At 73.0% G+C, this 103882-nt stretch carries 100 protein-coding genes, 10 pseudogenes and 1 riboswitch; of the genes and pseudogenes, 53 read left to right on the forward strand and 57 right to left on the reverse strand.

Features of this window, described 5'->3' with window-relative positions:
- Both ACFF45_RS05150 and kbpA read right to left on the reverse strand, forming a co-directional pair.
- Positions 1-1021: serine/threonine-protein kinase (locus ACFF45_RS05150; RefSeq protein WP_381342472.1), on the reverse strand; the 1021-nt coding region annotated here is incomplete at its 3' end.
- Positions 1022-1244: 223 nt separating this feature from the next.
- Positions 1245-1979 (reverse strand): AfsK-binding protein KbpA, encoded by a 735-nt coding sequence (kbpA, locus tag ACFF45_RS05155; RefSeq protein ID WP_381342475.1) that lies wholly within the window; start codon positions 1977-1979, stop codon positions 1245-1247.
- 134 nt (positions 1980-2113) lie between these two features.
- On the opposite strand from kbpA, the gene ACFF45_RS05160 reads away from it, so the two are divergent.
- Positions 2114-2749 carry a TetR family transcriptional regulator gene (locus tag ACFF45_RS05160; RefSeq protein ID WP_381342828.1) on the forward strand — a complete coding sequence of 212 codons (636 nt, stop codon included), beginning with the start codon at positions 2114-2116 and terminating at the stop codon, positions 2747-2749.
- A gap of 87 nt (positions 2750-2836) precedes the next feature.
- Here the strand turns inward: ACFF45_RS05160 and ACFF45_RS05165 are convergent, their stop codons facing one another.
- Positions 2837-3289, reverse strand: a complete 453-nt coding sequence (locus ACFF45_RS05165) for an Lrp/AsnC family transcriptional regulator (RefSeq protein ID WP_196462033.1) — start codon at positions 3287-3289, stop codon at positions 2837-2839.
- An 82-nt stretch (positions 3290-3371) separates the two neighbouring features.
- Between ACFF45_RS05165 and ACFF45_RS05170 the strand changes: the two genes are divergently transcribed.
- The 3 genes from ACFF45_RS05170 (at position 3372) to ACFF45_RS05180 (ending at position 5243) form a co-directional block, all read left to right on the forward strand.
- Positions 3372-3989, forward strand: a complete 618-nt coding sequence (locus ACFF45_RS05170) for a LysE family translocator (RefSeq protein ID WP_381342477.1) — start codon at positions 3372-3374, stop codon at positions 3987-3989.
- Between the two features lie 106 nt (positions 3990-4095).
- Positions 4096-4518: a pyridoxamine 5'-phosphate oxidase family protein gene (locus ACFF45_RS05175; protein ID WP_381342480.1), complete on the forward strand. Its 423-nt coding sequence runs from the start codon at positions 4096-4098 to the stop codon at positions 4516-4518.
- Positions 4519-4577: 59 nt separating this feature from the next.
- Positions 4578-5243, forward strand: a complete 666-nt coding sequence (locus tag ACFF45_RS05180; RefSeq protein WP_381342483.1) for a pyridoxine/pyridoxamine 5'-phosphate oxidase — start codon at positions 4578-4580, stop codon at positions 5241-5243.
- 6 nt (positions 5244-5249) lie between these two features.
- On the opposite strand, the gene ACFF45_RS05185 is transcribed toward ACFF45_RS05180, so the two are convergent.
- Positions 5250-5852, reverse strand: coding sequence for a GNAT family N-acetyltransferase (locus tag ACFF45_RS05185; protein WP_381342485.1), 603 nt, complete (start codon positions 5850-5852; stop codon positions 5250-5252).
- A gap of 87 nt (positions 5853-5939) precedes the next feature.
- Between ACFF45_RS05185 and ACFF45_RS05190 the strand changes: the two genes are divergently transcribed.
- Entirely contained in the window at positions 5940-6179 is a 240-nt protein-coding gene (locus ACFF45_RS05190) for a hypothetical protein (protein ID WP_381342488.1), read from the forward strand.
- A 182-nt stretch (positions 6180-6361) separates the two neighbouring features.
- Positions 6362-7687, forward strand: a complete 1326-nt coding sequence (locus tag ACFF45_RS05195) for a flavin-containing monooxygenase (protein WP_381342490.1) — start codon at positions 6362-6364, stop codon at positions 7685-7687.
- A gap of 51 nt (positions 7688-7738) precedes the next feature.
- Here ACFF45_RS05195 and ACFF45_RS05200 read toward each other — a convergent pair.
- Positions 7739-7996, reverse strand: a pseudogene (locus ACFF45_RS05200) (MFS transporter); the annotation flags it as partial.
- A gap of 156 nt (positions 7997-8152) precedes the next feature.
- Here ACFF45_RS05200 and ACFF45_RS05205 point away from each other — a divergent pair.
- Both ACFF45_RS05205 and thrS read left to right on the forward strand, forming a co-directional pair.
- Positions 8153-8356, forward strand: a pseudogene (locus ACFF45_RS05205) (helix-turn-helix domain-containing protein); the annotation flags it as partial.
- Positions 8357-8954: 598 nt separating this feature from the next.
- A complete protein-coding gene (gene thrS / locus ACFF45_RS05210; protein WP_381342493.1) occupies positions 8955-10283 on the forward strand; it encodes a threonine--tRNA ligase in 1329 nt (442 codons plus the stop codon).
- Positions 10284-10580: 297 nt separating this feature from the next.
- Here the strand turns inward: thrS and ACFF45_RS05215 are convergent, their stop codons facing one another.
- Positions 10581-10988, reverse strand: coding sequence for a Dabb family protein (locus ACFF45_RS05215; protein ID WP_381342495.1), 408 nt, complete (start codon positions 10986-10988; stop codon positions 10581-10583).
- A 115-nt stretch (positions 10989-11103) separates the two neighbouring features.
- On the opposite strand from ACFF45_RS05215, the gene ACFF45_RS05220 reads away from it, so the two are divergent.
- Positions 11104-11754 (forward strand): TetR/AcrR family transcriptional regulator, encoded by a 651-nt coding sequence (locus ACFF45_RS05220; protein ID WP_381342498.1) that lies wholly within the window; start codon positions 11104-11106, stop codon positions 11752-11754.
- Between the two features lie 15 nt (positions 11755-11769).
- Here the strand turns inward: ACFF45_RS05220 and ACFF45_RS05225 are convergent.
- From ACFF45_RS05225 to ACFF45_RS05240, 4 genes and pseudogenes are all read right to left on the reverse strand, one after another.
- A pseudogene (locus tag ACFF45_RS05225) lies at positions 11770-11973 on the reverse strand (ABC transporter ATP-binding protein); the annotation flags it as partial.
- A 694-nt stretch (positions 11974-12667) separates the two neighbouring features.
- On the reverse strand, positions 12668-13177 hold the full coding sequence (locus ACFF45_RS05230) for an ATP-binding protein (RefSeq protein WP_381342831.1): 510 nt from the start codon (positions 13175-13177) through the stop codon (positions 12668-12670).
- 798 nt (positions 13178-13975) lie between these two features.
- Positions 13976-14482 carry an EF-hand domain-containing protein gene (locus ACFF45_RS05235; protein WP_381342500.1) on the reverse strand — a complete coding sequence of 169 codons (507 nt, stop codon included), beginning with the start codon at positions 14480-14482 and terminating at the stop codon, positions 13976-13978.
- Positions 14483-14631: 149 nt separating this feature from the next.
- Positions 14632-15012 carry an STAS domain-containing protein gene (locus tag ACFF45_RS05240; protein ID WP_381342502.1) on the reverse strand — a complete coding sequence of 127 codons (381 nt, stop codon included), beginning with the start codon at positions 15010-15012 and terminating at the stop codon, positions 14632-14634.
- Between the two features lie 377 nt (positions 15013-15389).
- Here ACFF45_RS05240 and ACFF45_RS05245 point away from each other — a divergent pair, with 377 nt between their 5' ends.
- Positions 15390-15962 carry a sigma-70 family RNA polymerase sigma factor gene (locus ACFF45_RS05245; RefSeq protein WP_381342505.1) on the forward strand — a complete coding sequence of 191 codons (573 nt, stop codon included), beginning with the start codon at positions 15390-15392 and terminating at the stop codon, positions 15960-15962.
- On the forward strand, positions 15959-17329 hold the full coding sequence (locus ACFF45_RS05250) for a zf-HC2 domain-containing protein (RefSeq protein WP_381342507.1): 1371 nt from the start codon (positions 15959-15961) through the stop codon (positions 17327-17329). The genes ACFF45_RS05245 and ACFF45_RS05250 overlap by 4 nt, the downstream gene beginning before the upstream one ends.
- 35 nt (positions 17330-17364) lie before the next feature.
- Here the strand turns inward: ACFF45_RS05250 and purU are convergent, their stop codons facing one another.
- Together purU and ACFF45_RS05260 are read right to left on the reverse strand one after the other, a co-directional pair.
- Positions 17365-18249 (reverse strand): formyltetrahydrofolate deformylase, encoded by an 885-nt coding sequence (gene purU / locus ACFF45_RS05255; protein WP_381342509.1) that lies wholly within the window; start codon positions 18247-18249, stop codon positions 17365-17367.
- A gap of 58 nt (positions 18250-18307) precedes the next feature.
- Positions 18308-18826 carry an SCO4402 family protein gene (locus tag ACFF45_RS05260; RefSeq protein WP_381342512.1) on the reverse strand — a complete coding sequence of 173 codons (519 nt, stop codon included), beginning with the start codon at positions 18824-18826 and terminating at the stop codon, positions 18308-18310.
- A 117-nt stretch (positions 18827-18943) separates the two neighbouring features.
- Between ACFF45_RS05260 and ACFF45_RS05265 the strand changes: the two genes are divergently transcribed.
- Positions 18944-20251, forward strand: coding sequence for an ABC transporter substrate-binding protein (locus ACFF45_RS05265; protein WP_381342515.1), 1308 nt, complete (start codon positions 18944-18946; stop codon positions 20249-20251).
- 18 nt (positions 20252-20269) lie between these two features.
- Here ACFF45_RS05265 and ACFF45_RS05270 read toward each other — a convergent pair whose 3' ends face one another.
- A complete protein-coding gene (locus tag ACFF45_RS05270) occupies positions 20270-22015 on the reverse strand; it encodes a hypothetical protein (RefSeq protein WP_381342518.1) in 1746 nt (581 codons plus the stop codon).
- 199 nt (positions 22016-22214) lie between these two features.
- Positions 22215-23600, reverse strand: coding sequence for an NsdA family TPR-like regulatory protein (locus ACFF45_RS05275; RefSeq protein ID WP_381342522.1), 1386 nt, complete (start codon positions 23598-23600; stop codon positions 22215-22217).
- A gap of 315 nt (positions 23601-23915) precedes the next feature.
- Between ACFF45_RS05275 and ACFF45_RS05280 the strand changes: the two genes are divergently transcribed.
- The gene (locus ACFF45_RS05280) at positions 23916-24569 is read left to right on the forward strand and encodes a bifunctional DNA primase/polymerase (RefSeq protein ID WP_381342525.1); all 654 of its coding nucleotides are present in this window, start codon (positions 23916-23918) and stop codon (positions 24567-24569) included.
- A 139-nt stretch (positions 24570-24708) separates the two neighbouring features.
- Here the strand turns inward: ACFF45_RS05280 and ACFF45_RS05285 are convergent, their stop codons facing one another.
- Positions 24709-25602: an alpha/beta fold hydrolase gene (locus tag ACFF45_RS05285; protein WP_381342528.1), complete on the reverse strand. Its 894-nt coding sequence runs from the start codon at positions 25600-25602 to the stop codon at positions 24709-24711.
- A gap of 393 nt (positions 25603-25995) precedes the next feature.
- Complete coding sequence (locus tag ACFF45_RS05290; RefSeq protein ID WP_381342531.1) at positions 25996-26688, reverse strand: iron-dependent transcriptional repressor DtxR; 693 nt, start codon at positions 26686-26688, stop codon at positions 25996-25998.
- A gap of 274 nt (positions 26689-26962) precedes the next feature.
- On the opposite strand from ACFF45_RS05290, the gene ACFF45_RS05295 reads away from it, so the two are divergent.
- Positions 26963-27718, forward strand: coding sequence for an SIS domain-containing protein (locus ACFF45_RS05295; protein ID WP_381342533.1), 756 nt, complete (start codon positions 26963-26965; stop codon positions 27716-27718).
- A gap of 153 nt (positions 27719-27871) precedes the next feature.
- Here ACFF45_RS05295 and ACFF45_RS05300 read toward each other — a convergent pair whose 3' ends face one another.
- The 3 genes from ACFF45_RS05300 to ACFF45_RS05310 all read right to left on the reverse strand — a co-directional run bounded on the left by ACFF45_RS05300 (position 27872) and on the right by ACFF45_RS05310 (position 31734).
- Entirely contained in the window at positions 27872-29284 is a 1413-nt protein-coding gene (locus ACFF45_RS05300; RefSeq protein WP_381342536.1) for a PAS domain-containing protein, read from the reverse strand.
- Positions 29285-29430: 146 nt separating this feature from the next.
- Complete coding sequence (locus ACFF45_RS05305; protein WP_381342539.1) at positions 29431-30267, reverse strand: GNAT family N-acetyltransferase; 837 nt, start codon at positions 30265-30267, stop codon at positions 29431-29433.
- A 366-nt stretch (positions 30268-30633) separates the two neighbouring features.
- Positions 30634-31734: a citrate synthase 2 gene (locus ACFF45_RS05310; RefSeq protein WP_381342542.1), complete on the reverse strand. Its 1101-nt coding sequence runs from the start codon at positions 31732-31734 to the stop codon at positions 30634-30636.
- Between the two features lie 341 nt (positions 31735-32075).
- Between ACFF45_RS05310 and pdxH the strand changes: the two genes are divergently transcribed.
- A complete protein-coding gene (gene pdxH, locus ACFF45_RS05315; protein ID WP_381342545.1) occupies positions 32076-32750 on the forward strand; it encodes a pyridoxamine 5'-phosphate oxidase in 675 nt (224 codons plus the stop codon).
- Positions 32751-32767: 17 nt separating this feature from the next.
- Here the strand turns inward: pdxH and ACFF45_RS05320 are convergent, their stop codons facing one another.
- The 3 genes and pseudogenes from ACFF45_RS05320 to ACFF45_RS05330 form a co-directional block, all read right to left on the reverse strand.
- Positions 32768-33406 (reverse strand): TetR/AcrR family transcriptional regulator, encoded by a 639-nt coding sequence (locus tag ACFF45_RS05320; protein ID WP_381342547.1) that lies wholly within the window; start codon positions 33404-33406, stop codon positions 32768-32770.
- Positions 33394-34110 (reverse strand): annotated as a pseudogene (locus ACFF45_RS05325) (enoyl-CoA hydratase family protein); the annotation flags it as partial. The pseudogene ACFF45_RS05325 and the gene ACFF45_RS05320, both read right to left, overlap by 13 nt.
- 93 nt (positions 34111-34203) lie before the next feature.
- Positions 34204-34467 (reverse strand): annotated as a pseudogene (locus tag ACFF45_RS05330) (AtuA-related protein); the annotation flags it as partial.
- Here ACFF45_RS05330 and ACFF45_RS05335 point away from each other — a divergent pair.
- Positions 34448-34693 (forward strand): helix-turn-helix domain-containing protein, encoded by a 246-nt coding sequence (locus tag ACFF45_RS05335; protein ID WP_381342550.1) that lies wholly within the window; start codon positions 34448-34450, stop codon positions 34691-34693. The pseudogene ACFF45_RS05330 and the gene ACFF45_RS05335 overlap by 20 nt on opposite strands.
- Before the next feature lie 1156 nt (positions 34694-35849).
- The gene (locus ACFF45_RS05340; protein WP_381342553.1) at positions 35850-36446 is read left to right on the forward strand and encodes a hypothetical protein; all 597 of its coding nucleotides are present in this window, start codon (positions 35850-35852) and stop codon (positions 36444-36446) included.
- A gap of 75 nt (positions 36447-36521) precedes the next feature.
- Here the strand turns inward: ACFF45_RS05340 and ACFF45_RS05345 are convergent, their stop codons facing one another.
- Both ACFF45_RS05345 and ACFF45_RS05350 read right to left on the reverse strand, forming a co-directional pair.
- The gene (locus ACFF45_RS05345; protein WP_381342556.1) at positions 36522-37604 is read right to left on the reverse strand and encodes a WD40 repeat domain-containing protein; all 1083 of its coding nucleotides are present in this window, start codon (positions 37602-37604) and stop codon (positions 36522-36524) included.
- Between the two features lie 11 nt (positions 37605-37615).
- On the reverse strand, positions 37616-38491 hold the full coding sequence (locus ACFF45_RS05350; RefSeq protein WP_381342558.1) for a hypothetical protein: 876 nt from the start codon (positions 38489-38491) through the stop codon (positions 37616-37618).
- Between the two features lie 111 nt (positions 38492-38602).
- On the opposite strand from ACFF45_RS05350, the pseudogene ACFF45_RS05355 reads away from it, so the two are divergent.
- Positions 38603-38656 (forward strand): annotated as a pseudogene (locus ACFF45_RS05355) (DUF397 domain-containing protein); the annotation flags it as partial.
- Positions 38642-38848, forward strand: coding sequence for a DUF397 domain-containing protein (locus ACFF45_RS05360; protein ID WP_381342834.1), 207 nt, complete (start codon positions 38642-38644; stop codon positions 38846-38848). The pseudogene ACFF45_RS05355 and the gene ACFF45_RS05360, both read left to right, overlap by 15 nt.
- Before the next feature lie 17 nt (positions 38849-38865).
- Here the strand turns inward: ACFF45_RS05360 and ACFF45_RS05365 are convergent, their stop codons facing one another.
- Positions 38866-39861 carry an EamA family transporter gene (locus ACFF45_RS05365; RefSeq protein ID WP_381342561.1) on the reverse strand — a complete coding sequence of 332 codons (996 nt, stop codon included), beginning with the start codon at positions 39859-39861 and terminating at the stop codon, positions 38866-38868.
- A 226-nt stretch (positions 39862-40087) separates the two neighbouring features.
- Here ACFF45_RS05365 and serC point away from each other — a divergent pair, with 226 nt between their 5' ends.
- Both serC and ACFF45_RS05375 read left to right on the forward strand, forming a co-directional pair.
- Positions 40088-41206 (forward strand): phosphoserine transaminase, encoded by a 1119-nt coding sequence (serC, locus tag ACFF45_RS05370; RefSeq protein ID WP_381342564.1) that lies wholly within the window; start codon positions 40088-40090, stop codon positions 41204-41206.
- 450 nt (positions 41207-41656) lie between these two features.
- On the forward strand, positions 41657-42082 hold the full coding sequence (locus tag ACFF45_RS05375; protein WP_381342567.1) for a VOC family protein: 426 nt from the start codon (positions 41657-41659) through the stop codon (positions 42080-42082).
- 128 nt (positions 42083-42210) lie between these two features.
- Here ACFF45_RS05375 and ACFF45_RS05380 read toward each other — a convergent pair whose 3' ends face one another.
- Together ACFF45_RS05380 and ACFF45_RS05385 are read right to left on the reverse strand one after the other, a co-directional pair.
- Positions 42211-42393 (reverse strand): DUF397 domain-containing protein, encoded by a 183-nt coding sequence (locus ACFF45_RS05380; RefSeq protein WP_381342570.1) that lies wholly within the window; start codon positions 42391-42393, stop codon positions 42211-42213.
- Positions 42390-43259 carry a helix-turn-helix domain-containing protein gene (locus ACFF45_RS05385; RefSeq protein WP_381342573.1) on the reverse strand — a complete coding sequence of 290 codons (870 nt, stop codon included), beginning with the start codon at positions 43257-43259 and terminating at the stop codon, positions 42390-42392. The genes ACFF45_RS05380 and ACFF45_RS05385 overlap by 4 nt, the downstream gene beginning before the upstream one ends.
- Positions 43260-43436: 177 nt before the next feature.
- On the opposite strand from ACFF45_RS05385, the gene ACFF45_RS05390 reads away from it, so the two are divergent.
- Complete coding sequence (locus tag ACFF45_RS05390; RefSeq protein WP_381342576.1) at positions 43437-43856, forward strand: ATP-binding protein; 420 nt, start codon at positions 43437-43439, stop codon at positions 43854-43856.
- 245 nt (positions 43857-44101) lie between these two features.
- Here ACFF45_RS05390 and ACFF45_RS05395 read toward each other — a convergent pair whose 3' ends face one another.
- Together ACFF45_RS05395 and ACFF45_RS05400 are read right to left on the reverse strand one after the other, a co-directional pair.
- On the reverse strand, positions 44102-44950 hold the full coding sequence (locus ACFF45_RS05395; RefSeq protein WP_381342579.1) for a helix-turn-helix domain-containing protein: 849 nt from the start codon (positions 44948-44950) through the stop codon (positions 44102-44104).
- Positions 44951-44968: 18 nt separating this feature from the next.
- Complete coding sequence (locus ACFF45_RS05400) at positions 44969-45736, reverse strand: DUF6879 family protein (protein ID WP_381342582.1); 768 nt, start codon at positions 45734-45736, stop codon at positions 44969-44971.
- A gap of 177 nt (positions 45737-45913) precedes the next feature.
- Here ACFF45_RS05400 and ACFF45_RS05405 point away from each other — a divergent pair, with 177 nt between their 5' ends.
- Together ACFF45_RS05405 and ACFF45_RS05410 are read left to right on the forward strand one after the other, a co-directional pair.
- The gene (locus tag ACFF45_RS05405; protein WP_381342585.1) at positions 45914-46147 is read left to right on the forward strand and encodes a DUF397 domain-containing protein; all 234 of its coding nucleotides are present in this window, start codon (positions 45914-45916) and stop codon (positions 46145-46147) included.
- A 95-nt stretch (positions 46148-46242) separates the two neighbouring features.
- Positions 46243-46710 (forward strand): hypothetical protein, encoded by a 468-nt coding sequence (locus tag ACFF45_RS05410; protein ID WP_381342586.1) that lies wholly within the window; start codon positions 46243-46245, stop codon positions 46708-46710.
- A 69-nt stretch (positions 46711-46779) separates the two neighbouring features.
- Here ACFF45_RS05410 and ACFF45_RS05415 read toward each other — a convergent pair whose 3' ends face one another.
- Entirely contained in the window at positions 46780-47754 is a 975-nt protein-coding gene (locus ACFF45_RS05415) for a WD40 repeat domain-containing protein (RefSeq protein ID WP_381342589.1), read from the reverse strand.
- An 86-nt stretch (positions 47755-47840) separates the two neighbouring features.
- On the opposite strand from ACFF45_RS05415, the gene ACFF45_RS05420 reads away from it, so the two are divergent.
- The 3 genes from ACFF45_RS05420 (at position 47841) to ACFF45_RS05430 (ending at position 49939) form a co-directional block, all read left to right on the forward strand.
- Positions 47841-48545: a GDSL-type esterase/lipase family protein gene (locus ACFF45_RS05420; protein WP_381342592.1), complete on the forward strand. Its 705-nt coding sequence runs from the start codon at positions 47841-47843 to the stop codon at positions 48543-48545.
- Entirely contained in the window at positions 48542-48859 is a 318-nt protein-coding gene (locus ACFF45_RS05425) for a hypothetical protein (RefSeq protein ID WP_381342593.1), read from the forward strand. Before ACFF45_RS05420 ends, ACFF45_RS05425 begins: the two co-directional genes overlap by 4 nt.
- 84 nt (positions 48860-48943) lie before the next feature.
- Positions 48944-49939, forward strand: a complete 996-nt coding sequence (locus tag ACFF45_RS05430) for an aldo/keto reductase (RefSeq protein ID WP_381342596.1) — start codon at positions 48944-48946, stop codon at positions 49937-49939.
- A gap of 192 nt (positions 49940-50131) precedes the next feature.
- On the opposite strand, the gene thpR is transcribed toward ACFF45_RS05430, so the two are convergent.
- The 3 genes from thpR to ACFF45_RS05445 form a co-directional block, all read right to left on the reverse strand.
- Positions 50132-50704, reverse strand: coding sequence for an RNA 2',3'-cyclic phosphodiesterase (thpR, locus tag ACFF45_RS05435; protein ID WP_381342599.1), 573 nt, complete (start codon positions 50702-50704; stop codon positions 50132-50134).
- A gap of 99 nt (positions 50705-50803) precedes the next feature.
- The gene (locus ACFF45_RS05440) at positions 50804-52162 is read right to left on the reverse strand and encodes an MFS transporter (protein ID WP_381342602.1); all 1359 of its coding nucleotides are present in this window, start codon (positions 52160-52162) and stop codon (positions 50804-50806) included.
- A gap of 28 nt (positions 52163-52190) precedes the next feature.
- Positions 52191-52628, reverse strand: coding sequence for a MarR family winged helix-turn-helix transcriptional regulator (locus tag ACFF45_RS05445; RefSeq protein WP_381342605.1), 438 nt, complete (start codon positions 52626-52628; stop codon positions 52191-52193).
- A 120-nt stretch (positions 52629-52748) separates the two neighbouring features.
- Between ACFF45_RS05445 and ACFF45_RS05450 the strand changes: the two are divergent.
- Positions 52749-52964: pseudogene (locus ACFF45_RS05450) on the forward strand (ribbon-helix-helix protein, CopG family); the annotation flags it as partial.
- Between the two features lie 49 nt (positions 52965-53013).
- Here ACFF45_RS05450 and ACFF45_RS05455 read toward each other — a convergent pair.
- Positions 53014-54465, reverse strand: coding sequence for an NCS2 family permease (locus ACFF45_RS05455; protein WP_381342607.1), 1452 nt, complete (start codon positions 54463-54465; stop codon positions 53014-53016).
- A 152-nt stretch (positions 54466-54617) separates the two neighbouring features.
- On the opposite strand from ACFF45_RS05455, the gene ACFF45_RS05460 reads away from it, so the two are divergent.
- Both ACFF45_RS05460 and ACFF45_RS05465 read left to right on the forward strand, forming a co-directional pair.
- Positions 54618-54890 carry a DUF2530 domain-containing protein gene (locus ACFF45_RS05460; protein ID WP_381342610.1) on the forward strand — a complete coding sequence of 91 codons (273 nt, stop codon included), beginning with the start codon at positions 54618-54620 and terminating at the stop codon, positions 54888-54890.
- A gap of 133 nt (positions 54891-55023) precedes the next feature.
- A complete protein-coding gene (locus ACFF45_RS05465) occupies positions 55024-55503 on the forward strand; it encodes a DUF1877 family protein (protein ID WP_381342836.1) in 480 nt (159 codons plus the stop codon).
- 18 nt (positions 55504-55521) lie between these two features.
- On the opposite strand, the gene ACFF45_RS05470 is transcribed toward ACFF45_RS05465, so the two are convergent.
- Positions 55522-56396 (reverse strand): IS5 family transposase gene (locus ACFF45_RS05470; protein WP_381342613.1). Its coding sequence is split into 2 segments (ribosomal slippage): positions 55522-56264 and positions 56264-56396, totalling 876 coding nucleotides; the frame shifts between segments, so codons are not numbered across the junction.
- Between the two features lie 177 nt (positions 56397-56573).
- Between ACFF45_RS05470 and ACFF45_RS05475 the strand changes: the two genes are divergently transcribed.
- Positions 56574-58967, forward strand: a complete 2394-nt coding sequence (locus ACFF45_RS05475; protein ID WP_381342616.1) for an HAD-IC family P-type ATPase — start codon at positions 56574-56576, stop codon at positions 58965-58967.
- A gap of 403 nt (positions 58968-59370) precedes the next feature.
- Here ACFF45_RS05475 and ACFF45_RS05480 read toward each other — a convergent pair whose 3' ends face one another.
- The 3 genes from ACFF45_RS05480 to ACFF45_RS05490 all read right to left on the reverse strand — a co-directional run bounded on the left by ACFF45_RS05480 (position 59371) and on the right by ACFF45_RS05490 (position 64740).
- The gene (locus ACFF45_RS05480; RefSeq protein ID WP_381342619.1) at positions 59371-60147 is read right to left on the reverse strand and encodes a calcium-binding protein; all 777 of its coding nucleotides are present in this window, start codon (positions 60145-60147) and stop codon (positions 59371-59373) included.
- Positions 60148-60366: 219 nt separating this feature from the next.
- Positions 60367-63483 carry a sacsin N-terminal ATP-binding-like domain-containing protein gene (locus ACFF45_RS05485; RefSeq protein ID WP_381342622.1) on the reverse strand — a complete coding sequence of 1039 codons (3117 nt, stop codon included), beginning with the start codon at positions 63481-63483 and terminating at the stop codon, positions 60367-60369.
- Positions 63484-63813: 330 nt separating this feature from the next.
- A complete protein-coding gene (locus tag ACFF45_RS05490) occupies positions 63814-64740 on the reverse strand; it encodes a DUF3027 domain-containing protein (RefSeq protein WP_381342625.1) in 927 nt (308 codons plus the stop codon).
- Between the two features lie 300 nt (positions 64741-65040).
- Here ACFF45_RS05490 and ACFF45_RS05495 point away from each other — a divergent pair, with 300 nt between their 5' ends.
- The 4 genes from ACFF45_RS05495 to ACFF45_RS05510 all read left to right on the forward strand — a co-directional run bounded on the left by ACFF45_RS05495 (position 65041) and on the right by ACFF45_RS05510 (position 68764).
- Positions 65041-66465, forward strand: coding sequence for an MFS transporter (locus ACFF45_RS05495; protein ID WP_381342628.1), 1425 nt, complete (start codon positions 65041-65043; stop codon positions 66463-66465).
- A 225-nt stretch (positions 66466-66690) separates the two neighbouring features.
- Positions 66691-67161, forward strand: a complete 471-nt coding sequence (locus ACFF45_RS05500) for a DUF2771 domain-containing protein (RefSeq protein ID WP_381342631.1) — start codon at positions 66691-66693, stop codon at positions 67159-67161.
- Between the two features lie 23 nt (positions 67162-67184).
- Positions 67185-67895, forward strand: a complete 711-nt coding sequence (locus ACFF45_RS05505) for a futalosine hydrolase (RefSeq protein WP_381342634.1) — start codon at positions 67185-67187, stop codon at positions 67893-67895.
- Complete coding sequence (locus tag ACFF45_RS05510) at positions 67892-68764, forward strand: 1,4-dihydroxy-6-naphtoate synthase (RefSeq protein WP_381342637.1); 873 nt, start codon at positions 67892-67894, stop codon at positions 68762-68764. Before ACFF45_RS05505 ends, ACFF45_RS05510 begins: the two co-directional genes overlap by 4 nt.
- Before the next feature lie 156 nt (positions 68765-68920).
- Here ACFF45_RS05510 and ACFF45_RS05515 read toward each other — a convergent pair whose 3' ends face one another.
- Entirely contained in the window at positions 68921-69304 is a 384-nt protein-coding gene (locus ACFF45_RS05515) for a cold-shock protein (protein WP_381342640.1), read from the reverse strand.
- Positions 69305-69470: 166 nt separating this feature from the next.
- Entirely contained in the window at positions 69471-70025 is a 555-nt protein-coding gene (locus tag ACFF45_RS05520; protein WP_381342643.1) for a recombinase family protein, read from the reverse strand.
- Between ACFF45_RS05520 and ACFF45_RS05525 the strand changes: the two genes are divergently transcribed.
- Positions 70015-70311, forward strand: a complete 297-nt coding sequence (locus ACFF45_RS05525; protein WP_381342645.1) for a GntR family transcriptional regulator — start codon at positions 70015-70017, stop codon at positions 70309-70311. The two genes, ACFF45_RS05520 and ACFF45_RS05525, sit on opposite strands and share 11 nt — an antisense overlap.
- A gap of 171 nt (positions 70312-70482) precedes the next feature.
- Here ACFF45_RS05525 and ACFF45_RS05530 read toward each other — a convergent pair whose 3' ends face one another.
- Positions 70483-72099, reverse strand: a complete 1617-nt coding sequence (locus ACFF45_RS05530) for a recombinase family protein (RefSeq protein WP_381342648.1) — start codon at positions 72097-72099, stop codon at positions 70483-70485.
- A gap of 190 nt (positions 72100-72289) precedes the next feature.
- On the opposite strand from ACFF45_RS05530, the gene ACFF45_RS05535 reads away from it, so the two are divergent.
- Positions 72290-72541 (forward strand): hypothetical protein, encoded by a 252-nt coding sequence (locus tag ACFF45_RS05535; RefSeq protein WP_381342651.1) that lies wholly within the window; start codon positions 72290-72292, stop codon positions 72539-72541.
- Here ACFF45_RS05535 and ACFF45_RS05540 read toward each other — a convergent pair.
- The 3 genes from ACFF45_RS05540 to ACFF45_RS05550 form a co-directional block, all read right to left on the reverse strand.
- Positions 72517-73152 carry an HAD family hydrolase gene (locus ACFF45_RS05540; RefSeq protein WP_381342653.1) on the reverse strand — a complete coding sequence of 212 codons (636 nt, stop codon included), beginning with the start codon at positions 73150-73152 and terminating at the stop codon, positions 72517-72519. The two genes, ACFF45_RS05535 and ACFF45_RS05540, sit on opposite strands and share 25 nt — an antisense overlap.
- Before the next feature lie 201 nt (positions 73153-73353).
- Complete coding sequence (locus tag ACFF45_RS05545; RefSeq protein WP_381342656.1) at positions 73354-74409, reverse strand: hypothetical protein; 1056 nt, start codon at positions 74407-74409, stop codon at positions 73354-73356.
- 78 nt (positions 74410-74487) lie between these two features.
- Positions 74488-76095: a substrate-binding domain-containing protein gene (locus ACFF45_RS05550; RefSeq protein WP_381342659.1), complete on the reverse strand. Its 1608-nt coding sequence runs from the start codon at positions 76093-76095 to the stop codon at positions 74488-74490.
- 207 nt (positions 76096-76302) lie between these two features.
- On the opposite strand from ACFF45_RS05550, the gene ACFF45_RS05555 reads away from it, so the two are divergent.
- The 3 genes from ACFF45_RS05555 (at position 76303) to ACFF45_RS05565 (ending at position 79541) form a co-directional block, all read left to right on the forward strand.
- On the forward strand, positions 76303-78897 hold the full coding sequence (locus ACFF45_RS05555) for a helicase-associated domain-containing protein (protein WP_381342662.1): 2595 nt from the start codon (positions 76303-76305) through the stop codon (positions 78895-78897).
- A 196-nt stretch (positions 78898-79093) separates the two neighbouring features.
- The gene (locus tag ACFF45_RS05560) at positions 79094-79222 is read left to right on the forward strand and encodes a hypothetical protein (protein ID WP_381342664.1); all 129 of its coding nucleotides are present in this window, start codon (positions 79094-79096) and stop codon (positions 79220-79222) included.
- Positions 79223-79310: 88 nt separating this feature from the next.
- A complete protein-coding gene (locus tag ACFF45_RS05565; protein ID WP_381342666.1) occupies positions 79311-79541 on the forward strand; it encodes a hypothetical protein in 231 nt (76 codons plus the stop codon).
- Here the strand turns inward: ACFF45_RS05565 and istB are convergent.
- Positions 79519-80739 (reverse strand): IS21-like element helper ATPase IstB, encoded by a 1221-nt coding sequence (istB, locus tag ACFF45_RS05570; protein ID WP_381342839.1) that lies wholly within the window; start codon positions 80737-80739, stop codon positions 79519-79521. The two genes, ACFF45_RS05565 and istB, sit on opposite strands and share 23 nt — an antisense overlap.
- A gap of 50 nt (positions 80740-80789) precedes the next feature.
- Here istB and ACFF45_RS05575 point away from each other — a divergent pair, with 50 nt between their 5' ends.
- Positions 80790-82433: a DNA repair helicase XPB gene (locus ACFF45_RS05575; protein ID WP_381342668.1), complete on the forward strand. Its 1644-nt coding sequence runs from the start codon at positions 80790-80792 to the stop codon at positions 82431-82433.
- Between the two features lie 20 nt (positions 82434-82453).
- Here the strand turns inward: ACFF45_RS05575 and ACFF45_RS05580 are convergent.
- Together ACFF45_RS05580 and ACFF45_RS05585 are read right to left on the reverse strand one after the other, a co-directional pair.
- A pseudogene (locus ACFF45_RS05580) lies at positions 82454-83545 on the reverse strand (glycosyltransferase 87 family protein); the annotation flags it as partial.
- Between the two features lie 17 nt (positions 83546-83562).
- A complete protein-coding gene (locus ACFF45_RS05585; RefSeq protein WP_381342670.1) occupies positions 83563-83757 on the reverse strand; it encodes a hypothetical protein in 195 nt (64 codons plus the stop codon).
- Positions 83758-84044: 287 nt separating this feature from the next.
- On the opposite strand from ACFF45_RS05585, the gene ACFF45_RS05590 reads away from it, so the two are divergent.
- Positions 84045-86084 carry a HelD family protein gene (locus ACFF45_RS05590; protein ID WP_381342673.1) on the forward strand — a complete coding sequence of 680 codons (2040 nt, stop codon included), beginning with the start codon at positions 84045-84047 and terminating at the stop codon, positions 86082-86084.
- 375 nt (positions 86085-86459) lie between these two features.
- Here the strand turns inward: ACFF45_RS05590 and ACFF45_RS05595 are convergent, their stop codons facing one another.
- Positions 86460-87152 carry a copper homeostasis protein CutC gene (locus ACFF45_RS05595; protein ID WP_381342675.1) on the reverse strand — a complete coding sequence of 231 codons (693 nt, stop codon included), beginning with the start codon at positions 87150-87152 and terminating at the stop codon, positions 86460-86462.
- A 186-nt stretch (positions 87153-87338) separates the two neighbouring features.
- A complete protein-coding gene (locus tag ACFF45_RS05600; RefSeq protein ID WP_381342678.1) occupies positions 87339-88016 on the reverse strand; it encodes a maleylpyruvate isomerase family mycothiol-dependent enzyme in 678 nt (225 codons plus the stop codon).
- A gap of 38 nt (positions 88017-88054) precedes the next feature.
- Between ACFF45_RS05600 and ACFF45_RS05605 the strand changes: the two are divergent.
- Both ACFF45_RS05605 and ACFF45_RS05610 read left to right on the forward strand, forming a co-directional pair.
- A pseudogene (locus tag ACFF45_RS05605) lies at positions 88055-88716 on the forward strand (HD domain-containing protein).
- 10 nt (positions 88717-88726) lie between these two features.
- Positions 88727-89836, forward strand: coding sequence for a GNAT family N-acetyltransferase (locus tag ACFF45_RS05610; RefSeq protein ID WP_381342681.1), 1110 nt, complete (start codon positions 88727-88729; stop codon positions 89834-89836).
- Here the strand turns inward: ACFF45_RS05610 and ACFF45_RS05615 are convergent.
- Positions 89833-90093 (reverse strand): DUF4031 domain-containing protein, encoded by a 261-nt coding sequence (locus ACFF45_RS05615; protein ID WP_381342683.1) that lies wholly within the window; start codon positions 90091-90093, stop codon positions 89833-89835. The two genes, ACFF45_RS05610 and ACFF45_RS05615, sit on opposite strands and share 4 nt — an antisense overlap.
- Positions 90090-90473, reverse strand: coding sequence for a DUF8819 family protein (locus tag ACFF45_RS05620; RefSeq protein ID WP_381342686.1), 384 nt, complete (start codon positions 90471-90473; stop codon positions 90090-90092). Before ACFF45_RS05620 ends, ACFF45_RS05615 begins: the two co-directional genes overlap by 4 nt.
- A gap of 55 nt (positions 90474-90528) precedes the next feature.
- On the opposite strand from ACFF45_RS05620, the gene ACFF45_RS05625 reads away from it, so the two are divergent.
- From ACFF45_RS05625 to ACFF45_RS05640, 4 genes are all read left to right on the forward strand, one after another.
- On the forward strand, positions 90529-91485 hold the full coding sequence (locus tag ACFF45_RS05625) for a MurR/RpiR family transcriptional regulator (RefSeq protein WP_381342688.1): 957 nt from the start codon (positions 90529-90531) through the stop codon (positions 91483-91485).
- A 50-nt stretch (positions 91486-91535) separates the two neighbouring features.
- Positions 91536-92471, forward strand: coding sequence for an N-acetylmuramic acid 6-phosphate etherase (gene murQ / locus ACFF45_RS05630; protein WP_381342691.1), 936 nt, complete (start codon positions 91536-91538; stop codon positions 92469-92471).
- Between the two features lie 16 nt (positions 92472-92487).
- Entirely contained in the window at positions 92488-93900 is a 1413-nt protein-coding gene (locus ACFF45_RS05635) for a PTS transporter subunit EIIC (protein ID WP_381342693.1), read from the forward strand.
- A 294-nt stretch (positions 93901-94194) separates the two neighbouring features.
- Complete coding sequence (locus ACFF45_RS05640) at positions 94195-94764, forward strand: hypothetical protein (protein ID WP_381342696.1); 570 nt, start codon at positions 94195-94197, stop codon at positions 94762-94764.
- A 10-nt stretch (positions 94765-94774) separates the two neighbouring features.
- Here ACFF45_RS05640 and ACFF45_RS05645 read toward each other — a convergent pair.
- The 6 genes and pseudogenes from ACFF45_RS05645 to thrC form a co-directional block, all read right to left on the reverse strand.
- Positions 94775-95122 (reverse strand): annotated as a pseudogene (locus tag ACFF45_RS05645) (MFS transporter); the annotation flags it as partial.
- A gap of 79 nt (positions 95123-95201) precedes the next feature.
- On the reverse strand, positions 95202-96332 hold the full coding sequence (locus ACFF45_RS05650; protein ID WP_381342698.1) for an NADH:flavin oxidoreductase: 1131 nt from the start codon (positions 96330-96332) through the stop codon (positions 95202-95204).
- A 188-nt stretch (positions 96333-96520) separates the two neighbouring features.
- Positions 96521-98143: a chaperonin GroEL gene (groL, locus tag ACFF45_RS05655; protein WP_189700303.1), complete on the reverse strand. Its 1623-nt coding sequence runs from the start codon at positions 98141-98143 to the stop codon at positions 96521-96523.
- Positions 98144-98449: 306 nt separating this feature from the next.
- Positions 98450-98653: a cold-shock protein gene (locus tag ACFF45_RS05660; RefSeq protein WP_004929928.1), complete on the reverse strand. Its 204-nt coding sequence runs from the start codon at positions 98651-98653 to the stop codon at positions 98450-98452.
- A 441-nt stretch (positions 98654-99094) separates the two neighbouring features.
- The gene (locus tag ACFF45_RS05665) at positions 99095-99370 is read right to left on the reverse strand and encodes a MoaD/ThiS family protein (protein ID WP_381342700.1); all 276 of its coding nucleotides are present in this window, start codon (positions 99368-99370) and stop codon (positions 99095-99097) included.
- Entirely contained in the window at positions 99367-100656 is a 1290-nt protein-coding gene (thrC, locus tag ACFF45_RS05670; protein ID WP_381342703.1) for a threonine synthase, read from the reverse strand. Before thrC ends, ACFF45_RS05665 begins: the two co-directional genes overlap by 4 nt.
- An 18-nt stretch (positions 100657-100674) precedes the next feature.
- Positions 100675-100816, reverse strand: a riboswitch (SAM riboswitch).
- Positions 100817-100986: 170 nt separating this feature from the next.
- Here thrC and ACFF45_RS05675 point away from each other — a divergent pair.
- From ACFF45_RS05675 to ACFF45_RS05695, 5 genes are all read left to right on the forward strand, one after another.
- A complete protein-coding gene (locus ACFF45_RS05675; RefSeq protein WP_381342706.1) occupies positions 100987-101931 on the forward strand; it encodes a glucosyl-3-phosphoglycerate synthase in 945 nt (314 codons plus the stop codon).
- 73 nt (positions 101932-102004) lie between these two features.
- Positions 102005-103405 carry an alpha,alpha-trehalose-phosphate synthase (UDP-forming) gene (locus ACFF45_RS05680; protein ID WP_381342708.1) on the forward strand — a complete coding sequence of 467 codons (1401 nt, stop codon included), beginning with the start codon at positions 102005-102007 and terminating at the stop codon, positions 103403-103405.
- 4 nt (positions 103406-103409) lie between these two features.
- On the forward strand, positions 103410-103550 hold the full coding sequence (locus ACFF45_RS05685; RefSeq protein WP_381342711.1) for a hypothetical protein: 141 nt from the start codon (positions 103410-103412) through the stop codon (positions 103548-103550).
- Positions 103551-103554: 4 nt separating this feature from the next.
- A complete protein-coding gene (locus ACFF45_RS05690; RefSeq protein WP_381342849.1) occupies positions 103555-103695 on the forward strand; it encodes a hypothetical protein in 141 nt (46 codons plus the stop codon).
- A 4-nt stretch (positions 103696-103699) separates the two neighbouring features.
- The gene (locus ACFF45_RS05695) at positions 103700-103840 is read left to right on the forward strand and encodes a hypothetical protein (RefSeq protein ID WP_381342711.1); all 141 of its coding nucleotides are present in this window, start codon (positions 103700-103702) and stop codon (positions 103838-103840) included.
- Positions 103841-103882: the final 42 nt, after the last annotated feature.

Genomic DNA, 103882 nt, shown 5'->3' on the forward strand with positions numbered 1-103882 from the left:
GTGCGGGCACCGGCGGGGCGGAGACGGGCGGGGCCGGGACGACCGGGTCGTGCGAGGGCGGCGGCGGCACGGCGGGCGGGCGGCCGGGTCCGCGCCCCGCGCCGGACGCGTGGGTGGCGGCGGGGCGGCCGCCGCGGCGGGACTCGATCAGGCCGACGGCCTTCTCCGGCAGCCACGCCGAGGCCGTACCGCTGTCGTCGGAGCCGGAGCCGAACAGGTGCGGGGCGAGCTGGGCCTGGAGGTCGGCCGGGGTGGGGCGGGCCGTGGGGTCCATCTGCATGCAGGACTCGATCAGCGGGCGCAGCTCGTCGGGCAGGCCGTCGAGGTCGGGGCCCTCGCGGAGCAGCATGAAGACCGTCTCGACCGGGTTGGCGCCGTGGAAGGGCGGGTGGCCGGTGGCGGCGAAGACGAGCGTGGAGCCGAGCGAGAAGACGTCGCTGGCGCCGGTGACGGAGCGCGAGTCCTTCGCCTGCTCGGGCGACATGTAGGCGGGGGTGCCGACGGCCACGTTGGTCATGGTCAGACGGGTGTTCGAGACGCCGGAGGCGATGCCGAAGTCGATCACCCGCGGGCCGTCCTCGACCACCAGCACGTTCGAGGGCTTGAGGTCACGGTGGACCAGCCCGGCCCCGTGGATCGACTGGAGCGCCTCGGCGACGCCCGCGGCCAGCCAGCGCACCGCCTGGGCCGGGAGCGGCCCGCAGTCGTTCACTATCTCCTCCAGGGAGGGCGCGGGGACGTACGCGGTCGCCAGCCACGGCACGGCGGCGCGCGGGTCGGCGTCGACCACGGCCGCCGTGTAGAAGCCGGAGACCGCGCGGGCCGCCTCGACCTCGCGCGTGAAGCGGACGCGGAACAACTGGTCCTCGGCGAGCTCCGTGCGCACGGTCTTGATCGCCACCCGCCGTCCGGACGCCGAGCGCGCGAGATAGACCAGCCCCATGCCGCCGGCGCCCAGCCGCCCCAGCACCTCGAACGGCCCGATCCGCCGCGGATCGTGCTGCGTCAGCTGATCCACCACTTGCCTGCCACCTCCCCGTACGGGCCGCGTCACCCACATATGTGCGCGACCCCGTGCAGCGTCTCACCACCGCACCGCCGTGGCGGCACGCACCCCGATTCTTCCTGTCCCGGCCACAGGTTGCGAACCAGCCGACATTGCGGATGTCTCTGTACATACTCGGGCAACGGGTGGCGCACCGACGGGCCGGCGGCGCGGCCCGGGCCGCCCGGCCGGCGGCGGCTCAGCGCTGCAGCACCGCGAACGACGCCCCCTGGTCGTCCACCGCCACCCCCACCGTGCCGTACGAGGTGTCGAAAGGTCCCGCCTGGATCCGGCCGCCCAGCCGGGTCACCTCGCCGAGCGCGGCCGCGCAGTCCACCACGCCGAAATGAACGAGGAAGTGCGGCGGCATCAGGGCCGGGAAGACCGTGGTGACGGGGGCGCGGCCGACGTCGGGCTCGGCGTCCGGCCCGAACAGGGCGTCGTGGAAGAGGCCGCCGTAGAAGGTGTTCGCGGTGGCCGTGTCCCGCGCGTACAGCTCGGCCCAGACGAAGGCGCCGGGCGCGTGCCGCAGGCCGAAGCCCGCGTGGGTCCCCGGCTGCCACAGGCCGAACACGGCGCCCTCGGGGTCGGTGGCCAGCGCGGTGACGCCCAGCTCGCCGACCGGCACCGGCGCGGTGACCACCTGGCCGCCGGCCGCCCGGATCCGCACGGTGAGCGCCCGGGCGTCCGGGGTGGCGAAGTACACCGTCCAGACCGTGGGCAGCCGGCCGTCCGTCTTCTGCGCGAGCGCGGCGACGGACCGCCCCTCTCGGTACGCCCACACGGTCCCGCCGTGCGACGGCCGGAAGGACCACCCGAAGAGTTCACCGTAGAACCGCTCGCCCGCCGCCACGTCGGCGAGCTGCGCGTCCACCCAGCACGGGACGCCCTCGGTGTACGCCGCTTCGCGAGCAGATGTGCTGTTTTCGGCCATGTCGCCAAAGTAACGGTGCCACGGACGCCCCGCTCACCGGCCACACCATGCCCCGATCCCCCGCGCACCCCATTTGCAGTCGGCCGAATCGCGCTCCCATCACCCCTCGGTAAGCTGACGGCATGACAGGACAAGTGCGTACCGTCGACGGCCGCGTGGCCGGCCGGCGCGGGCAGGCGACGCGGCAGAAGCTGCTCGACTGCCTCGGTGAGATGCTCAGCTCCTCGCCCTACCGGGACGTCAAGGTCATCGATGTCGCCCGGCGGGCGGGCACTTCGCCCGCGACCTTCTACCAGTACTTTCCGGACGTCGAGGGCGCCGTCCTGGAGATCGCCGAGCAAATGGCCGCCGAGGGCGCCGGTTTGGCGGAACTGCTCGAAGGACGCTCCTGGGCCGGCAAGGCCGGCTGGCAGACCGCCCAGGAACTCGTCGACGGCTTCCTGGAGTTCTGGCGCCGCAACGACGCCATCCTGCGCGTCGTGGACCTCGGTGCCGCCGAGGGCGACAAGCGGTTCTACAAGATCCGTATGAAGATCCTGAACGCGGTGAACAGCCCCCTGGTGGACGTCGTCACCGAACTCCAGTCCAAGGGCCGCGTCGACAAGGACGTGAACCCGGCGGCGATCGCCGGCGCGCTGGTCACGATGCTCGCGGCGGTGGCCTCGCACCAGAAGGGCTTCACCAGCTGGGGCGTCAAGCAGGCCGAGCTCAAGCCGAACCTGGCCGTCCTGGTCCATCTGGGCATCACCGGGAAGAAGCCGTCCAAGTAGCCGCGGCTCCCCCCTTCTTCCTCCCCGCACGCGTCAAGTCCTGTCATACGGCCGGTGCCTCACCGGTGAACCGCCGCCCGCCGCGCGTCACGCCGGCAGCGGCCGGTCCTTGACCACGTGCTTCATCACCAGCGTGGAGGTCAGGCGCTGCACCCCCGGCAGCGTCGCCAGCCGTTCGTCGTAGAGCCGCTGGAACGCGGCGAGGTCCGCGGTGGCCACCCGCAGCAGATAGTCCGGCTCCCCGAACAGCCGCTGGGCGTCCAGGACGTGCTCCACCTCGCTGACCGCCTTCTCGAACTCGGCGACCGTGTCCCGGTCCTCCTGCCGCATGGACACGAAGACCAGCGCCTCGAAGGTCAGCCCCACGGCCCCCGGATCGACCACGGCCCGGTAACCGCTGATCGCCCCGGACCGCTCCAGCTCGCGCAGCCGGCGATGACACGGCGAGACGCTCAGCCGCACCCGCGCGGCCAGCTCGGTCACGGTCAGCCGCCCGTCCTGCTGTAGCTCGGCAAGAATCTTCCGGTCCATGTCGTCCATGGGGAAGATTCTTCCCGAGAAAGCGGCATCGCGGGGAAAGTTTGCAAACACTTTCGGGCATGTCCCGCCTAACCTCGCCGGCATGGACTCCGCCACCCTGCTCTCCTTCCTTGCCCTCGACCTGCTACTGGTCTGCGTACCGGGCGCGGACTGGGCTTACGTGATCTCGGCCGGGCTGCGCGACCTCTCGCCGGTACCGGCGGTGGCGGGCCTGGTCGGCGGCTACGCGCTGCACACCCTGCTCGCGGCGGCGGGCCTCGCGGTCCTGGTGGCCGGGTCCCCGGCCCTGCTCACGGCCCTGACGGTGGCCGGGTCGGCGTACCTGGTGCGGCTGGGGTGGGGCGTGCTGCGGCGCCCGGCCGCGCCGGAGGCCGGCGGCGCCCCGGCCCGTGGCGGCCGGGTCTTCCTGCGCGGCGCGACGATCAGCGGCCTGAACCCCAAAGGGCTGCTGCTCTACCTCTCCGTCCTGCCCCAGTTCCTCGCCCCGGGCGACGGGCACCCGCCGGTCCCGGCCCAGACCGCCGTCCTCGGGCTGCTGCACATGGCCTGCTGCGCCGTGGTCTACCTCGGGGTCGGGCTCGCGGCCCGCGCGGTGCTCGGGGCGCGCCCGGCGGCGGCCCGGGCGGTGGCCCGCACGTCGGGCGCGGCGATGCTGGGGATCGGGGCCTTCCTCCTGATGCAGCGGCTGGCCACGCTGTAGCGGCCACGGCCGCACGCGCCCGGCCGGCCGGTGGAACACCGGCCGGCCGGGCGGCGTTGAACACGGAAAGGCCGTTCGACGACGACGTCGCTGAGGAGATCCCGTCATGGCACTGACCCGCGCAGAGCGTGAACAGTTCCTGGCCGAACCGCACACCGCCGCGCTCGCGGTGGCCGAGGAGGGCAGGGCCCCGCTCAGCGTGCCGATCTGGTACCAGTACGAGCCCGGCGGCGACGCGTGGATCATGACCGGCGCGGGCTCGCGCAAGCACCGGCTGATCAGCGCGGCCGGCCGGTTCACGCTGCTGGTCGACCGGCTGGAGCCCACTGTCCGCTATGTGTCGGTCGAGGGACCGGTGGTGGACACCGTCCCCGCCACCGTGGAGCGGCTGCGCGAGCTCTCGGCGCGCTATCTGCCGGCCGAGAAGGTCGAGGAGTACGTCGACTTCTCCTGGAAGAACCACGGCGAGATGCTGATCATCCGGATGCGGCCGGAGCACTGGGTCTCCTCGGACCTGGGGACCGTGTAGCCCGCCGCGCGCCCCGCCGCGTCCCCCGGGGACCGTGCGCGCCCGCGATACTCGACGGCATGGAACCGGATCTCCACGAGCTGCTGAAGTCGCTGCGGGTGTGGGACCCGCAGGTCACGACGCTGCCGCCGTTCGACCCCGACGCCGCACCCGCCGCTCCGCTGCCCCTGTTCACCGCCTGGTTCGCGCAGGCGGTGGCGGCCGGGCAGCCGGAGCCGCACACCATGTCGCTGGCCACGTCCGACGCGTCGGGCCTGCCCGACGTGCGCACGGTGATGCTGCACGGCGCCGGGCCCGGCGGCTGGACCTTCGCGACGCACGCCACCAGCCGCAAGGGGCGGCAGCTCGCCGCCCGGCCGTACGCCGCCCTGGGGCTGTACTGGTACGTCCAGGGCCGTCAGATCCGGCTGCGCGGTCCGGTGACGACCGCCCCGCCCGCCGAGAGCCTGGCCGATCTGCACGCCCGCTCGACCGGCGCGCTGGCCGCCGCGCTGACCGGGCGGCAGAGCGAGCCGCTGGCGTCCCTGGAGGAGCTGGCGCGGGCGTCCGGGACGGCGTGGGACCGGGCCCGGGAGGACCCCGGCGCCCCGTCCCCGACCTGGACGCTGTATCACCTGGCCCCGGACGAGGTCGAGTTCTTCCAGGGGGACGAGCGGCGGCGGCACGTGCGGCTGCGCTACGTCAGGAACGGTGCCGGCTGGATCCGGCAGCTGCTCTGGCCCTGACCGGCTTCAGGTGAGTTCCACCGGCGGGTCCGTGGCCAGGCGGCCGTGCAGGTGGACGTCCCGGAAGGCGTCCTGGCGGCCCGCCTCCCACATGGCGCCGCGCAGCGTCCCCTCGGCCGGGAAGCCGCAGCGGACGGCTATGCGGCAGGAGGCGTCGTGGCCCGCGGCGTGGCCCAGTTCCAGGCGGTGCAGGCCCAGGTCGGTCAGGGCCCAGCGGGCGGCGAGGTCCAGGGCTCGGGTGGCGGCGCGCCGGCCGCGTGCCTCGGGGAGGATCCAGTAGCCGACGCGGGCGAGGCGGAAGACGTGGTCGATCTCGTTGACCCCGACGTGCCCCAGGGTCGCGCCCGTCGCCGCGTCGGTGACGCGGAAGGACGCGCTGGTGCCGTTCGCCGTGCTGTCGGCCTTGCCGCGCAGCGAGGCGCGGGCGGAGTCGAGGTCCGTGACCGGGCTGAGGGGCGTGTTCCAGCGCCGGAAGTCCGGGTCGGACAGGCCGCGCAGCCAGGCCTCGGCGTCCGCGTCGGAAGCCGGGTCCCAGCCGCACAGCCGCAGTCCGTGACCGTGCAGCTCGGGGTGGGGGTGGGAGAGGGACCGCGAGTTCATGAGTGCCATCGCCCCATTGAACGCCCTCGGCCCATGGAACGCCCTCGGCCGCGGCGTTCCACCGCCGGTCCGGCCGGACCGGCGCGAGGCGACGGCGTGGACCACGTCTCCCCCCGGGACGAGGGCCACGGCGCGAACACCGACGCGGGCGACTCCATCGCGGGGATCACGAGGATCACGAGGATCACGGGGATCACGAGGATCGCGGGGATCGCGGGGATCGCGGGGATCGCGGGGATCGCGGGGATCGCAGGGATCGCGGGGATCACGGGGATCACGGGATCGCGGGGGTCGCGCGGGGTGACGGGCAAGGGGAAGCCGGCCGGCCGGAAGTGACACGGCGGGCGGGGTGCACCGGGACGCCGTGCCCGGCACCTCCCCCGCCTCCAGGGATCGGGCACAACCGGTCGCCCCGCGCCACAGCCCCCGCCCACTCCGTCCCCACCCGTGATCGATCCGCAACCAATTCCGGTCTTGACCGAGACCCATCAACCCGGCAGGTGATTACGCTCCGTACCATGCCCGACTCCACAGCGCCCCCCAACGCAGAGGAACCGCAGGCCGCACCGCCGACGGCGACGAGGTCGCGGACCGTGCGGCCGGACGCCGGGACCGCGCCGACCGCGCACCCCGGCGCCGGGCCGGCCCCCCGGCGGCCGGGCGGCCGCGCCGCCCGGCCGGGCACCGTCGACCGCCCCGTCTACGTCATCGGCGGCGGACCCGGCGGACTCGCCGCCGCCCACGCCCTGCGGGCCCGCGGGATCCGGGCCGTGGTCCTGGAGAGGTCCGACCGCGTCGGGGCCTCCTGGCGGCGGCACTACGACCGGCTGCGCCTGCACACCACCCGGCGCCTGTCCGCCCTGCCGGGACTGCCGATGCCGCGCCGGTTCGGGCGGTGGGTGTCCCGCGACGACCTCGTGCGCTACCTGGAGAAGTACGCCGAGCACCACGAGCTGGAGATCGTCACCGGCGTCGAGGTCTCCCGGATCGAGCGCGCGCCCGACGGCACCGGCTGGCTGCTGCACGCCACCGGCGGCCGCCGGCTGACCGGCGGCGCGGTCGTCGTCGCCACCGGCCACAACCACACCCCGCGCATCCCGGACTGGCCCGGCCGCGACACCTACACGGGCGAGTTCCTGCACGCCGGCGCCTACCGCGACCCCGCGCCCTACGCCGGCCGGGACGTGCTGGTCGTCGGCGCGGGCAACACCGGCGCCGAGATCGCCGTCGACCTCGCCGAGGGCGGGGCGGCCCGGGTACGGCTCGCGGTGCGCACCGCGCCGCACATCGTCCGCCGCTCCACCGCCGGCTGGGCCGCCCAGTACACCGGCGTCCTGGTCCGCCGCCTCCCGGTCGGCCTGGTCGACCGGCTCGCCCGGCCGCTGGCCCGGCTCAGCGTGCCCGACCTCTCCGCGCACGGCCTGCCCCGCCCGGACACCGGCCTGTACAGCAGGGTCACCGAGGGCGCGATCCCGGTTCAGGACGTCGGCCTCGTCGACGCGGTCCGCACCGGCCGGGTGGAGATCACGGCCGCCGTGGACTCCTTCGACGGCGACCGGGTGGTCCTCGCCGACGGCGCCCGCATCGACCCCGACGCGGTCATCGCGGCCACCGGCTACGTCCGCGCCCTCGAACCCCTCCTCAGCCACTTGGACGTCCTCGACCCGCGCGGCAGACCCGTCAGCCATGGGGCCCGCGCCCCGAAGAACGCCCCCGACCTGTACTTCACCGGCTTCACCAACCCCATCAGCGGCATGCTCCGCGAACTGGCCCGCGACGCGGAGCGGATCGCCAGGGCGGTCGCCCGCCGCAGCGCCGACCGGGTCTCCCGCATCCCCGGCTGAACCACGGACCGCCACCCGGCACCCGCCCGGGACACCTCTCGGGATGTCCCGGGCGGCCATCTCCAGCGGGGTCACCGTCTTCCGGCGGATCACCAGCGCCATCGGCGCGGCCGCCGCGCACAGCGCCCCGGAGGCGTACCAGACGACGTCGTACGAGCCGAACGCGTCCCGGGCGACGCCGTCCAGGAAGGCCACCGCGGCCGCCCCGACCTGGTGCGAGGCCGGCACCCGGCCGAACACGATCGCGCTGTCCGCCCCGCACTGCTCGCGGCACGGCGCCATCGTGGGCGGCACGGTGGCGACCCCGGTCGGGCCGAAGGCGACGGGCGAGAGCGTCAGCGCGATCGCCGAGGCGCTCGGGATCTCCGGTGCCACTCTCCGCACCGCCACCTCGGAGAGGGCGCCCGGGACAGGCGGCCAGGCACGCGGTCAGGCCGCCAGGGCGCGGACAAGCATCGTGCCCGGCTCACCCAGCAGCGCGTCGAGCGCGCCCGGCACTTGCTGGAGTCCACCGCCCTCTCCGTCGACCAGGTCGCCCACGACGCGGGGTTCGGCACGGCCCAGTCGATGCGGCAGCACCTCCAGGCCGCGCTCGGGGTGGCCCCCACGGCGTACCGGCGGACGTTGCGGACCGGGGGCGGGGACGCGGCCGTGCCCGTCCGGGCGTGAACGCCGTCCACGGGGGTGGATACTGGTGGGCTCGCGTATTCGACTGTCGCGGATTCCTCGAGGACCTCAGTCCAACGGTGACTGGTTGTAATCGTCAGCGGCGCATCGGCTCCAGGTCCGCCGGTCTCCCTGAGAAGGCGGCTGGTGGTCTTGTCGTGGTAGCCGAGGGCGTCCGCGACGACGGAAGCGAGCAATCCCAGGAGTCGCTGTCGGATGGCAGCACCGCGGACGGCAGCGACCGGAACACCGATCTCGCCAAGTAGCGCGGACAGGCGGTCGGAACGAGTCGGCCGACCGACCCGTCGGCCGGGGAAGAGCCAGCGGGATGCCCGGCAACACGCGGTAGATGGAGCCGCGGTGAACCAGCTGCGGGCGGACGGCTGCGACGTCCGCGACGAGGACGTGCCCGCCCTCACCGTTTGTGCGGCACCACATCAACATGCTCGGCCGGTACTCCTTCCAACCGCCTGATCCGCCCGGCGGGCTGCGATCCCTGCGCGACCCGGGCGCTCCTGACGAGGAATGACCGTGTGGACGTCGCTACGGCCTGCTAACGTCTCCGGCATGAAGCGCGCTGCTATGACGACGACGCCGGAGAGTGTCCCGGCGCGCTGACAGATGTCTTGGTCCGAAGCCCCGGGGCGAGTGCCCCGGGGCTTCGCCTTGCGGTCACTCGCCCGATGTCCGCGAGGAGACCGCCATGAATGACCACCGCAAGCTCGGCCGTGAACTGGGCCTGTTCGACACCGACCCGCTCATCGGCGCCGGCCTGCCGTACTGGCTGCCCGATGGCGCGACCGTACGCCACACCCTGGAGGAGTACATCCGTGCCGCTGAGCGGCGAGCCGGGTACCGCCACGTGTACTCACCGGTCCTCGGCAAGCGGGAACTGTACGAGATCTCCGGACACTGGGCGCACTACAGGGACGACATGTTCCCCCCGATGGACCTCGGCGGTGAGCAGGTCGTCCTGCGGCCGAGTCTGTGCCCTCATCACGCGGTGATCTACCGCTCCCGCTCCCGCAGCTACCGCGAACTGCCCCTGCGCATGGCCGAGCTGGGAGGCATGTACCGCTCCGAACTCTCGGGCGTCCTCGGCGGGCTGACCCGGGTGCGGGCCATCCAGCTCAACGACGCGCACATCTTCTGCACCCTGGACCAGGTCGCCGAGGAGGCGCAGGCGGCGCTGGAGATGATCCGCCGGGCGTACGAGGCACTCGGCATCACCCCGGCCCGCTACCGGCTCTCCCTCCCGGGCCCCGGCGGCAAGTACGTCGCCGCACCCGAGAAGTGGCAACGGTCCACCGCCCTGCTGACTGATGTCCTCGACCGCTCCGGCCTGCCCTACGAGGCAGCCGAGGGAGAGGCCGCGTTCTACGGCCCCAAAATCGATGTTCAGTTCACCGACGGCGTCGGCCGGGAGTCCACCCTGTCCACCGTCCAGGTCGACTTCCACCAGCCCGAGCAGTTCGACCTGCACTACATCGGCGCGGACGGCGCCAAGCACCGCCCGGTCATGGTCCACCGCAGCATTATCGGCAGTGTGGAGCGAGCCGTCGCCCATCTCATCGAACAGCACGGCGGTGCCTTCCCCGCCTGGCTCGCCCCCACTCAGCTGCTGATCCTCCCGATCTCCGACACCGAAAGGCCGATCGCCGCGGCCCTCGCGCAACGCTGCACGCGTCTCGGACTGCGTGCCGCGATCGCGGGACCGGACCGCGGCAGCCTGGGTGCCCGCATCCGAGCGGCCCGCCTGGTTCCCTACCAAGCCGTCATCGGCGCCAAGGAGGCCGCTGACGATCACGTCGCACTGCGCTTGCGTGACGGACGCCGACTCGACCCGCAGCCGGTCAGTGACGTACTGACCCGCATCAGTGCTCTCGTCGGGGCCCACAGCACCGTCCTGTGGGCCGACGCCACCTCATAGCAGCGTCGCGATCGGCGCCTGCTGTCGCCCGGCGCGAGGAGGCTGGTGATCTCCGCGATGGCCTCAGGGGACAAACGAGGCCGAAGCCGCACTGTGGTTACTCTGCGGAGCGATCAGTTGTGATCACGCGGTGCGGGGGCGCTGTGCGGGCTGGTGCAGTGCGGGCCTCGTGCTCCTCTGTCCGTGACCGCGTGGTGAGCCGCCGTCGCAGGGGGTGGAAGCGGACGGGGACCTCGTGCTGAGACGGCGCGAACCGTGGCCAGTTCCGCGCCGTCCATGCTCTGCGTCAGCCCTCCGTCAGGCCTCGGAGGAGAGGTGCACATCGGGGATGGAGTCGAGGAGCCGGCCCCACTCCGGGTACTGCGCCACCTTCTTCAGGTGCAGCGCCATGATCTTCTCGCCCAGCCCGGGATCCATGTCGTCGGAGAACCGTACGGCCGAGAGCCGCGCGAGGCGGGGGAGGATGGTGGAGTCGCCCTCGAGGTGGACCGGGTCGTGCAGGTACCGCTCCAGCGCCGCCAGGTCCGCGACCCCCGCGCAGTAGGTGTGGGTGAACCCGTCCGCGGGGTCGCCGAGATCCTGGCCCACCACTCCGAACACGGCCGACTCCACGGTCGACGTGCGCCGCATCGCGGCCAGAACCTCCGCCTTCTCCTCCTCCGTCGTTCCGTCCCTGAAGCTGAAGCGCAAAGTGTTGACGATCACTGGATCTCCTCTCGTTGGGTCGAGCGGTCCGCTGGCGGCGGGCGTCACGATTGAACCCATGGGTTCAAATTAGAGGTCTTTGAGGTACAGAACAAGGCGGCGGTACCCTGCGGAGGTGACAGCAGCGACCACTCCGTCCGGGCGGACGGCACCCCGGGGGCGTATCGACAAGCGGCAGGCGATCCTCGACGCCGCCTTCGCGGTCTTCGCGCGCCGGGGGTACGAGAACGCCTGCGTGCGGGAGATCGCCGAGGAGGCGGGAGTCGCCAAGCCGACGGTCTACAACCACCTCAGGGACAAGGAGAACCTGTTCCGGCACGCTATCGGGGCGGCGGCCGACACTGTGATGGCGGAGAACCTCGCCGCGGCCGAACGGCTGCGCACTCCTGGAGACGACCTGCGGGCCGCCCTGAAGGACACGGCGTACCGGATGCTCCAGGTCTGCTGCGGCGAACGCGCTCGCGCCCTGCGATGGCTGACGTACGCCCAGGTCGGGGGCTTCCCCGACCTGATCGAGACCGTCCAGGAACGCACCCACGGCCGGCTCGGCGAGGCGCTGGCGGACCGGCTGGCGCGCCTCTCACTGGCCGGCCGGCTGCGGCCGTGCGACCCGGCCCTGGCCGCGGAGCAACTCCTCGCCCTGCTCACCGGCCCGATGGAGGCGCGCTCCCGGCTCGGCACCCGCGCGGTCCCCGCCGCCGAGACGCGCGCGGTGGCCGAGGCCGCGGTGGACACCTTCCTGCGGGCCTACGGGCCGACCGCCTGACCCGCGGCGGGGACCTCAGGCCAGGCTGTCCCGCCAGACGCGGTGCGGGCCCGCGAACCGGCTCGTACCGCCGATGAGTCCGGCCGTCGAGCCGTCCTCCACGATCCGGCCGTGCTCCGTCTCCCGGACCCGGTCCGCGATCTCCACGGTCGACAGGCGGCGCGCGATCACCACCGCCGTGCGGCCGTGCAGCACCGTGTCCCTCGCCCGCTGCACCGCACCGGACCACGCCAGCACCATCCTCCGACCGGCCGCCGGCCACACTCCGTGATCACTGGTTGCCAACCGACCTGCGGCATCCTCGCCGACTACGAGGTGGCACAACTTCCTGACAAGGGGCGCCCTGCCGCTTCCTGACAAGGGGCGCCCTGCCGCCGTTCTTGCCCACTAGTTCCGGGCTGGCGCCGTCTCTCGTTCCGAAGTTCCTCAACCCCCTCCACCGTGCCGGCGCCCGGGCGTTGTCCACAGCCTGTGGAGGAACGGGGGCTCCGCCCGAGCGGCGGCCATCGGCGCCGACGGCTGAACGAGTCCGGACGGCGGCGCGTGCGCGCTCGCCCCGAGCGCGGCGCCACACGCCGCCATCCGTCTCCGGCGCACCCGCCCCGGTTCCCCAGGACCTGACGACGGAACCAGCGCCGCATCGCGAAGTCGCACTCGACAAGGGATCCCGTCACCGGACCCCTCGCCGTCCCCTCACGGCGAATCGCTCCCCCCAGCGTGATCAGGCCGCCACTGGGCGTCAACACCGATCGGGGGATTTGCCCTCTATGCCGTTTTCGGCATGAGCGCGTACGGAAGCACACCCAGGCGCACACCCGCCCGCCGCGCCCGGCGGACCTCACACCCGTGCGCCCGTGCCCCGTTCACGACACCGCGCCCCGCCCCCTGACACAGAGCACCGGCGCCGGGCGCCTCACACGGCCTCGTACGCCAGCCCCTCGTACCCGTCGTACCCGTCGTACCCGTCGAGCCCGTCCAGGCCCTCGCAGGCGGCCGCCGCGCCGCCGCCGCACGCCACCGCCGCGGCACGCGTCCCGGCGCAGCGGTCGAGTTCGCACCAGATGCGCTTGCCGACGCCCTCCGGGCTCCAGCCCCAGCGGTCGGCGAGGCCGTCGACCAGCGCCAGGCCGCGCCCCCCGGTCTCCTCGTCGTCCACCCACCGGGGCACCGGGGCGCGGGTACTGCCGTCGGCCACCTCCAGGCGGACGGTGGCGGAGTCGGCGGCCGGCTCGGGCAGGGAGAGTCGCAGCACGGCGGGGCAGCCGGTGTGCACCACGGCGTTGGTGACGAGTTCGGAGACGAGCAGGACCAGCGTCTCGGCGAGGGGTTCGTCGGCCGCTATCCCGCACCCGGCGAGCCGCGACCGGGCCCACCGCCGGGCGCGCCCCACCTCCGCGGGGTCGGGCCGGATCTCCAGCTGCACTTGAAGCACCTGCACCGCTCACACCATCCGAACCGGTGGACACAGAGGCTCACGCCTCATGAGGGCCACGATCGTAGCCATTTTCTGCATGACCAGAACAACGGCCAGAGCAGGGATCACGGAACGTGAGTCCCTTGCGCTACAGCATGGTTGACGTACAGTCACGCCAACAAGCGCTTCGGGCATATTCCAGCGCGAAGGATTACCCGTGCGGCATACTGTGCGACGCTCGCCGCGGAGACTCGAACAGGCGGCGGAACAAGGCCCGTCACCGGCCCGGCTCGTGCGCGGAACCTCTCGCATCTCACACAAGGTACCGGAGCGGGCCTGCGACTCCGGGACGTCACGAGCCGCGCCCGGGCCGCACGTCGACAGTAACGCTCCGTAAGAATGCCCTGCCACAATCGGCGACATTCGCTGCCCCAGCTGCATTGATGCCGCAGGCCGCGGGCTTGCGAGGGCGGACCACCCGTCAGCGCTCCATCACTCTGCGTATCTTCGCCCGTACGTCGGGTTAGGGCCGGACGCGCCCCTGCCGCCCAGGTGAAGGGCGTGTCGCCGGGCCCGCGGAGGCGGCCGTGGGCGTCGTCGGCCGGCCGCCGAACTGTGCATCGGGCCCGGGCGTGTTGCGCCGCCGTCGCGCACGCGCTCGTCGAACGGCCCGCGCCGACCGCACGGTTGACGCCGACGGCGGCGACGGCGCACCCGCGCGCAGGAGGGCGCGCGGAAACACTCTGCGCCCTCCCGCGTGCGCCGCGCGGGAGGTGCTCGGGTACGGACTCGGGCAGCGGTGCGCGGCTACTCGGGCACGGTGAAGTAACGGGCGAACGCGGAGACGATCTCCGCCTCGCCCACCGTGCCGTCGCCGCCGAACGCCGCGACGGCGGCCCGCGCGACGTCCTCCGGCACGCCGAGCACGCGCAGCACGCGCGTGACGTCCTCGACGGTGGCCCGGCCGTCACCGTCCGGGTCGGCGACGTCGAGGGCGGCGTGCAGGAAAGGGCGGGCGATGTCGGCGAACCGGTCGGGGTTGTCGCGCAGCCGCTTGACCGCGCCGTCGACGAACTCCTCGCGGGTGACCCGCTGGTCCCCGTCCCGGTCCGCCATCCCGGCCATGCCCTGCCAGAAGGCCTCCGCGCCGCCGTACAGCGCCTGCCCCTTGTCGGAGCGGGACGCCGTGCCGAACTCCGCGAGCAGCGCCTTGGCCGCGCCGCTGAAGTCCTCGCGGTCGATGTAGCCGTTGCCGTCCTGGTCGAAGGTGGCGAACCGGGCCGCGATCCTGCGCTCGTACTCGCTGCTGACCATGTCTTCTCAGGCCGCCTCACGTCATGTCGGGGTGTTTCTCGCCAGGGAGCGTACGACGCGGCGGACGGTTCGGGAGGGGGAAAACGACGGTTGTGCCAAGACTGGGGGAATTCTGGAACAACGGTGTGGCACACCGGTGCTGCGGCGGGTCAGGCCGACAGGGGGCTGGCGTCCTCCGATGTCGCGGACGGCAGATCGGGGTGCACGTCGAACAGCCGGCGCACGCCCAGCGCGCCGAGCACGCGGTTGACGTGCGAGCCGTCGGCCGCGCCCTGCGCGGGCAGGATCAGCCGCAACCGCCCCTGGCAGGAGCGCAGCAGGCGGCGGGCGGCGATCAGCACGCCCACCCCGCTGGAGTCGCAGAACCAGACCTCGGAGAGGTCGAGGACGAGACGGTGGCGGCCCTCGGCCACCACGTCGTGCACCCGCTGACGCAGCACCGGCGACGTCACCAGGTCCAGCTCGCCCGACACCTGGAGCACGGCCCATTCGCCCTGCTCACCGCCGGTCACCTTGAACGCCACCACCATGTCCTTCGCTCGCCGGGACGTGCGGGAAGCGGCCGGAACCGCCCGGAAACGGAACCAGTTCCTACGCTTCCTTGCGTCGCGGCTGCCCACCGGCCGTTCCCCGAAACACCCCGCTGAAAACGAGGCGCACACGAGAAAGGCTTGATTCAGTCGCATTCGATCCCGTTCGTTCCCGTTCGATCCTGCTAGACCCCGGCCGATCGGGCCTGCTCCGGCGCCCGCCGGGTACGCGCGGCACGACGGCGCATTATCACCTGCGGCTCGTCGAGGGGCGCACATTGCCGCAAAGGGGCGTGCCTCGTCCGACGCGCCGACTACATTCGAGGTGACGATGGACGCAGGCTGGACACCGCGACGCCGCACGGGGAGGGAGCCGCATGACGAGGAGGGACGCACCGCCCCGCTGGGACCGCACGATGCAGCAGCGACTCGCGCGCGGTGAGGCGGCCGCCCTGGGCGAGCTCTACGACCGTTTCGCCGCGCTCGTCCACGGCCTGGCGCACCGCGTGCTCGGCGACGAGCGGGCCGCCGACGGCGTCACCCGCGAGGTCTTCGCACACCTGTGGGAACACCCCGACGCCTTCGACCCCGGGCAGGGCCCCCTGCGCTCCTGGGTCGCCACCCTCACCCACCGCCTGGCCGTGCAGCGCCTGCGCGCCACCGAGACCGCCGCCCTGGCCGGCACCGGCCGGGGCGGCGGTGAGGAACTGGAGCGCAAGGTCCGCCACGCCTCGGTCGCCGCCCGCGCCGACTACATCGTCCAGTCCATGCCGGCCCCCTTGCGCGCCGCCCTGGAACGCGCCTACTTCCAGCGCCGCGACTACCGCCAGACCGCCACCGACCTCGGCATCACCGAGGACGAGGCGCGCCGCCGCCTCCGGCTGGGCCTGCAACTGCTCACCACGGCCCACGACACCGGCACACCACCCGGATACGGAGGTGCGGTGTGACCGACCCGGACCACCACGAGCGGGACGACCACGAGCGGGACGACGACAAGCGGGACGAAGAAGAGCGGGACGGGGGAGAGTTCGGCGAGTCCGGCCCCTTCGGCGGGTTCGGCGGCTTCGGCGCATCCGGTGACGAGAAGAAACCGGACGAGCAGGACACCCCGTACGTCTCCGGCCGGCCCCGCATACCGGTGCCGCGGGCCTCGGTGGAGGACACGGGCCTTCCCCTGCCCGCCGTCCCCCCGGCACCCCCGCAGCTCGAACACCAGGTGCTCAAGTCCCTGTTGGGCGCCTGGGCGCTGGCCGCCTGCTCCGCCGAGGAGACGGCGGCGGTCGAGGACCACCTGGGCGGCTGCGGCAGCTGCGCCGACGAGGCCCGCCGGCTGCGTGAAGCGGTCGGCCTGCTGCAACGCCCCGACAGCCTCGACCTCGACCCCGGCCTGCGCACCCGCGTCCTGGAGTCCTGCCTCGACCGGCGCCCGCCGCGCGTCCCGGTCCCCGACTGGGCCGCGGCCTACGACGCCGAGACCGCCCGCCTCGACGCCCTCCTCCAGGACTTCGGCGACGCCGAGTGGCACACGCCCGTACGGCTGCGCTGGTTCGACGGCAGCCGGCCGGCCGGACGCCGCACGACCGTCGCCGGCGTCATCGCCCACCTGCTGGCGGTCGACGGCCTGATCGCCCTGGCCCTCGGCCTGGACGACCCGCTCGGCGGCACCGACGCCGGCCCACCGACCCCCACGGCCCGCACGGAGGCGTACTGGCGGGCCTGCCACGTCCCGCCGACCCGCACCGTCCGGGCCCCCTGGCGGGAGCAGAGCCACGGCATCGTCCGCACGGTCTCCTTCACCGGCGGCGGCGAGGGCGGGCTGGGCGTGCCGTACGGCGACCACGAGCTGCCGCTGCGCGACGCGATGACCGACCGGGCCTTCGAGTGCTGGGTGCACGCGGAGGACATCGCGGAGGCGGTGGACTACCCGTACGAGCCCCCGTCCGCCCGTCATCTGCACCGCATGGTCGACCTGGCGGCCCGGCTGCTGCCCGGCACGCTCGCCGACCGCCGCCGGGCGGGCCTGGCCTCCCCCGCCCGCGCGCCCCGCCGTCTGGTCCCCGCCGGCACCCCCGGCCGCACCCTCCGCCTGGAGATCGAGGGCTCGGGCGGCGGTGAGTGGCTGATCCCGCTGGACTCCCCCGCGGCACTCGGCTCCGCCGACCACGAGGTGGCCCATGTGGCCCTGGACGGCGTGGAGTTCTGCCGCCTGGCCGCGGGCCGGGTCTCCCCCGACGAGGCGGCGGCGGGCCAGCTCGGCGACCGCGAGGCCATCCGGGACGTCCTGCTCGCGGCGGCGTCCCTGAGCCGGATGTAGCCGCCGGGGCCCCGGGACCGGCGCGGGGCGCGGGGCTACGCGAACACGACCGTCCGGCGCCCGTTCAGCAGGATGCGCCGCTCCGCGTGCCACTTCACGGCCCGCGCCAGCGCCTGGCACTCCACGTCCCGCCCGACGCCGACCAGCTGGTCGGGGGTGACGCCGTGGCCCACCCGCTCGACCTCCTGCTCGATGATCGGCCCCTCGTCCAGGTCCGCGGTGACGTAGTGGGCCGTCGCGCCGATCAGCTTCACCCCGCGCGCGTGCGCCTGGTGGTAGGGCTTGGCACCCTTGAAGCTCGGCAGGAACGAGTGGTGGATGTTGATGATCCGGCCGCTCAGCTGCTTGCACAGATCGTCCGACAGCACCTGCATGTACCGGGCCAGCACCACCAGCTCGACCTGCTCGTCCCGGACGATCTCCAGCAGCCGGGCCTCGGCCTCCGCCTTGGTCTCCTTCGTCACCGGCACGTGGTGGAACGGGATCCCGTACGAGCCCACCAGCTCGGCGAAGTCGGTGTGGTTGGACACCACACCGGCGATCTCCACCGGCAGCGCCCCGATCCGCGCCCGGAACAGCAGATCGTTCAGGCAGTGGCCGAACCTGCTGACCATCAGCAGGATGCGCATCTTCTCGTCGGCCCGGTTGATCTGCCATTCCATCTGGAACGAGTCACCGATCGCCGCGAAGCTGGCGCGCAGCTTCTCCACCGTCACCGGCGGCTCGGCCGAGAAGTGGACCCGCATGAAGAACAGTCCCGTGTCATGGTCACCGAACTGCTGGCTGTCCTCGATGTTGCACCCGGTCATGAACAGGTAGCTCGACACGGCGTGCACGATGCCCTGCTTGTCCGGGCAGGACAGGGTGAGAACGTACTGGTCGGCCGGGGCGGCCGCGGCTCGGTTGGACTGCTCGTTCATGCAGCACAGGGTCCCACACGGAACTCGGCGCGCAGAATCCCCAGCCGGGCCCGCGGGTCTACGCCGACCGCGTCAGTATGCGCAGCACCTCCAGCGTGCGGGGCGCCGCGTCCGGGTCCTCCCCGTCGCTGACGGCCATCCGCACGTGCGCGTCCCGGGCCGCGCGCACCGCCTCCGGCCACGCCGGGTGCTCCATGTACGAGGAGACCGGCGCGTCGGGCCCGACCTGGTGCATGATCCGCAGCACCCGCAGCACCGCGGTGTCGACCAGCGCCGCCTCCTGCGAGTCCCGGAATATGGTCCCGACGTACTTCTCGGCGGACCAGTGGTCCAGCCAGGTGTCCTCGACCAGCCGGTACACGGCGTCGGTGACGTCCCCGTACCCCTCGGTGCCCGCCAGCCAGACGTCCCGCTGGAACACCGGATCGGAGAGCATGTGCAGCGCCGAGCGCACGTTGCTGCGCCAGCGCCACCACGGCATGTCGTTCAGAGGCATGGCACCCATCGTGGATGAGCGATGCCCGCGGCGGGAAGAGTTCGCCGAACCTTGTACACCTTGCACACCTTGCACGGTCATCGATCGTACGTTCCTCGCCGCACGCCGTTCACCGGACCCCGTAATTCACCCGGACGTCACCCGCCGGTGGCCGAAGATCACTCACGGGTTAGTGATGTGGCGGAATCGTGCGGGTCCATGACCGGCAGGCGACGCACCCGCAGCACATTCCTCCCCGCCCTCACCAGGCCCGTCAGAGCCCTGCGCGCGGCGGGCGCCCTGCTGGCGTGCGCGTCGCTCGCCGCCGGGTGCGGGATCGTCCCCGGCTTCGCGGGGGGCGTCGGGGACGGCCCGATCACCGTCATGACCTGGGCGCCGCAGGACACCAACGCCACGAACAAGCCCGGCATGCCCGCCCTGGCCCTCGCCTACGCCCGGCACGTCAACGCGAGCGGCGGCATCAACGGGCGCGAGCTGAAGGTCGTGATCTGCAACGACCGCAACGACAGCGTGGACGCCGCGCGGTGCGCCCGCCGCGCGGTCGAGGAGAAGGTCGTCGCGGTCGTCGGCTCCTACAGCCAGTTCACCGACACCTTCTTCCCCATCCTGGAGGGCGCGGGCATCCCGTACATAGGCGGCTACGGCATCACGAACGCCGAGTTCACCAGCCCGCTGTCCTACCCCGTCAACGGCGGCCAGCCCGCGCTGCTGGCCGGCCTCGGCCGGCAGCTCGCCGGCGGCTGCGGCCCGGTCGCCCTGGTCCGGCCGGACACCATCGCGGGCGACGAACTTCCCCACCTGATCAATTCGGGCCTCGAGGCGGGCGGTCACCAGGACGCGGCCGACCTGCGCGCGGCGGAGGACGCCACCGAGTTCTCCGCGCAGTCCCAGCAGGCCCTGGCCCAGGCCACCACGGACGCGGCCGAGCCGGGCTGCGTGGTGCCGGCGCTCGGCGACCGCACCAACACCTTCATGGACTCCTTCCGGCGCGCCCGCCAGGACTACCCCGAGGTGCGCCTGGGCACCGTGCTCGGCAGCGTCGACCAGACGGTCCTCGACGCCACCGGCGGCGCGTCGAGCCCGTACGAGGGGGCGTACATCACCGGCTGGTACCCGGTGGAGACCGACAAGCGCTGGGACGGGATGAAGAGGGTCATCCGCGAGCAGGCCTTCACCGACACCCGGATCGACCCCGCCGACGCGGGCGTGCAGACCACCTGGATCGCGTACACCGTCCTGGCGGCCGTGGTGAAGGCGCTCGGCGACAACGAGGTCTCCTCCGACACGGTACGGCGCACCCTGGACAACGGCTTCAAGGTCACCACGGGCGGGCTCACCCCGACCCTGCGCTGGCAGTTCCAGGACGTGCTGTCCTCCGTGGGCCTCCCGCGCCTGGTCAACACCGACGTGACCCTCCAGGTGGTGCGCGGGGGCCAGCTGGTCGCGGCGCGCCAGGGGTCCATCGACGTGACCGAGACCCTGCGGGGCGCCGACGACCGGGGCTGACCCGGCCGCCTCACCGCCTCACAACTGGGTGGGCCGGCGCTCGGACAGTCCGTAGGTGCGGGCGATCGCGTTCCACAGCTTGGCGGCCTCGGCCTTCTGCGTGCTGGCGATCCCGCTCTGCTGGTTGCCGGCGGCGGTCTGGCCGGTGCTGCCGGCCTGCCCCTTCTTGCAGAGGTTGCCCTTCTCCCCGGCGACCTGGTCGGCCCAGGCCGCGTAGTGGTTGTCGGCGGCCGCGGAGGCCTGCCAGGCCTTGGTGAGCGCGGCGGTCAGCGCGGCGTGCTCGGGCAGCCGGTCGACGTCGAGCCCGGACAGCCGCGTGACCAGGTCGGTGCGCTGCTGGGCCGCGCCGCGCAGGTCCTTGGCGGCCTGGGCGAGGTTGCCGCAGGACTTCACGTCGTCGACGGCGTCGATCACCGTGGCCCGGCTGTCGCCGCTGTCGGCGAGCAGCTCGTCCAGGGCGACGGCCTGCTGCTCGGCCGGGTCGGCGGAGGGCGAGGCGGCGGAGGTCTCGGCGGTCGCGGGGGCCGTGGCGGAGACGGTCTTGGGGTCGTCCTCCGACTCGCCGCCGCCCCCGCCGCCGAGCAGCGCGCCGGCGCCCACGCCGACGACCGCGATGGCGATCCCGCAGGCCACGATGAGCGGCACCTTCGAGCCGGTCCGGCCACCGCCGTCCCGGGCGGCGCGCCGCCCCTGGGCCGGAGCGGGCCCGTCGTACGACGGCTGGGCGGCGGCCTGCGGCTCCTGGTAGCGGGGCATGTGCTGGGTGGCCCCGGCCTGGCCGCCGGCGCCGCCGGACCCGCTGCGGAAGAGGTTGTCGAACTCGGCCGGCGGCTGCCGGTCCCCGTACCCGCCCTGCCCGGACACCGGCGGGAGGTACTGGGTGGCCTCGGCGTCGGCCCCCCGGGCGGCCTGCGGCGGCCCGGCCGGCGCGGCGCCCGGCCGGGCCCGCCCGAGGTACGTCGTGGTCTCGGCGGGCCGGTCGGCGGGCACCGCGGAGGGCATCTCCGGCGGCAGGGCCCCGGGCCCGACCGGCGGGATGTACTGGGTCGCGCCGTCGTCGCCGGGGGCGGGGCCCGAGGCGGCGACGGGCGGCAGGTACTGGGTGGCGCCCTCGTCACCGGCCCCGGCGACGGGCGGCAGGTACTGGGTGGCGCCCTCGTCACCGGCCCCGGCGACGGGCGGCGGGTACGGGGCCGCGCCCTCGGCACCGGGCGCGCCCTGGGCATGGGGGTGGTACGCGGTGCCCGGCACCGGCGGGAGGTACTGCGTGGCACCGTCGGGGTGGGGCGCGGCCGCGACCGGCGGTATGTACGGGGCCGCGCCGCCGGCGGCCGGCGGCAGCGGCGCCGAGGCACCCGGCGCGGGCGGCCGCGCGCCCTGGTCCGGCGCCCCGTGCGTCCCGTACGGCGTCTGCGCACCGCCGTACCGCTGCCCCGGCGCCCCCTCCCGCGGGAGCACTCCCGGCTGGTCCTGCGTGCCCCAGGGGGCCTGCTGCGGCCCGCCCCACGGCCCGGCGGGCGGCGCCGGCCACTCCTGGCCGGGCGCCGGGGCCTGGTCCTCGGGCCGGCCGGGCCCCCAGGACTGCCCCCACTCCTGCCCGCCGGGCGGGGCCGAGGCCGGACCGCCGCCCCGGGCGGCGTGCCGCGGGCCCGCGGGCCCGCCCGTCATACCCGGCAGCAGCGGCTCGCCACCGTCGGAGGGCAGCACGATGCCTTCGCGCGCGGGCCGCGCCGAGGGCTCCTCGCCCTGTCCACTCTGCGTCACCGGGACTCCTACGAATGGGGGACCATCGGAATCGTCGGCTCACGCTACCGGGTCCCCCGAGCCGGTTGCCACGCAGCACGGGACCGGACCTCCTGCCCTGTGACCGCCGTAACAGGACCGGCCCGCGGCACGCTGCTGTGTCACCTCCCGCCCCCCGGGCCCGCGTTCCCCCTGCGTTCACGCACCGGCGGGGCACTTTTCACGCGGCCGTCCGAAGATCCAGCCGCGCCCCGAACTCCCGCACCACGGACTCCTCCTGGAACGGCTCCAGCCGCTGCTGGAGGTCCTCCAGGTACTCGGCGCCCCGGTTGGAGCGCAGGGTCTTCAGCAGCTCCACCGCCTTCAGCCCGGTGTGGCAGGCCTGCTCGATCTCGCGCTGCTGCACCTGTGCCGTGGCGAGCAGCACGTAGCCGATCGCCCGCCGGCGCGCGCGGGACTCGGGGTGGCCGTCGAGGGACTCCCGCGCGCAGCGCGCCGCCGCCTCGGCCTGGCCGAGGTCGCGGTGGCAGTGGGCCAGTTCGTCGGCGAGATAGGCCTCGTCGAAGTGCGCGATCCACGCCGGGTCGTCACCGGAGGCGGCGTCCGCCTGCTCCATGGCGGTCACCGCGCGCCCGCCCGCCGTCTGGGCGGCGCGCGCGTCGCCCAGCAGGGCGTGCCCGCGTGCCTCGGCGGCATGGAACATGGCCTCCGCGCGCGGGGTCACGCGCCCCCGCGCCCCCTCCTGCGCCGCCCGCGCCAGCTGGGCGATCTCGCGCGGGTTGCCGAGCTGCGCGGCCAGGTGGCTCATGGCGGCGGCGAGCACATAGCCGCCGTAGCCGCGGTCACCGGCGGCCTGGGCCAGCCGCAGCGCCTGGATGTAGTAGCGCTGGGCCAGGCCCGGCTGCCCGGTGTCGACCGCCATGTACCCGGCGAGCTCGGTCAGCCGGGCCACCGACGCGAACAGTTCGCGCCCGACGGACTCCCGGTAGGAGCCGGCCAGCAGCCCCGAGACGACGCTGTTGAGGTAGTGCACGACGACCGGGCGCACATGCCCGCTGCCGTACTGGTGGTCCAGGTCGACCAGCGCCTGCGTCATGGCCCGCACGGCCGCCACGTCCGACTGGCCCACACGCGGGCCCGCCGAGCGCGCCACCTGCGCGTCGGGCGTGGAGATCAGCCAGTCGCGGCTCGGCTCGACCAGCGCGGAGGCCGCGACGGACGAACCGGACAGGAAGTCCCGGCGCCCCACGTCGCTGCGCCACAGCTCGCAGACCTGCTCGATGGCTCCCAGTACCGTCGGCGAGAACTGGAGGCCGACGCCCGAGGCGAGGTTCTTGCCGTTGGCCATGCCGATCTCGTCGATCGTGACCGTCCGGCCGAGCTTGCGGCCGAGCGCCTCGGCGATGATCGCCGGCGCGCGTCCGCGCGGCTGCTGTCCGCGCAGCCAGCGGGCCACCGACGTCTTGTCGTAGCGCAGGTCGAGGCCGTGCTCGGCGCCGCACATGTTGACCCGGCGGGCCAGCCCGGCGTTCGAGCACCCCGCTTCCTGGATGAGCGCCTGCAGCCGTTCGTTCGGCTGTCGCGCGACGAGAGGCCTTGCGGCCATGGCGTACCCCCTGAGGCTGCGGTGCCTGCCCGCACACCGAGTTGTCGTGTTCCTCACGGCCGGGACCCGCCGCCGTGGGGCGGAGGTTCCGGCCGTGAAGATCAATGCCCCGCGGGCATACCGACAATGCGAGGCATGTGACGATTGCCGGGGTAAAGGCGGTTGCCGACCCCACATCTGGCTACCCAGGTCCCGCCGCGGATCCTCCTGCGCGCCCCCGGACATGCACCCATGCGCCCCGGATGGCGAATCGATGCTCCTCCCCCGCGCGCGGCCCGGCCGTAACCCGAGGTGGGGCTGGGAGTTGAGTGGAGCGTGGAAGAGACGATCCCGGCCACCGAAGCCGCACAGATTCCGAAGCAGCGCGGGGAATCGCTGCTGGAGACCGCCGTTCGCTACGCCGAGGAGCGTCACTGGGACGTGTTCCCCGGCACCTGGCTGGAAGCCGTCGACGGAATGCAGCGCTGCTCCTGCGGCGACGCCGCGTGCGGTGCGCCGGGGGCGCATCCGGCCCGGCCGGACTGGGCGACGCAGGCGACCGGCAGCGCGACGGTGGCGCGGCGGATGTGGCAGAAGCAGCCGACCGCCTCGATCCTGCTGCCCACGGGCCGGACGTTCGACGCGATCTCCGTGCCGGAGACGGCCGGCTTCCTGGCCCTCGCCCGGATGGAGCGGTTGGAACTGACGCTCGGGCCGGTGACGTCGACCCCGGACCGGCGGATGCAGTTCTTCGTGCTGCCGGGGGCGTCCGCCAAGGTCCCCGAACTGGTGCGGAAGCTGGGCTGGTCGCTCGGGTCGCTCGACCTGGCCGCACTCGGCGAGGGCGAGTACGTCGCCGCTCCCCCCACCCGCTACGGCTCCCGGGGCGCCGTGCAGTGGGCTCGCCGCCCCACCCCCGCGAACCGCTGGCTGCCGGACGCCGAGGAGCTGATCTCCCCCCTCGCGTACGCCTGCGGACGGGACCGCTGACCCGGCCCCACCGCACAACTCGCCCCGCGGGGCGCTCACCTGGACGAGGGGGCACCGGCGGAGGCGGCCGCCGAAGGCGGGAAGGGGTGGCGGCGACGGCCCCGTCCGGTGGCGGTCCGGGAGGGGACGCGGTGGCCCGTCAGTCGCCGGACACCGCCTCCAGGAAGGGTTCGACCGCCGCGCGCCACGCCTCCGGCTGCTCGTGGTGGACGAGGTGGCCGGCGCCGGCGACCTCGGCGTACTCGCCGCGCGGGAGGACGCGGACCATCTCCTGGGCCTCCGCCCGGCCGAGTTCGCCGTCGAGGCCGCGCACCACCAGGGTGGGGCAGCGCACCTGGGCCAGCTCGTCCCAGTGGGCGTCGTACACCCAGGCCTCGCGGGACGTGAGCATCTGCCCGACGTCGAAGACGGGCCGCCAGCCGTCCGCCGACTCGTGCATCACCTCGGCGTAGAACGCCCCGCGGGCCGGACTGGGCCGCTCCAGCCAGGGGTCGTCCTCCCCGAACCACTTGGACACGTCGGCCAGGGTGGCGAAGGGGACGGGCCAGGACTCGAACCACTTGGCCCACTCGCGCTGCGAGGCGGCGCCGAGGGCGGAGGCCCGCATGTCGCAGACGACCAGGCCGCGGACCAGCTCGGGACGTTCGGCGGCGAGCTGCCAGGCGGTCAGCGCGCCCATGCCGTGGCCGATCAGCACGGCGGGCGCGAGGCCGAGCTGCTCCAGGGCGGCCGCGGCGTCGTCGACGTAGGCCGCGCGGGTGTACGCGGCCTGCGGGGGCTTCTCGCTCCGGCCGTGGCCGCGCTGGTCGAGCGCGACGGTCCGGCGGCGTCCGGACAGCCAGCGGGCGGTGGACGCCCAGTGGGAGGCGCGGCCCATCAGGCCGTGCAGCAGCAGCACGCCGGGCGCCGGGGCCCGCCCGGGCGGGTCGGGGTCGGTCCGGGGCGGGTCGGGGTCGGTCCGGGACGGGTCGGCGAACTCCCAGGCCGCGAGGCGTACGCCGCCCACCCCGGTCACGTCGATGCGTCGCGCCATTCGCGCCGGCACCCCCAAGCTCCGCTCGGACCCGCTCGTCCCTGTGCTGGTCGTGCTCTCGTCCCACCGTCCGGCATGCTGCCGTACGCGTCCTGCTCGTCGCAGGGCGCCCCGGGACCGGTTCAGCCTCCGCAGACTACCGAACACGCATTCGAGAATAGGCTTTCTGCGGACAACACCCCTCGTTCGAGTGACGCCGCTCCAGGCATGATCCGGATCCTCCAGGGGAGATCTTCAGCGGGAGGCGGACCGCTCGGGGAAAAACGGTCCGCAGGGGATGACCCTGAGAGCTCGGGGCTCCGGGTCAGCACAGGGGAGGACAGGCCCCGGCGCCGCACGGCGCCGGGGCCCTCCGCTCTCCACCGGCCCATGCGTCACGAGGGAGCCGCCCGCTCAGCGCTTGGCGACGAAGACGTGCGAGGCCACGTCCGACTCCAGTTCCGCCGCCTCGCCGCCGCTGCCCACCAGGACCCCGCCGGCCGACTCCGTCACGCTGACCACCGAACCGGGCTGCACACCCGCCCGGCGCAGCGTGTACATCAGCTGCGCGTCCGTCTGGATCGGCTCGCCGATCCGGCGCACCACGACGGTCTTGCCCTCCAGGCCCGGGTCCAGGTCGGCCAGCGACACCATGCCCGCGTCCAGGAACGGGTCGGCGCCGTCCTTCTCGCCCAGCTCCTCCAGGCCCGGGATGGGGTTTCCGTACGGCGACTCGGTGGGGTGGCGCAGCAGCTCCAGGACCCGGCGCTCCACGGCCTCGCTCATCACGTGCTCCCAGCGACAGGCCTCGGCGTGCACCTGCTCCCACTCCAGGCCGATCACGTCGACGAGCAGGCACTCGGCGAGACGGTGCTTGCGCATCACGCGGGTCGCCAGCCGGCGGCCCTCGTCCGTGAGCTCCAGATGGCGGTCGCTGGCCACGGACACCAGGCCGTCGCGCTCCATCCGCGCCACCGTCTGACTCACCGTCGGCCCGCTCTGGTCGAGCCGCTCGGCGATGCGGGCACGCATGGGGACCACACCTTCCTCTTCCAGCTCAAGGATGGTGCGGAGATACATCTCCGTAGTGTCGATCAGTCCGGACATACGTGCCCCTTGATTAGCTCTGCCGGAGGCTCGACCGCTCTCCGGCGCGTGCGCTGGCCCTGGCTTCAATTCTGCCGGATACCACCGGCAACCGTGTCGCGCCGCCGAAAGCGGGGGGTTACATGCTGATACGTGACGGCCGGGTCCGGCGCGCCCGCGCCGCCCGCCCGGCCGTATTGACATTCACTGGTCCAGACCGCACCGTGATCCGCGACATATGCCTCGGCGCACCCGCCGGAAGCGGACTCGCCGTAAGCGGAGCGAAGGAGCTCGTATGGGCGACAGCACGCCGGCCGACCGGTATCTCGACGCCGCGATCGGCCTGCTGCAACGGGTCCGCGAGGAGGAGGCCGAGGCCGTCGCGGCCGCCGGCGCGCTGCTCGCCGGCACCGTCGCCGCCGGGGGCCGGCTGTTCGCCTTCGGCGCCGGGCACTCCTCGCTCGCCGCGCAGGACGTGGTCTACCGCGCCGGCGGGCTCGCCCTGATGAACCTGCTCGCCGTGCCCGGGGTCGTCGGCGTCGACGTGATGCCCGCGACGCTCGGCTCCGCCCTGGAGCACGTCGACGGCCTCGCCACCGCGGTGCTGGCGTCCTCGCCGCTGCGCGCCGGGGACGCCCTGGTGATCATCTCGCTCTCCGGCCGCAACGCCCTGCCCGTCGAGATGGCGAGCACCGCCCGCGCCCGCGGCGTGCGGGTCATCGGCGTGACCTCGGTGGCGTACGCCTCCGAGACGACGTCCCGGCACGCCTCCGGGACGTTCCTGAAGGACCACTGCGACGTCGTCCTCGACTCGAAGATCGCCGTCGGCGACGCCGAACTCACCCACGACGGCGTGCCCGCCCCCTTCGCCCCCGCCTCCGGGGCGGTCACCGCCGCCCTGCTCCAGGCGGTCATGGCCACGGCGGCCGTCGACCTCGCCGAGCGGGGCGTCGAGCCCCCGCTGCTGCGGTCGAACAACGTCGACGGCGGCCTCGACTGGAACGCGCGGCTGCTGGAGCGGTACCGGGACCGGATCTTCTACCGGCAGTGAGGCCCGCACCACCTGGCCCGCGCCGCCGGGCCGGTCCAGGCGGCCGGTCCAGGCAGCCGGTCCAGACGCGCAGTCGGGGCGCTCGGCCCGGGCGGTCCGCCAGGAGCCCCGCCAGGTCAAGGGCCGCCGCGATCCGCCAGAAGCCCCGCCAGATCAGCCCGGGCGGTCCGCCAGGAGCCCCGCCAGGTCCAGCGCCGCCGCGATCCGCACGGCCACGTCCTCCGCGTACACCGTGTCCGAGCGTTCGAAGGCGCTCCGCCCGCTGCCGCGCAGGAAGGTGACGACGCCGAGCGTCCGGCCCCGGCTGCGCAGCACCGCGCACAGGGCGTGCACCGCGTCGGCCGGCCACTGCCGGGCCAGCGCCCACGCGCGCGCCTGCTCGGGGGGCACCCTGCCGACGCTCGCGCGCACCGTGCCGATCCGCTCCACGCACTGCAACGCCGGATGCCCCTCGCCGTACCGCGTCGGCAGGCCGGCCCGGCCCGCGAGCAGGCTCGGCCCCGGCGCTCCCGAGGGCGTGCCCGCCACCCGCACCAGCCGGACCGCGGCGGCGGACTCGGCGTCGGACAGCGCGCCGCCCGCCACCCGGTCGATCAGCGCGTGGTCGGCGAAGCCGGCCAGCGCGAAGTCCAGATGGACGGTCGCCGCCTCCGCCGGGTCCTCGCACTCGGCGGCCGCGCGGGCGGCCCGGTGCAGCTGGTTGCCGCGGAACCGCAGCAGCGCCGCCTCCTGCTCGCCCTGCTTGGCCTCGGTCACGTCCTGGAACAGCCAGCCCACCCCGAGCGGCACCGGTTCCTCCGCCAGCGGCGAGGCCAGCCGCAGGAAGCCGCTGCGCCAGCAGCGCCGCTTCTCGCCCTCCGGCGTGCGCACGCTCACCCACATCTCGGCGGGGGCGGGCGGCGCGCCCTCCGCCAGCACGTGCGTCAGCGCGCTCTCCAGCTCCTCCACGCCCTGCGCGAGCAGCTCCCCGAGCGGCCGCCCCAGCACCGACGTACGCCCGATGCCCAGGGCACGGGCGGCGTGCGCGTTGATCACGGCGGGCCGCAGGTCGGCGTCGACGAGGACGACACCCCAGCCGGCGTCCTCGAACAGCGCCTCGCTCAGCGCGATGGACCGCTCCAGGTCGATCTGCGTGTGCACCTCGCTGAAGGCGCAGTAGACCCCCGCGGGCTTGCCGTCCGGCCCGCGCACGGCCGCCGACTGCGTCCGCACCAGCACCCGGCCGCCGTCCTTGGTCAGCAGCGCGAACTCGTGCACCTGGCGGCCCGGCGCGTGCATGGCGGACATCAGCCGCCCCTCGACCTCCTCGGCGTCGGCGCTGCGCACCGCCCACCCGGCGAAGCCGTGCCGGCCCACCGCCTCCTGTGCCGTCCAGCCGAGGATCCGCTCCGCCTCGCGGTTCCAGTGCGTCACCAGGCCGTCGGCGTCGAAGGCGCACAGCGCCGCGTCCATGCCGTCCAGCAGGGCGGCGAGCAGATCCGAACCGCCCGAGCCCTCCGGGCCGTCCGGCCCGGGCTCGTCCGGTCCGAGTTCGTCCGTGGTCCCACTACGCCGGGAAGCACTCACCTGGACCCCCTGCAGGCTGCGTCAGCACGAACGGCGCGTCGGCTCGCTCACTGCCATCATTCAACTTGAACGTGACGCAGCCCACATATGGTTCCCGCAAGATTGCAGGAATCGGTGGGCAGGCGGAACCGCACGACAACCGCCAGCTAACTGTCGACGACAGGAAGCCGCAGGTCAACCCACTCGCCCCGGCCCTCGGGCAGCACATACCGGTCGACCTCGGCGAACCCGTGCGACTCGGCGAACCGCAGACCGTCCCGGTCGGCCGCCAGCACGCGCGTCCCGACCTCGCCGGCGCCCAGTGCGCGCGCGTGCGCGAGCCCGTCGTCGTAGAGCACCCGCCCGACTCCCCGGCCCCGCCACTCGGGCAGCACCCGGGCGATCACCGTCACCGCCTCCCCGTCCCGCGCGGCCGGCCGTACGGTCGAGCAGCCCACGAGCGCCTCGCCGACGTAGGCGTTGCGCAGCCGGTGCCGGGCGCCGCGGTCGCGTGCCTCGTCCAGGGAGAGCGCGGCGGGCGGCACCACGGCGTTGTGCACGTGCCGCCACTGTTCGAGCATCCGCCCGTCCGCGACGGCCTCGACGCGCACCCCGGCGACGGGCCCGCGCCGCGCGTACACCTCCAGCTCGATCCTCATGCGCGCGTCGGCCAGCCCGCACACCATCATCGTCGCGGCCGGCCGCACCTGCCCGAAGACCCGGCGCAGCACCGGCCAGCACGGCTCGAAGTCGTCCCGCTCGGGCAGCAGGTACCGCACCCGGACCACGTCGGCGAAGGTGCAGCCCGCCCCGGCCAGCGCCGCGCCGACGTTGCGCAGGCACTGCTCGGCCTGCTCCACCACGTCGTCGGAGACGGTCATGGTCGCGTAGTCGAAGCCGGTGGTGCCGGACACGTGCACCCAGTCACCGTCCACGACGGCCCGCGCGTACCCGATCCGCTCCTCGAACACCGACCCGCTGAACACCGCTTGCCGCTTGCCCATGCCCGGCACGCTAACGCTCCGTGTCCACCGTGTCACCGATGGTCCGGGTGTCCCCCGGTCACGTCACCGGGGTCGCCCAGGTGACGGGAAAAAACGGTTGATGCGGCGCCGGGCACTTCCTATGGTGGCACGTACACGAGAAGGGAGGTGGTTCGGCAGATGTGTGAATACCGGACGCGTGAGGTGGCTGCGGGCTAGCGGCCCGTCACCCCACTGTGCGGTGCCGGACCAGCACGTGAAAGGCGCGTGCAGCCGGCCCCATTCCCAGCAGTCACCCGACCCGCGAGTCGCCGGTACGTCCGGCCGGCTCCTCCCCGGAGGAACCAGACTCGCGGGTCGCCTGCGTTCAGGGGGAGGTGTCCGCCGTCACGGTGCGATGCCGGCGTGGCCCGCGATGGCGCGCGGGTCGCGGGGGCCCGGACCGACGTAGCGGGCGGACGGGCGGACCAGGCGGCCGGTGCGCTTCTGCTCCAGGATGTGGGCGGACCAGCCCGCCGTGCGGGCGCAGGTGAACATCGACGTGAACATGGGGGCCGGGACCTCGGCGAAGTCCAGCACGACGGCGGCCCAGAACTCGACGTTCGTGGCCAGCACCCGGTCGGGACGGCGGTTGTGCAGCTCCTCCAGGGCCGCCTTCTCCAGGGCCTCGGCGACCTCGAAGCGGGGGGCGCCCAGTTCGCGGGCGGTGCGGCGCAGGACGCGGGCCCGGGGGTCCTCGGCGCGGTAGACGCGGTGGCCGAAGCCCATGAGGCGTTCGCCCCGGTCCAGGGCCTGCTTGACGTAGGCCTCGGCGTCGCCGGTGCGTTCGATCTCCTCGATCATGCCGAGGACACGCGAGGGGGCGCCGCCGTGCAGCGGGCCGCTCATGGCTCCGACGGCGCCGGAGAGCGCCGCCGCCACGTCCGCGCCGGTGGACGCGATGACCCGGGCGGTGAAGGTGGAGGCGTTCATGCCGTGTTCGGCGGCGCTGGTCCAGTAGGCGTCGACGGCCGCCACGTGCCGGGGGTCCGGCTCGCCGCGCCAGCGGATCATGAAGCGCTCGACGACGGACCGGGCCTTGTCGATCTCGCGCTGCGGGACCATGGGCCGGCCCTGGCCGCGGGCGGACTGGGCGACGTAGGAGAGGGCCATGACGGCGGCGCGGGCGAGGTCCTCGCGGGCCTGCTCGGCGTCGATGTCCAGCAGGGGCTTCAGGCCCCACACCGGCGCGAGCATCGCCAGGGCCGACTGGACGTCCACCCGGACGTCGCCGGAGTGCACCGGGATGGGGAACGGCTCGGCGGGCGGCAGCCCGGGGTCGAAGGCGCCGTCGACGAGCAGCCCCCAGACGTTGCCGAACGAGACCTGGCCGACCAGGTCCTCGATGTCGACGCCCCGGTACCGGAGGGCGCCGCCCTCCTTGTCCGGTTCGGCGATCTCCGTCTCGAACGCGACGACTCCCTCGAGTCCGGGTACGAAGTCGGACATCAGGCGGCTCCTCGGATGGGTGCGACGGGCTGTGGTGGGCCACGGGTGCGGTGCGGCGCCCCGTGCGGGACCGGCGGCGACCGGGGACCGGTGACCGGGGTGGCGACCGTGTTCCAGCTGGTGAACGGCTGATCGCCCGGAGGATCCACGGCCGGCGGGCGACTCGCGGTCCTGGGCGGTCACCGGGGTGATGCCCCGCGGGGCGCGCGGTCACCCGGCCGGAACGTCATCCGCACGATATCCCCGGGTGCCACCCTTGGGGAGAGGTGACGGCACTCAGTGCCAGCGCGTGACGAACACCACCTGCCGGACGGCCCCCGCGGATACGGCAAGATGACCGGGTGACCGACGAAGACGCCCTGCCCGCGGCGCCCGATCCCGCCGCGATGCGCAAGCACTACCGGACGGAGGGGCTCTCCGAGACGGAGCTGGCCGCCACCCCGGTCGAACAGTTCGCGCGCTGGTTCCGCCAGGCCGCGACGGAGGGCCGGCTGTTCGAGCCGAACGCCATGGTGGTCTCGACGGCCGACGCGGCGGGCCGGCCCAGCTCCCGCACGGTGCTGCTGAAGCACTTCGACGACACCGGCTTCGTCTTCTACACCAACTACGACTCCCCCAAGGCCCGCGACCTGGCCGCGAACCCGTACGTCTCGCTGCTGTTCCCCTGGTACCCGATGGCCCGCCAGGTCATCGTCACGGGCGTCGCGCGGCGCACCGGCCGGGACGAGACCGCCGCGTACTTCCGCAGCCGCCCGCACGGGTCCCGGCTGGGCGCCTGGGCCAGCGCCCAGTCCACGGTGATCGCCACCCGCGCCGACCTCGACGCCGCCTACGCCGGGCTGGCCGCCCGCTACCCGGAGGGCGAGCAGGTCCCGGTCCCGCCGAACTGGGGCGGTTTCCGGGTGGCGCCGCAGTCGGTGGAGTTCTGGCAGGGCCGCGAGAACCGCCTCCACGACCGCCTGCGGTACGTGGCCCGGCCGGACGGCGGCTGGCGGGTGGAGCGGCTCAGCCCCTGAGGACCGGGGCGCCCGGCTCAGCCCAGCGCCGCGTCCAGCAGGTCGGCCCACTGGGCGACGACCCGTTCACGGCGCGGGCCGTCGTCGGTGAGGAGGTTGGCGAGGCCGAGGCCGCGGGCCATGTCGAGCAGGCCCTGGACCGTCTCGCGGGCGCCGGGGCGGGTCTCGTCGGCGGCCAGCAGGTCGACGGCGATGCGGTGCGTCTCGCGGCCGACGCGGGCCTCCAGTTCGGTGACGCGGGGGCGCAGCTGGTCCTCGTTGGAGGCGGCGACCCACAGGTGCAGGGCGGCCCGGAACAGCGGCCCCGTGTAGAGGTCGACCAGGGCGGCGACGACGGCCCTGCGGTCGCCGGCCGCGCCCTGCGGGAACAGGGCCCGCAGGGCGGTCGAGCGTTCCTCCGCGACGTACTCCACCGCCGCCGTGAAGAGGTCCTCGCGGGTCGGGAAGTGGTGCTGGGCGGCGCCGCGGGAGACGCCGGCGCGTTCGGCGACGACGGCGACCGTCGAGCCCGCCCAGCCGTGTTCGGCCAGGCAGGCCACGGCGGCTTCCAGGAGCCGCTGCCGGGTGGCCCGGCTGCGGTCCTGCTTGGGCACGCGGTCGACGCGGTCCACGGCGGTGCCCGTCGCGACCGCGTCGACCGGGTTCACAGCACCCATGGAGCATCCCGTCGTTCGAGGAAGGCCGTCATGCCCTCGCGGGCGTCGGCGGAGGCGAACATCCGGGCCGAGAGGGCGGTCAGCTCCGCCGCGTCCCGGTCGAACGTCTCCAGCACCTTAGCCGTGAGCAGCCGTTTCGTCTCGGCCAGGGCCCGCGGTGAGGAGCACCGCAGGCCGTCCAGGACCGGTTCGAGTACGGCGTCGGCGTCGTCGCCGGCCGCGGTGAGCAGGCCGATCCGGGCCGCCTCGGCGGCGTCGAAGCGTTCGCCGGTGAGGGCGTAGCGGGCCAGGGCGCGCGGGTCGGCGCGGGGCAGCAGCGGCAGGGAGATGACCGCGGGGGCGACGCCGATGCGCACCTCCGTGAAGGCGAAGGTGGCCGTGGCGGAGGCGGCGGCGATGTCGCAGGCGCCGAGCAGGCCGAGGCCGCCCGCGCGGACGTGGCCGGTGACGCGGGCGACGACGGGCCGGGGCAGCTCGGCGATCTGCCGGAGCAGGGCCACCAGGGCGCCGGGGGCGGGCGGGTCGCGCAGGTCGGCGCCGGCGCAGAAGGTGGTGCCGGTGTGGGTGAGGACGACCGCGCGGACGCCGGTGTCCGTGCCGCAGCCGGCCAGCGCGCCGGCGAGTTCGCCGACGACCGCGGCCGGCAGGGCGTTGCGGTTGGCCGGGGAGTCGAGGGTGAGCGTCTCGACGCCCCGCGCGCGGCTGCTCGGCGTCGAGTGCGGCGAGCCTGCCGAGCATGGCCTCGCGGTTCGCCGCGTAGGCGGGGTCGTGGGTGTCGAGGGCGGACGGGAGAACCGTCACAGCAGGGCCTCCGGGATGTCCAGGTGGCGGGAGCGCAGCCATTCGCCGAGGGCTTTGGCCTGCGGGTCGAAGCGGTGCCGGGCGGCGGCGCCCGCGCCGAGGATCCCCTCGACGACGAAGTTCAGGGCGCGCAGGTTCGGCAGCGGGTGGCGGACGACGGTCAGGCGGGCGGTCTCGGGCAGCAGCAGCCGGAAGGTGTCGGCGGTGAGGGTGTGGGCCAGCCACCGCCACGCCTCGTCCGTGCGGGCCCACACCCCGACGAGCACGGGCAAGATATCGGCGCTGTGGACGGGTACACCGACGACGGTCCGGCTCGATGACCTGGACATCATCTGCCTGGTGCTCCAGTGCACCACGGCGGACCTGCCGGTCCACGAGCCGGAGGTGGCGGCGGCCAGGCGTCCGCAGGCCGAGCCGCAGTCGGCCACCGGGTCCGCGTCCGTAGTGCCGCGGCTGGGCCGCGGCCGGACCCTCCCGCCGCTCTGATGGCGCCACCGAGGACCTGCCCACGGTGCCGACAGCGGCCGGTGTCGAGTCAGGGCGCGAAGTACTGCCACCGCTGTCGGCCGAAGCCGTGCGACCCACCTCCGTGCCGTCAGTGCGGATCGACCGAGGACTATTGGACGGCGTTCAAGTGCCGGCACTGTTACCGGGGTTCGTCAGCCGAGCGTCCGGCGTCCTGCCCGGACTGCTTCGCCTGGGGGATGCTGCGGCGCTACGGCCGCATGTGCGTGGGGTGTCGTGGCTGGCGTCGGCTCTGCCCGAACGCCGGCCCGTGCCGGATCTGCGGCCGCGTCCTTCACCTGGGCGAGACCGGCGCGTGCCGGCTGTGCACGAAGCAGGCCCAGATGCTGCGGCCCCGCCGCCATGCCCTGGACCTAGAAGGGGCCAACCGGCACGGCCAGCAGCTGTACTTCGCGGACACCGAACGGCGCTTGCAGCTGCTGAACCCGAAGTCGTCGCGGCGCCGGCCTGAACCGGCTCCGCAGCCCCTCCCCGCCACTGGTGCCGGCAGAGCATCAGCAGCTCGTCCTGTTCCCCCCGTCCGGCCGGGACCTGCGGCGCGGCCAAGAACGCGGCTTCCCCGACGTGGACGCACCCGAGATCGCAGCGGCGCTGAAGGCCGCGGTCGACGACTACGCGCAACGCCACGGGCTGGGGTACCACACCGCCTGGGGGCTGGACCGCGGGCTCCGCGTCTTGCTGAGCATCCAGGAGACGCCTAGCGCCCGGTTCCGGGCGACCGACGTCCTGCTGCTGCGTGACCTGCTCCTCCCGGTCAGACCCCTGCTGAGACTGCTCGCGCAGCTCGACATGCTCGAAGACGACCGCACGCCGAACATCGTCCCCTGGTTCCGTGAGCGCACCGCTGGCCTGCCCGAACCGATACTCGGCGAACTCACCACCTGGTTCGAACTGAAGCTGTCCGGCAGCACCACCGCACCGCGCGTCAAAGCACGACCGCACCGGTGGATTCAGAGGATGGTGACGAACGCGCTGCCCGCCCTGCGATCCTGGGCGGACCAGGGAAAGGACTCGCTGAGGTCCATCACCCGTGCCGACATCCTCGCCATCCTGCCCGACAGCGGAACCCCGCGCGTCGACATGCTCCAGGGCCTGCGGCACATCCTGCGGCTACTGAATGAAGAACCGGCGGATCATCTTCACCGACCCCACCGCCCGGATCTTCTGCGGAGTGCCAACCGCCACCATTCCCCTGCCCGTCGAGGTCGACGCCCTCCGCGAAGTCCTCCACGATCAGGAGGTGCCGCGGGCCGCACTGGCCGCCTTGGCCATCTTCCACGCGCTCACCTCCGGGCAACTGCGCAGCCTGAAGACCACCGACCTGCGCGACGGGCGATTGTTCCTGGCGAACCGGGCTGTCCTGCTCGCCGACCCCGTGCGTACTCGCCTGGGGGCCTACCCGGACTACCGAAACCACCGTTGGCCCCGCACCGCCAACCCCCACTTGTTCGTCTCCCAGACCACAGGCTGCGGCGTTGAGCCGGTCAGCCACGTCTGGATCAACGACGTGCTCGGCATGCCCACCAGTCGGCTCCATGAGGACCGCCTCCTCCACGAGGCCGAGGCTACCGGTGGGGAACCCCGTCGCATCTGCGACTTGTTCGGCCTGTCCGTCGGCGCGGCTCTGCGTTGCACCAGCACCATCGACCAACCCGGCTTCATCGAGCGCAGTCTCCGCAACGCGGGACCGGCACGGCGGCCAGGGCCCGAGTAGCAGGAACGGGCTTTCACCCGTTCCAAGGTCGGAGAAGGTGCTACCAGCCTTTTCACCGCGGCTGCCGCATCCTCATCAGGAGGCCGGTTTCGCGAGCCACCACTTGACATCGAAAGCGGTTTGGTCCGCGGGGGCTTTCTTCGGGTCTTCCATGGTGTCGATGAGGAACGACTCGCTGTTCGGTATGGCGTGCACCTGTGCCAAATCGTCCGGGAAGGTGTGGTTCCAGAGGATGCGGCGGCTCTTCACATCCCAGACCACCACTCCCACCGCAGCGGCCACGGCGCGCTGCCCGTCACCCAAGACTGCGGAACTGTCGATGACTCCACCGCCGGTGATCGTCTTCTCTGCGACTGCCCGGCCGGCCGTGAGGTCGAGGACGACCGCGTGGCCCCCTGCGGTGGCTATGCTGGCGAGGTTGCCAGGCTCGTTGAGCGACACTCTGTAGATGTCGCACCCGCAGCGGATCGTCCCGCCGATGCGCTTGCCGTCCTTCGCGTTCCAGGTGTCAACACCCTGCTCGGAGGCGGCGCGTACCAGCCCGTCCTCGGTGACGGCCCAGTCCTCGTAGCCTGTGAGGGACTGCTCCTTCGTGGGCGGCGGTCTGCGTAGGACCTCCGTGTCCCCGGTTTTAAGATCAAGCATGGTGATGTCGAAGGAGCCGGAGACGAAGAAATCACCGTCTGGAGATATGGCACCTTGGGGAGTGTCCGGTACACCGCCCGGGGGACCGTCCAATGCAAAATCGGAGGTATCGCCCCCCGAGAGGCTCACCACTCGGAGCCTGCTACCACCATCGTTCCCGATGCCTAAAATGGCGATGGTCTCGCCGTTAGCGGAGACCTCAATATTTCGCACCATACGGCCGGGAAAGGTGGTCAATAATTCGGGCGTGGCCGTACTGCCCTCGGAAATGTCGATGGAATAGACCGCTCCTCCGCTGCTCGTCAGGACGTGTTCCTCGTCAAGTGCGGCTATGATGCCCCCCACGCCCTCGGGGGGCGTCAGCTCGGTGAGAGTGTAGCTGACACGTTCCGAAGTCCTCTCGGCCCGCGCGTCGTTGGCCGGTGGACCGTCCGATTGCCAACGGGACACTCCGAAGCCGATACCGGCTGCGGCAACGCAGGCGATGACCAGCAGAAGAACACGCAATCGCATTCGCATACTCCTCACGGCGTGTCCTTCCCTGCCTGACGTGGTGGGACGAGCGGATCACCGACTGCGAGTTTCTGGCCGGACTCGGCATCTACCCACTGGCTCTTCCAATCCCAGTCCCAGCCCGATGTCCGAGCTTCGGGGGCTGTCTGGAAGTTCTCCCCGTCATCATCGACCCGCATATGCACCTGCTCTTTCCCCGATATGAGGTCGAGTTCCAGGTACCAATGGTAAACTGCCTCCTTGGCCGTCGCCGAGATCAGGAATGTTTCGATCTCGCCGGGCTCGACCGTGAAGCCGAACGGTGCGCCGTCCTTGGAGTTGTACTCGGCACGAGGCTGAGGGCTGTCGAGGTCGATGGTGAGGAGGCGGAGATTTGCCGAGCCGGCCGAGGGGCAAGCGACGCCGACGTGAGGTGCCGGTTCCTCCCGGGAAACGACGACCACCCGAAGATTGGCGATCTGTACCTGACGCGGTGCATTGCCCTGGACCGTCACTTGCAGTCTGCTCTCGCCCGCGTCGGTCCCGCCGTTCTTCAGCAGCCAGTCGTGGAAGCCGGTGCACCCGTCTCCTGGCCCTGTCGTCGGCGTCGCGCCCTTGGGAAGGACGCCGTGCACGCTCGTGTCATCGAACGCGCCGACCCTCGCTGGATTCGTCTCGACGGAGATCGTGGCGAGCGGCGCGTCGTTCTGTGTCAGTTTATCTGCCCCGTCCGTGAGGCGCGTGACGCCCCACGAGACGATCCCCACCACCACCGTCGTGACGACCAGTCCGGGCAGCGACAGCCATAATTCCCGTCGCCGCCTCCTCTCCCCCTGCCCGGTATCCCCAGGTTCAGGCGTCCCCTGTCTGGTATCCCCGGGTTCAGGCCTCCGACCGTGGTTTGCCATACGTGCCCCCGCTCTCACCATGGTTCCCTTCCGGCGCAGTGTCCCACCGCGTCGGTGTTGGCCGCAGTTGTCTTGTCACTCGTACGAGGGTCTGTGTAGCGAGCGCGGTGGCGTAAGTCGTCCTACAGCGGCAGCAGCGGCGGCGAGTGCATCGAATGCGCCCCCCTCGGCACCGCCGCCTGGCGCAAGGCCTCCTACAGCGGCGACACCGGCGGTGAATGCGTGGAGGTCGCCGACCTCACCGCCCACATAGCCCTCCGCGACTTTAAGAACCCCGCCCAAGGAACCCTCACCGTCACGGCGGAGGCCTTTACGGCCTTCGTCGCGGCCGCGTCGCGAGGTGCCCTCGGTGGCTGAGGGCGCCGCGCCCGTCGTCAGGACGGTGTCGCCGTGACCGGGTTTCCGCGGCCGGCGACCTGGGTCCGGATCGCGCCCATGCTCGCCGCGATGACCAGGGCGATGGCCGCGGCCTCCGGGGCGGTCAGGGCCTGGTCCAGGACCAGGAAGCCGGCCGTGGCGGCGATGGCCGGTTCCAGGCTCATCAGGACGGCGAAGGTGGGGGCGGGCAGGCGGCGCAGGGCGAGGAGTTCGAGGGTGTAGGGCAGCACGGAGGACAGCAGGGCGACCGCCGCGCCCAGCGCCAGGATCTCCGGGTCCAGCAGCGTCGTACCGGCCTCGGCGACACCCAGCGGCAGGAACAGCATCGCCGCCACCACCATGGCCAGCGCCAGCCCGTCCGCCTGCGGGAAGCGGCGCCCCGTACGGGCGCTGAAGACGATGTACGCCGCCCACATCGCGCCCGCCGCCAGCGCGAACGCCGCGCCGGCCGGGTCCAGGCCGTCGAACCCCCCGCCGCCGAGCAGGAAGACGCCGGCCAGGGCCAGGCCCGCCCAGAGGAAGTTGACCGCGCGGCGGGAGGCGACGACGGACAGGGCCAGCGGACCGAGCACCTCCAGGGTGACCGCCGGACCCAGCGGAATCCGGTCGACGGCCTGGTAGAAGAGGCCGTTCATCGCGCCCATGGTGATCCCGAAGACCACGACCGTGCCCCAGTCGGTGCGGGAGTGCCCGCGCAGCCGGGGCCGGCACACCAGCATCAGCACGACCGCCGCCACCACCAGCCGCAGCGTGACGATGCCCAGCGCCCCGGCCCGCGGCATCAGGCTGACCGCGAGCGCGCCACCGAACTGCACCGACAGCCCGCCCGCCAGCACCAGGCCGACCGGGCCGAGGGAACCGAACGCCGCGCCGAAACGGCCACCGCGCGCCCGCCCCGGTCCCGGCACGGGCGCCGGGGACGGCGCGGACGAGGACGGCACCGCGGACGAGGACGGCACCGGGGACGAGGGGGTGGCGTTCGGGGTGCTCACGGGGCCTTCCAGGGGCTCGGGACGGACCGGGGGGCGTGTGGCTCGCCGTGCGGAGCAGTCCAGGACAGTGGACTCGCCAGTCCAGGGTAGTGGACCAGGTCAGGCGTGTGAACCGCTTATGCCACTGACCTGCCGGACGCGGGGCGGTGGTGCCGTCGTCCGAAACGCCGTCTCAGCCGACGGACGACGTTTCGACCAGGTTTCCCCCACCGGCTAGTCTCCCCTCGTGGCTGAGATCCAGATTCCTGCTGACATCAAGCCCGCGGACGGTCGATTCGGCGCGGGTCCCTCCAAGGTGCGGGTGGAGGCGCTGGACGCCCTGGCCGCCACCGGTACGTCCCTGCTCGGCACCTCCCACCGCCAGGCCCCGGTGAAGAACCTGGTCGGCAAGGTCCGCGAGGGCATCTCCGAGCTGTTCCGGCTCCCCGACGGCTACGAGGTGATCCTCGGCAACGGCGGCTCCACCGCGTTCTGGGACGTCGCGACGCACGGCCTGATCGAGAACAAGTCGCAGCACCTCTCCTTCGGCGAGTTCAGCTCCAAGTTCGCCAAGGCCGCCAAGCTGGCCCCCTGGCTGGCCGAGCCCGACGTCATCTCCGCCGACCCCGGCACGCACCCCGAGCCGCAGGCCGCGGCGGGCGTGGACGTCTACGCGTTCACCCACAACGAGACCTCCACCGGCGTCGCCATGCCCATCGAGCGGGTGGCCGGCGCCGACGAGGGCGCGCTGGTGCTGGTGGACGCGACGAGCGGCGCCGGCGGTCTGCCGGTGGACATCGCCGAGACCGACGTCTACTACTTCGCCCCGCAGAAGTCCTTCGCCTCCGACGGCGGCCTGTGGATCGGCGTGTTCTCCCCGGCGGCGATCGAGCGCGCCGAGCGGATCCACGCCTCCGGCCGCCACGTCCCGGAGTTCTTCAGCCTCCCGACGGCGATCGACAACTCCCGCAAGAACCAGACGTACAACACCCCGGCGCTCGCGACCCTGTTCCTCCTCAACGAGCAGCTGGAGTGGATGAACGGCCAGGGCGGCCTGGACTTCACCACCGGCCGTACGAAGGACTCCTCGACCCGCCTGTACACCTGGGCGGACGAGTCCAAGTACGCCACCCCGTTCGTCTCCGACCCGGCCAAGCGCTCGCAGGTCATCGGCACGATCGACTTCACCGACGAGGTGGACGCGGCTGCCGTCGCCAAGGTGCTGCGCGCCAACGGCATCGTCGACACCGAGCCGTACCGCAAGCTCGGCCGCAACCAGCTCCGTGTCGCGATGTTCCCGGCGATCGACCCGGCGGACATCGAGGCCCTGACGAAGTGCGTGGATTACGTCATCGAGAAGCTCTAGCCTCCGGCGGCGATGCGTGAAGGGCTCCCGGCAATCGAATGACGCCTTTGGCGTATCCGGGACCTGGACATGACGTCGGCCTTCGTGACCCGGCGTGGTCGTGAAGGCCGACGTTGCATGTGAGTAGGTGTCGGTGTCGCCGCTCGCCAGGAAGGTCGACGGGCTCTCGGTCGGCGCGCCGGATCACTCCCGTCCCCGGGCGGAGCAGGAGGTGATCCCACTTCCATCGCCTCAACGCCTGGTGGATCGACACGGTTGCCGTGACGCACCGTACGACAATAGAGTCGCTCAGGTGACTGCCGGGTCGGCCATGCGCCATACACGAGTAAGGCACCCGGCCTCGGCGTGAACCCGAGGCGGGCAAGAGCCCCGCCCTTTCTCCGCGTCTTCCCTTCCTGCGCCCTACGCGGCGCTCCACAGCGGATCCAAGACTCGGAGACACATCCACACATGCCACGTGATCAGCACCGCCGGCCTGAACCCGAATCATCGGCCACCGTCCAGCTGAACCACACCGCCGTCTACGCTACGGACCGGCAACTGTCGGCCGAGTTCATCGCAGCGATCCTGGGGCTGAAGGTCGGCGCCCCCTTCGGGCCGTTCTTGCCCGTCGACCTGGGCAACGGCGTGACACTCGATTACTACGAGAAGCGTGAAGAGCCGATCCAGCCTCAGCACTACGCGTTCCTCGTGCCCGACGATCGATTCGACACCATGATCACCCGCCTGGAAGCGGTCGGGGTCACCTATTACGCCGACCCGGGCCACACCGAACCCGGCCGGATCAACCGCCTCTTCGGCGGTCGCGGCGCCTACTTCGACGATCCGGACGGCCACAACATGGAGATCATGACTCGCCCCTACACCCGGCCGTAGCAGACCGCCGAGCGGCGCGTCGGGTCTTCCACGCCATGTGATTCCCCAGCCCCTGGCCCCGAGCCGACGCCTGGCTCCGCGATGTGGCTGGGGAGCCACGGGGAATCGCCGGGGCCCATACGTGCCTTCTACTGACCGAACTGCGCGAGGAAGGCGGCCCATCCCTCCCGGGACACGGTGAGCAGCGGACCGTCCTGCCGCTTACTGTCACGGACGGCCCGGCCGCCGGATGCCGTGTGGGCGACCTCTACGCAGTTGTTCTCCTGCCCCGAGTAGGAGGACTTCCAGAAGCGGCCTACAACTTCGGTCACGATCCGTCTTCCTTCAAGCTCCGCAGTATGCCCCGGATGAGCTTGGCGCTCGCGTCCGGCGCCAGTGCGGACGATCGTAGTAGGTCGTAGGCATTGGCGTAAGCGGCCAGGTCTTCAGAGCCTTCGAGGACCGATGTGCCCCGTAGGTTGTCCAAAGTAACTGCCTCGACGGTCGGTTCCTCATCGAAGCTGAAGGAGGAAAAGGCGGATGTGGCACCAGCCAGCGCTCCCGCGCTGAACGGCAGCACCTGCACGGTCACGTTCTTGCGCTTGCCGATCTCAAGGATCGCGGACAACTGATCCCGGTGAATGTCGACGCCCACCAACGGATGCGTGATGACCGCCTCCCAGAGGATCGCCGTGTACGACGCCCCACCACCCTCGATCTTCGCCTGCCGCCCCACGCGGACCGTGACCAACTGGGCAACCCGTTCCGGATCGATGAAATGAGGGCCACCTGCGATGACGGCCTCCGCATAGGCCGGCGTCTGCAGCAGACCCGGCACCATGACCGGCTGCCACTCGCGGATGTAGGTCGCGTCGTCCTCCAGCGCAATGTGGTCCACGTAATCCGGCCGCAGGTGTGCGGCGTGCTCCAGCCACCAACCCCGGCGCTTGGACTGACGGGCCAGCCCCTCCAACTTCTGCCGGACTTCAACGTCACGTACCGCGTACGCGTCCAGTAGCGCCCGGATCTCGAGCGGGCGCGCGGACACATGCCCGGTTTCTATGCGGCTGACCCTGGTCTGGTGGGCCGCAATCACCTCGGCGGCCTGCACCTGATCCATCTTCGCCGCCAGCCGATACGCCTTGAGCGCGGCGCCAAGTCGCCGGCTGCGTACGGTCGGTCGTCCCCCGACGGGCATCCCAACCACCTCTCTTCGTCGCAACCCGACTCTAGAGCAAGCGGAGATCGAACATACATCTAACAGCATGCATGCACCTCACTTAGTTGCGAGTCTTCCCTAAGCGGCCCTAACCTCATGGACCAACGCAGCTTGCAGAAGCGCAACTTGCCGCTCCCTCAGGAGGCTCTCGCCCCCATGCCCGCAATCGAGACCTTCCGCATCCCCAAGCACAGGCGCCACGTGGCGACGGCCCGACAGCGTTTACACAAAGCCCTCGCCGACTGGGGCGTCGCCGACCAACTCGCGGACGCCGTACTCCTGCTGGCCAGCGAACTCGTCCCCAACGCGGTACTCCACTGCCGCGTGACCTACGCGCTGGTCGGGGTCACCCTGACGCTCGACGGACCGGAACTGACCCTGGAGGTCTCCGACCCGGACCGGGACAGACTCCCCCGGCTCCAAGACTCCGGCCCCGACGAGGAGGGCGGACGCGGGCTGACCCTCGTATCGGCACTGTCGGACGCGTGGGGCTGCCGACAGGACCCGTACACCAAGTGCGTGTGGGCCCGTTTCACGCTCGTGGGGAGGCGCGATGTGGCTCCGGCGGCTCCCTGAGACGCTCGCCCGGCGGCGCACCGGCCGGACGGCGGCAGCCCTCGCCCGCGAGGTACGCGAATCGGACCCGTACGTGTGGCCACTCCTCAGTCCGTACGACGCCCGCTGGCGCCGCTGGCACAAGCGCTGCCGCGCGGCGGGCCGCTACCTGCCGTGGCCGGGTGACGACCCTTGCTGGACGACGCCGGACCGGCCGCAGCCATCGCCCTGGCGAACCGAGGACGACGTGGTGCGGCCATACGTCCTCAGACCTTGATACTCCGGCGGACCCGGGCGATCACCTGCTGCGCCTCGACCCCGTAGACGGCCGACTCCGCGAGCGTGTCCCAGACGCGGCGATAGAGAGCGATCGTTTCGGCATCGTCGAGCCATAGTTCGGCGTGCCAGTCCTCAAGGACGACCACGCGCTCATCGAGCATGCAGAACGAGTTCGCCGGTGGAAGCCGTAGTGCGCGGTCCAGCGGAATGATGCCGAGGCGGACCGTGTCCATGCCCACGAGGCCGAGCAGCCGGTCCAGCTGTGCCACCAACACGTCCGGCGGACACACCTGAGCCCACAGCACGCCCTCCCACATGAGCAGCTTCAACTGCTTGCCCGGCTGGTAAAGCCACTCCTGTCGCCTCATCCGGGCTCGCACCGCTTCCTCGGTGTCTCGTGGAGAACGCCGGAGATCCGTGTAGCGCTCGAACACGTGGCGCGCGTAGTCGGCGGTCTGCACCATGCCGCAGACGGTGCTGTTCTCCCACATGACCAGGGTCCGGGATTCCCGTACGAGAGTGTTCCACGCCTCCTGGACAGGACCGTGTCCCGCCGCGAGCTGACGGCGCCAAGAGCGGATGTGGCTTTCGAAGCCCTTCAGCCGGGCGCGCAGTTCCGGAAGCACGGTGGGCTGTCCCACGGTCTCGGCCCACGCCTTCAAATCGTCATCCGTCGGCGTCTGCTTGCCGTTCTCCAGCTTGCTGACCTTCGACTGAGGCCACCCCAGCCGCTGCGCCACTTCTGTACCGGTGAGCCGGCCACCAGGGCTTTCGACGCGCAATTTCCTTAGTCTGCGGCCCAGTTCCTCACGCGCCCGCTGATAGTCCGTGCTCACCGGTACCCGTTCGTGTCTCTACGTGTCGCCGTTCATCTCGGCCGTGAACCGCTTCCACGGTACGGCGTGGTGCCAGGCGGCATCCCGGATCATGCAGCAGCGCACCACCTCCGCGGGCTCCGTGATCAGGTCCACGTGGGTGAGTTCGTCGTCCTGGTCGAACTGCAGGAGCGCGACAAGGCGGCTGTCGAACAGCCAGAAGTCCTCGGCGGGCAGGCGGAGTCGATCGGCGTCGGCTCGCCACATATTGCGGATGTCCTCACCGAAGCCGATGTTTCCCTTGGCGCAGTTGAGGAGGTAGCGCTGCCCGAGGGTGACGGGCCGGTCCACAAGGCGCACGCGTTCCATGCGCTTGCCCTGCTCGGTCTGCGCGCGGATCGTGTCGCGGAACCACCTGACCTCCGAGGCGTCCGCCCAGTCGTCGCCGACCTCCCCGGTGTCAACGAACCGCTGCCAGTGGTCGTTCTTCTCGTCGCTGGCGTACCGCTGGCGGGTCTCCAACCGCCACGCGGTGTGCTCGAACTTGCCGAACAGGCTGCCGAACTCGTCCAGATCGATCGTCCGCACCTGCCGCGTCCGCTCCTTCGGCGTCCAGTCCACCAGCAGATCACGCGGAACCACCACCGCGACCTCCCCCTCCGAGAGGTGCTGGAGCTGCGCGAGATCATTGTGATCAGTGAGCGGGGGGCCGTGCACGATCACCTCACCGGTGTCCAAGTCCTCGTGCACGGAAGGGCATCCGGTAACTCCGCTGCCCGTCCCGTTGAACCGTAACCTGCGCGCCACGTACGTCCGCCTTTCACTCATAGACGTTGTCGGTACGCCCCACCCTGTCGGCTGCACTGGGTGAATGTCCATGCATGCAGAGTGACCACGCGAGAATAACGGAGAATACTCACGCCCTCGCTCCCCTCCCCCTCCCTACGGTCGTCCCGAAGCCACACCGACCAGGAAGGGGCAGCAATGCCGAACCGGATTGACCTGTACCGACTCGACCTCACCGGCGCCTCGTTCACGACGGCGTGCGGTGGCAACACCCACCCGGACGGCGAATCCTGCGTGACCCTCGCCCGCATCGGTGAGGACGCCTGGGCCCTCGGCGACAGCAAGCAGCCGGACGTACCGCCGTTGCGGTTCACCACGGAGGAGCTGAGCGTGGCGGGCATCGACCCGACGCGGTTCGGCCTGACCATCTGAGCGCCTCCTCTCCCGGTAGGTCCGGACACGGCTTCGCGCTGCCTGGACCTACCGGGGATTCGTGATCACGGCAACGACACCGAACAGGACCACCGGTGCACCACCACGGCTATCTGTGGACCGGTCCGAAGGACCGCTTCGACCAGGAGGCACTGCGGCGCCCTCCCCACCCCGAACCGCCCCCGCCCGACAGCCGCCCCGAGCTGATCAGGCGGTACCGCGAAGTGGCCGCGGAGTTCCCCGCGTCGGACCTGCCTCCGTTGGAGACGGCCTACTGGCTGGTCAAGCCGCGTTCCCTGGTGCGGGGTACCTGGCCGGATGCCGGGGAAGCGGCGGCATGGCTCAGGGAGCGGCTGACCGAGTACGCGCCCCGCTTGACCTCCGGCGCCCCGTGCGACCCGGGCCACCTGTCCCTCCTCGTCGCATCCGCCGCCGACCGGCTGGGCTCAGGCGCCGACGTGTCGTTCGGCTTCTACCTCGAACGACCCTCGTACCTTTCCCTGTCCCTGGTCACCTGCTCCCCCAACCGTGGGAACTCCGCACTTCGCTGCCCCTTGGCATGACTCGGCGGTGAACCGCTCATCCCGCCTCACCGGCTGAGCCGCTGGAACCTGCGCACCGCGAGCGGCCGGTCAGCCCCGGCGGCGCAGCCGGCGCAGGCCCAGGAGCAGGGCGCAGGCGACGGCCGCCGCGACGGCGCCGGTTCCGGCGGAGAAGCCGCCGCCGTCCTCGTCCGCCGCCGAGCCGCCGCCCCCGGCGGGCGGCGTGGCGGAGCCGGCGGGCGCGCCGGGGGCGTCCAGGGGCTCCACCGTGCTTCCCGCGCCCTCGTTGCCGAACATGACCTTCGTCCCGTCGGCGGTGTACGTCACCGACTCCCCCTGCCCCAGGGACGGCACGCCCAGCCGCCCGGTGCGCCGGATCCGGCCGTCGTTCCAGTCGTAGGCGAGCGAGCCGAAGTAGCTGCGCACCACCAGCCGTTCGCCGTCCGGGGAGAACGCGGCGTCGGTGGCCTCCAGGTCGGCGACCGGGGCGACGGGCTCGAAGACGTTGGTGCCGCCGGCCGCCAGCTCCGCCGGCCCCTGGTAGAGGTGACCGCCCGCCTCGTTCTTGTCGATGATGTAGACGCGCCCGGTCCTCGGGTGCACCAGCAGCGACTCCGCGTCGCGCGGCCCGTCCGCGTACCGGACGACGTACTGCGTGGCCCGGACGGTGCGGTCCGTCAGCTCCTCGGGCTCGGGCAGCCGGTAGATCCAGACGTGGTCCCAGGTGCCGCCCAGGTTGTCGCCGATGTCGCCGACGTAGATCTGGTCCCCGGGGCCGATGGAGACGGCCTCGATGTCGCGGGGGCGGCCGACGCCGGTGAGGGTGAGGGTGGCGACGGTCTCGCCGGTGGCGCCGTCCACGGCGTACAGGTACGCCCCGTCGTCGCTGTCGTTGTGGGTCCAGTAGACGCCGGGGTGCCGGTGGGAGGCGGCGAGGCCGCTGGACTCGGTGATGCGCGGGTCCTTGATCGTGAACCCCTCGTCCCCGTCGGCGGCGGAGGCGGTCGGCACGGCGAGCGCCCCCGTGAGGAGGACCGCGGCGAGGAGGGCGAGGCGTCGGCGCATGCCCCAAGACTGCCACCCCGCACGGGGTTCCACCGGGGTGGCGGGCCTCACACCTCGTCCCGCCGGTGATCGTCCATGATGAGCGGATGCTCCGGTTCATGCCCGTAGGCGACTCCATGACCATCGGCAGCGCGGGCGAACACACATGGCGCTACCGGCTGTGGCGGCACCTGTGCGAGACGTACGGCAGCCCGTTCACGTTCGTCGGCCCGCGCGAGTCGCTGTACGACAAGACGGCCGAGGCGCCGGTGTCGTACGCCTACGCCGAACCGGGCTTCCCGCGCGCCCACCTGGCCGGCTGGGGCGAGGGCTGGCTGCACCTGGCCCCGCTGATCGGCGGGGCGGTCCGCGACTGCCGCGCGGACGTGCTGCTGGTCTCACTGGGCCTGATCGACCTCGGCTTCTACACGAACGCCGAGCAGACGGCGGAGAACGTCCGCGCCTTCGTCGCGCACGCGCGCGAGGCCAACCCGCACGTCCGCATGGTGCTGCTGCCGGTGATGCCGAACGTGCGCTGCGCGTCGGACGCCTCCTTCGCCGCGCGGGTGACCGCCTTCAACGACCTCCTCGCCGAGACCGTCGCCGACCTGGACCGGCCCCGTTCCCCGCTGCTCACGGCGGCGCCCCCGGCGGCGTACGACATCCACACGGACACCTACGACGGCACCCACCCGAACGCGAGCGGCGAACACGCCGTCGCCGGGGCGTTCGCGACGGCCCTGTACCAGGCGTGGGGACTGGGCGGGGAGTACCAGGCGTGGGGACTGGGCGGGGAGTACCCGGACCGATGAGCGTGAGCCGACTGCGCGGCCGTGCCCGCCGGGCGGGCGGCCCGGTCGCGGTGGCCGTGGGGGTGGTGAACGTGCTGCTGTGCTGCGGGCTCCTTCCGCTGGCGACCGGGGGCCTGCCGGGCGCCGGGGCCACCACGAGGGAGCAGGAGAACGCGGCCCAGGAGCTCGCGTTCCAGATCTTCGGCTGCTGGTTCCTGGGCGGGCTGCTGCTGTTCGCCGTGCTCGGCCTGGGGCGGGCGCTGTGCGTCCACCTGGCCACGCTGCTGCTCGCGCCGGCCGCCGTGCTCGTGCTGAGCGCCGTGGTCCTGGTGTGACGCACGGCGGGTCCGGGTCCCGGGACCGGCAGTGCGTCCCTCGCGCTTGCCTGGAGCGCACTCCAGGCCGTTGGCTTGGGGACCATGAAGTACACGCAGCTCGGACGCACCGGACTCAAGGTCAGTCGCCTCGTCCTCGGCACGATGAACTTCGGCCCCCAGACCGGGGAGACCGACAGCCACGCGATCATGGACGCGGCGCTGGACGCGGGGATCAACTTCTTCGACACCGCGAACGTGTACGGCTGGGGCGAGAACAAGGGCCGTACCGAACGCATCATCGGCGACTGGTTCGCCCAGGGCGGTGACCGGCGCGACAAGGTCGTCCTCGCCACCAAGGTGTACGGCAACATGGGCGCGGACGGCTCCCCGGCCTGGCCCAACCACGACCGGCTCTCCGCGCTGAACATCCGGCGCGCGGTGGACGCCAGCCTCGCCCGGTTGCGGACCGACCGCATCGACGTCTACCAGTTCCACCACGTCGACCGCGCCACGCCCTTCGAGGAGATCTGGCAGGCGATCGACACCCTGGTGCAGCAGGGCAAGATCCTCTACGTCGGGTCCAGCAACTTCCCCGGCTACAAGATCGCCCAGGCCAACGAGATCGCCGCCCGCCGTCACGGCACCATCGGCCTGGTCAGCGAGCAGTGCCTGTACAACCTCTTCGAGCGCCGCGCCGAGATGGAGGTCGTCCCGGCCGCGCAGGACTACGGGCTCGGGGTCATCCCCTGGTCGCCGCTGCACGGCGGACTGCTCGGCGGGGTGCTGAAGAAGGAGGTCGAGGGCGGGCGCCGGGCCTCCGGGCGAGCCGCCGACACGCTGGCCGACCCGGTCGCCCGCGGGCGGATCCAGGCGTACGAGGACCTCCTCGACAAGCATGGGGTGGAGCCCGGTGAGGCCGCCCTGGCCTGGTTGCTCACCCGGCCCGGCGTGACCGGCCCGATCGTCGGCCCGCGCACCGCGGAGCAGCTCGGCTCCGCGCTGCGGGCGGTCGAGCTGGAACTGCCGCAGGAGCTGCTGACCGGCCTGGACGAGATCTTCCCGGGCCCGGGGCCGTCCCCGGAGGCGTTCGCCTGGTAGCCGCCGCGGCCGCCGTACGGAGGGGGGCGCGGGGGCGGGCGGCCGGCCACGGTCGCGCGGGCCGCGCCCCCGCTCCCGGGCGCCCCGCGGGGCGCGCTACCGCACGGCCGAGGCCAGGGCCACCACGACGAACATCAGCACAAGCGCACCGGCCATGATCCGGTTCCGGGTTTTCGGGTCCACGTACCGAGACTAACCGGCCCCGCCGAGCGGCCAGCGGGCGACCGCCTCGTAGCGGGGCTGCTCGCCCGGCACCCCGGAGGTCGGCAGGTTGCTGCGCACCAGCGCCAGCTCCTGCACCGTCCAGGTGCGGCTGGTGAATCCGGCCAGCGCGTCGAGATACGGGCGCAGGTCCCGGGCGTCCCGGCTGCGGGCCAGGGTCAGGTGGGCCTTGTAGCGCCGGTGCTCCCCCAGCTCCAGGCCCGCCTTGCGGGCCGCCGCCTCCGCCCGCTCGGCCAGCAGCCGCAGCGTCGCCAGGTCCCCGGCGGCCCCGGCCCACAGCGCCCGCCCGTGCCCGAACTGTCCCCCGCCCCGCACGGCCAGCTCGAACGCCGGCGTGCGGTGCGCGGCCCGCTCCAGCCGGGCCGACAGCTCCGGTACGACGTCCTCGCCGACCTCCCCGTAGAAGGCGAGGGTGAAGTGCCAGCCGGGCCGCCCGGTCCAGCGCAGCCCGTCGGCGCCGGGCAGCTTCCGCAACACGGCCAGCTCGGCCGCGAGGTCGCGGCTGACGTCCGCGGGGGGCAGTACGGCGGCGAAGAGTCTCATGGGGCCAGTCTGCCCGGGCCCCTCCCCGGGCCCGGGCAGGCTCCGGGCCCCTCCCCGGGCCCGGGCAGGCACCGGTCCGCCGGGCGCCGCGGCGCCCGCTCACGCCACCGCCGCCAGCTCCTCCCGGCGCTCGCGGGGCACGAAGCGCACCCTCGGGTGGCCGCGGTGCCAGCCCACCGACAGCCGCAGGTTGCCGGCGCGGGCCAGGACCAGGCCGATGGCGAGGGCGGCCAGGGCCGCCACCGCGCCGCCGGTGGCGAGCCCGACGCGGGCGCCGTAGGTGTCCGTGATCCAGCCGACCAACGGGGCGCCGACCGGGGAGCCGCCCAGGAAGACCATCATGTACAGGGCCATGACCCGGCCGCGCATCGCCGGCTCGGTGGCCATCTGGATGCCGGTGTTGGCGGTGACGTTGACCGTCATGCCGAAGACGCCGAGCGGGATCATCAGCAGGGCGAACAGCCACAGCGACGGGGTCACCGCGGCCAGTATCTCCACCGTGCCGAAGACCAGCGCCGCCGCGGTCAGCAGCCGCATCCGGACCGTGCTCCGGCGGGCGGCGAGCAGCGCACCGGTCACCGAGCCGACCGCCATGAGGGTGTTGAACAGGCTGTATGTGCCCGCGCCGACGTGGAACACCTCGTCCGCGAAGGCCGAGAGGTAGACCGGGAAATTGAACGCGAACGTCCCTATGAAGCCGACCAGCACGAGCGGCCATATCAGCTCCGGGCGCCCGGCGACGTACCGCAGGCCCTCGCGCAGCTGCCCCTTGCCGCGCGGGGCGCGCTGGACGGGGTGCAGTTCGCGCCCGCGCATCAGCAGCAGGCCGACGAGCGGGGCGACGTAGGACAGGCCGTTGAGGAGGAACGCCCAGCCGGTGCCCACGCCGGTGATCAGCACGCCCGCGACGGCGGGGCCGATCAGGCGGGCGGAATGAAAGTTCGCGCCGTTCAGGCTGACCGCGTTCTGGAGCTGGTCGGGGCCGACCATCTCACTGACGAAGGACTGGCGGGCGGGGTTGTCGACGACCGCGGCGAGGCCGACCGCGAAGGCGGCGACGTAGACGTGCCAGACCCGCACGTGCCCGGTCAGGGTCAGGGCGGCGAGGGCCAGGCCCGTGAGCGCCATCGCCGTCTGGGTGACCATCAGGGTGGGGCGCTTGGGGAGGCGGTCGACCAGGACGCCGCCGTACAGGCCGAAGAGCAGGATCGGCAGGAACTGGAGGGCCGTCGTGACACCGACGGCCGTGGCGGAGCCGGTGAGGCTGAGGACCAGCCAGTCCTGCGCGATGCGCTGCATCCAGGTGCCGGTGTTGGAGACGACCTGGCCGAGGAAGAACAGGCGGTAGTTGCGGACGCGCAGCGAGCTGAACATCGAGGACGGGCGGGGGCCGGGGGCGGGCCGGGTGTCGTGGGCGGCCGGTGCGGGGGCGGAGTCTGCTCCGGGTCCCGTACTCAACAGGGTTCGCCTCCTTTGAGCGGTGCGGTTACAGGTGGGCGAGCTTTTCCAGCACGGGGGCGGCGGCACGCAGTTTCGCCCACTCGTCCTCGTCGAGGTCCTCGGCCAGCGAGGCCAGGAACGCGTTCCGCCGGCGACGGCTCTCCTCGAGCATCGCCTCGGCCCGCTCCGTCTGGGTGACGACCTTCTGGCGCCGGTCCTCGGGGTGCGGCTCCAGCCGGACCAGCCCCTTGGCCTCCAGCAGCGCGACGATGCGGGTCATCGACGGCGGCTGCACATGCTCCTTGCGGGCGAGTTCGCCCGGGGTGGCGCTGCCGCAGCGGGCCAGGGTGCCCAGGACCGACATCTCGGTCGGGCTCAGCGACTCGTCGACCCGCTGGTGCTTGAGCCGACGGGACAGCCGCATCACGGCTGATCGCAGGGAGTTCACGGCGGCTGCGTCGTCGCCATGGGTGAGGTCCGGCATGTTCTTTAGCTTAACTCATTACCATGACTAAGGAAACTCGGGACACCCCCGATCGCCCGTGACGCGCACCACGGACACGCCGACTTCACCCGTACGAGTGATACGGCCGCGAAACGTGTCATGTCACCCGGGGGCACCCCCGGGGCCCTCGTGTCCCTGGGGGCCGGCGTGCTCAGCCCGCGCGGGGACGGCGACCTGCTCGAACGCCCGCGACGCCGGGCGGCGAAACGCGGCATGAGCGTCCGGGACCATGTCGTCCGGACGCTCCTGCGCGATGACTTCGACGAGCGGTTCCAGGCCGCCGCCGAGGAGGCGGAACGGTTCTACGGGGTGAGCGGAACGGTTCTACGGGGTGACCGGAGCCGGGGCCCGGCCGCCCCACGGCTCAGGTCAGACCCAGGGCCGGCATCAGGTAGGAGAAGGTGAACACCGCCGCCACGGCGTACATCGCCGCCGGGACCTCCCGGCCCCGGCCCGCGGCCAGGCGCAGCACCGCGAAGGTGATGAAGCCCATGCCGATGCCGTTGGTGATCGAGTAGGTGAACGGCATCATCACCATCGTCACGAAGGCCGGCATGGCGATCGTGTAGTCCGACCAGTCGATCTCCCGGATGTTGCCGGCCAGGATCAGGAAGCCGACCGCCACCAGCGCCGGGGTCGCCGCCTGGGACGGGACCATGGTCGCGACGGGCGTCAGGAACAGGGCGACGGCGAACAGGCCGCCGGTGACGACGTTGGCGAAGCCGGTCCGGGCGCCCTCGCCGACCCCGGCCGTGGACTCCACGAAGCAAGTGGTGGCCGAGGCGGAGCCGGCGCCGCCCGCGGCGACCGCGATGCCGTCGACGAACAGGACCTTGTTGATGCCCGGCATCTGCCCCTGGGCGTCGGTCAGCCTGGCCTCGTCGCTGACGCCCATGATCGTGCCCATCGCGTCGAAGAAGCACGACAGCAGCACCGTGAAGACGAACAGGACGCCGGTCAGCAGCCCGACCTCGGCGAAGCCGCCGAACAGGCTGACCTCGCCGATCAGGCCGAAGTCGGGGGTGGCCAGGGGGTTGCCGGGCCACTCCGGGGTGGTCAGGCCCCAGGACGGGATGTCGGCGAGGGCGTTGACGATCACCGCGACCACCGTCATGGCCACGATCGAGATCAGGATCGCGCCGGGCACCTTGCGCACGATCAGCGCCAGCGTGAGCAGCACGCCGAGGACGAAGACCAGCACCGGCCAGCCGTCGAGGTGACCGGTCGCGCCGAGCTGGAGCGGGACGGTGGTCTGGGCGGCGTCCGGGATGCGGGAGACGAAACCGGCGTCGACCAGGCCGATCAGCAGGATGAACAGACCGATACCGATGGAGATGGCCTTGCGCAGGCCGAACGGCACGGCGTTCATCACCCGCTCGCGCAGGCCGCTGGCGACCAGCAGCATCACCACCAAACCGGCCAGCACCACCATGCCCATGGCGTCCGGCCAGGACATCCGGGGGGCGAGCTGGAGGGCGACCACCGAGTTCACGCCCAGGCCGGCGGCGAGCGCGATCGGCACGTTGCCGACGACGCCCATCAGCAGGGTGGTGAACGCCGCGGTCAGCGCGGTGGCGGTGACCAGCTGCCCGTTGTCGAGCTGGTGGCCGTACATGTCCTTCGCGCTGCCCAGGATGATCGGGTTCAGCACGATGATGTAGGCCATCGCGAAGAAGGTGGCGAGACCGCCGCGGACCTCTCGGGACAGCGTGCTGCCGCGTTCCGAGATCTTGAAGTAGCGGTCGAGGGCGCCGTACGCGGGCGCGCCGCCCGGCTGCTCGGGCGCGGGAGCCTTGGGGGAGGCCGAGGTGGGCATTTGTTCTTTCCTACGAACAGAATCGGTCAAAGGCAAACGGCTTCAGTATGAACATATGAGATAAGAAGTGCTATCTCCGCGCGTAGACCCTGGGGCCGGCCGGCGCGCCCCGCGCCCCGCCGGCCGCCCCGGCCGCCTCGTAAGCTGTGCACATGGCGAAGTGGACCCCCAAGCACGAGGCGCCGGAGCCCCTGGAGGGCCCCGTGGTCGGCACCATCACCGGCGGCACGATCGTCTGGTTCGCCCTCTTCCTGGCCCAGCTGCCCTTCTACGGCTGGTTCGACGAGCACGGCCACACCTGGTGGCTGTGGACCTGCCTGGCCGGCGGCGGTCTGGGCCTGCTGGGCATCTGGTACGTCCGCCGCCGCGACGCCGCCCTGCGCCGCGCCGCGGCCACCCGCGGGCGGACCACGCCGACGCCCTAGCTGGGCCGTGTATCGGAAGTTCTGCCAGATGGCGCGAATATCGACCACACATGGCTGTCAGTGCCCTCAAGTAGGTTCTGTCCCTTCGACCCGACAGATGGGCCGCTAAGCTGAAGGACTCGTCGTAGTGAGCATGTACCTGCACTTTCGCGCCGTGGCTGAGTCCGAGATCCGGGACGACCACACCTGGCTCGCTGCGTTCATGTCTGAGGCCTGGGAAAACGACACTGCCGAGTACGCAGCGGGCATCGCCCACTCGATCAACAAGGGCTGGGACGCTGTCAACGACCTCTATACCGCGGCCAATGCCCTCTACACAGATGCCGACGAGCCCTGGACACTGCCGATCTACGGCGGCCGCCCCGTGCCCCACAGCGCTGGCGCCGACCCTTCCGATCCTCCGCTGATGCTTCTGGAGCCGCCTGGTGTGTCACAGGCCGCGCGTTTCCTTACGACTGTCTCTTTCGACGAGCTGTGGAACGTCGTCGGTGCCAGGTTCAGTGCCCTCGTCTGCGCCAGGCAGGAGTACCTCGAACATCACCGGGACCTCCGAGAGTTCTATGGGCAGGCGGCTTCGGCAGGCCACGCTGTGGTCAAAGTGGTGTGGGCTTGAGAAGTGGCCATGTGCTGGTCACAGCCATTCGTTGATGGCTGCGACCAGCACGGTCGTCTCATAGCGGACCGCGAGTTTGTCGTACCGGGTGGCGACAGCGCGATGCCTCTCGAGGCGGTTGATCCCGCACTCGACCGCGTGGCGCTCGCGGTAATCGATCGGGTCGAAATGCGGAGGCCGGCCGCCGCGGGAGCCGAGCTTCTGGCGGTTGCGTGCCTGGTCGGCCTTGTCCGGGATGGTGCAGCGGATCCCCCGGCGGCGCAGGTAGGCACGGTTCTTCCTGGAGGCGTACGCCTTGTCGGCCCGCACGCGGTCAGGGCGGACGCGTGGTCGGCCCGGCCCGAGGCGGGGCACGCGGACCTCTGCCAACACGGGTTCGAACTGCGGCGAGTCTCCGCGCTGTCCTGCCGTCACCACAATCGACATGGGCTTCTGACCCTGCTCGATGGCCAGGTGCAGCTTGGTGGTGAACCCGCCGCGCGAGCGTCCCAGCCCGTGATCACCAGGCTCGGTGAAGATGCCGCCCGGTGGTTCTTTCCGCAGGTCACCTTGCTTGCGGGCCCCGGCCGCATGCTGGTGGGCGCGGCACACCGTGGAGTCGATGCTCAGGTCCCACGTGATCGCACCCTTCGCGTCGGCCAGGGACTGAAGCCGGGTGAGGATGCGGTGCCAGGTGCCGTTCCGTTGCCATCGGCGGAACAGGTCGTAGACCCGGCCCCACGGCCCGTACTCAACGGGCACGTCCCGCCACGGGACACCGTACGGACCCGGAACCGTATGCCGTCGATCAGCTGCCGCCGAGACCAGACGGGCGGCCGCCCCGCCTTGGCACCCTTCGGCAACAACGGCTCCAGCACCGCCCACTGCTCGTCCGTGAGATCTCCCCGCCCCATGCACCGTGATCATTCATCGCTCGTGATCCACTTTCGACACACGCTCCAGTGCCGCGGCAGGCACCAGGGAACGTCTCACCGCCCCGTGCGCCCGAGGTCCTACCGCCGTCCTCCCGTGGTCGGATCTTCATCCCGCTCGGGGGGTGAAGGCCTCCTTCCGCACGTACCGTCGAAGGCATGACGCACCCCGACGCGGGCGCCGGTCTCGATCCCGCGCACTCCTCGCGCGCGCCCGCCGCCACGACCGGGCTCACCGCCGCCGAGGTCGCCGAGCGGGTGACGCGCGGGCAGGTCAACGACGTGCCGGTGCGCAGCAGCCGGTCGATGGCCGACATCGTCCGCGCCAACGTCTTCACCCGGTTCAACGCGATCATCGGCGTGCTCTGGGTGATCATGCTGGCCGTCGCGCCGATCCAGGACAGCCTCTTCGGCTTCGTCATCCTCGCCAACACCGGCATCGGCATCCTCCAGGAGTGGCGGGCCAAGAAGACGCTGGACTCCCTGGCCCTGATCGGCGAGGTGCGCCCGACCGTGCGGCGCGACGGGGTGGCCGCCGAGGTGGGCACGGGCCAGATCGTGCTGGACGACCTGATCGAGATCGGGCCGGGCGACAAGGTCGTCGTCGACGGGGTGTGCGCCGAGGCCGACGGGCTGGAGATCGACGAGTCCCTGCTCACCGGTGAGGCCGACCCGGTCGTCAAGCGGCCGGGGGACCAGGTCATGTCCGGCAGCTTCGTGGTCGCCGGGGCCGGGGCGTTCCAGGCCACCAAGGTCGGGCGGGAGGCGTACGCCGCGCAGCTCGCCGAGGAGGCGTCCCGGTTCACGCTGGTCCACTCCGAGCTGCGCTCGGGCATCTCCACGATCCTCAAGTACGTGACGTGGATGATGATCCCGACCGCGGTCGGCCTGATCATCAGCCAGCTGGTGGTGCAGCGTACCGACTTCCGGGACTCCGTCGCCCGCACGGTCGGCGGCATCGTCCCCATGGTCCCCGAGGGCCTGGTGCTGCTCACCTCCGTCGCCTTCGCGATCGGCGTCATCCGCCTCGGCCGCAAGCAGTGCCTGGTCCAGGAGCTGCCCGCGATCGAGGGCCTGGCCCGCGTCGACACCGTCTGCCTCGACAAGACCGGCACCCTCACCGAGGGCGGCATGGACGTCACCGAGCTGCGCACGCTGGACGGCCACGACGAGGCGTACGTACGGCAGGTGCTGGGCGCCCTCGGCGAGTCCGACCCGCGCCCGAACTCCTCCCTCCGGGCGATCATCGACGCCTGCCCCGACAGCGACGACTGGCGGTGCGTCGAGGCGCTGCCGTTCTCCTCCGCCCGCAAGTACAGCGGCGCGTCCTTCAGCGAGGGCAACGGCGAGTCCAGTACCTGGCTCCTGGGCGCGCCCGACGTGCTGCTGCGCGAGGACGACCCGGCCCTCGCCGACACCGGCCGGCTCAACGAGCGGGGCCTGCGGGTGCTGCTGCTGGCCCGTGCCGCGGGCGACCTGGACTCCCCCGAGATCACTCGCGACGCCAAGCCGGCCGCCCTGGTCGTGCTGGAACAGCGGCTGCGCCCCGACGCCGCCGACACCCTGCGCTACTTCGCCGACCAGGGTGTCGCCGCCAAGGTCATCTCCGGCGACAACGCCGTGTCGGTCGGCGCGGTCGCGGGCAAGCTGGGGCTGGCCGGTACGACGGTCGACGCGCGCCGGCTGCCCGCCGACCGGGACGGGATGGCGCGCGCCCTGGACGAGGGCACCGTGTTCGGGCGGGTCACCCCGCAGCAGAAGCGGGACATGGTCGGGGCGCTCCAGTCCCACGGGCACACGGTCGCGATGACCGGCGACGGCGTGAACGACGTGCTCGCCCTGAAGGACGCCGACATCGGCGTCGCGATGGGCTCGGGCTCGGAGGCGACGCGGGCGGTGGCGCAGATCGTGCTGCTGAACAACAGCTTCGCCACGCTGCCGTCGGTGGTGGCGGAGGGCCGCCGGGTGATCGGCAACATCACGCGGGTGGCGACCCTGTTCCTGGTCAAGACGGTGTACTCGGTGCTGCTGGCGATCCTGGTGGTGTGCTCGCAGGTGGAGTACCCGTTCCTGCCGCGCCATCTGACGCTGCTGTCCACGCTGACGATCGGCGTCCCCGCCTTCTTCCTCGCCCTGGCCCCGAACAAGGAGCGGGCGCGGCCGAACTTCGTGCGGCGGGTGATGCGGTACTCGGTCCCCGGCGGGGTGCTGGCCGCGCTGGCGACGTTCGCGACGTACCTGGTCGCCCGGCAGTACTACACCGGGCCCGGGGCGCTGGCCGCGGAGACGAGCGCCGCGACGCTGACGCTGTTCCTGATCGCCATGTGGGTGCTCGCGATCGTCGCCCGCCCCTACACGTGGTGGCGGGTGGCGCTGGTGGCGGCGATGGCCGCGCTGTTCGTGGTCGTGCTGGCGGTCCCCCGGCTCCAGGACTTCTTCGCGCTGCGGCTGGTGGGGATGACGGTGCCGTGGATCGCGGTGGGGATCGCGGCCGGGGCGGCGGTCGTCCTGGAAGTGCTGTGGAAGTGGGTCGACCGCCGCGTGCCCGCGTAGCGCCGGGGCCGGGGCCGGGGGCTGTCCCGTCGGCCTGCCCGCGTAACGCCGGGACCAGGGCCCAGAGGCTGCCCCGTCGGCCTGCCCGCGTAACGCCAGGGCCAGGGGCCCAGAGGCTGCCCCGTCGGCCTGCCCGCCTAACGCCAGGGCCAGGGCCCAGAGGCTGCCCCGTCGGCCTGCCCGCGTAACGCCAGGGCCAGGGGCCCAGAGGCTGCCCCGTCGGCCTGCCCGCCTAACGCCAGGGCCAGGGCCCAGAGGCTGCCCCGTCGCTCGGGCCGGATCAGCCGCGAGCCCGGCGTGATCGGCGGGACACCCCTCAGGGTCGCCCGGGCGGGGCGACTCGGGCGGCACGTGGAGGGAAGCGGCCCCGGGGGCGGTGCCCCGGGGCCGGTGCGCGCCGTGCCTATCGCACGTCGACGAAGTCGCCCGTGGCGTTGACCGCCGCGTGGCTGGAGTTGCCCTTGAAGACGTACCGGTAGTAGCCGTCGACCGACGCCTGGACCGTCGTCTTGAGATCACCCTTGGTGTTGGTCCTGACGGTCTTCACGTCGGAGTACGCGGTCGCGCTCCTCTTGCGGAACTGGAGGGTGACCGACTGGCCGGCGTAGGCGCCGTAGGTAAGGGTCTCCCAGTTGGCGCGGGTCAGCTTGCCGGTCACGGTGAGGGTCGCGCCCTTCTTCACCGGCTCCGGCGCGGCGTTGGCCGTCAGCCTCGTGGCGCGCTGGAAGTGGAAGGACCCGGCCTTCTCCTTCCACAGGAAGTCCCCGTCCTCGGCGTCGATCCACGCGCCGACGTACCAGGTTCCGGCGTTGCTGTTCCAGTAGGCGTCGGTCCTCGGGTCCACCGTCACCGAGGCGGTGCAGGTCGAGGTGGTGGCGTTGACCGCCTTGCAGGCCGGCCTGCTGGTCGACTCGTACCCGTAGCCGGGGCCCACCAGGTCGAACGAGTCGGCGCCGGCGATACCCGAGTCGTCCGTCGCCGTCACGCTGACCGTGATGGTCCTCGCCCCGGAGGTCGACATCGACACTTTGTTGTCGCCGTCGACCACCACCTTGGTGATCTTCGTGTCGCCGTACCCGCCGTCCAGCGGGCCGACCGGAGCGGCCTGCGCGGCCGGCGCGACGGCGGCGGACAGGGCCAGGGCGCCGGAGACGGCGGCCACGGTGGCTCGTATACGCACTGCGTCCCCCATGAGGAGAGGGACCTCGCCGCCGCGCGCACCGTGCGGTGCGTGAGCGCGGCGAGGCCCGGATGATCGTGGAGTCTGTTGACTCACGTGATCAGACGTGGAGTGATCGTCAAAGGTTGTACGACCGGTGAGAGTTGTGTGCGGAGATCTTCACAACACGGCCGCACGCTCCGGGCCCGCTGCCGCGCCGCCCCGGCCGCGCCGCCCGCCTCAGTCGAACCAGCGGTCCCGCGCCAGCTCCTCCGTGCGCGACGGGTCCTCCAGCAGCGCCGCCACCTCGAACCGCCGCGGCCACTGTCCCGCCGCCCAGGCCAGCCCGGCCGCGACGCCCTCCAGGGTCGCGGCGTGCAGCACACCGTCGCCGGTCAGCCGCCAGTCGATCTCCACACCGTCGACCACCAGTTCCTCGTGCTCGACGTAGGCCCGCGGCGTCCGCGCCCCCAGCAGCACCCGTACCGGCTCCGGTACGCCGTGCTCGGTGCCCTCGGAGTCGACCCGGCCGGTGACGGACTCGCTCAGCCGCCGCACCTGGAACAGATCCGCCAGGTCGGCCGCGCGCGCCGGCGCCACCGGCAGCAGCGGCACGCCCCCGGTGAAGGGCAGCAGGTCGGGCGAGTCGACGACCACCGCCTCGGCCGCGTCCACCACCTCGACCCGCCCGTCGACCACGGCCCGCAGCTCCTCCGGCAGGGTCACCTGCTCGGGATCCAGCCCGGCCAGCGCGCCGTACAGGGCGTGCAGTTGGGCCCCGGTGACCGGCCGCCCGGGGTCGGCGAGCCGGTCCAGCAGCTCGGCGGCGCCGCCCGGCTCGTCCAGCAGGGCGGCCACCGAGGTGCGCACGCCCAGCGCCCGCAGCACCTGCTCGTCGTGGAAACCGGTGGCGTCGGCCTCGTCGTACAGGCCGTGCAGCAGCGGGTCCCCGCCGGCCGCCAGCAGCCCGGCCGGCCGGCGCCCGTCCAGCACCGGGTGCCCGCGCAGCCACCACGCGGTGTACGGCCGTACGACCTCGTGGGTGCCGTCGGGCAGCAGGACGCGCACCGGCTGGGTGAGCGCGTCCCGCAGCGGCGGCCGGGCGAGCAGGGCCAGGGCCTGCGGCCACTTGTCGTCGTCCACCAGGTCCAGGTCCCGTACGGCGACCAGCTCCGTGGCGACCGGCGGGACCGGCGCGTCGGGGAAGCGGTCGAGGACGTCCTCGCACCACACGTCCACCGCGTCCAGCAGGCCGGGGTCGTCGGGCTCGGCGAAGTCGCCGTCGCGTGGCTCCAGTTCGTCGGGGTCGAGGACGACGTCCGTGGCGCGCACCAGGGCGAAGGTGACCAGCACCCCGCAGGCGGCCAGCGGCCGCTCACCGAAGCGTTCGGCCAGGTCGGCGTCCACCGCGGCCAGTTCGTCCTCGCGCATGACCTGGGCGAAGGGGCTGCCGGGGAAGACCAGCTCACCGGCGGGGGCCAGCTCCCCCTCCTCGTCCGGGAGGGCGAGGGCGCCGAGCCACGGCTCGTCACCGGGCTCCAGGTCGGCGTCCCGGACCAGGGACAGGACAGTGTCCGCCAGCTCGTCGGCGTCCAGGGCGTCCTCCTCCCAGGACAGCCCGCCCTCGTCCTCCAGGGAGCCGGCGACGGCGGCGCGCACCTGAGGGGTGGTCAGCACCGCGCGGGGCGTCGCGGGCAGCGCGCCCAGCTTCTCCAGCAGCGGGTGCACGGCGTCCGGGTGGGCGACCTTCAGACCGAGCCGGGCGAGGACCTCGGGGGCGACCCGGGCGGCGTCGGGGGCGGGCAGCAGGACCTGCCGGGGCCCGATGGTGGTCCGGGTGGTGCCGGCGAGCGGCACGGGCAGGCCGGTGAGCCGGTCCGGGTCGACGCCGGCGAGGCTGTCGTACAGCCGCCGCCACCAGCCGGGCTCCTTCTCCAGCCCGGCCAGCCGGTCGACGGCGTCGGACAGCCGCACCCGGGCGACGCCCAGCGTGCGCAGCTCCGCCCGGCGTTCCAGCCCGGCGGGCAGCAGGGTGGGCAGCACCTCGGCGAGCACGCGCACGGTCTCGGCGCCGGCCCCCTCGACCACCTCGGCGTCCCGCGGCCGGAGCGACTCGGGCAGCTCCTCGTCGTCGCCCGGGTGGGCCGGGGGCAGGAAGGCGGTGCGCGGCAGCCGCCGCAGGATCGCCTCCCGCAGCGCCCCGTCCAGCTCGCCCTTGCCCAGCGGCCCGGGCACGAGGCCGATGATCCCCTCGGTCACCGGCCGCCACTCGGCGAGCAGTCCGGCGTAGGCGTCGGCGGTCTTCTCGACCAGGAAGCCGGTCAGCGGGCCGGGCGCGACGTGCCGCCGGGTGGCGTCCAGCGGGAAGGACGCGATGAGCAGGGCGGGCACGCCCAGGGGCTCGTCGCTGGGGGTGGGTGCGTGCACGACGGGGCTGGTGCGCGGGCGGACGGGGGTGCCGTCATCGGCCACGGGCACGGCCCAGGTGACCGACCAGTACGGGCGCAGCCGCTCCTCGACCGGCCGGTCGGCGAGCAGCTCGGGCGGGAGCGCGCCGTGCGCGGCGGCGGTCCGCCACCGGGTGGCGCCGTCCCGCGAGTCGTCCACGACGGTCAGCGCGCCCTCGGCCCGCCGGCGCAGGGTGCGGGGCGCGTCGGCGCCGGTCTCGACGACGACCTCCTCCAGTCCCGGCAGGGTGAGCAGCAGCGCGTCGTCCACGGCGTGCAGCAGGCGCTCGGCGAGGTCGGCGGCGGCCGCGTCGCGCAGCGGGAGGATGACGACGGTGTCGTACGGGCCGGGCGCGGTGCCCTCGGCGGCGAACGGCAGCCGCAGCAGCGGGACGTGCCCGTCCCGGCGGCGGATCTCGTCACCCAGGCCGGGGCTGTGCCGGGCGGTCCCGGCGGCCAGGTCGCGGGCCTCGGCCAGGGACCAGCGGATCCCGCCGTGCCGGCCGACCACGGCGGGCTCGTCGGTGACGGACAGCACGGCCGCGAAGCCGACGCCGAACCGGCCGACCGAGGCGGTGTCCCGCTTGGCGGAGGCCCGCAGGGTGGACAGCGACTCGACGCCGGCCGCGTCCAGCGGGGCACCGGTGTTGGCGGCGACCAGGACGTCGTCGCGGAGGGTGAGCCGCAGCCGGCCGGGCACGCCGGCGCGGGCGGCGGCGTCGGCGGCGTTCTGGGCCAGCTCGACCACGAGCCGGTCCCGGTAGCCGCCGAGGACGAGGTCCTCCTCGGCGTTGGCGTCCTCCCGGAACCGGGCCGGGCTGGTGGCCCACGCGTCCAGCACGCCACGCCGCAGCCGGGCGGTCCCGAACGGATCGGCCCCCTCGGCCGCCGGCCGCACGAACTTGCTCACGTTCACTCTCCTCATCGCCGTGAGGAGAAGGTATCGCGGAGGACGGGACGACGATGACGTCACCGTCGATGCCGGGCCAGGGGCCGGGCGGCGCGGTCCGCGAGGCGCGGTGCCCCCGCGGCGGCTCGCCGGCCGGACCGGGGACCGGCGTCCGGCACGGACCCCCAGTCGCGCGCCGGGCGGACGAGAGGACCGGCGCGACAGGGGCCCACCCGCCCGAACGAGACCAGAAGCGGGAAAACCAGCGGGTGACGACCGCGCCGCCAGGCGCGGTACCGGACGCCCCGGGCACGGCCCGACCGGCGGGACACCCCCCGGCGGCGTGCGCGCCTACGAGTGCCCCAGCTCGGCGGCCGACTCGTCGGAGACGTCCGGCACGGACCCCGAGTCGCGCGCCGGGCGCAGCGGGAACGGGTCCACCCGCGTCTCGTCGATCACCGGCGGAGCCGGCTGCGGCGGCTTCGGCATGACCGCGGCCTCGGAGTGCCCGCCGCACCCGTACGCCAGCGACACCACCCGGCCGTCGGCCGGCGAGAACTCGTTGGCGCAGACGCCGAAGGCCTGCCCCAGCGAACCGCCCATCGGCACCAGGAAGCCGCACGACACGCACGCCGCGGGCGCCGCCTGCGCCATCGGCGTCTTCGCCCCGAACGCCTCCTCCCAGCGGTCGGCGGCCACGTGCAGCCCGTACCGGGACAGCACCCGGGCGCGCCGCAGGCCCAGCTCCTCCGCGACAGCCGCGATGGAGCCGCGGTGCGGCGCGGTCGGCAGCGCGGCCGGCGGACCGGCGGTGACCTCGGCGTCCTCGGCCTCGGCCAGTTCCGCCAGGTCCGCGGAGACCGCGGAGTGCGGCGGCGGCTCCTCCTCGCCGGACCAGCCCGGCTCCAGCCGCAGGTCCTCCGCGTCGGTGGGCAGCAGGTCGCCCGGCCCCATGTCGCCGGGGCGCAGCCGCTCGCTCCACGGCACCCACTCCGGCGCCAGCAGCGCGTCCGGGCCGGGCAGCAGCACGACCTCGTCCAGCGTCACGACCTTCGCCCGCGAGGCCCGCGCCACGGTCGCGGCCCAGCGCCAGCCGCGGTACCCGAGCTCCGTGCACTCGAAGAAGTGCGTGACAACGCGGTCGCCCTCGGAGACGAGGCCCACGTGCTCCCCGACGACCCCGGGCGCGGCGGCCTCCTCGGCCGCGGCACGGGCTAGGTCGACGGCCTCGGCGCACAGGCGGTCGGGGGTGCGGCTTCGCGTTGTCGCTGCGCTCACAGGTATCGCTTCTCTCCTACGCCGTCTCTCAGTGCGCCTGCCTGAAGGCGACGGGCCGGACGGAGCGGACCTGGGGACCGCGTCGACGTCCGCGCCCTGTCGCGCTCGGGCGCACCTGTGTCATCCATTCTGCGGGATGGCCGAGAGGCGCGCGGCCGAGAACGTTCGCCATGGCGCGCTACGCACGCTACCCCTTCACCGCCGCTGGGCCTACACCGACGGACCATGATCGCGCTAAGTGCGCGTCCATACGCGCCGGAACCGCACTACCGACGCCCATCTCGGGGCACTATGAACGTCGTGGCCATCGCAAGGTCGTCCCAGCGCACTTCCCTGACGGAAGGGGCCAAGGGGACCAACCGACGCGGCGGAGCGGGCCGGACCGGCGGCCGGCTCCGCTCGGTCGCCCGCGCCCTGCACTTCCCGGTGACCGGCCCCGCGCGCGGCATCCGCAAGGCCACGCACGCGCACGGCGCCGGCGAGTCCGGCCTCGGCAAGCTGATCGAACTGCACGCCGTGAACGGCGCCGGCGACGTGATGATCACCATCGCCCTCGCCTCCACCGTCTTCTTCGCCGTCCCCACCGACGAGGCCCGCGGCCGCGTCGCGCTGTACCTGGCGATCACGATGGCGCCGTTCACCCTGCTCGCGCCGGTGATCGGCCCCCTGCTCGACCGCCTCCCGCACGGCCGCCGCGCGGCGATGGCGGGCGCGATGCTGGCCCGGGCGCTGCTCGCGCTGGTGCTGTCCGGCGCGGTGATCACCGGCGGCATCGGGATGTACCCGGCGGCGCTCGGCGTGCTGGTCGCCTCCAAGGCGTACGGCGTGGTCCGCAGCGCGGTCGTGCCCCGTCTGCTGCCGCCCCGCTTCTCCCTGGTGAAGGCCAACTCGCGGGTCACCCTCGGCGGCCTGCTCGCCACCGGCGTGGCCGCGCCGATCGGCGCGGGGCTCCAGTCGCTCGGCCCGCGCTGGCCGCTGTACGGGGCCTTCCTGATCTTCGTCGCGGGGACGTTCCTCTCCTTCTCGCTGCCGCACAAGGTCGACTCGGCCAAGGGCGAGGACACCGCGCTGCTCGCGGCGGACGCGGCGCACCTGCACGGCCCGCACCGCACCCCGGTCAAGCGGCCCGGCCTGCGCACGGTCGGCACCGCCGTCACCCACGCCCTGGGCGTGAACGCGGCGATCCGCTGCCTGGCCGGATTCCTGATCTTCTTCCTGGCGTTCCTGCTCCGCGAGCACCCGCTGGCCGGCCAGAGCGCGGCGGTGTCGCTGGGCATGGTGGCGGTCGCGGCCGGGGTGGGCAACGCGCTGGGCACGGCGGTCGGGGCGTGGCTGAAGGCGCGGGCGCCGGAGCTGATCATCGTGACCGTCGTCGCGGTCGAGCTGGCGGTCGCGGTCACGGCGGCGCTGTTCTTCAGCGCGGTCCTGGTGGCGTGCCTCGCGGCGGTCGCCGGGTTCGCGCAGGCGCTGGCCAAGCTGTCGCTGGACGCGCTGATCCAGCGGGACGTACCCGAACTGGTGCGCACCTCGGCGTTCGCCCGCTCGGAGACGCTGCTGCAGATGTCCTGGGTGCTCGGCGGCACGATCGGCATCGCCCTGCCGCTGAACGGCGCCCTGGGCATGGCGGTGGCCGCCGCCGTGCTGGCCGCCGGCTGGCTGACCACCGTGCGCGGCCTGCTCGGCTCGGCCCGCCAGGGCGGCCGCACCCGCCCGCGAGTGGCCTAGGGGTGTGTCGAAAGTCCCGCACAGCGCCCACGGCGCCCGGCACGCCCTCTCGCCGCACCGGCCGAAGGCCCAAGTAGGTCCCGTACGAGGGCTTTCGTCCGGCACACCGAGAGCACGCACCGGACACCGCGGGCACCGCACAGGACTCTCGACACACCCCCTGACCCGGCCACACCCCGCACCCCGCGTGGGGAGGGGACTGGACGTGCCCGATAGCCTTCGACCATGACCACGCATTCCGCTGTGCGACGCCGCCGCGCCGTCGCCGCCGCCGGCGCCGTATCCGCCGGACTGCTCGTCCTGTCGGCCTGCGACAAGCCGACGCCGATGGCGACCCTCACCGTCGGTTCCAGCTCGGTCAGCTCCGAGGCGACCTGCTACAACGCGGGCGCAGCCGTCAAGACCAACGAGCTGGCCGGGTGTCTGAAGGACACCGGCGTCGAGACCATCTCGGTCGATCCCGACGAAACCGTCCGTATCGGTGTGGACCCGGAGATCGCCGACAAGGGCTGGACGATCCTGATGAACGGCCAGCCGCTCACCGACTCCAGCACCAAGACCTACCGCACCATCCCGGGCAGCGTCTTCTTCAACGCCCAGTACGGCGCGCAGGGCGACTCCACGCTGGTCTCCGTCCAGGAGGGCGAGCAGGACGTCACCGGCGTGTGGTCCTTCACCCTGAAGAAGGACGCCTGACCACGTCCCCCGCAGCAGTGCTCGTGGCCACCGCGGTCCCCGCCGAACGGGACGCGGTGGCACGGGCGTTTCCGGGGCCCGCCACCGAGGTCCCGCTCCCCGGCACGGGGGCCGGCCCGGCCGCCGCCACCGTGCACCGCCTCCCGGCCGGATGCGACCTGATCGCCGCCGGCGTGGGCCCCGCCCTGGCCGCCGCCCGCACGGCGACCGCCCTCACCGCCGCCGCCCTGCGCGGCAGGCCCTACGCCCTGGTCGTCTGCACCGGCATCGCCGGCGGCTTCGCCCCCGAGGCACCCGTCGGCTCCCTCGTCGTCGCCGACGAGATCACCGCCGCCGACCTCGGCGCCGAGACCGCCGAGGGCTTCGTCGCGGTCACCGACCTGGGCTTCGGCACCGTCACCCACCGTCCGCCGGAAGCACTCGTACGGGGTGTCGCGAGGGCCACCGGAGCCCGTACCGGCACCGTCCTGACGGTCTCCACGGTCACCGGCACCGCCGCCCGCGCCGCCGCCCTGCGCGCCCGCCACCCGCGGGCCCGCGCCGAGGCCATGGAGGGGTTCGGCGTCGCCGAGGCCGCCGCCGCGCACGGCACGCCCGTGCTGGAGCTGCGCGCGGTCTCCAACCCGGTCGGCCCGCGCGACCGCGCCGCCTGGCGGATCGGCGAGGCCCTCCGGGCGCTCACGGACGGCTTCGGGAAGCTCGCGCCCGTACTGGAGAGTTGGAGACCGGCATGAGCCGACTGCACATCGCGTACTCCCCCTGCCCCAACGACACCTTCGTCTTCGACGCCCTCGCGCACGGCCGCGTCCCCGGCGCGCCCGCGCTCGACGTGACCTTCGCGGACATCGACGTCACCAACGGCATGGCCGAGCGCGGCGAGCTGGACGTGCTGAAGGTGTCGTACGCGGTCCTGCCGTACGTGCTGGACACCTACGCCCTGCTGCCGTGCGGCGGCGCGCTGGGCCGGGGCTGCGGCCCGCTGGTGCTGACCCGGGAGCCCGGTGCCGGCCTGGCCGGGGGCACGGTCGCGGTGCCCGGCGAGAGGTCGACGGCGTACCTGCTGTTCCGGCTGTGGGCGGCCGACACGCTGCCGGGCGGGGTCGGCGAGATCGTGGTGATGCCGTTCCACGAGATCATGCCGGCGGTACGGGACGGGAAGGCCGACGCGGGCCTGGTCATCCACGAGGCGCGCTTCACCTACCAGGACTACGGCCTGCACAAGCTGGCCGACATGGGCGAGCACTGGGAGCGCACCACCGGCCTGCCGATCCCGCTGGGCGCGATCGTCGCCAGGCGGTCGCTGGGCGCGGAGACCCTGACGCGGCTCGCCGACGCCGTCCGCACCTCCGTACGGCTGGCCTGGGAGGACCCCGAGGCGTCCCGCCCGTACGTCATGGCGCACGCCCAGGAGATGGACCCGGCCGTCGCCGACCAGCACATCGGGCTCTACGTCAACGAGTTCACCGCCGGTCTCGGCGAGGACGGCTATGCGGCCGTGCGCGGTCTGCTCACCCGCGCGGCGGCCGAGGGACTGGTGCCGCCCCTCGGCCCGGACGCGCTGGATTTCCCGGAGCGGGGAAGGGCCGGGGTGTCTCCCCAGTGACGCGGCACGTAACGTTTTCCCGTGGCGGAGCGGCGTCCGGTGCGTGCTCTCGGCGGGCCGGCCGGACGCCCTCGTACGGGACGTACCCGGGCTTCCGGCCGGCGGCGGGAGTGCGTGCCGGACGCCGCGACGGGGCGAACGTCGCCTGCCGCGGCACTAGACGTCGAGCTGGTCGGCGACCGCCCGCAGCAGACCGGCGATCTTCTTGCCGGAGGTCTTCTCGGGATAACGGCCCTTCTCGAGCATCGGGGTGATGTTCTCCAGGAGCGTGGTCAGGTCCTGGACGATGGAGGCCAGCTCGTCCGGCTTCTTGCGCTGCGCCGCCGCGACGGACGGGGCCGGGTCCAGGATCGTGACGGACAGGGCCTGGTCGCCGCGCTGCCCGGCGACGACTCCGAACTCCACGCGCTGTCCCGGCTTGAGCGTCTCTACTCCGGCGGGGAGAACCGAGGAATGGACGAAGACGTCACCGCCGTCGTCGCGGGAGAGAAAGCCGAAGCCCTTCTCACTGTTGAACCACTTGACCTTGCCAGTCGGCAAAGCACACGCTCCCTCGATCGGTCCCGGACGGGGCCGGACGCCACTGAACTGCCGTTGACCACCTTACTGGGGCTCTCCCCAGGGACACACGGCCTTAATCACGCCCCGAAACGACACAGAGCCCCTGCCCGGTGAAGGAAGAGGCGCAGAGGGGTTGTTGGGGAACTCAGCCAAGGTGCCGGTAGAGAGTCGCGCGGGAGACTCCAAGAGCCTTGGCAATGGCAGTGATGCTCTCCCCCTTGGCCTTACGGGCCTTGGCGACAGTCAGCACGTCCTCAGTGATGACGGACGGACGGCCACCGGTACGCCCCTGAGCCTTGGCAGCTTCCAGGCCGGCTCGCGTGCGCTCCACGATCATGTCTCGCTCAAGCTCAGCAAAGGCAGCCATCACGGTGAAGAAGAACTTTCCCTCTCCCTTCGGGGAGTAGTTCCCGGCGAGAGTTCCCGTGAGGATGCGGAGCGCGATTCCACGCGCATGCAAGTCCTCAGCAATCGTCAGTACGTCCCTAGTCGAACGGCCAAGCCTGTCCAGCTTCCAGACACAGAGAGTGTCTCCCTCTCGCAGGTAGTCGAGAGCAGAGAGGAGACCAGGGCGCTCCGCGTTCTTCCCGGATGCCTTGTCCTCGTAGATCTTCGAGCAACCGGCCGCAGTCAGAGCGTCGTTCTGAAGCTGCGCGTCCTGAGCGTTGGTGCTGACTCGCTGGTATCCGATGACTGCCATTGCCTGTCCCCTCCTGGCACCCTTGCCAACAACAGAAGTGTCTCATAACTCGTCTCAAAACTATGGGGCGCGCATTCTTGACCCGCAGTACCAGGTTGCCGCCGGGCTACGCCGACGACTGGACGCCGGTACGTACCCGCCCGGCGAGAGGTTCCCTGCCGTGGCGGAGCTTGCTACTGAGCTGGACGGGGCTCCGTCGACCGTTCAGAAAGCCGTAGCGGCTCCCAGGGAAGAAGGGCGGCTCTATACCGTCCTGGGGCAAGGATCGTTCGTCTCCAAGCCGTAGAAGGCTTTCCAGGGACGGCTAGTGTCTATCCCCCAGGAAACTCCAGACACTCGAAAGACCAGACCACCCCCAATTGTCATTCAAGCGTTGCTGGTTGGGGGGTCGAATTCATAAACAGTTCCATAAAAGAATGAGACCCTGCCATTGACAGGGCCTTTCTTTCTCTTCGCTTTATCGAGCGAACCCCAATGCTTTCCATCGGTATTCTTCGGTGACGTTATGACTAATCACCATTCTCGTCACCTTGCCTTTCTTTCCAGGGCACGCAAGGGCAAGCTCATTCGCCATGGTCTGAATATCCCCCACATCCATCACCATTCCCCTCTCGCTTTCATTCGCCCCCTTATCCCATGCCCAGACTCTTACGCCATAGGTGCGAAGGAATTCCCTGCGGTCTCCCTGGTCTTTGGACTCCCAGAATTCCCCGTACCTCTTACCCGTTGCCTTGAGAGACGGGTTAGCTCGCTCCTCTTCCTGCTTCGCGAGTAGCGCGACCTTTGCCGACAGACCCTTGTGCATACGTCGGTACGACTCTTCCTGCCCCTCCCCGTCGTACTCTCCTGCCAGGAAGTCAGCTTCCAGCTTTTCCAGGCGTGCCCTGGCTGACTGAAGTTCTCTAGCCCGAGAGGGCCCTTTGCCGGCTCGCTCGTACATCTCCCACGTCCCAACGCTCCCCCGAATCTCCTGGTCAACCCACGTATCGAGCACGTCAGCACGGACGTAGAGACCCGTGGTGCAATCGCCACCCTTGAACTTGTTGGAGCAGCGGTAATACCTGTGTCCGGGAATTCTTTTTCCGTCTTTCCTGGTGTGCCCGGAATTCAGGAGGGAAGTAACCGGCGCTCCACAGTTTCCGCAGCGAGCAATACCGGCAAGCAAGCTCTTTCCACCGGTACGGCTCTCCGTTCCTACAGGCTTGGAAGCCGGCTTGACCCTGTCGACCAGGTCTGCCCATTCGCCCACGGACGCCAGGGGTTTCTCAGGGAGAATGACCGGCTCTCCCTGGTCGTCTAGAACGGCCTCCCCCTTGTACGTGTAGATGCCGGGAACCCAAGAGGAGCGCAGAAACTTATTGATGATGGTCGACTGCCACTGCGTCCCCTTGGTTTCCTCCCCCTTCAACTTCCTGAGGTGATCTCCCCATGTGAGTACGCCACGGGCATTGAAGTCTCGGGCAATCCTGTGTGTGGACTGTCCCTCACGGACACGAGTGAAGATCTCCTCTACGAACGGGTGGAAGTCCTGGTCAATCTCCAAAACCTTCCTCCTGCCTCCCTCTACGGCTTTGATGCGGTAGCCGGTAGGCGGAGCGCCCGTAAGCCATGAGCGGTTCTCCAGACGGCTCTGTACGCCGTTGAGAATGCGCGCCTGAATCGTGTCCCACTCAGCCTCAGCGAATACGGCTGTCATGCGAGCCATCATCTTTCCCTGAGGGGTGCTCAGGTCGAATCCCTCTTCAACGCAGACGATGAACTTGCCGTTTTCCTGCGCCCACTCCAAGAGTTCGTTGAAGTGCATGGAGCGACGGGTGAGCCTGTCCATCTTGGCTGCAATGATCACGTCGAACTCATCAGCCTTGGACGTGAGCCAGCGTCCAAGCTTGGGGCGCTTGAAGGGGGAAAGGGAGCCGGATACGTCCGTGTCCTCTGCCTCGCCCACCAGGACGCCGGACAGGCGCGGAGAGCTGACGTGGTGCTGGATCACGCCACGCTGCCACTCGATGGACGTGGAGCCGTCCGAGTCGGCAGACAGGCGGAGACAGGCGAGGTAGCGCAGACCAGGTGTCATGAGGGGAGGCTAGCGGGGTCTGTGTGCCTAGGTAACCGGCCCGACCTTGCCGGTAGGCACGTCATGAAACGGCTCTTGACAGCACTCGGGCGGGTCGTCCGTGACCCGCCGATACCCAGGCTAATGGTCTTCAGGCCGGTGACAAGACGTCGCCGGGCTGTTCCTTCGGGCTGGGAACTACCCTGGTCCGGTGCGTGACAAAACCCAAACGAATTCCGCCGGGCCCGGTGACCGACTGATCCGTGCCGGCGCCGCCGTCTTCCTCGTCGGGGCCGTGGCCACCGTGGTCACGGTGGCTCCGCTCTTCCTCGGAACGACGCCTTTTCCGACGTACATGTTCGGACTGAGCATGCTCATGGGCGTCGGCTTCCTCATCGCCGGAGCGGGGGTGCTCCGGGCGATCGCGGCGGGGCGGCGTCAGGCGCGCGGCGCGTCGAGATAGGCCGAAAGCCATTCCGGGAACTCGCCCAGGCCGGTGAGGACGACGTCCGCACCCGCCCCGGCGAGTTCCCCGGCGTCGCACGGACCGGTCGCCACCGTCACCGACAGCGCCCCGGCCGCGCGGGCGCCGCGCACGTCGCCGGTGTGGTCGCCGACGTAGACGCCCGCGCCGTGCTCGCGCAGCGCCGCCGCCTTCGCCTCGGCCCACAGGTCGCCGACCACCGCGTCGGTGTCGAGGCCGAGGTGGGCGAGGTGCAGCTTGGCGTTGGGCTCGTACTTGGCGGTGACCACGACGGTCCGGCCGCCGGCCGCGCGTACCGCCGCCAACGCCTCGTGCGCGCCGGCCATGGCGGGCGTCGCGGCGATGGCGATCGTCGGGTACATCGCCCGGTACGCCTCGGCCACCGCGGGGATCTCGTCCGCCGGGAACCAGTGCCGCAGCTCCTGCTCCAGCGGCGGTCCCAGCCGGGTGACCGCGAGATCGGCGTCGATGTACGTCCCCGTCCGCTCGGCCAGCGCCCGGTAGCAGGCGTGGATGCCGGGGCGGGAGTCGATGAGCGTCATGTCGAGGTCGAAGCCGACGGTGAGCGGGCGCGAGGTCATGCGGGCCATTGTGCCGAGCGGCGGCCGGGGCCGGGTGCACGGGGTGCGCGGGGTGCACGGGGTGCACGGGGTGCACGGGGTGCACGGGGTGCACGGACGGGGTGCACGGGGTGCACGGACGGGGTGCACGGGGTGCACGGGGTGCACGGGGTGCACGGGGTGCACGGGGTGCACGGGTTCCGGCCCGGTCACCGCTGCGGCAGCGGGTGCTCAGCCCTTCCTGCGGGCGCGCCACACCAGGTACAGGGCCGCCGCCACCGCCGCGCCGCGCAGCACCCAGGGCCAGGTCTCGGCGAGGGCGGCGTTCATCTGCCCGTCGGCGACGGGGGTGCCCCAGCGGCCGTCGAGCCGGCCCCACAGCCAGCCGAAACCGGCGGCGACGGCGGCGCCGGGCAGGATCATCACCGCCCACCGCGTCTCCCACCGGGTGAGCCGGCGCGAGGCGTACGCGATGAGCCAGCCGGCGGCGAGCGGGAGCAGGTGGCCGAGCACCGCCCCGGCGAGCAGCAGCGCGGCGGCGACCAGCAGCAGGGGGTTGGTCCAGGTGCCGGGCGCCGGGCGGAACCGGCGGCGCGGGGCGGCCGCGACGGCCCCGGGGGCGGGTCCGGCCTGCGGCCCGGGTCCGGCGGCCCGCTCCTTCTCCGGCTCGTCCTCCGGTTCCTCCTCCGCCTCTTCCTGCGGCGGCCTGAGCAGCTCCGGGATCTCCACGCCGCCGACGAACCCGGGCACGCTGTCGCCGGCCCCGAAGGGGCTGCTGTCCACCCGCCACCAGTCCGGCTGGGTGGCGCCGTCGCCCAGTTCGTGCTCGCCGGCGCGGTGCGGCGGGGCGGGCGGGGGCGGCGTGCGCGGCTCGGCGGGCCGGGGCCGCGGCACCATCCGGCGCAGCCCCCTGCCCCTGGACCGCGGCTCGGTCCCCGGCTCGTCCCGCCGCCCCGGCGCGGGCCCGTCCCGCCGTACGGGCCCGTCCCGCCGTACCGGCTGCTTGTCCCGCTGTACGGGCACGGTGGCGGGCGGCGGTTCCGCGCCGTTGCCGCCGGCGCCGTCCCCGGCCGCGGTGACCACCTCGTCCGGGCTGCCGATGCGGGCCAGGATGCGGCGGACCGCGGCGGGGGAGTCGACGACGGCCTTGGCGCGCCGCCGGTCGATCTCGTCGCGCAGCCGGGAGACCAGCCGCATCCGGGCGGCGGAGGGCAGCTGGCGTTGCTGGGCCACGTCGCCGACGCGGCTCAGGTACTCGTAGACGACCTTGTCGCTCTCGATCCCCACGCTGTCCCCTCCGGGGCGGATGTGCCGGGTTCCCCGTAGCGCACGACGTTAGCGCAGGGCCGGGGGCCGGACGCCACGTCAGGTGGGTTCGCAGGACGCCGGGTTCGGCGTGCCGGCGCAGCCCTGGCTGCCGTTGGCGCGGAGGATGTCCTGGCCGATCTGGCCGTTGAGGTAGCGCAGGAAGGCCGCGGCGAGGGATTCGGCGGGCGGCTCGCCGTACGTGTACGCGTACTCGGTCTGCCAGTACGGGTAGGCGCCGTCGCGGACGGCGTCCACCGAGGCCCGCCGGCTGTCGATGCGCACCTGGACGACGTCGCCCGCCGCGGAGTGGCGCGCGGCGTTGCGCACCTCGCTGTAGCCGAGGGCGCCGGGGATCCGTGCCACCGCGTCCAGCATCGTCCGGGTGCTGTCCACCTCGCAGCGGCCGGGGGTGCTCGCCTCCAGTGCCGCGCAGTCGCTCACGGTGGCCTGCTCCGGCTCCCGGCCCGACAGGACCCGCTGCACCAGGGCGCCGCGGGTGCCCGAGCCGATGTGCCGGTGGACCAGGTGGACGGGCAGGTCGGCGCCGCCCAGCTGGGACCAGTTGGTGACGCGTCCGGCGTGCAGGTCGCGGACCTGCTCCAGGCTCAGGTTGAGCACGCCGGCGTCCTTGTGCAGGACCAGCGTGAACACCGAGTAGGCGACCGGGCGGCGCAGCAGGCGGGGGTGGTTGCCGGCCGCGGGGCCGTCGGTGAAGGCGAGGTGGTCGGCGAGCCCGGCGTCGACCGGGATCGCCGCGTTCTGGCCGGCCCGCTCCAGTTCGGTGATGCCCGGACCGCTGCCGGTGAAGGTCAGGCCGCTGACCGGGATCCGGGCGCCGCGGCAGGCCTCCGCGTAGGACCGGGCGGCCTCCTGGAGGGCCGGTGCCAGGGCGGTGGAGCCGTGCAGGGACAGCGTCGCGCTGACGCAGTCCAGCGGGGCGGGGTCCTCGTCGAGGATCAGCATGCCGCCCTGCACGATGATCACCATCGCCTGGGTGACGGCCAGGCCGGCGAGGAGGTTGATGCCGACCCGGGCCGGCCGCGGGGCGGGGGTCCGGTCCCGGCCGGGGCGGGGAGCCGGGGTCAGCGCGGTGCGCCGGCGGCGGGGACCGCCCGGGGCGCCGCGGAAGACCGGCCCGGGGAAGGGCCCGCCGCCGGAGTCGCCGGGCCGGCGGTCCAGCACCACCAGCACCTGGTAGTGGGCGCGCCGGGGCAGCTTCACCTTCGGCAGCCGGACCACGCCCCCGCGGCCCTGGTCCGGGTTGTCGAAGCCGAAGCCCGCGACGCCCGCGGTGAAGAAGTCGTGCAGCTCGTCCTGGCTCAGCTCGGTCACCACCAGGCCCACCACGCGGCGGCGCGGGAAGGTGACCCGGATGCCGCTCGGGTCGTCGTCGGGGACCAGGTAGTCCGCGGTCTCGATCTGGGCCCGGCCGGCGTTCTCGATCCGCAGCAGCGCGAACGTCGGCTCGTCCAGCCGGTCGCCGTCCTGCTGGAGGTCGCGCAGCACCCCGGCGTACGGCGAGTGGATCGCCTCCGAGGCCGGTGTGTCCATCTGCACCCGGCAGTCGAGCCGCTTGCGCCCGACGACGCCGAACTCCCAGCCGAACGCCGTCAGCGCGATCACGATGCTGAGCAGTGCGAGCAGCTTGTCGAAGTCCAGACCCACCGCAGGGCCCCCCATCCCCTCGATGCAGCACGCAGGTGTCAGGGCGACCAGGGTGGCCGGTGCCGTCCCGGTGCCGCCGGGGCCGACCGGAGAATCCGCGCGGAATTCACCCCGGCGCCATGTATGTCATGTCCCATTCGTTCGTCGTCCACGCCCGGCCCGTGGACGCTCCGCCTCCTTGGGCGCCTACCCGCTACCGTTGGCCGGATGAGCACCGAGGAGAAGCCGGCGGCCCCGCGGTCCCTCGCGGAGGCGCTGCGCGCGCGGGACGACGCCTCGCTGGCCGCGCTCCTGCGCAGCCGGCCCGATCTCGTCACGCCCGTCCCCACCGACCTCACCCAGCTCGCCACCCGCGCCGGCACCCGCGCCTCGGTGGTCCGCGCCCTGGAGCGGCTGGACCGCTTCGCCCTGCAGACGGCCGAGGCGCTGGCCGTGGCGGCCGATCCGGCGACGTACGGCGAACTGTTCGGGCTGATGGCCGGCGACGACGGCGACCCGCCGGTCGCCGCCGCCCTGCCGCACGCCCTGGCCACCCTGCGCGAGCAGGCCCTCGTCTGGGGCGCCGACGACCGGCTGCGCCTGGTGCGCACCGCCCGCGAGCTGCTCGCCCCGACGCCGCAGCACCCGTCCCCGACCGGCCTGGGCCCCACCGTGCGGGAGGCGACGGCGGGCATGTCGCCGGGCCGGATCCAGGAGCTCGTCGCGGCCGCCGGGCTGCCCTCCACGCACGACTCCGTCTCGGCGACGGGCGCGCTCAGCGCCCTGTTCACCGACCGCGCCCGCATGTCGGCGCTGCTCGACCAGGCCCCGGCCGAGTCGGTGGAGGTGCTGGAGCGGCTGCTGTGGGGACCGCCCTACGGGCAGGTCACCCCCGACCCGGCACCCCGGCTGCGCTGGCTGCTGGACCGCGGGCTGCTGCTGCCCACCGCGCCCGGCACGGTGGTGCTCCCCCGCGAGGTCGCCCTCCACCTGCGCGGCGGCCGCGCGCACCGCACGCCGGAGCCGGTGGCGCCGTCCGTGGAGATGGCGGCCGCGCACCGTCCCCAGGTGGTGGACAGCACGGCCGCCGGACAGGCGTACACCGCGCTGGCGACCGTGGAGGAACTGCTCAAGGAGTGGGACGAGGGCGGCCCGGCGGTGCTGCGGGCGGGCGGCCTGAGCGTGCGCGACCTCAAGCGGACCGCCGTCGCGCTCGACGTGTCCGAACCGGTCGCCGCCTTCTGGGTGGAGCTGGCCTACGCGGCGGGCCTGGTCGCCTCCGACGGCGAGGCCGACGAGCGCTACGCGGCGACCCCCGCCTACGACGAGTGGCTGGAGCAGCCCCCCGCCGAGCGCTGGGCCCGGCTGGCGCAGGCGTGGCTGGCGGCGACCCGGACGGCCGGGCTGGTGGGCGGCCGGGACCCCAAGGACCGCGCGCTGGCCGCGCTGGGCCCGGGGCTGGACCGGTCGGCCGCCCCGGAGGTACGCCACCGGGTGCTGAGCCTGCTGGCGGAGCTGCCGGAAGGGGCGGCCGCGACGGGGGAGTCGATGCTGGCGCGGCTGCGGTGGGAGCGGCCGCTGCGGCGGGACGCGCAGCGCGCCGCCCAGCGGGACGCCGGGACGGAAGCCGATCCGCGGGTCCGGCTGGCCCGGTGGGCGCTGTCCGAGGCGGAGTCGCTCGGCGTGACGGGGCGCGGGGCGCTCTCGGCGCACGGGCGCGCCCTGCTGGGGGCGCCCGCTCCGGCGCACCCGCCCACCGGTGAGCCCGAGGGGCCCGGCGACAAGCTCCCCGTCCGCCCCCAGGCGCCCGGTCACCCGCGGGCCGGCCGGCACCCCCTCCCCGCGGGTCCGCCCCCGGCGCCCCTCGCCCCCGCCGAGCAGGCCGCCGCCGCCGCGGCGGCGGCCCGGCTGCTCGCCCCGCTGCTGCCCGAGCCGCTGGACCACGTCCTGCTCCAGGCCGACCTGACCGCGGTGGCGCCGGGCCCGCTGCGGCGGCCGCTCGCCGACACGCTGGGCGTGCTCGCCGACGTGGAGTCCAAGGGCGGGGCGACCGTCTACCGCTTCACGCCCGCCTCGGTACGCCGTGCCCTGGACGCCGGACGCACCGCCTCCGACCTGCACGCCTTCCTGGCCGAGCACTCCCGTACGCCGGTCCCGCAGCCGCTGGCGTACCTCGTCGACGACGTGGCCCGCAGACACGGGCACCTGCGCGTGGGCGCCGCCTCGGCGTACGTGCGCTGCGACGACGAGGCGCTGCTGAACGAGATCCTCGCCGACAAGCGGTCCGCCGGCCTGCGGCTGCGCCGCCTCGCGCCGACCGTGCTGGCCGCCCAGGCCGACCCGGCGGCCCTGCTGGAGGGGCTGCGCGCGATGGGCTTCGCGCCGGCCGCCGAGTCCGCCGAGGGCGACGTGCTGATCACCCGCGCGCACGCCCGCCGCACCCCGCCGCGCACCCCGCCCGAGCCGGTGCCGGACGGGCCGCCCGCGCCCGACACCACGCTGCTGTCGGCGGCCGTCCGCGCGATCCGGGCCGGCGACCTGGCCTCGACGGCCCCGCGGAAGCCCGCCGCGCCCACCGCCGCCGGCGGCGGTCTGCCGCGCACCGGCGCCGCCGAGACCCTCGCCACCGTGCAGGCCGCCGTCCTGACCGGCCAGGCCCTGTGGATCGGGTACGTCAACGCCGAGGGCGCCGCCAGTCAGCGGGTGATCGCCCCGGTGCGGGTGGAGGGCGGCTTCGTGACGGCGTACGACCACACCGCGGACGAGGTGCGCACCTACCCGCTGCACCGGATCACGGGGGTGGCGGAGCTGGCGGACGAGTAGGACCGGCCGGCCTCACCCGTTCGGGCGTACGCCCGGATTCATGCACGCCACGCCGGACACGTCCCACCCATGAGGGAGGTTGCGGCACGTCCCGCATCGCGCTGCCGGGGGCGGGGCAGCCACCGGATGTCCTGACCCAGTCCGGGCCGGCCCGCCTGCGGGGGCCCGGACGAGCACATCCGAGAGGAAACCCCCCATGCGAGCTGCCCATCGTGTCGCCGCCGTGCTGTCCGCCACCGCCGTGATGCTCGGCGCCCTGACCACCCAGGCCGCGGCCATCGCCATCGACGTCGCCGGCCTGGTCCTGGAGACGCCGGCGATCTGACGCGCCCCCGCGTTCCCCGCGGGCCGGTCCCCGCGATCCGGGTCCGGCCCGCTCCGCCGATCCAGCTCCGAAAGGCGCCTACGTCCCCATGCGTGCCAAGCTCCCCGTCCGCGCCCGCTGTGCGCTCGCCGTCTCGGCCGCCGCGGTGATGACCGCCACCGCCCTCGTGGCCGCGCTCGCGCCGCAGGCCTCCGCGGCGCCGGCCCCGCCGCTGCCGATCGTCGGAGGCGGGGGCGGGGGCGAGACGCTCGTCAACGTCGACGGGCACATCTTCGCCCAGCCCTTGGTCAACAACCTCACTCTGCCCATCCCGAAGTAGTCCGGCGCATCCGGTAGCTGTCCCCTTCCAGGCGGACGACCTCGGCGTGGTGGGCCAGCCGGTCCACCATCGCCGCGGCGGCGGGGCCGCCGAACACCTCGTCCCACCGCTCCAGCGGGCGGTCACCGGTGACCACCAGCGAGCCGCGCTCGTAGCGGTGCGCGACCAGCCGGAAGAAGAGCTGCGCGGTGCCGGCGTCGAACGGCAGGTAGCCGACCTCGTCGACGATCAGCAGGGGGTAGCCGTCCAGGCGGTGCAGTTCCTCGCCGAGCCGGCCGTCGGCCTGCGCCTTGGCCAGCCGCGCCGCCCACTCCCCCGCGGTGGCGAACAGCACCCGGTGGCCGGCCTGGCAGGCGCGGACGCCGAGGCCGACGGCGAGGTGCGTCTTGCCGGTGCCGGGCGGCCCCACGAACACCACGTTGCGCCGGGCGGGGACGAAGTCCAGCTTGCCGAGCCGGGCCACCGTCTCCCGGCCGAAGGAGCGCGGGTGCTCGACGTCGAAGTCCTCCAGCAGCTTGCGGGCGGGGAACCCGGCGGCCCGCAGCCGCTCCTCGGCGCTCGGCTCCTGCGCGCGCTGGGCGGGGATCACCACCGGCTCGGCCGGGGCCTCCTCGGCGGGGTCCCGGCGCGGGGAGTGGTGCGACGGCTGGTGGGCCCGCTCGGCCTGCGCCGCCATCGGCCCCGACATGTACGCCAGGATCGCCGCCGACGCGATGAAGGCCATGTGGATCACCGTGCCCCACAGCAGGGAGTGCCGTGAGGTGTGGTGCACATCCACGAACATCTGGAGCAGATGGACCGAGGAGATGCCGACGATGGCGGTGGCCAGTTTGACCTTGAGCACGTTGGAGTTCACGTGCGAGAGCCATTCCGGCTGGTCGCGGTGGCCCTGGAGGCCGATCCGGGAGACGAACGTCTCGTAGCCGCCGACGATCACCATGATCAGCAGATTGGCGATCATCACGACGTCGACGAGTTTCAGCACGGCGAGCATGACGTAGGTCTCGGTGGCCTGCCCGGTGACGCACCGGAGGATTAACGCCCACAGCTCGTTGAAGAACTTGTAGACGTACACCCCCTGGGCGGCGACCAGGCCGAAGTACAGCGGCGCCTGCAGCCATCGGGTGGCGAACAGCGCGTAGCCGAGGGTAGTGGTGGGCGGGGACGGGGCTCGTGTGATGTCCTGCACGGTCTGCACAACGATCAGGCACACTGGATGTTTGGCCCGCGCGGAAGGAACGTACGTACGTGAACGGTCCACTCATCGTCCAGTCCGACAAGACGCTGCTCCTGGAAGTCGACCACGAGCGTGCCGACGACTGCCGCCGGGCGATCGCGCCGTTCGCGGAGCTGGAGCGGGCGCCCGAGCACATCCACACCTACCGGGTGACGCCGCTGGGGCTGTGGAACGCGCGGGCCGCCGGGCACGACGCCGAGCAGGTGGTGGACGCGCTGGTGCAGTACAGCCGCTACCCCGTGCCGCACGCGCTGCTGGTGGACATCGCCGAGACGATGGACCGGTACGGGCGGCTGACGCTGAGCAAGCACCCGGCACACGGGCTGGTGCTCACCAGCACCGACCGGCCGGTGCTGGAGGAGGTGCTGCGCTCCAGGCGGATCACGCCGCTGGTGGGCGCCCGGATCGACCCGGACACCGTGGCCGTGCACCCCTCCGAGCGCGGGCAGATCAAGCAGGTGCTGCTGAAGCTGGGCTGGCCGGCCGAGGATCTCGCCGGGTACGTCGACGGCGAGGCGCACCCGATCGAGCTGGACGAGGACGGCTGGGCGCTGCGGCCGTACCAGAAGCAGGCCGTGGAGAACTTCTGGCACGGCGGCAGCGGGGTCGTCGTCCTGCCCTGCGGGGCGGGGAAGACGCTGGTGGGCGCCGGGTCCATGGCCCAGGCGAAGTCCACGACGCTGATCCTGGTGACCAACACCGTCTCGGCCCGGCAGTGGAAGCACGAGCTGGTGCGGCGGACCTCGCTGACCGAGGACGAGATCGGCGAGTACAGCGGTACCCGCAAGGAGATCCGGCCGGTCACCATCGCCACGTACCAGGTGCTGACGACGAAGCGGAAGGGTGTCTATCCGCACCTGGAGCTGTTCGACTCCCGTGACTGGGGACTCATCGTCTACGACGAGGTGCACCTGCTGCCCGCGCCGGTCTTCAAGTTCACCGCGGACCTCCAGGCCCGGCGGCGGCTGGGGCTGACCGCGACGCTGGTGCGCGAGGACGGCCGGGAGTCGGACGTGTTCTCGCTGATCGGCCCGAAGCGGTTCGACGCGCCGTGGAAGGAGATCGAGGCGCAGGGCTACATCGCGCCCGCCGACTGCGTGGAGGTCCGGGTCAACCTCACGGACTCCGAACGGCTGGCGTACGCGACGGCGGAGCCGGAGGAGAAGTACCGCTTCTGCTCCACCACCGCGACCAAGCGGAAGGTGACGGAGGCGATCGTGCGCCGGTTCGCCGGGCAGCAGATCCTCGTCATCGGGCAGTACATCGACCAGCTCGACGAGCTCGGGGAGCACCTCGGCGCGCCGGTGATCAAGGGCGAGACGTCCAACGCCCAGCGCGAGAGGCTGTTCGACGCCTTCCGGGAGGGCGAGATCGGCGTCCTGGTCGTCTCCAAGGTCGCGAACTTCTCCATCGACCTGCCGGAGGCGACCGTCGCCATCCAGGTGTCCGGGACCTTCGGGTCGCGGCAGGAGGAGGCCCAGCGGCTGGGGCGGGTGCTGCGCCCGAAGGCCGACGGCCACCAGGCCCACTTCTACTCGGTCGTCGCGCGCGACACGATCGACCAGGACTTCGCGGCCCACCGCCAGCGGTTCCTGGCCGAGCAGGGGTACGCGTACCGGATCATGGACGCGGACGAGCTGCTCGCGGGCAGCTGACGCCGCCGCGCCGTGCGCAGCGCCACCGCGGTCACCGCGGCCACGCCGAGCAGGGGGTAGGGCGAGGCCAGGGGCTGCTGCCACCACGGCAGGTGGAGGTCGGCGTCGCCCCGGTGGGGGACGAGCCACAGGGTGCGTGCGGTGAACAGGAACGTCACGGCGAGCGCCAGGCGGGTCCGGCCGTCGGCCAGCAGCACGGCGATCAGGGGGACGCACCACACCCAGTGGTGGGACCAGCTGATCGGCGAGACCAGCAGCGCGGTGACGGCCGTCAGCACCAGGGCGTGGCGGTCGTCCGGCGTGCGGCGGACCAGCCACAGGGCGGTGCCCGCGACCAGGGCGGCGGACGCCACCCAGGCCGGGCCCGGCGCCTGCTCGCCCAGGGCACGGGCGACCAGCCCCTGGAGCGACTGGTTGTCCACGATCCACGGCTTGCCCACCCGGCCGGTCTCGTACAGGCGGCGCAGCCAGAAGTCCGCGCTGGCGGCGGGCAGGGCGAGCGTCCCGAGGGCGACGGTCGCGCCGAACGCGGCCGTCGCGGCGGCGGCCTCCCGGTGCCGGCCCCGCAGCAGCAGACAGACGACGAACACGGCCGGCGTGAGCTTGATGCCGGCCGCGACGCCCACGGCCACGCCCCGGCCCCGGGCGCCGGGCGGGCGGGTGAGGTCCCACAGGACCAGGCAGGCCAGCACGAGGTTGATCTGGCCGTACAGCAGCGTCTGGAAGACCGGCTCCAGCCACAGGGCGAGGGCGGTGGCCGCGCAGAGCGCCGGGCGGCCCGGGGAGAGGCCGGCGAGCCGGGCGGACAGGTGCACCAGCCAGCCGGTGAGCAGCGTGTTGACGGCCAGGAAGCCGGCCTTCAGGGCCGCCACGGGGAGCCAGGCGGCGGGGGTGAAGACGAGCGCGGCGAAGGGCGGGTAGGTGGCGGGCAGGCGCCACCTGGTGACGGTGAAGCCGTAGAGGTCCCGGCCGTGCAGGACGGCCGCGCCCTCGGCCCGGTACACCAGGGCGTCGGCCATCGGCGGGCGCTGTACGGCGCACAGGGCGGCGAAGGCCGCGACGGAGACGGCGAGAACTGTCGCGGAAACCGCCGAGCGTGGTCGTCTCGTCACGCCGTGACACTAGACGCTCACGTGCGGCGGACGCCCGCCTCCTCGCCGTACTCACCGAGGACGATCACGTCGAACGCGGCACCGGCGAACATCCGCACGGCCCGCAGGGCTTCGCCGAGCCGGTGGCGGTGGCTGCCGGTGAGCACCGTGGCGCCGGACGGGCGGGGCGGGCGGGCCGGGGCGGGGCCCGGGGTGAAGGTCGCTGCACTCATGCCTCCATGGTGGGTCGCGCACCGGCCGGGCGGCATCGGTCCGGGGGCCGAACCCGCGCGGCCGCCGGTAGCCCTCCGGGGGGAGCCGCGGCCCTTCCGGGGGAGGGGGCGTCCCCTAGGGGACGTGCGGGCCACCCGGGCGGCACGGGGGGAGATATTCGGTGGCCCGTCCTCGGCCGCCGGCCTAGAATCTCCGCTCCTGCCCCGCCTCCCCCTCGGGAGCGCCGCCGTCCGGACGGAAACCGGAGGCATCGTCACCGCACCCGCAGCTTCCCGGAGGCACCGCCGTGTCCACGCCCGCCGCCGACCCGCTCGCCCGTGAGCGCTCCCACCTCGCCGCGTCCCGTGCCGCGCTGCGGGCGATGCGCGAGGACGTCGAGTCGCTGGACATCAGCGACGTCACCGCGAACTGGGTCAACGCCCAGATCCTGGCACGCCAGATCGACGAGCGCGTCCAGGCCCTCGCCGACCTCAGCGACACCCCGCTGTTCTTCGGCCGCCTCGACTACCTGCGCGCCCCCGGCGCCGAGCGGGCCGCCGGCGCGCACGGCGAAAGCTTCTACATCGGGCGCCGGCACGTGCACGACGCGGACGGCGACCCGATGGTCGTCGACTGGCGCGCGCCGGTCTCGCAGCCGTTCTACCGGGCCTCCAGGAAAGACCCGATGGACGTCGCGCTGCGCCGCCGGTTCGGCTACGCGGGCGGGGAGTTGACGGCGTACGAGGACGAGCACCTGTCCGACCCGGCCGAGGCGGCGCGGACCAGCAGGCTGCTCCAGCAGGAGATCGAGCGTCCGCGTGTCGGTCCGATGCGCGACATCGTCGCCACGATCCAGCCGGAGCAGGACGAGATCGTGCGCAGCGGGCTGGGCGGCACGGTCTGCGTGCAGGGCGGTCCCGGCACCGGCAAGACGGCGGTGGGCCTGCACCGCGTGGCCTACCTCCTCTACGCGCACCGCGACCGGCTGGCCCGCACGGGCACCCTGGTGATCGGGCCGAACCGCTCCTTCCTCCACTACATCGAGCAGGTGCTGCCCGCGCTGGGCGAGTTGTCGGTGCGGCAGGCGACGGTCGACGACCTGGTGGCGCACGTGGAGGTGTGCGGCACGGACGACGCCGCGGCCGCGCTCGTGAAGGGGGACGCGCGGATGGCGCAGGTGCTGCGCCGGGCGCTGTACGCGCACGTGACCCCGCCCACGGAGCCGGTCGTCGTGGTGCGCGGGTCGCGGCGGTGGCGGGTGCCGGCGTACGAGGTCGGGGAGATGGTGCGGGAGTTGCTGGACCGGGGCATCCGGTACGGCGCCGCCCGCGAGGCGCTGCCGCGGCGGATCGCGCACGCCGTGCTGGTGCGGATGGAGCAGTCGGGCGAGGCGCCGGACGACCGGGTGCAGGACGCGGTGGCCCGCACCGGCGCCGTGAAGGCGGCGGTCAGGGCGATCTGGCCGGCCGTGGACCCGGCGAAGCTGGTGCTGCGGCTGCTGACCGACGCGGAGTTCCTCGCCGCGCACGCGGCGGGCGTGCTGAGCGAGGACGAGCAGAAGACGATCCGGTGGGCGAAGGCGGTGCGGTCGGTGAAGTCGGCCCGGTGGTCGGCGGCGGACGCGGTGCTGGTCGACGAGGCGCGGGACCTGATCGACCGTACGCCGTCGCTCGGCCATGTGGTCCTCGACGAGGCGCAGGACCTGTCCCCCATGCAGTACCGGGCGGTCGGCCGCCGCTGCACCACCGGCTCGGCGACGGTCCTCGGGGACCTGGCGCAGGGCACCACGCCGTGGGCGACCCGCGGCTGGCGGGAGGCGCTCGCCCATCTCGGCAAGGACGACGCGGTGATCGAGGAGCTGACGGCGGGCTTCCGCGTCCCGACGGACGTCGTCACCTACGCCTCCCGGCTGCTGCCGCACATCGCGCCCGGTCTGACGCCGGTGGCGTCGGTGCGGGAGAACCCCGGGGCGTTCGAGGTGCGGCGGGTGTCGGGCGACGCGGACGTGGTGGCGGCCTGCGCCGAGGCGCTGCGCCACGAGGGCTCGGTCGGCCTGATCGCCGCGGACGCCCGGATCCCGGCGCTCACCGAGGCGCTCGGGTCGGCCGGCCTCGGCTGCCTGGCCCCCGGCGAGGAGACGTCGTACGACACCCGCCTGACCCTGGTCCCGGCCTCCCTGGCCAAGGGCCTGGAGTACGACTACGTCGTCCTGGACGAACCGCAGGCCGTCGTCGACGGCGAACCGGACGAGCGCACGGGGCTGCGCCGCCTGTACGTCACCCTGACCCGCGCGGTGTCGGGCCTGACGGTGACGCACAGGGCACCCCTGCCGGAGCAACTCGCTTGAGCGCCGGGGGCGTTGGGGGGCGGTGTCATACGGGGGCCTTCCCGGAGCCTCAGGGGCCCTTCCCGGAGAAACCCCCGAGGGCACCGCGCCTCACCCCCGCCCGGGACCCCGGGGCTCAACACCCCGACTCCCCACCCGGGACCCCTGGGCTCACACCCCAACTCCCCACCCGGGACCCCGGGGCACGACACCTCAGCTCCCGCCCCAGCCCCCCGAGACGCACCACCCCAACTCCCCGCCCAGGACCCCCGGGGCGCGGCCCGCGCGGACCGGCCGACGTGCAGGCCCCGAGGACGCGGCGCCCCTCCGCCCCCAAGGCCCCGAAGACGCGGCCCGAGTCAGCCCCGCCGGAGCCACCCGAAGCCGCGCAGCGCGTCAGCCGACGTCCAGAACGTCCCGCCACCGGGCGACCGCCGTCGCCGACACCGGTCGGTCCCAGCCGCCCGGCCGGGCCGCCCCGCCGATGTGGAACGCGTCGAGGCCCGCGGCCCGCAGGCCGGGCAGGTGGTCCAGCCGCAGGCCGCCCCCCACCATGACCCGCGGCTCGTACCCGGGCTCCCCGCGCCGCCCCGCCTCGGCGAGCAGCACCGCGAGCCCCTCGTCCACCCCGCCGGCCGACCCGGCCGTCAGGTAGGTGTCCAGGCCGGGCAGGCCGTCCAGCGCCTTGCGCAGCGCGTCCCGGTCCGCCGCCCGGTCGATCGCCCGGTGGAACGTCCACCGGCATCCGTCCAGCACGCCGGCCAGCCGCTCCACGGCGGCCAGGTCCACCCCGCCGTGGGCGTCGAGGAACCCGAGCACGAACTCCTCGGCCCCGGCCTCCCGCAGCCGGCCCGCGACGGCGACGAGCCCCTCCACGTCGCCGGCCGCGAACCCGTCCGCCGGCCGCAGCATCACGCGCAGCGGGAGGTCGACGGCGGCCCGGATCGCGGCGAAGGTCCCGACGGACGGGGTCAGTCCGTCCGCCGCCATGTCGGTGACCAGTTCGAGGCGATCCGCGCCTCCGGCCTGGGCGGCGACCGCGTCCTCGGCGTCGAGGGCGATCACCTCCAGGACTGCACGCGTGCTCATGGCACCCCTTTCTCGGGCATTCCCCGAAGCGGCTCTACAGGTCTAGTCCAATCTCAGGGTACGCCCGCGGGCACCGGGCCTGCGAGACCGCGTCGCCGGCGCCCGGGACCCGCCCGCATCGCCGCACCGCCCCGCCCGGGTCCGCCCGGGTCCGCCCGGGTCCGCCCGGGTCCGCCCGGGTCCGCCTCACCCGAAGATGTTCAGCTCCCCCACCCCCACCCCCGCCAGCTCGAACCCCGCCGTGTCCACCGGCCGCCCCGCGCAGAGCCGTACCAGCGTCGGCGCGTCACCGATGTACCGCCCCGGCGTCCGCTCCCCGCTCGGGTCACCGAGCTTCAGCGGCTCGTCCATGTCGTCGAGGTCGGCGTGCAGCGGCACGAGCCCCCGCTCCCGGGTGATCCGGACCAGCAGATCCAGCGCGTACGGCAGGCCCGCCCCGGCGTACGCCCCCGGCTCGCCCAGCGCCGCGCGCACGTCCCCCGCGTGCACCCACTCCCCCAGCGCCAGCCCGTCCAGCGCGCCGCCCGCCCGGGCGATCACCGGCCCCGCCTCGGTCATCCCGCGTTCCAGCTCGTCCAGGACCTGGGCGTGCGTCCAGTCGGCGCGCTCGGCGATGTCCCGGTCGTTGGACTCGGGGGAGAACACGCCCTCCTCGAACCGTCCTTCCACCGCCCGCGTCAGCGCCGCGGAGCAGTGCGCCAGCACATCGCGCACCGTCCACCCCGGACACGCCTCGGCCGGCGCCGCGAAGTCCCCGTCCGCGCGCCCCCGCAACCACGGGATGAGCTGATCCCGCTCCACCGCCAGCAGCCGCCCCGGCAGCTCCGGGTCCCGTACCTCGCCGTGCATGTCAGCAGAAGTCATGCGCCCACGCTAGGGGGTGTACGGCCAGAATGGACGGCATGCCCGACCCCAGCGCCCTGCGCGCCCGCTTCGTCCGCACGCTGGAAGCCGCCCGCGCCCCCGGGGGCGGCCCGACCCGGCCCCGTACGCCGACCACCTGATCGCCCGCTGGCAGGAGCCGCAGCGCCACTACCACACGCTGGCCCACCTGGCCGCGGTCCTCGACCACGTCGACGCGCTGGAGCGGTACGCCGACGACCCCGACCTGGTCCGCCTCGCCGCCTGGTTCCACGACGCCGTCTACCTCCCCGACCGCTCCGAGAACGAGGAACGCTCCGCCCGGCTGGCCGAACGCGCGCTCCGCGAGGCCGGCCTGACCGCCGCGCGGGCCGGCGAGGTCGCCCGCCTGGTCCGGCTCACCGCGGGCCACGCCCCGGCCGACGACGACCGCGACGGCCAGGTGCTGTGCGACGCCGACCTGGCGATCCTCGGCTCGCCGCCGTCGGTGTACGCCGCCTACACGGCCGCCGTCCGCGAGGAGTACGGCTTCGTCCCCTCCGACGCCTTCCGCGCGGGCCGGGCCGCCGTGCTGCGCGAACTGCTCGCCCTGCCCCGCCTGTTCCGCACCCCCTACGGTGCCGAGCACTGGGAGGCGACGGCCCGTTACAACGTCCGCGGCGAGCTGGAAATCCTGTCGTCCGCAGGCGGCCCGGTCGCCTAGCCTGCGCTGCATGGCTGACATGGGCGGGGAACGGGTACAGCAGGCCGTCGCGGGCGCCGTCGCGGTGCTGCGCACGGCGACGGACCACGACTGGCGGGCGGTCGGCGCGGGCGGCGTCACCTGGAGCTGCCGCGAGACGGCCAGGCACGTCGCGGGCGTCCTGCTGGCGTACGCGGGCCAGCTCGCCGGGCGCGCCCGGGACGCCTACCTGCCCTTCGAGATCGTCCTCGACGGCGACGGCGACGACGGTTCGGAGCCGACCGGCAACGACGGCGTGCTCGACGTGCTGGAGACGACGGGCGCGCTGCTCGCGGCGGCCGTCCGCACCACGCCCCGCGAGGTGCGCGCCTTCCACCCGTACCCCTTCCGCAGCGCGAACCGCGACGGCTTCGCCGCGATGGGCGTGGCCGAAGTGCTGCTGCACACCCACGACATCGCCGAGGGCCTGGGCCTGGACTACGTGCCGTCCGCCGACCTCTGCGGCTACGTCCTCGGCACGATCTTCCCGCACGTCCAGCCCGCCGCCGACCCCTGGCGCACCCTGCTGTGGGCCACCGGCCGGGGCGACCTGCCGGGCCGCGCCCGGGTCACCGACTGGCGCTGGAGCAACAACCTGGTCCTGCCCGCCGGCCGCCTCACCCTGGAGGGCGTCACCCCGCTGGCGGCCGCCGACCTCGCCGCGGGCGGCGACGGCGGGTTCACATGGGTCGACGGCGGACCCTTCGAAGGCACCCGCGAGGCCGCGGGGATGACCGCGAAGGCCTACGAAGCGGGCGTGCACCGCCCGGAGTTCGGCCTCTTCGTCCTCGTCCGCCACGAGGACGGCCGCGCGGTCGGCGGCATGGGCTTCCACGGCGTCCCCGACGAGGAGGGCCGCGCCGAGGTCGGCTACGACCTCACCGAGGCCGCCCGCGGCCGCGGCTACGCGACCGAGGCCCTGCGCGCCCTGGCGGCCTGGGCACTGGCCCGGGAGGACGTCCGCACCCTGTTCGCGACGGTGGACCGGGACAACACGCCCTCGCAACGCGTGGTGGAGCGGGCGGGTTTCACCCGGGTGAGCGACGACGGCAAGCAACTCGCCTACGCGCTGCGGCGGGCACGCCCCGGCGACACCGCCTAGCGCCCCTTCGGCCTGCGCAGTCCCGCCTCCCGCAGCAGCCGCACCACCTCCCGGCTCCTGACCTCCACCGCGCCGGCGGCGACCGCGTCGGCGTAGCGGTGGGACGGGAGGTCGTAGTGGTCCCGTTCGAAGGCCCGGCGCGGGACTCCCAGCCGGGCGGCGAAGGTGTGCAGTTCGTCGTAGGACAGGTCGCTGACCAGGTGGGACCAGAGGCGGCCGTGGCCGGGCCAGGTCGGCGGGTCGATGTAGACGGTCACGACGCGGACGGCCCGCCGGCGCACGAACCCAGCGAGCCGATCGCCGCGACCTTCACGCCGGCCTTGTGGCACACCCAGTGCGGGTCGGGGCCGAGTTCGGGCTCGACGTCCAGGGCGTGCGGGTCGCCGTGGCCGCAGACCGGGCAGAGCGGCCAGCGGCCGTAGCGGTCCAGCAGGGCGTCCTGGACGTCCTGGGCGATCAGTCCGGCCACGTACTCCGCGCCGTCCGGCCACTGTTGCACCCACCAGCGCCGCTGCACGACGGAGTCCTCGACCAGCGAGACGACGTCCGCCTCGGCGGCCTGGCCCGCGACGAGGTCGGCGAGCACCAGGGCACGTGCCGCGTGCAACGCCTGCTCCAGGGGACTGATGGGTTCCATGTCCCTATTGTGCGCACTCTTGACCACGCCACCGAGCCGAAAATATCTTTCACCTGTGACCCGTGAAGTGAAGGAAACTTTCGGCACCGGCGGTCCGCCCGGGCCCGGCGCGGCACCCCGCACGAGTCCCCCCGCGCCCGCCGCGCTGGCCGCCAAGGTGCGCACGCTCGCCCCGTCCATGACCCGCTCCATGCAGCGCGTCGCCGAGGCGGTGGCGGGCGACCCGGCCGGCTGCGCGGCCCTCACGGTCACCGGCCTGGCCGAACTCACCGGCACCAGCGAGGCGACCGTCGTGCGCACCGCCCGCCTCCTCGGTTACCCCGGCTACCGCGACCTGCGGCTGGCCCTGGCCGGCCTCGCCGCCCAGCAGCAGTCCGGACGCGCCCCCGCCATCACGACCGACATCGCGGTCGACGACCCGATCGCCGACGTCGTCGCCAAGCTCGCCCACGACGAGCAGCAGACCCTCGCCGACACGGCGGCCGGGCTCGACACCGCCCAGCTCGGCGCCGCCGTCACCGCGCTCGCCGCCGCCCGGCGCACCGACGTGTACGGCATCGGCGCCTCCGGGCTGGTCGCGCAGGACCTGACGCAGAAGCTGCTGCGCATAGGGCTGATAGCCCACGCGCACAGCGACCCCCACCTGGCCGTCACCAACGCCGTGCAGCTGCGGGCGGGTGACGTCGCCGTCGCCGTCACGCACTCCGGGTCGACGGGGGACGTCATCGAGCCGCTGCGGGTGGCCTTCGAGCACGGGGCCACCACCGTGGCGATCACCGGCCGCCCGGACGGGCCCGTCGCGCAGTACGCCGACCACGTCCTGACGACGTCCACGGCCCGGGAGAGCGAGCTGCGGCCCGCGGCGATGTCCTCCCGGACCGGTCAGCTGCTGGTGGTGGACTGCCTGTTCGTCGGGGTGGCGCAGCGGACGTACGAGAGGGCGGCCCCGGCGCTGTCCGCGTCCTACGAGGCGCTGGCCCACCGGCACCGCAGTGCGCCACCGCGCCCCTGAGGGGCACCCCACCCCACCGCAACGGGAACGACACGGAGACCACCGCCGCCATGACTTCTGCCCCCCGCCCCCGTGACCTGCGCGCCGAGCTGGCGGGCTTGACCACCGAGGCCTTCCGCCCGGAGCTGTCGGAGATCGACCGGCTGCCCACCCTGGAGATCGCCCGGCTGATGAACGGCGAGGACGCCCTCGTGCCCGCCGCCGTCGCCCGCCGGCTGCCGCAGATCGCCGCGGCGATCGACGACATCGCCGCCCGGATGACCCGCGGCGGCCGGCTGGTCTACGCCGGCGCCGGCACCGCGGGCCGCCTCGGCGTGCTGGACGCCTCCGAGTGCCCGCCCACCTTCAGCACCGACCCCACCCGGGTCGTCGGCCTGATCGCGGGCGGCCCGGAGGCGGTGGTCAGCTCCGTGGAGGGCGCCGAGGACTCGGCCGACCTGGCCCGGCACGACCTGGACGCGCTGCGGCTGGCCCCCGACGACACGGTGGTCGGCGTCTCCGCCTCCGGCCGCACCCCGTACGCCGTCGCCGCCGTCGAGCACGCCCGCGCCCGCGGCGCGCTCACCGTCGGCCTGGCCTGCAACGCGCACAGCGCCCTCGCGGCCGCCGCCGACCACGGCATCGAGATCGTCGCCGGCCCGGAGCTGCTCACCGGCTCCACCCGCCTGAAGGCCGGCACGGCCCAGAAGCTGGTCCTCAACATGCTCTCGACGATCACGATGATCCGGCTGGGCAAGACGTACGGGAACCTCATGGTCGACGTGCGCGCCTCCAACGAGAAGCTGCGCGCCCGCTCCCGCCGGATCGTCGCGCTGGCCACCGGCGCGCCGGACGAGGAGGTCGAGCGGGCCCTCGCCGCCACCGACGGCGAGGTCAAGGCGGCGATCCTGACGATCGTCGGCGGGGTGGACGGCGGTACGGCCGCCCGCCTTCTGGAGGAGTCCGGCGGCCACCTGCGCGCGGCGCTCGGGGCGACGGCCCGCTGACCCGCACCCTCGGGTCATGCGCACTGACCCGGCCGGCCTCGCCGCCGCGATCCTGTCCCGCGTCGGCGGCCCCGACAACGTCACCGCCGTCGCCCACTGCATGACCCGGCTGCGCCTGGGCCTGGCCGACCCGGCCCGGGTGGAGCAGAAGGCGCTGCGCGCGGTGCCGGGGGTGCTGGGGCTGGTGGTGGACGGGGACGCGTACCAGGTGGTGCTCGGGCCGGGGGTGGTGGCACGGGTGACGGCGGAGTTCGAGGCGCTGCTGGGCGGGTCGGCGGCGCGGCGGACGGCCGCGCGGGGCGAGGCGCTGCGGGAGGAGCGGCGGCGGCGCAACGCGACACCGGTGAAGCTGGCGCTGCGCCGGGTGGCGAACGTCTTCGTCCCGCTCATCCCCGCCCTGATCGGCTGCGGCGTCCTCGCGGGCGTCAACGGCCTGCTGGTCAACGCCCGGTGGCTGCCCGGCGTGACCCCCGCCCTGAGCACGGTCGCCGCCGCCTTCATGGCGCTGATCGCGGTGTTCGTCGGCTACCACACGGCGAAGGAGTTCGGCGGCACCCCCATCCTCGGCGGCGCGGTCGCGGCGGTCGTGGTCTACCCGGGGGTGGCGCAGGTGACGGCGTTCGGCGTGCCCCTGTCGCCCGGCCAGGGCGGGGTGCTGGGCGCCCTGGCGGCGGCGCTGCTGGGGACGTACGTGGAGAAGTGGTGCCGCGGGCGGCTCCCGGAGTCCCTGGACGTCCTGGTCACCCCCACGGTGACCGTCCTGGTCGCCGGCCTGGCGACGCTGTACGGCCTGATGTTCGCGGCCGGAGCCCTGTCCGCGGCGATCGGCACCGCCGCGGACCGGCTCCTCACCACCACCGGCGTGCTCGCCGGACTGATCCTGGGCGGGCTGTTCCTGCCGCTGGTCATGCTCGGCCTGCACCAGGCCCTGATCCCGATCCACGCCACCCTCATCGACCAGCAGGGCCACACCGCGCTGCTGCCCGTCCTCGCCATGGCGGGCGCGGGCCAGGTGGGTGCGGCGCTGGCGGTGTACGTCCGGCTGCGCCACGACACCGCCCTGCGGGCGACCATCAGGTCCGCGCTCCCGGCCGGCCTGCTGGGGGTGGGGGAGCCGCTGATCTACGGCGTCTCCCTCCCCCTGGGCCGCCCGTTCCTCACCGCCTGCGCGGGCGGCGCGGCGGGCGGCGCCTTCGTCGGCGTGTTCGCGATGCTCGGCGACACGGTGGGCGCGACGGCGATCGGGCCGTCGGGGTGGGCGCTGTTCCCGCTGCTGGCGGGGAGCGGCGGGGCGGGGACGACGGCGGCGGTCTACGCGGGCGGGCTGCTGACGGGGTACGTGGTGGGGTTCCTGGCCACGTACGCCGTGGGACTGACGCCCACCGCCGCGTGTACGGCCGGTGACCGGACACCCGAGCGATCCGCTTGACGAACTCGCCCGGGTCCTCGCAGGACGGTGCCTTCTTCTCCCGGGGGCCGCCGTGGGTGCGGAAGGGGGGGTGGTCGGCGTACTGGCTCCGCGGCTCCCGGGAGAGCGCCGCGCCGGGCAGGGCGCAGAGCGCGCCACCGGCGCTCCCGCCCGAGGTCACGACGGAGCGTCGCCGGCGTCGTCACCGTCACGTCGGGGATGACGCCCGGGCGCGATCTGGTCCACCATGGCTCGGGGGTGTTTCGAAGTACTCGCGCGTTCCCCGCCGCCGGGAAGGACCACAGGCCACCGATCATGAACCACGCCCAGCTCACCGCCCTGGGACGGGCGCTCAGACTGCTCGGCGAGCACGGTGAGGCGCTCACCGCCGACACCCCGGACGCCCGCCTGCACGAGGTCGGGGCCGATCTGCGGCGGGCGCTGAACCTGCTGGAGGAGGGCGTCACGAGCGCCGCCCCCAGCACCCGCTGCGCCGAACACCCGTCGGGCCCCGTCGACGAGGGCGCGCCCGATCTGTGCCTGCTGTGCGAGACCCGGCGCCGCGCCGCCCGGCGCGCCGAGTTCAACGGTCCCGCCGCGCCCGCCCGGCCCGCCGGGCCCGCGCCCTCCCGGTACGGGGTGCGCGGCGACCGGCCGCAGCCCCAGCAGCGGTGGCTGCCGGAGCTGTGGAACGGGCAGGAGTGGCAGCTGTGCGGCACCCCGCGCCGGGACCGGCGGGAGGCCGAGCTGTACCTGGCGGCCCAGCGGCGGGGCGCCCGGCCCGCGACGGCCTACCGGCTCGTGCACGAGTTCACCGACTACGAGGTGCTGCGGGTGTGGGGCACCCCGGTGCGGGTCGACATCGAGCCGATGGGCGGTCTGTGACCGGTCGCGGTCACACCTGGGCGGACCCGGACAGCGGCCGCTGCTCCGTCGCGGGCGCCGCGCCGGGCGCCTGGTCGGCGGGGGTCCGGCGGGGCAGGAACGAGGCGACCGCGAAGGCGAGCAGCGCGGCTCCCGCGCCGACCGCCAGGACCGTGCGGAAGCCGTCCCGGGACGGCAGCGCGTACGCGCCGAACGCCGTCGTCAGCTGGGCCAGGATCACGCCCGCCACCGCGCCGGCCGCCGAGGTGCCGATGGACCGCATCAGCGTGTTGAGGCTGTTCGCCGCGGCCGTCTCCGACGCCGGTACGGCACTCATGATGAGCGCGGGCATCGAGCCGTAGGTGAAGCCGATGCCGGCGCGCCGATGACGCAGAGGCGCTCCTGCGGCGAGGGGCGGCACCCGCGCCGGACGGACGCCGCCCCCGCTCACCCCCGGCTCAGCTCAGCGACCCCAGCGACGCCGCGTCGTACGGCGCCAGCTCCTCGAACCGCCCCGCGAGCACCTTCGCCGCCCACCGCGGGTCCTGGAGCAGCGCGCGGCCCACGGCGACCAGGTCGAACTCGTCGCGCTCCAGCCGGTCCAGCAGGTCGTCGATGCTGCCCACCCCGGCGCCCTCGCCCTGGAACGCCTTGAGGAACTCGCCGTCCAGGCCCACCGACCCGACCGTGATGGCGGCCTTGCCGGTGAGCTTCCTGGTCCAGCCCGCCAGGTTGAGGTCCGAGCCCTCGAACTCCGGCACCCAGTAGCGGCGCGTCGAGGCGTGGAAGACGTCGACGCCGGCCGCCGCGAGCGGGGTCAGGACCGCCTCCAGTTCCTCGGGGGTCTCGCCGAGCCGGGCGTCGTAGGCGTCCTGCTTCCACTGCGAGTAGCGGAAGATCACGGGGAAGTCCGGCGAGACCGCGGCGCGCACGGCGGCCACGATCTCCGCCGCGAACCGGGTCCGGGCCACCGGGTCACCGCCGTAGGCGTCCGTGCGGCGGTTGGTGCCGGCCCACAGGAACTGGTCGATGAGGTAGCCGTGGGCGCCGTGCAGTTCGACGCCGTCGAAGCCGATCCGCTCGGCCGCGGCGGCCGCCTCGGCGAAGGCCGCGACGACGTCGTCCACGTCCCGCCGGGTCATCACCCGGCCGGCGCCCTCGGTGCCGTCCGTCCGCAGCCCGGACGGGCCGACCGCCGGCGCCTGCGGATACGGCGGCCGGCCGGGGCGGCGCACCATGCCGATGTGCCACAGCTGCGGCACGATCCTGCCGCCCGCCGCGTGCACCTCCTCGACGACCTTCGCCCATCCGGCCAGCGGTTCCGTGCCGTGGAAGAGCGGGACGGCGGCGCTGTCCCCGGCGGACTCGTGGCCCACGTAGGTGCCCTCGGTGACGATCAGACCGACGCCCGCCGCCGCGCGCCGGGAGTAGTACGACGCCACGTCCGCGCCCGGGACGCCGCCCGGGGAGAACTGGCGGGTCATCGGCGCCATCACGATCCGGTTGGGGACGGTGAGCCCGCCCACGGTGAAGGGCCGGGACAGGATCTCGGCCGCCCGGGACGGGCCGGTGGAGGCGGTGACGGTCATGTGGGGGCTCCTGGGAACGACGATCAATGCATGTGCATACTTGCACAGCATCAACTGCCTGGGCGGCGGCCGCATTCCACCGCCTCCCCGGCTCCGGTGTGACCCCGGACACGCCCGAGGGCGGCACCCCCTGTCTCCAGGGAGTGCCGCCCTCGGTACCGTCGGACGGATCCGATCCTCGGCGAGGATCAGAAGTCCATGTCACCGCCCGGCATGCCGCCGCCGGCCGGGGCCGCGGCCTTCTCCGGCTTGTCGGCGATGACGGCCTCGGTGGTGAGGAAGAGCGCGGCGATGGAGGCGGCGTTCTGCAGCGCGGAACGGGTCACCTTCGCCGGGTCGATGATGCCTTCCTTGACCAGGTCGACGTACTCGCCGGTCGCGGCGTTCAGGCCGTGGCCCGGGGTCAGGTTGCGCACCTTCTCCACCACGACGCCGCCCTCGAGGCCGGCGTTGACCGCGATCTGCTTCAGCGGGGCCTCCAGGGCCAGCTTCACCGCGGCGGCACCGGTGGCCTCGTCGCCCTCCAGCTCCAGCTTCTCGAACACCTGGGAGGCCTGGAGCAGGGCCACGCCACCACCGGCGACGATGCCCTCCTCGACGGCCGCCTTCGCGTTGCGGACGGCGTCCTCGATGCGGTGCTTGCGCTCCTTGAGCTCCACCTCGGTGGCGGCACCGGCCTTGATGACGGCCACGCCGCCGGCCAGCTTCGCCAGACGCTCCTGGAGCTTCTCGCGGTCGTAGTCCGAGTCGCTGTTCTCGATCTCGGCACGGATCTGGTTCACCCGGCCCGCGACCTGGTCGGCGGAGCCGGCACCGTCGACGATGGTGGTCTCGTCCTTGGTGATGACGACCTTGCGGGCGCGGCCCAGGAGGTCCAGGGTCGCGTTCTCCAGCTTGAGGCCGACCTCCTCGGAGATGACCTCGCCGCCCGTGAGGATGGCGATGTCGCCGAGCATGGCCTTGCGGCGGTCGCCGAAGCCCGGGGCCTTGACGGCGACGGACTTGAAGGTGCCGCGGATCTTGTTGACGACCAGGGTCGACAGGGCCTCGCCCTCGACGTCCTCGGCGATGATCAGCAGCGGCTTGCCCGACTGCATGACCTTCTCCAGCAGCGGGAGCAGGTCCTTGACGTTGGAGATCTTGGAGTTGGCGATGAGGATGTAGGGGTCCTCGAGCGACGCCTCCATGCGTTCCATGTCGGTGGCGAAGTACGCCGAGATGTAGCCCTTGTCGAAGCGCATGCCCTCGGTGAGCTCCAGCTCCAGACCGAAGGTCTGGGACTCCTCGACGGTGATGACGCCTTCCTTGCCGACCTTGTCCATCGCCTCGGCGATGAGCTCGCCGATCTGGGTGTCGGCGGCGGAGATGGAGGCGGTGGAGGCGATCTGCTCCTTGGTCTCGACCTCCTTGGCCTGGTCGAGCAGCGCACCGGAGACGGCCTCGACGGCCTTCTCGATGCCGCGCTTGAGGGCCATCGGGTTGGCACCGGCGGCCACGTTGCGCAGACCCTCGCGGACCAGCGCCTGGGCGAGGACGGTGGCGGTGGTCGTACCGTCACCGGCGACGTCGTCCGTCTTCTTGGCGACTTCCTTGACCAGCTCGGCGCCGATCTTCTCGTACGGGTCCTCGAGCTCGATCTCCTTGGCGATGGAGACACCGTCGTTGGTGATCGTGGGCGCGCCCCACTTCTTCTCGAGGACGACGTTGCGGCCCTTGGGGCCGAGCGTCACCTTCACGGCGTCCGCGAGCTGGTTCATGCCGCGCTCGAGGCCGCGCCGCGCCTCCTCGTCGAACGCGATGATCTTGGCCATGTGAAGTGGTCCCTCCAGGACTGGGGGTGATTCCTTCGGACCGCGCCCGCGCCCGCGACGGACGGCTCGCCTGCCTCGTGGTTCCTTGCCCCACCCGGCCTGCGGGCCTCACCGACCCGGTCCTTCGTTGTCACTCTCACCTTCAGAGTGCTAACGCAATGATTAGCACTCGCCCCTGCCGAGTGCAAGCGGCTCCCGGGATCCGGCCGCGTACGTGGCCGACACCCGGCCGCGTACATGCCGAAGGGCCCGCACCCCGGGAGGCACGGGCCCTTCGAACAGAACGTCACATGCGGTGGTCGCGCGCTAGGCGCTGAGGCGAACCATGTCGGCCTGCGGACCCTTCTGACCCTGCGAGATCTCGAACTCGACCCGCTGGCCCTCTTCGAGGGTCCGGTAGCCGTCCATCTGGATCGCGCTGTAGTGGACGAAGACGTCCGCACCACCGTCGACCGCGATGAAGCCGTACCCCTTCTCCGCGTTGAACCATTTGACGGTGCCCTGAGCCATGCCTAACTCCCCTATTACTGGCCCTTGCACAGATCCACACTTCGCGGATCCGGGTCAGACCTCGCCCGCCATTGACTGGGGGGCGTGCGCCGGAACGCGTCGACCGCGGCCGAATGTATCTGCCCAACTGCCGTCCGCAACAGGTCAATCGGACGAGAAATCCGGGCGTGAACGCTCGGTGATTTACGGAGAATTCACCCGAATTCAGGGCAAGTCGGGCTCCACAAAAGGCATGAAAGACACAAATGCGCCACACACTTTGGCTACATCTCATCGCACCCGGGCCGGGACTCATATGCGCCCGGCATGGCGATCCGCATCGTGTTCCCCAACTGTATCGCGCTCAACCACACTGAATTGCCCCCTCCGCTTCTCTCACGGAGGGGGCAATCAGATGAACATCGAGTAACCGCGGTTACTCACGGTAATACGCGCGGCGGTTCAGCCGCCGGCCACCGCCGGAATGATCGACACGCCGGCGCCGTCCGGGGTGGCCGTCTCCAGCCCCTGTTCGAAGCGGACGTCGTCGTCGTTGACGTACACGTTGACGAACCGCCGCAGCTTGCCCTGGTCGTCCAGGATCCGGGCGGCGATGCCCGTGTGGTTCTTCTCCAGGTCGGCGATGACCTCGCCGAGGGTGCCGCCCTCGGCGGCGACCTCGGCCTGACCGCCGGTGTAGGTGCGCAGGATGGTGGGGATGCGGACGGTCACGCTCATGCGAGGCCAGCCTCTCGGAAGGAGTCCAGGTTCGGGCGGATGGTGGCGGTCAGGCCGGTACCGGCCACCGCGTCGAGGGTCTTGAGGCCGTCGCCGGTGTTCAGCACGACGGTGGTCTTCGTCGGGTCGAGGAGGCCGTCGTCGATCAGCTTCTTGGTGACGCCCACCGTCACCCCGCCCGCCGTCTCGGCGAAGATGCCCTCGGTCCGGGCCAGCAGCTTGATCGCGTCCACCACCTGCTCGTCCGTCACGTCCTCCACCGCGCCGCCGGTCCGCCGCGCGATGTCCAGCACGTACGGCCCGTCCGCCGGGTTGCCGATGGCCAGCGACTTGGCGATGGTGTTCGGCTTCTGCGGCCGCACCACGTCGTGCCCCGCCTTGAACGCGGTGGACACCGGCGAGCAGCCCTCCGCCTGCGCCCCGAAGATCTTGTAGGGCCGGTCCTCGACCAGGCCGAGCTTGATCAGCTCCTGGAGACCCTTGTCGATCTTGGTGAGCTGGGAGCCGGAGGCGATGGGGACGACGATCTGCTCCGGCAGCCGCCAGCCGAGCTGCTCGCAGATCTCGTACGCCAGGGTCTTGGAGCCCTCCGCGTAGTACGGCCGCAGGTTGACGTTGACGAAGCCCCAGCCCTCACCGGCCGGGTCGCCGATCAGCTCGGAGCAGAAGCGGTTCACGTCGTCGTAGTTGCCGTCGATGCCGACGAGTTCACCGCCGTAGACCGCGGCCATCACGACCTTGCCCTGCTCCAGGTCGTGCGGGATGAACACGCAGGAGCGGAAGCCGGCCCGGGCGGCGGCGGCGCCGACGGCGCCCGCCAGGTTGCCGGTGGAGGAGCAGGACAGCGTGGTGAAGCCGAAGGCCCGCGCGGCCTCCAGGGCCTGGGCGACCACGCGGTCCTTGAAGGAGTGCGTGGGATTGCCGGAGTCGTCCTTGACGAACAGCCTGCCGGGCTCGACGCCGAGCGCGCGGGCGAGGCGGTCGGCCTGCACCAGCTCGGTCCAGCCGGGGTTCAGGTTCGGCTTGCCGGCCACGTCGGCGGGGACGGGCAGCAGCGGCGCGTAGCGCCAGATGTTCGCGGGTCCCGCCTCGATGCGCTTGCGCAGTTCCTCGGCGTCGTACGCGGAGAAGTCGTAAGCGATCTCCAGCGGGCCGAAACACTCCTCGCACGCGAAGACCGGGCCGAGCGGGACGCGGTGACCGCACTCGCGGCAGGAAAGCGCCGCGGCGGGACCGAGGTCGACGGCGGGGTTGCCGGTGCTGCTCTCGACAGTCTGCACAGCCATGTGAGGCGAGGCCCTTTCTCCTCATCTTCCTCACGACGCATCTCGCCGTGAGACGGAATTGGCACCTTCTCTGGCCGGGAGCCTCGCGTGAACGAGTCCGGGATCAGGGTGGTTGCCGGGGCTTCATCGGGCCGTGTCCCTCTGCCCCTCTGGATGAGCTGTATGTGGTTGTTGTGCGGTGCTGGGCGCGGACGACCCCCGACATGCGATGGTCATCAGCGTTGTCCAAGACTGTAACCGAAGGCCAGGACAGTTGAGATAGCCGTCCGAACCGCGAGATGGATCACAATCGTCGTCGCTCGCCTAGAGAACGCAGAGGAGCATCGGACCGTGCTGGAAGAAGTCGAGCGCTGGCTGAGCACCCGCTCCTGGTCGCTGGCCGACCGTCCGCTCCACCAGATCCTGGCCGCCAAGCGCGGCACCGGCCAGTCGGTCAGCGTCGTGCTGCCCGCCCTCAACGAGGAGGAGACCGTCGGCGACATCGTCGCCGTGATCCGGCGCGACCTCGTGCAGCGGGCGCCGCTGGTCGACGAGGTCGTCGTGGTCGACTCCGGGTCCACCGACCGCACCTTCGAGGTGGCCGCCGCGGCGGGCGCCCGGGTGGTGCGCCGCGACGAGATACTCCCGCGCGTCCCCGCCGTCCCCGGCAAGGGCGAGGTGCTGTGGCGCTCGCTGCTGGTCACACGGGGCGACATCGTCTGCTTCGTCGACGCGGACCTCAGGGAGTTCTCCTCGGACTTCGTCACGGGCATCGTCGGCCCGCTGCTGACCGACCCGGGGATCGCCCTGGTGAAGGCGATGTACGACCGCCCCCTGGGCGACGCGGCCGGGCAGGGCGGCCGGGTGACCGAGCTGATGGCCCGCCCGCTGCTGAACATGCACTGGCCGCAGCTGGCCGGCTTCGTCCAGCCGCTCGGCGGCGAGTACGCCGCCCGGCGCTCGCTGCTGGAGCAGCTGCCGTTCCCGGTCGGCTACGGCGTGGAGCTGGGCATGCTGGTGGACGCCCTGCACCTGGCCGGTCTCGACGCGCTGGCCCAGGTGGACGTCGGGGTGCGAAAGCACCGGCACCAGGACGGGCAGGCGCTCGGCCGGATGGCGGCGGCGATCTACCGCACGGCCCAGCTGCGGCTGGCCCGCGGCCACCTCGTCCGCCCCTGCCTCACCCAGTTCGAGCGGGTGGAGGACGGCTTCGAGCCGCGGACGTACTCGGTGGACACCGAGGAACGGCCGCCGATGCTGGAGATCGCGGAGTACGCGGCCCGGAAGGTGGCCTGACCGTCGTATACGGTCCCCCGCCGGGCTCGAACCGTACGTTTGAGCGGTTCGGGAGAGGGCTAGGTTGAGGCGTATGGCTTCGACGTACGGTCCTGCTCAGGTACTGGTGGCCTCCAACCGCGGCCCCGTCTCGTACGGGGTGCGCGAGGACGGCTCGCTGCACGCCAAACGCGGTGGCGGGGGGCTCGTCTCCGGCCTCTCCGCGATCGGTCCGGACGCCGGCGCGCTGTGGGTGTGCTCCGCCCTGGGCGACGGCGACCGCGAGGCGGTGCGGCGCGGGGTCGGCGAGTCCGGCGTGCGGATGCTGGACATCCCGGCCGGCGTGCACGCGGACGCCTACAACGGCATCGCCAACTCGGTCCTGTGGTTCGTGCACCACATGCTGTACCAGACCCCGCTGGAGCCGGTCTTCGACGCCGGGTTCCGGCGCCAGTGGGCGGCCTACGAGGCGTACAACCGGTCGTTCGCCCGGGCACTGGCGCAGGAGGCGGCCGAGGGGGCGGCGGTGCTGGTGCAGGACTACCACCTGACGCTGGTGCCGGGAATGCTCCGCGAGCTGCGCCCGGACCTGCGGATCGGCCACTTCTCGCACACCCCGTGGGCGCCGCCGGAGTACTTCCGGATGCTGCCGGAGGACGTCGCCGGGCAGGTGCTGCGCGGCATGCTGGGCGCGGACCGGCTCGGGTTCCTCACGCACCGGTGGGCGGACGCCTTCACGGCGTGCTGCGAGGCGTTCGCCGGCGGGCTCGGCGGCACCCGGGTCGGGGTGCACGGCCTCGGTGCCGACGCCGACTTCCTGCGGCGGCGCTCGCGCGAGGCGGACGTCGAGGAGCGGATGGCCGCGCTGCGGGCGGAGATCGGCGAGGGCCGCAAGGCGATCGTCCGGGTCGACCGGACCGAGCTGTCGAAGAACATCGTGCGCGGGCTGCTGGCGTACCGGCAGCTCCTCGACGACCGCCCCGAGTGGCGCGAGCGGGTGGTGCACGTGGCCTTCGCCTACCCCTCGCGCCAGGACCTAGCGGTGTACCGCGACTACACCGCCGAGGTGCGCCGGGTGGCGGACGAGATCAACGAGCGGTACGGCACCCCCGGCTGGACGCCGGTCGTGCTGCACGTGAAGGACGACTTCGCCCGCTCCCTGGCCGCCTACCGGCTCGCGGACGTGGCGCTGGTGAACCCGATCCGGGACGGCATGAACCTGGTCGCCAAGGAGGTGCCGGTCGTGTCCGACGAGGGATGCGCGCTGGTGCTGTCCCGCGAGGCGGGGGCGTACGAGGAGCTGGGCGAGGACGCGGTCGGGGTGAACCCGTACGACATCACCGGCACGGCCCGGGCGCTGCACGAGGCGCTGTCGATGCGGCCCGGCGAACGCGCCGACCGCGCCAAGCGGCTGGCGGCGGCCGCGACCGCCCTGCCCCCGGCCCGCTGGTTCCTCGACCAGCTCAACGCGCTGCGCGAGCAGCCCACCGCCTGACCCGGTGCACGCCCGGGCGGGGCGGTGGGCCGAGCACGGTCGCGCCGACCGCGCCAAGCGGCTGGCGGCGGCCGCGACCGCCCTGCCCCCGGCCCGCTGGTTCCTCGACCAGCTCAACGCGCTGCGCGAGCAGCCCACCGCCTGACCCGGTGCACGCCCGGGCGGGGCGGTGGGCCGAGCACGGACGCGCCGACCGCGCCAAGCGGCTGGCGGCGGCCGCGACCGCCCTGCCCCCGGCCCGCTGGTTCCTCGACCAGCTCAACGCGCTGCGCGAGCAGCCCACCCCCTGACCCGGTGCACGCCCGGGCGGGGCGGTGGGCCGAGCACGGTCGCGCCGACCGCGCCAAGCGGCTGGCGGCGGCCGCGACCGCCCTGCCCCCGGCCCGCTGGTTCCTCGACCAGCTCAACGCGCTGCGCGAGCAGCCCACCGCCTGACCCGGTGCACGCCCGGGCGGGGCGGTGGGCCGAGCACGGTGG

This window comes from Streptomyces cinereospinus, from assembly GCF_042430725.1.
GTDB lineage: Bacteria > Actinomycetota > Actinomycetes > Streptomycetales > Streptomycetaceae > Streptomyces > Streptomyces cinereospinus.

Bases quoted from the DNA above. Each gene is read 5' to 3' on its own strand.
- kbpA (WP_381342475.1), bottom strand. From the start codon at position 1,979: ATGGCCGAAAACAGCACATCTGCTCGCGAAGCGGCGTACACCGAGGGC.
- ACFF45_RS05165 (WP_196462033.1), bottom strand. From the start codon at position 3,289: ATGGACGACATGGACCGGAAGATTCTTGCCGAGCTACAGCAGGACGGG.
- ACFF45_RS05170 (WP_381342477.1), top strand. From the start codon at position 3,372: ATGGACTCCGCCACCCTGCTCTCCTTCCTTGCCCTCGACCTGCTACTG.
- ACFF45_RS05175 (WP_381342480.1), top strand. From the start codon at position 4,096: ATGGCACTGACCCGCGCAGAGCGTGAACAGTTCCTGGCCGAACCGCAC.
- ACFF45_RS05180 (WP_381342483.1), top strand. From the start codon at position 4,578: ATGGAACCGGATCTCCACGAGCTGCTGAAGTCGCTGCGGGTGTGGGAC.
- ACFF45_RS05185 (WP_381342485.1), bottom strand. From the start codon at position 5,852: ATGGCACTCATGAACTCGCGGTCCCTCTCCCACCCCCACCCCGAGCTG.
- ACFF45_RS05195 (WP_381342490.1), top strand. From the start codon at position 6,362: ATGCCCGACTCCACAGCGCCCCCCAACGCAGAGGAACCGCAGGCCGCA.
- ACFF45_RS05235 (WP_381342500.1), bottom strand. From the start codon at position 14,482: ATGGTCAGCAGCGAGTACGAGCGCAGGATCGCGGCCCGGTTCGCCACC.
- ACFF45_RS05240 (WP_381342502.1), bottom strand. From the start codon at position 15,012: ATGGTGGTGGCGTTCAAGGTGACCGGCGGTGAGCAGGGCGAATGGGCC.
- ACFF45_RS05245 (WP_381342505.1), top strand. From the start codon at position 15,390: ATGACGAGGAGGGACGCACCGCCCCGCTGGGACCGCACGATGCAGCAG.
- purU (WP_381342509.1), bottom strand. From the start codon at position 18,249: ATGAACGAGCAGTCCAACCGAGCCGCGGCCGCCCCGGCCGACCAGTAC.
- ACFF45_RS05260 (WP_381342512.1), bottom strand. From the start codon at position 18,826: ATGACCGTGCAAGGTGTGCAAGGTGTACAAGGTTCGGCGAACTCTTCC.
- ACFF45_RS05265 (WP_381342515.1), top strand. From the start codon at position 18,944: ATGACCGGCAGGCGACGCACCCGCAGCACATTCCTCCCCGCCCTCACC.
- ACFF45_RS05275 (WP_381342522.1), bottom strand. From the start codon at position 23,600: ATGGCCGCAAGGCCTCTCGTCGCGCGACAGCCGAACGAACGGCTGCAG.
- ACFF45_RS05285 (WP_381342528.1), bottom strand. From the start codon at position 25,602: ATGGCGCGACGCATCGACGTGACCGGGGTGGGCGGCGTACGCCTCGCG.
- ACFF45_RS05290 (WP_381342531.1), bottom strand. From the start codon at position 26,688: ATGTCCGGACTGATCGACACTACGGAGATGTATCTCCGCACCATCCTT.
- ACFF45_RS05295 (WP_381342533.1), top strand. From the start codon at position 26,963: ATGGGCGACAGCACGCCGGCCGACCGGTATCTCGACGCCGCGATCGGC.
- ACFF45_RS05305 (WP_381342539.1), bottom strand. From the start codon at position 30,267: ATGGGCAAGCGGCAAGCGGTGTTCAGCGGGTCGGTGTTCGAGGAGCGG.
- ACFF45_RS05310 (WP_381342542.1), bottom strand. From the start codon at position 31,734: ATGTCCGACTTCGTACCCGGACTCGAGGGAGTCGTCGCGTTCGAGACG.
- ACFF45_RS05320 (WP_381342547.1), bottom strand. From the start codon at position 33,406: ATGGGTGCTGTGAACCCGGTCGACGCGGTCGCGACGGGCACCGCCGTG.
- ACFF45_RS05340 (WP_381342553.1), top strand. From the start codon at position 35,850: ATGAAGAACCGGCGGATCATCTTCACCGACCCCACCGCCCGGATCTTC.
- ACFF45_RS05345 (WP_381342556.1), bottom strand. From the start codon at position 37,604: ATGCGATTGCGTGTTCTTCTGCTGGTCATCGCCTGCGTTGCCGCAGCC.
- ACFF45_RS05350 (WP_381342558.1), bottom strand. From the start codon at position 38,491: ATGGCAAACCACGGTCGGAGGCCTGAACCCGGGGATACCAGACAGGGG.
- ACFF45_RS05375 (WP_381342567.1), top strand. From the start codon at position 41,657: ATGCCACGTGATCAGCACCGCCGGCCTGAACCCGAATCATCGGCCACC.
- ACFF45_RS05385 (WP_381342573.1), bottom strand. From the start codon at position 43,259: ATGCCCGTCGGGGGACGACCGACCGTACGCAGCCGGCGACTTGGCGCC.
- ACFF45_RS05390 (WP_381342576.1), top strand. From the start codon at position 43,437: ATGCCCGCAATCGAGACCTTCCGCATCCCCAAGCACAGGCGCCACGTG.
- ACFF45_RS05405 (WP_381342585.1), top strand. From the start codon at position 45,914: ATGCCGAACCGGATTGACCTGTACCGACTCGACCTCACCGGCGCCTCG.
- ACFF45_RS05415 (WP_381342589.1), bottom strand. From the start codon at position 47,754: ATGCGCCGACGCCTCGCCCTCCTCGCCGCGGTCCTCCTCACGGGGGCG.
- ACFF45_RS05420 (WP_381342592.1), top strand. From the start codon at position 47,841: ATGCTCCGGTTCATGCCCGTAGGCGACTCCATGACCATCGGCAGCGCG.
- ACFF45_RS05425 (WP_381342593.1), top strand. From the start codon at position 48,542: ATGAGCGTGAGCCGACTGCGCGGCCGTGCCCGCCGGGCGGGCGGCCCG.
- ACFF45_RS05430 (WP_381342596.1), top strand. From the start codon at position 48,944: ATGAAGTACACGCAGCTCGGACGCACCGGACTCAAGGTCAGTCGCCTC.
- thpR (WP_381342599.1), bottom strand. From the start codon at position 50,704: ATGAGACTCTTCGCCGCCGTACTGCCCCCCGCGGACGTCAGCCGCGAC.
- ACFF45_RS05445 (WP_381342605.1), bottom strand. From the start codon at position 52,628: ATGCCGGACCTCACCCATGGCGACGACGCAGCCGCCGTGAACTCCCTG.
- ACFF45_RS05455 (WP_381342607.1), bottom strand. From the start codon at position 54,465: ATGCCCACCTCGGCCTCCCCCAAGGCTCCCGCGCCCGAGCAGCCGGGC.
- ACFF45_RS05460 (WP_381342610.1), top strand. From the start codon at position 54,618: ATGGCGAAGTGGACCCCCAAGCACGAGGCGCCGGAGCCCCTGGAGGGC.
- ACFF45_RS05465 (WP_381342836.1), top strand. From the start codon at position 55,024: ATGTACCTGCACTTTCGCGCCGTGGCTGAGTCCGAGATCCGGGACGAC.
- ACFF45_RS05475 (WP_381342616.1), top strand. From the start codon at position 56,574: ATGACGCACCCCGACGCGGGCGCCGGTCTCGATCCCGCGCACTCCTCG.
- ACFF45_RS05500 (WP_381342631.1), top strand. From the start codon at position 66,691: ATGACCACGCATTCCGCTGTGCGACGCCGCCGCGCCGTCGCCGCCGCC.
- ACFF45_RS05510 (WP_381342637.1), top strand. From the start codon at position 67,892: ATGAGCCGACTGCACATCGCGTACTCCCCCTGCCCCAACGACACCTTC.
- ACFF45_RS05525 (WP_381342645.1), top strand. From the start codon at position 70,015: ATGACTGCCATTGCCTGTCCCCTCCTGGCACCCTTGCCAACAACAGAA.
- ACFF45_RS05520 (WP_381342643.1), bottom strand. From the start codon at position 70,025: ATGGCAGTCATCGGATACCAGCGAGTCAGCACCAACGCTCAGGACGCG.
- ACFF45_RS05530 (WP_381342648.1), bottom strand. From the start codon at position 72,099: ATGACACCTGGTCTGCGCTACCTCGCCTGTCTCCGCCTGTCTGCCGAC.
- ACFF45_RS05540 (WP_381342653.1), bottom strand. From the start codon at position 73,152: ATGGCCCGCATGACCTCGCGCCCGCTCACCGTCGGCTTCGACCTCGAC.
- ACFF45_RS05555 (WP_381342662.1), top strand. From the start codon at position 76,303: ATGAGCACCGAGGAGAAGCCGGCGGCCCCGCGGTCCCTCGCGGAGGCG.
- ACFF45_RS05560 (WP_381342664.1), top strand. From the start codon at position 79,094: ATGCGAGCTGCCCATCGTGTCGCCGCCGTGCTGTCCGCCACCGCCGTG.
- ACFF45_RS05565 (WP_381342666.1), top strand. From the start codon at position 79,311: ATGCGTGCCAAGCTCCCCGTCCGCGCCCGCTGTGCGCTCGCCGTCTCG.
- ACFF45_RS05585 (WP_381342670.1), bottom strand. From the start codon at position 83,757: ATGAGTGCAGCGACCTTCACCCCGGGCCCCGCCCCGGCCCGCCCGCCC.
- ACFF45_RS05595 (WP_381342675.1), bottom strand. From the start codon at position 87,152: ATGAGCACGCGTGCAGTCCTGGAGGTGATCGCCCTCGACGCCGAGGAC.
- ACFF45_RS05600 (WP_381342678.1), bottom strand. From the start codon at position 88,016: ATGACTTCTGCTGACATGCACGGCGAGGTACGGGACCCGGAGCTGCCG.
- ACFF45_RS05610 (WP_381342681.1), top strand. From the start codon at position 88,727: ATGGCTGACATGGGCGGGGAACGGGTACAGCAGGCCGTCGCGGGCGCC.
- ACFF45_RS05620 (WP_381342686.1), bottom strand. From the start codon at position 90,473: ATGGAACCCATCAGTCCCCTGGAGCAGGCGTTGCACGCGGCACGTGCC.
- murQ (WP_381342691.1), top strand. From the start codon at position 91,536: ATGACTTCTGCCCCCCGCCCCCGTGACCTGCGCGCCGAGCTGGCGGGC.
- ACFF45_RS05635 (WP_381342693.1), top strand. From the start codon at position 92,488: ATGCGCACTGACCCGGCCGGCCTCGCCGCCGCGATCCTGTCCCGCGTC.
- ACFF45_RS05640 (WP_381342696.1), top strand. From the start codon at position 94,195: ATGAACCACGCCCAGCTCACCGCCCTGGGACGGGCGCTCAGACTGCTC.
- ACFF45_RS05650 (WP_381342698.1), bottom strand. From the start codon at position 96,332: ATGACCGTCACCGCCTCCACCGGCCCGTCCCGGGCGGCCGAGATCCTG.
- groL (WP_189700303.1), bottom strand. From the start codon at position 98,143: ATGGCCAAGATCATCGCGTTCGACGAGGAGGCGCGGCGCGGCCTCGAG.
- ACFF45_RS05660 (WP_004929928.1), bottom strand. From the start codon at position 98,653: ATGGCTCAGGGCACCGTCAAATGGTTCAACGCGGAGAAGGGGTACGGC.
- ACFF45_RS05665 (WP_381342700.1), bottom strand. From the start codon at position 99,370: ATGAGCGTGACCGTCCGCATCCCCACCATCCTGCGCACCTACACCGGC.
- thrC (WP_381342703.1), bottom strand. From the start codon at position 100,656: ATGGCTGTGCAGACTGTCGAGAGCAGCACCGGCAACCCCGCCGTCGAC.
- ACFF45_RS05680 (WP_381342708.1), top strand. From the start codon at position 102,005: ATGGCTTCGACGTACGGTCCTGCTCAGGTACTGGTGGCCTCCAACCGC.